The organism is Marinobacter sp. HL-58 (assembly GCF_001314605.1).
Taxonomy (GTDB): domain Bacteria; phylum Pseudomonadota; class Gammaproteobacteria; order Pseudomonadales; family Oleiphilaceae; genus Marinobacter.
On the sequence record NZ_LIHP01000004.1, the window covers coordinates 399,492 to 514,834 of the forward strand.

A 115,343-nucleotide genomic window follows, 5' to 3' on the forward strand; every position below is an offset into this window, starting at 1 on the left:
TCTCTCAAGTTTACTTCTGGAGGTCGTGCGGGCGGTGACTTCCTAGAAATGAAAGTCAAATGCGACAGATGTGGGCTAGAAAAGGATTTGTCCGATATCCAGCGTCAGGTCGCTAAGCCGAATGTCGTTGAAGGTTATGGCCAGTCTTGTTACGGCAGGCAGCCTTGGCAAAAATTCGAAGATCGGGAGGCTTGCAAAGCACAAATGAAGATCGAACCGCGCGGGAGCTCCTCTATCCACCGCTCTTTGGTTCTCTCCGCTTTAGATATTGAAGAAGGAGTTCACTCGCAATTCAAAAGTGATATCAGTTCTCAGGCAAGAACTGCGATAGAAAGAAAGTGTCAAAAACTTATAGAACGATCTCAGGGGACTCGGCAGATCCTTCAAACTAAAGTGATGCAGAAATCGGAAGATATTCGGGATCAATTGGCTAACATTGCAGAGATATTTACAGACGACGAGGATGAACTAGTCGAGTACGGTTTTCAGTTCCTATTAAATGAGCTTACAACGGCAGCTCCCGAACTCGAGGAAGCAGAAGATGCTCAGTTAGAGCTTCTGGACGCAGAGTATGCTCTTCTCGCACAAGGAAAGGACATTGAACAACCAAATTTCAAAGTTTTCTTTAACGATTGCTCTGAGGACGCCGACCCAATTCTTAGCCGGGTATTCTCGAGAATTGGTCAGGTAAAGCGTCTCCGAGAAGTAAGGGCATTCAAAGGTTTTGTTCGAGGAGAAGGAAAAACCGAACTTTCGCCTGACCTTGGCGGGAATCAGAATTGGGTACCCGCAATTGAGGCTTTTGGGGAAGGTATATATTTTGAATTTAATCAAGACACCCTAACTACCTGGTTGGAGAAATCTGGCCAGCAAGTCAGTCACGCCCTCACAAAGCAACTCAATGCACTAGAGAAACTTCAGGAAAGAGTTAAGATCGGTGTTGTAGAGGACCCAATATTCATACTTGCTCATACTGTCGCCCACATTTTAATCCGAGACCTAACTTTCCGCTCGGGGTACTCATCTTCAGCCCTAAGGGAACGAATTTTCTGTGTCCCCGACGAAAAACGAGCAGGAATACTCATTTACACGACAGACACAGACACTGAGGGCACACTAGGCGGCCTCGTTGATCAGGCTCGTCCCGAAATTCAATCTCATCTTCTGAGAAATCTAAGCAACCTGACTAGCTGGTGTTCCGCAGACCCCGTGTGTCGCGAAACTAAGGAATCCGGGTTCCAAGGCGTCAATCAGGCAGCATGTCATTGTTGTGCCCTTGTCTCCGAGACCAGTTGCGGACACCAGAATGCAGGGCTCAATCGTTTACTTCTGTCAGGGATGGGCGAAAAGTTTGGTGAGCCTTTGGGCTTTCTAAGTTTTGTAGAGGAGACAGCACGTGAGGATGCCAACGTTTGCTGAATTAGATTCAGATCAGCGCGGAATTTACACTGAATCACCTGCCAATAGGGCAGTATTAGTTACTGGACCTCCTGGGACAGGAAAAACCGTGGTGGCTTTCCATCGGGCTCTTAGGCTATCAAAAGGGGGAAAGCCGGTTACCTTGTTAATGTTCAACAACGTGCTTTCCAAGTATGCAGATAGCGTCGACATTGAGCATGACATAACCATTTGTAACTTGCACAAATGGGTGGACCATTGGTTCCGACATGCCTTCAAGAAGCGTGCACCGCATAAGACTCGGTTCGACATAAACTGGCAAGCGATTGGCAAGACTATTCGAGAAACAACTGATATTTCGATTTTGCATAGACTTTGCTGGGGACACCTTATAATCGATGAGGGGCAGGATTTCCCGGTATCTATGTATGAAGCTTTTATGGACCTGATAGACCATCCATTGTTGGAAGAAGCTTCTCGCCCTACGCTTACTGTTTTTGCCGACGAAAACCAAACAATTACCGAGAATAATTCTACCTTGCAAGAAATTCGGCAAACATTAGATGTTGGCGTTCGAAACAAAAGATATTGGCGGCTTTTTAAAAACTACCGGAACACTCGAGAGATATCTGAATTTTCAACTTTTTACCAATTAACTGGTAGGTCAGCGGCTAAAGCCCCAGATCGTGGCGGAATGAAGCCTCAAGTAATAATGCTTCCGGACCACGCTGCAGTTGCCGAGCATATAACAAATTTTGTCATAAACAATGGTCAGGTTGAGGTTGGCGTTCTGTCATTTGGGAAAAAAGGTGATGTGAAAAACATATATTCCGAGCTTAATAAGGCCAAAGAAGAAAAAAAATCAAAGCATACAGTGCAAATGTACGTGAACGGACCTGCTAAAGAAAGCATTCACCATGACGCCAAATACCTAAAATTCGGAACGCCACCCTCTATTACTGTACTTCACAACAAGAGTTCAAAAGGGCTAGAGTTTGATGCTGTCTTTATAGTGAATATGCATAGGGATAGCCGAGCATTCGATGCAAGTGCACAAGAATTAATAAAAGATATGTACGTTGTTTCATCGCGAGCCAGAAATACATTATTTTTTGATATTGTGTGCTTTGGCGACTCACTACCACAAATAACTCGATTACTTCCCTCACCCGAATCCAGGCTCTGTGGATATACTGCCAACACTGAATGGAAGTCGGAGTTGCGTGAGAAGCTCAAGCATGTTCCGTGGTCAGAAACAGAGGAAATGGCTGATCAAATTAGAGCAGACACATTGGCAGATGAAATTCTATCTCTCGGGGATGATGCTCCACTCCTCTTATCCAGCTTAATTGAAAGCTCGAAAAAACATATGATTTTGAAGCATGGAATCAAAGAATACACAAGTGGTCTCGATAAGCAAAACATCGTTCGTTTGATAAAAGAGATCGGGTGCCATAGAGTTGAAAAAGACTTAATGACTACAGCCTAAGTGGAAAATATTATGAACAATTTCTACATCCCCATTACAGAAATTGGGCTAGTGGAATTTTTGAGCTCAGGATTCATCGGCGTCTCCACAAGCAAAGTCCAATATAATGATATCCACACCAGGCTTTGGCCGAACACTGTTGTGGTTAAGAATATAGAGGACTCTCCACTTCCTATTTGCTGTGAGGTGGAGCTTAAAGGTCGGGCCTATTCTCTCCCATGCAAATTGGGCAGAAAAAAAGTTCAACTATATAGAGTCAAATCCGCGCTATCCATAAATGAAATTAAAAGAATTCACTTTTCATCCGAAGAGGCACTAAACGAATTCATATCAAAATACCATTACATGAGCGATTTGGACATAGAAAACCTTCCCGTATCTGTTAGCGAATCGCTTATGGAATGTAAAGAATTTGCCTCGAATGATATTGGAGGTGATGTAGAACTGATTGAGAATAAAAAGATAGATATAGATGACACTTGCTCGAAAGAAAGGCTAATTAACGATGGGAAATCAATCATAGCTTTCACCTACGCACTCCATAATCATTTAAAAGGAAATTCACGAAAGGAAATCCCTATTCTATCGACACGAAATGACGTAGATGTGGCTATATCTGAGCTAGTATCGCACCTTGGCGTTACGCTACCGCCAAAAGGGCTCAATCTCCTGTTACGTGAGTATTGGGAGCTTTGCAGGTCCGATAGCATTGATGCTCGCTCCGACCAAATGGAGATCGTTGACCTGCTTCAAGAAAAATTGCATTCCATTCCAGAGGATAGTAGCGAAGTAAAGAAGTCAATTTCTTTTCTTGAGAAAATTTCAAGCGTTTTCATGGGAATGGAACCTCATCCACAACTAGATGAAAAAAGCCCAGAAAAGGCATTTCAGTTCGGGTTCTACGTTTCATTAATGGCCAAGACAGCAAGCGAATTTTCTGAACTAAGAAATAGGTTCCGGTTTTCAGATCAGGTAGAAGCAATTGCCAAGTATTTTTTCTCATTACGCAGCCGCTTTAGCCAACTCACTAGCGACTTCTTTAGCTCCTTCGGCACCCAAAAAAGCTCCTGGGCGTCAGCAATTCTGGATTGCTGCTTTGCATCAAAAGCCGTAATCGAACTTAGCACCAGAAAAGGAAATGAAGACCTTCGCGTAACATATGACTTAGCAGTCAACGGAAAAGAAATTGGAGCAACAACCAGAGATATTAGCCCTGAGGAACAGCTAGTAGTATCGACGCTACGAACATTCTCAATTGAGCCGTTCAGAGACGAGCACTCTGGCGACATAGCTGTGAGAAAGTATGTTCAGTCCAAGCCGATTGTAGTCACGCTAAAAATATTCAACTCTATGAGTAATCACCAGCTAAACGAGGTGCACGTCCAATACGAAACGTCACTGAAACACGGTGTCTTGAGCAAGGCAAACACTCGCCTTCAGGTACTAAAATTAGTGACGGAACAAGGGGTCGCTCTCGGCGTTAATGAAGAAGGCAAGCTTCTCCTTACACGGTTGCAAATGGTCGACACTATGGATCGCGACGAACTATGGCACCATGTAGAGCAGGTAGCCGACGGAGGTGCGTTAATCGAGGAGTTAGTCTCTACGATCTAAGCCTCTTCCGTAAGGGCGCTGGCGGCGCGGGGGGTAACGCCATGGGAACAAAGAAGTGCAGTCCACGGCGCAAACAAGCCGAAAATCGAGCCCTTGCTATACCTAGTAATACTATCTCCTGGTTCGTTTTTCAGATCATGGAGTGGTTCTCCGAAAATGGCCGAAAGTTCAGTTGGCGCAAAAATGACTACCCGCTGTATCGGGTAGTCGTAACCGAACTTCTCTTGCAGAGAACGCGAGCTGAGACCGTGGATCGATTTATCGGGAACTTTTTTGAGCTCTACCCGGATTGGCTGACCATTGCCCGCAGTGAATCAGCCAACCTTCAAAAAGCCCTTGAGCCTTTCGGACTATGGCAGCGGCGAGCTGCAACACTGCGAAAACTTGCGACAGAAATTAAAAACAGAGGTGGCACATTGCCCGAGAGCCCCGAGGAACTTGTAATGCTCCCCGGGTTCGGACCTTACATCGTTAATGCGGTTCTCCTTTATCGAGAGAAAAGCCCAGTACCACTGCTTGACGGCAGCATGGCTCGGCTATTAGAGCGTTACTTCGGCTCTCGTGGACTTGTTGATATTCGTGACGACCCTTTCCTTAATATAATCGCCAGGCGAGTATTGCGAGAATCGGAGGTCTCACCTCTTTCACTCAACTGGGGGATGCTAGACCTCGCGGCACAAATCTGTGCTCCTGCGAGCCCAAAATGTGAGCACTGCCCCCTTACCAAGAGATGTCCCTCATCTACTTGAAATAGATAGTGTGCCTATGCCGCAGTTGAGGCAGCTTTCGTATCTCGAACAAACGAATCTACGATATTCTTTAACTCATCACGCAAGAAACAACCCAAACCTTCCGCCATTAGCGGTGGGACGGCGTTTCCCACCTGCGTGTACTTTGGACACGTAGATTTCCTGAGGCTTCCGCCAGTCGTGTAAGGTCCTTCGAATCTGAACCAATCTGGAAATGACTGCAAGCGAGCCAATTCTCGAACCGTTAGGATTCGTGGTTCGTCATAGTGAAGGATGTCATCGGGTAGCGTCGTAACAGTGACTGACGGCTTATCAGGATGCAGTACCGTCAATGTGTGTTTCTTGCTGTTCAGCCTCTCCTCTCGATACTTGATTGGGAGCGTCTTCCTCCTAGAGAGGAGATACTGATTCTGGAAAGCTGGATTATCTACGTCGTCTAAAATTCGACTGAACCTGTCAGCCACAGGTTCGCTATGCTTCGGAAGGCGAAGCCCACCGTTTGGTAAATCCTTGTTCCAGTCAGCGGACATCAATCTTTGGTAGTTTCTATCGATGCCAGTCATAGGGGCGGATTTCGCAATCTGCTGAAAGCCGCTCACAGAGGAGTCCGTCGCGGATTTCTTGTCTCTTGCGCCGGATGCATCCATTGTTTTCAGATCGCCAATTGCCTCTTTTACACTGACCAAAGAGCCTTGCTTTAAGCCGAGCGATGCACGAAATCTGGTAGCGAAACACTCCAAGCCATGTTCAAGTCGGGGCCTAAGTGCTTTGCCTGCCGCAATCAGCTCATCAACTGCTTGGTCACTCCCTTCTCCCGAAAAAAGCGTGCCAAACAAGTCTTTCCTAATGCCAATCAGAACAAACCTTTGACGGGTCTGCGGCACCCCCCACTGACTGCTGTCTTCGATGAAATGAGCAGTCAAATACCCCGTATTAGCAAGCTCCTTCTCAATTTTTTCCGATACAGCTTCACCGCCGCCACTTTTACCGAACGCGTGTGCGATACCTCGAACGTTCTCCATCACAATGTATCTGGGCTTAACCAAGCTCACGAAGTCCAAATAGGCAAATACCAAACTATTTCTGGGGTCATCCGGCTCACGTTTGCCCGCCGTGGAAAATCCCTGGCATGGCGGTCCGCCAGCAACTAAATCAACCTGCCCAGAATCACCTAACTCTCTCAGGTATTCAGTAAGTCTAGGATCGCTCAACAGCTTGGTGATGTCGTGAGCACTTTTACTCAGGCTCGGATGCTCCAACCATTCGTAATGCCCATCAAACTTGTCACTTTGACCAAGCAAATTGAACTTTAGCGTCTCGAACGCTTGCTCATTTTTTTCGACGGCTAGTAATCCCTGATGACCCGCCTTAAGCAAGCCTAAGGATAGCCCTCCGCACCCAGTAAACAAATCGATAAACTTCATATGATTCAATTGTTCGCGCCCGACGTCCTTGATGGTTGCATCATAGCACCCTTAGAGAAACCCTGCTCATCAAGTCGGCTTGCGAACTCGATTTTGGTGATCGGTTTCGGTTACCGGGGTACCATTCGGAGCATGGTCAAGTAGCGGCCGGCGATGTTGAACATTGGCTCCTACTCATAGGTCTTGAGGGACGGAGTGCCCTGTTCCTCCGATGCTTGAATATCCACAGGCGGCACTCCTAGATCCTGTCACTTTTTCGAATGGCAGGTAAACAGCAGTATCTGATGCCGGCTGGCCGCATTAAACACGATGCGCTTCATATCTTCGAGGCGCTCAATGTCCCTATGTACCAGTGTTTCGTCCAGTATCACCAGGGTCGACCTTTCGGCTTCCCGCAGCAGATCGGTATGAGCCAGGCGGTTGATCAGCCCCATCTGTTCCCGCGCCCCAAAACTCAGCTCGGAAATCCGCCCCAGCTGAATGTGGCATGCCGTAGCTGTTCATCGACCATTTACCAGTCTGCGGTATACAAAAACTTTGGCATTTTATGGCCCTGAGAAATCTGGGAAATTTCGCGTCATTCTAGACCGCCCGCCAATATTTTACGGACGCGATTCGACAATCAACGTCGTTCTGGAGGAGACCGTTTTGTTGCGGACGCTAAGTCGGACTCAACCGACAAGCCGCATACTTAAACTCCGGAATCTTCCCATACGGATCCAGCGCCGGATTGGTCAGTAGGTTCGCGGCTGCCTCCGCAAAGGCAAAGGGTATGAACACCATGCCCTCGGGCATGGACTGATCCACCCGTGCCGTCAGGGTGATGCTGCCACGCCGGGTGGCCACGTCGATGGCCTCGCCGGATGCCACGCCTAGGCGAGCCAGCTCTGCGGGTGCCAGATAGACCGCTGCTTCGGGCTCCCGCTCATCCAGTACCCGGCTGCGGCGGGTCATGGCGCCGGTGTGCCAGTGCTCGAGCAGTCGCCCGGTGGTCAACACCATGGGATAGGCCTCATCCACGGGTTCGTCTGGCGGCAGCGGCCGGGTTGGCGAGAGTTTGGCCCGGCCTCCGGCGCGGGGGAATACGTCGGAGAAGACCACGTCCTGGCCGGGTTCGTCGTCGGCCGGACATGGGTAGGTCACCGAACCTTCCCGTTCCAGTCGGGACCAGGAGATATGGTCGAGGGAGTGCATGCCCTGTTTCATCTCTGCGAACACCTGCTCGGGGCCGGCGTAATCCCACCCCAGCCCTAAACGCCGGGCCATTTCCTGAATAATCCACCAGTCGGGCTTGGCCTGCCCCGGAGGCGCCAGCGCGGCGCGGCCCATTTGCACCTGCCGGTTGGTGTTGGTTACGGTGCCGTTCTTTTCAGACCAAGCCGTGGCCGGCAGGATCACATCCGCAAACTGGGCGGTCTCAGTGACGAACAGGTCCTGCACCACCAGGTGCTCAAGGGTGCCAAGTGCAGCGCGGGCGTGGGTCAGGTCCGGGTCGGACATGGCGGGGTTTTCGCCGAGGATGTACATGCCCTTGATGGTCCCGGCCGTGATGGCGTCCATAATCTCCACAACCGTAAGCCCTGGCTCGGGGTCCAGTTTGGTATCCCAGAGTTCTTCGAAGGCGGCGCGCAGCTGGGCGTCCTCTACCGGCTGGTAGTCGGGCAATACCATGGGGATCAGGCCGGCGTCCGAGGCGCCCTGGACGTTATTCTGACCACGCAGGGGATGCAGGCCAGTGCCGGGCCGGCCGGTATGGCCGCAGGTCAGGGCCATGGAGATCAGGCAGCGGGCATTATCGGTTCCATGTACGTGCTGTGAAATGCCCATGCCCCAGAAGATCATCGCTTTATCGGCACCGGCGTAGGCCCGGGCCACCTCGCGAATGGTGTCTGGTTCAACACCGCAGGCGGGGCTCATGGCCTCCGGGGTCATATCCGCGACACTCGTTGCCAGCGCCTCGAAGCCTTCGGTATGGGCATCAATGTAGGCCTGGTCGTAGAGCCCTTCGCTGATGATCACATTGAGCATGGCGTTGAAGAGCGACACGTCGCCCCCTGGCGAAAAACGCAGGCTGCGCCAGGCATAAGAATCCAGCGCCTGGCCCCGGGGGTCGATGATGATCAGCTTGGTGCCGTTCCGTGCCGCCTGTTTGAAATATGTGGCGGCCACCGGATGGTTCACGGCGGGGTTGCAGCCGGTAAGGATCACCACATCCGCCTGAAGCGCCTGCATGAACGAGGCGGTCACTGCGCCCGAGCCCAGGCATTCCATCAGCGCCGCCACGGAACTGGCGTGGCAGAGCCGCGTACAGTGGTCAACGTGATTGGAACCGAAACCGGTACGCACCAGTTTCTGGAATAGCCAGGCTTCTTCGTTGGAGCACTTGGCACTGCCGAAGCCGGCCAGTGCACTGGGGCCGTGTTGGCCCTTAAGTTCTGTTAATCCTGTGGCCGCCAGATCCAGTGCCTCTTCCCAGCTTGCCTCTCGAAAGTGAGTTAACGGATTGGCCGGATCAAAGTCGGGGTCGAGGCCCTTGGGCACGCCCTCCCAGCGGATCAATGGCCGGGTCAGCCGTGCCGGGTGCGCGGGGTAATCGAAACCGAAGCGGCCCTTCACGCAGAGCCGGCCCTGGTTGGAGGGCCCGTTCCTGCCTTCCACAAAGAGGATTCGCCCCTGTTGTCCGTGTTCCTCGGAAGGCTCGTCTTTCACGTGATAGGTCAACTGGCAGCCCACCCCGCAATAGGGGCAGACGGAATCCACGGTGCGATCGGCCACGGCGGAGTCTCCACGGCCTTCGGCATCGATCAGGGTGGCGGGCATCAGCGCCCCGGTCGGGCAGGCCTGCACGCATTCTCCACAGGCAACGCAGGTGCTGTCTCCCATGGGGTCATCAAAGTCGAACACCACCTTGGACGCCGCGCCACGGTGTGCCAGCCCGATCACGTCGTTGCCCTGCACTTCGCGGCAGGCGCGCTCACACAGGCCGCAGGTGATGCAGGCATCCAGGTTAACGTTCATGGCGGAATGGGTGGCGTCATGGCCCCGGGCATGGGGAAGCGCATCGGATCTTGGTTCCACATGGTGAACGGTTGGCCCTTCCCGATCCGATCGGGCCGGGATTTTCTGTCGCACGGCGCTGGCATCAATGGCCAACTGATCCGCCGTATCCCACAGGTGGCTGGACCGGTCCGGGTTGTTCTCACGTTCCGGCTGGTCGGCCAGCAACAATTCCAGCACCGCTTTACGGGCCGCCTGGGCACGGCCGGAACCGGCACTGCGAACAACCATGCCCGGCGCCGCCTCGCGAATGCAGCTTGCGGCAAGCACCCGCTCACCTTCCACTTCCACCATGCAGGCGCGGCAATTGCCATCCGCCCGGTAACCCGGTGTGTCTTTAAAACAGAGGTGCGGAATGGTCTCACCGGCGCGCTTGGCCACCTGCCACAGGGTTTCGCCGGGGTGGGCCTGAACTTCAATGCCGTCCAGTGTCAGGGTGAAGCTAGTGTTGGTGTTGCTCATGGCTATTTTTGAATGGCTCATGGCTGACTCCCTACCCTTTGGCTATCAGATTCTGGCTGGCGAGTTCGCTGCGAAAATCCCGCAGCAGGCTCAGCACCGGATTGGGCGCGGCCTGGCCAAGGCCGCAGATGGAAGCATCCGCCATCACCGTGGCCAGTTGCTGCAGCGTTTCCTCATCCCAGGTTTTGCGCTCCAGCAGGGTGAGCATTTTCTCGGTGCCCACGCGGCAGGGAGTGCATTGCCCGCAGGATTCATCCGCGAAGAAGCCTAGAAGGTTGGCGGCGGCGGCCTGCAGATTGTCCTGATCCGATAGCACGATCACTGCGGCAGAGCCGATAAAGCAGCCGTGTTCCTGCAGGGTGTCGAAGTCCAGGGGGATGTCGGCCTTGCTGGCCGGCAATATGCCACCGGAGGCACCTCCTGGCAGATAGGCCAGCAGCCGGTGCCCTTCGGCCATGCCGCCGCAGTATTCCTCTATCAATTCATTGAGAGTGATCCCCGCAGGCGCCACATGCACCCCGGGCCGGGCGACGCGGCCGGACACCGAAAAGCTTCGAAGCCCTTTGCGACCATGCCGCCCCTGGCTGGCGAACCATTCGGCGCCCTCGGCATGGATGCGCGGGATCCAGTAAACCGTCTCGACATTATTGACCAGTGTGGGCCGATCAAACAGGCCTTTCTGGGCAACGAGAGGCGGGCGATGGCGTGGCTTGCCGGGCTTGCCCTCCAGGGACTCGATCAGGGCGGATTCCTCGCCGCAGATATAAGCGCCTGCGCCACGGCGCAGAATGATAAAGCCTGGCTCGACGATTTCGGCTGCTTCCAGCTCGGTAATGGCGCCGGTCAGCACTCGATGCAGGCCCTGATATTCATCCCGCAGATAAATGTAGAGGGCCTGCGCCTCAACTGCCCAGGCACTGACCAGCGCGCCCTCCAGGAAAACATGGGGTTCGCACTCCAGGTAATAACGGTCCTTGAAGGTGCCCGGCTCGCCCTCGTCGGCGTTGATCACTGCATAACGTGGCCCGGGTTCGGCCCGCACTGCCTGCCATTTGCGGAAAGTTGGGAATCCCGCGCCGCCCAGTCCGCGCAGGCCGGCATGCTCAAGTTCCTTTGCCAGCGAATCGACGCTCACCCGGCCTTCACGGCAGTCTGCCAGCAGTCCATAACCGCCGCTGGAACGGTAGTCAGCAAGACGTTGCCAGTGGATCTTCTCCGGGTGAATCTGCCCCTGTTCGACAGCAGCACCCACATTTTCGGCATTGGCATGGCAAACATGATGATGGCCAACCTCCACCACCGGCGCCGTCTCGCAGCGCCCCATGCAGGGCGCGCGCTTTACCCTCACCTGTGATGGATCAGCCCCGGCAACCAGCGCCTCATACAGCGCCTCTGCCCCGGCCAGTTGGCAGGAGAGCGAATCACAAACCCGCAGGGTCAGCGCAGGCGGTGGCGCCTGTTCATCATGGATAACGTCGAAATGGGCGTAGAAGGTGGCGGTTTCATAAACAGCCGCCATGGGCAGATTCATGAACGATGCCAGGGCCCGTAGCCGGGGCATGGAGAGGTAACCGTAGGTGTCCTGCAGTGCATGCAGGTGTTCAATCAGACGATCTCTTCTGCGCAATGACGAATCGCTACGTTCGTCACCGATCAGGTCCCGAAGCTCCGACAACAGGGCCGGTTCGAGTTGCCGGCCCCGAAGCGCGGTGCGCCGGCGTTTGACCTTCTTATCGTCTGTGCTCATTGTTTTTGTCCAGGCCTGAAGGTACCGAAGGCAGCCTGGCTGGCTGGCCTGACTACTTGGCATTCATTGAAGCATATCCGGACGGATTGTCGCCAGCAGCCTGTCGGACTTGCGCCGGAGAACGTCGTTTTTGGATTGATGTAACCCATGGTTCAAGAGAAGATAACGCTCTCGGACTTCGTGGGCGAAACCGGCGCCCCCTCTGAAAACCAACAACCACAAGTAGGGACATGCCATGAAACTCAAAGATTCCGTCGCCATTATCACCGGCTCCTCCTCCGGTATCGGTGCCGCCATCGCCCGCCTGTTTGCCGAACACGGCTGCCACGTGGTGATCAACTACAGTAACAATGAGGACGGTGCCCGGGCGGTAGCCGCCGACTGCGAGAAGCTCGGTGTAAAAACCCTGGTCATGCGCGCCGATGTGGCGGAAGACGCCGACTGCCGCGCCCTGGTGGACGCCACTCTGGACCAGCTGGGCCGGGTTGATATCCTGGTTAACAACGCCGGCACCACGAAATTCTGTGATCAGTCCAACCTCGACGGCCTCGACAAGCAGGACTTCCTCGACCTTTACGCCGTCAATACCGTGGGCGCATTTCAGATGACCCGTGCCGCGGAGAAAGCCCTGCGAGCCAATGGTTCCGGGCACATCATCAACATGGCTTCCATTGCCGGCCTCGCCGGTATCGGCAGTTCCATTGCCTATGCCGCCTCAAAGGGCGCCCTGGTTACCATGACCCGTTCCCTGGCCCGGGTCATGGGGCCGGAAGTTCGTGTCAACGCCGTCTGTCCCGGTTTCGTTCAGGGTGAGTGGCTGAAAAAGGGTCTGGGCGAAGAGAAGTACGAAGCATTACTGGAGAAAACCAAGGCAGGCTCGCCCTTGCATGATACAGCGTCACCGGAAACCGTAGCCGACGTCTGCCTGGGCCTGATCATCGGCGGCGATTTGACCACCGGGGAAACCATCCTCATCGACGGCGGTGCTCACCTGGGTATGGCGCCGGTTCGTCGTTAACCGCCCTGAGCAGAGGGAAACCGTAAATATACTTCGGCGCTGAATTGCCAGCCGGCACCACGCCGGAGTACACTAAATGTGTACACACGTGGAGTATTAGCCATGCAGACGATCAATGTCCGGGAAACTCGAGAAAAGCTTTCAAATCTATTGGACGCTGTAGCAGCGGGAGAAGAGATTGTTATTCTTCGCCACGGTAAACCCGCTGCACGCCTGACAGCAGCCTACCCGGAAAAAATTCAGTTTCTGGATCGATCGGAACTAAGGGCATCACTGCCGCCCTCTAACGAAAGTTCCGCGCAGGCTGTCCGTGAACTGCGGGACGATGAGCGCTACTGATGCTGTATTTCGATACCAGCGCCGTTCTACCCTACTACCGTCAAGAACACGCTAGCGAGTGGGTTCAGGCTTTGCTTGAATCGCAGGCAAGGCCGGTTCTGATAAGCCATTTGACAGAAGTTGAGGTGGCAAGCGCCTTGGCCCGTTGGGTTCGTATGGGAGAGCTCAGCGAACCCCAGGCAAACCGAATCGAAAGTGCCTTCCATGATGATGTCAGCCATGGACGCTTCAGTCTTTGCCCTATCGAAACGACCCACTATCAACGGGCCAGCCACTGGATTGGCACAAGGAAAACAAGCTTGAGGACATTGGATGCACTTCACCTGGCCTGCGCAGAGCATCACCAGGCTCGTTTGATCAGTGAGGATGAGGCACTTGTTTCCGCAGCCATTTTCTTTGGTATTGATGCCAGCCTTGCCTCAAAGAGCGACTGAGCGCCATGGCAAACCCAAAACACCTCACTCGAACACTTTTTGAGCACTGGGAAACCGCCGAGGCATTGGTCCGGGCCACCCGGGAAATGCCGGCTTTCTCCGAGGAGCAGGTTCTTGCTGCCATTCGCCAGGCTCAACCGGCCCTTGACGACTTTCAAGTTGGAGATGCCCTACGCAAGCTTGTTACAAGTGGCGTACTGGAGGCTCAGAGTCGTTCTGAAAGCTTCGTGGTCAATGCCCATGTACTTGAGTTTGTGCGTGGCCTGACGCATGAACACGAACTGGGACTGTCTTCAGTCATTCAGGCGCGCATCGAAGCGATTCGTGGCGCGACAGAGACTCTCACCGCCGGCATCGAAGCCGGAGATACCGGCCAGCAGACTCAGGCAATTAACCGACTATCTACTTTGTTCAGAGATATTGCCCGCCAGCTCGAGCAGGACCGCCATGCGATTGCCGAGCTAGCCGAGCAGGCAAAATCAGCAGACACCCGGGCCCCAATAGCAAAACGCTACAAGTCCGTCCTCGACGCCTACGATCAGTATGTTGAACCAATGAACGAGATGATGGACTCCGGGCCTTCAGGCATTTTCTACCACCACCTCGCTTCAGCGGAAGACGCCCTCGACCTAGGCTACAACCGCCTGGTCACCAAAGGCGCACTCTACAGCCATCTCAACCGCCTCCGGCACGTTGGTTATCAGGCCAAGGAACTGCGACGGCTGGGGCGAATCACGGCTCAGCAATGCGCTGATATTCTGTTGCCCCTCCGAGAAGAAGCACGCCAGCACAACAATCTTTCCTCAGCCATCAGCCGATTGCTGGGACAGATTCGCAAAAAAGGGCTCAACCGCACCTTTCGCAAACGCCAGGATCAGTCCTGGCTGCCGGTGTGGCGCGTGAATCAGAGCCGCAGTGTGTCTGTAGGCGACGAGGTCAAAACAATCATGGCGGAAGCGAGGAACTTTGAGCCTTCTGAACGAGAGTTCCCGGGCGAAGTCGATGCCACGCCGGTTGCGATTACAGAGTGGATTGACGAAGACCAGCTCCGGCGACAGTTGTTAAAGGACCTCCCGGTCAGCAACCTGCTGGAGTGGCTGCAGCACCACTATCCCTCCCTGCCTGACCAGGTTCTTCTGCGGCTGTACCATGACCTGGCACGTGAAGATCAGTGGGAGATGGAGCTGGAAGCGCAGCCCACAACATCTACCCTTTCCCGGGTTTCAGTGCATTACTGGCCCTACCGTCTGACACAACCGGTGAGCAAAATCCGTGAGTAATACCAGCCAATTCCAGCAAATCGCCAACAACCTGCCGAATCTGGCCCTACTTTTTCGTTGGTTCAACCGGGGCCGGCATCTCAACCGGATCGCGGAGCCGGTTTTATGGGAAGAGCTTGAGCGCAACCTTGACGACTATACCGCCATTTTTACCGCATTGGGTTCTGAACTTCGCCTTGATGGCCGGGGCTTCGCGTGGTTCCATCAGGACGACGGAAGCAGCAATACCAACAAAGCCACACGACAACTGGCCCTGTTGTTCATGGTCATCTTTGATACTCAAGCGGATGCCGGCATTCCGCTGATGAAATTCGAGCATTGGCGAATCGATCAAACCTTGCTGACAACGGTTTTCGAGCAACACCAGGACTTGCTGGAGGCCGAAGAGCTGGATCTGTCCGGCCTGGTGAGCCTGATGAGAACCGCAGAAAACTTCGGCTTTGCCCGTTACGATGGCGGAGCCTGGCAGCTGTTGCCTGCTGTGTGTCGTTACCTGGATCATTACGAAGAACTGGCCAGCCAAGTGGATCAGGATGAAGATGTGTCCTGGGCTGGCGATCAGGACGACGAGGATAATTCCCTATGAGTTCCGATTACGGATTCCAGCAGCTGGTACTTCTCAACAGCGCCGGCTATGAGCGCGCAGAGCTCCCTCTGGATGAGTCAGTTTCTCTCATTGCCCCCAACAATACTGGCAAGACCAGCCTGATTAATGCCCTGCAATACCTGCTGATTATCGACAAGCGGCACCTGGATTTTGGTGCCCACGACAAAGACAAAGCGAGACGCTTCTACTTCCCATCCAATAGCAGCTATATCCTGCTGGAAGTCACTTTGCCAGAATCCGGCTCAGTGGTGCTCGGGTGTGTGGGCAAGGGGTTTAGCTACGATTATAATTATTTTGCCTATCAGGGTCCTCTGCAAATCGAGGAGTACAGGCTCGACAATGGCAAGCTGGTGACGCAACCACAGCTGTTGGAGCAGCTGGCTCACCACGGGCGAACGGCCAATTTCTACTCATCGACTGAGTTTGCCGAGATGGTCTACGGCGGTGCCCGCAAGCGGGGCCAGACCAGCTCCGAGTTTACCGTGTTCCGGCTGGAGAACCGCAAGGATGCAAATGCCTACCGTCAGGTTCTTACCCGGACCCTACGTCTCGACAAACTCAGTTCCGGAGAAGTAAAACGTCACCTGCTGCAGATCTTCAGCCGCCAGCTACCGGACTCTGTCGTAGATTTCAAACAGGAATGGGACAAGGCCTTCGCCGAGGTAAACCAGGATCGGGAACAATACCGAGCCGCCAAAAATCAGCAAACACTGATCGACGAACTGGATCGCCATCAGGAAGAGCGCCTCGCCATCCGAGGCAGGATCATTGCGCGACGCCCTCTCATCGACGATGGGCTGGAGCGTTGGCAGAACCACTACCAGACAGAAAGCAAAAACCTCCAACATCAACATGAGAAATTGCGGAAGCAGGAAGCAGACCTGCTTGAGAGGGACAGGGAACAAACCCGTCGCCAGAGTGAGCTCAACCAGCAACTGGAGGCACTGAACAAGGACGAGCAGCGCCATGATGAACTTGGGAACCGGTTCGCGCTGATCCATGACCGCAGCGAGCTTGAACAGCAACTTTCCAGCGCCACAGAAGAACGCAACCGTCAGATCGCCCTACTATCCAATGCCCACGGTCAGTCAGCTGCCGCCATCGATGATCTGATCCGGCGCGAGGAGGAAGAGCTGTCCGCATTGGGCAAAGAACAGGAGACGCTTTCCGATAACCTTTATCTCACACTTAAACAACACATCTCCAAAGACCGGCTAAGTGTTCTCAATCGCGGGCTTGCCCGACAACTCCTTACCCTGCCCCCCGGCGACTATCAGCTCGATCCCAACCAGCTCCATCGCTGGCTGGAGGGCATGGCGGCAGACCGATTTGAACTACCGGGTCTGAACCTGTCTGTTGCAGACCAACCACTGCAATATCAACAACGGTCAAACGAAGAGATAATACGCCTGATTGATGACTGCCAGAGCCGGCTCCGGCAACTGCAGGAACAGAAGACAGCCACCCAGGAATTGGACACCCAGAAGAAACGCAGGGCAAAACTTGAGCAGGAAGTAAAAAGCCTGGAAAAAGATCTGGAACAGTTTGACGAGCTGACTCAACTGCAGAACTCTCGCCCGGATCGCTTAAAAGAAATTGCGACAGCCAGGCAGGAGCTGGCAAAGATTGAACACGCCCAGGAACAGGCTGGTGCTCAGCAACAAGCCCTCAGGGAGCAGATCCAGGAAGTCGCCAATCAACGGCAAGCCCTGGACGCCGCCCACCAGGAAATCGATCGTATCCGCCAGAACCGGGGCGACACCGACGAGCAGTTCAATTGGCTGGCTGACCTGCCCCATACCCCCTGGGTTGGCGACCCGGAGCTACCGCTCGGCCAGCTGGCACAAACGCTGCGTGACTATCAGCGGGACTGCTATCGGTTAAAGGAACTGGACCGGGACCTGGACCACCGGCGCATCAACCTGCACAGCGGTGGCCTGACCAAGTTCCAGTATGCTCCCAACCCGGAAGAGGAAATCCGGTTGATGGTGGAATTTCGCCATCACCTGGCCCGTGAAGCAGAAGCACTGGAAAAGAAAGCCCGCAGTGCCGTGGTCACTGTGACGGCCAGCCTCCGGGATCTTCGCGGCAACCTGCAGTCATTCGAAAATGCCATGCATGAATTCAACCGACTGATCAGCCGCAGGAAACTGTCTGACCTCAAGGTATTTCGAATTCAGCCGGTTCACGAGAGTCACCTTGTCGAAGCCATCGACCTGCTGATCCAGACGGCAGAAAAAGTGGAGTCTGGCGAATCCTTCGAGCTGTTCAACCAGTCCAGCGTCCTGGACGACCGACAGCTGGACCAAGCCCGCCAGCTACTGATCGACGAAGGTAGCGCTCGCCATGGTCTAAAGGTTGCCGATCTGTTTCGCCTCACTTTCGAGCTAGGCAAGGAAAATCAGGATGTAGAAAGCTTTGATGACATCGACAGTGCCGCTTCCAACGGCACCGTGCTCATGGCTAAGCTGGTCACCGGCCTGGCCATGCTCCACCTGATGCAGGACAAAACTCGCAATGTCCAGGCGCTGTGTTACCTGGACGAAGCCCTGGCCCTGGATGCGGCCAACCAGAGGAGTCTGATCAAAACAGCTTCCGAATTCGGTTTCGCGTTAATGTTCGCTTCGCCTTCACCGTTGATTACAGCCCACTACTGCGTACCTATCCAACAGATGAGCAACGGCAAGAACCATATCAGCCGCAAGCACTGGCAGATTCTGCAGCCGCTTGAAGCTGTCGAGGCATGAGCTCTCATCAATGAACAAGTCGCTCAGAGAAGCATTGATAAAACTTAAGGATTCCGGCGGAGAGTGCCTTGGATCACAGTTCACTCCCTCACAGAAGCGGGTGCTTGATGAGTTCCTCCGCAGAACCGCATGTGTCATCAAGCTGCGTCAGGGCAATGGCTTCGTTTATCGCATCAGCAACTCACCGGTGTTTGAGCAGCACCTTCGGGAATTACGGCCCAGTTCAGATTCAGCCAACCAAGCGCATCCAGTTCGGGCACAAAACCTTGAGCTTACCCGGTCCACCAAAGGTCGAAAGGGTTCACACGCCGCTTCTTACCGCCTGCTGAAGGCAACAATACAGGGCGTAACCTGGAACTGTGAAGGAGCGTTGCTCGACCTATGGCAGCTGACATCCATCGCCGGCGCCCTTGCCATCGATATCAGCCAGAATGAAACGTCTCTGGCCACCGACAGCCCGTTGTGGCTGGTGGAAAATCAGGGCTTGCTGGATGACACCAGCTGGGTGCCTGAAGGCTTGCACGGGTCTGTACTCTATTACCAGGGCCAGCTCAGTGAACGGCTGATACAGTGGCTATGCGGGAAAAAACGAAGTCCACGAATTCTTATTTTTCCAGACTATGATGGCGTCGGACTCGAGAACTATGCCCGCCTGCGCAAAGCGATGGGTGACAGCGTTGAACTATGGCTAATGCCGGACTGGAAACGCAAATTGGATCGCTATGGCAATTCTGAGGTATGGCAAAATAATCGTAAATATGTTGCCAATGCCGAGGAAAGTTTAAATTTGGATCAGGAACCGGATGAGGTGTTGGAGCTTATTGAGGCCCTTAAGCTGAGCGGTAAGGCGTTAGAGCAAGAGGCTGTTTTTCTGGTCACAACAGACAGCTAACCAAGCTTGTTCAAGATGCTGTGCGCATTCGATGATTCGCTCTTCTGCCATGCATTGAAGCGGATAATATTTTGGGTTTAATTTGGGTATTCTTTGGGTGATAAACTCAACTAAACTGAGCCGATTTAGCTAATTGATTTTAAAGGATAAAAATGGAGGCGCGGGTCGGAATCGAACCGGCGTACACGGAGTTGCAGTCTGGCACCTGTGAAAGCCACTAACCCTTACCTTTCAAGATTTTGGGATCGTTTTCTAAGAAAACACATTAGACCAAAACGGCATTTTTACCGTCAGTAATATCAATAAGTTGCGTTACGTTTGTCGCCACGTAATTGCATAAATTTATACAAGCCAGCTCGACAAAGAACCATCCATGCCCAAAAGGGAATCGAACAATCAGCGCCCTTTGGAACATAATGGTTTGCACTCATCGTTGTCAGGCGGAGCAATAGTCGAGAAGTGACTGAGCCCCACCCACCTAATAGTTTTTCTTAGTCCTCTCCCATCATCTCTTCCAACCAGTCTTTTATGAACGGGTTTTGTTTAAGTACTTCTACGAGCATGCAACCTGTAGATGCAGCCAGAAAAGTGAGATTTATCTTACTTTTCAGTAGAGGCATTACAACGGCAAATACCGTATCAAAGCTATCCCAAGCACTCGCTACTTCTGGACTATAAATTGACGGTATTATCACGAACAGAAAGGCGATTACTGATGCGGCGGCAGTTGCTTTCAGTGACTGCACGACGATTTCCGAGTCGATTATATTTTTAATCATGTTAGCTTGCATAGTTTGAGCTCCTTTTGTTGTCGGAAACTCAATAATTGCATAGATTAGGAATCCTCCAAATTTGGACTAAATGCCGAATTTTGGAGATTTCTCAAAACGGGTAACCTGCGTTATGGGGTAATTTATTGAGGAAGCATTAATGAATCTCATGGCAGGATTTTTGGGTTATTCGATGTTCACGATTACTTGTGTGACCATTGCCGTGATCGGTTATTGGCACGCTGATAGGCTCGAGGAATGGGCTAAGACGCGCGTCGCTAAAAAAAGGAATAGGGACTTGGGCGGCACTGGAAAATAGCCTGACTAAATAATTGGTTGAAGCTTTGCATAAGACCGTTCTCTTTAACCCGCGCCTAAGAGCGTCGGAGGCGGAATCATTGAACCACTACAGCTTCCTAAGTAACTGAAACTTTCTGCATCAGGGCAGTTCACCACCTACTATGCCCCTTTTGAACATATCAACGAGAACGCGAAGGTGGTTCTATGCGGAATCACTCCCGGCATTCAGCAAGCTGTCATTGCTATCAGGGCAGCTCAGGCGGCAATAGAGAAAGGCCTCTCCCAAGATGAGGTGTTGGCCATTGCCAAACAAACCGCCAGCTTTGCTGGCAGCATGCGTAAAAATCTTGTTGCCATGCTGGACCATGTCGGTCTACATCGCTACCTCGGCATACAGTCTACCTCTGCGCTCTTCGGGGAACGTGCGGATCTAGTACATTACACCTCAGCTCTGCGGAATCCGGTCTTGTCCAACGGGAAGAATTATTCGGGTGGCGCAAATATGGCGCGTATCGACTATCTCTGGCAGAGTGCCTCATCAGGATTGAAGACAGAAATTGACGTACTGCCTAACGATGCCGTTTTCGTCCCTCTTGGTCCTAGTGTTGATTCAGTGTTCGAACGGATGGTGGCAGAGCGTGTTCTGGAACGCAGCAGGGTCCTCATTGGGCTGCCCCACCCATCGGGCGCTAATGCAGAACGAATCGCCTATTTCTGCGAGAGGAAAGATCGCGCCGCACTATCGAACAAAACTAATCCCGATAGCCTGGACCAGCGACGGGCACTTATCATCAAGTGTATAAGACAACTTGACAGGTCATCGGCCCGAGCCTGATTTTTCCTTCGGATGCTGGAATGTACGTCAAATTCGCTCCTGCGATTCAGGTGGTATACCGATAGAGTGTTCCAATTCCGGTGTCCTGAGGTCTACCTGACGCGGGGAATATCTCATTCACACTCGAATACCACCACATGCACTCGTGGCGCAGGTTTGAACCTGATCGTTGGGAAGCACTTTATCCGAGGCTCTTCTAAACAGGCTAAACAAATTCCGGCTTTCAACAGTTTGTCGACGACAAGTTCGTTCAGGCTCTCTAATCTAGCGACGGCGCCAGAGAACTGATGCCTTGCCATGGTTTCCAGTTGATGGCGTATCATCGGAGAAAACGACTTCGATCTGTCGACGGGGGTGGCGTGGAGATCATTTTTTCAGGTACCCTCTCCCAAAACATGTTTGGTTCTTTCCATTGAGGGAAAACTAAACAACTCAACACGTTAGGCAGCTTGCTTCTTCACCGCCTATGCGAAACCCGTTTTAAGGTTTTAACACAATGGCTGAAATCGGGATTTCTGTAGTGGGCTTTGCCGGGAGCATTAACGAAGCGAGTCAGCTAGCAGCTAAAGAAGTCGGCGATATTATTGCAAGGCGGGGTTTAAACCTAGTTTGTGGTGGCATGGGCGGTGTGATGGCCGCTTCTTGTGAGGGGTTCAAACAGGTTGAGGGAGCGCCCGGGAAAACTATCGGGTATTTACCGTTTTATGACTTCGCCGACGCTAACCCTTGGGTAGATATAGTTCTACCAACCGGCTTGGATATTGGGCGTAACCAGCTGGTTGTTGCTGCAGGCAGAGCTTTAGTCGCTATAGGTGGTGGCGCAGGCACTCTTAGCGAAATAGCGTTAGCTGGGCAGCTAGGTAAACCGATTGGTCTTGTGACCTGGTGTGGTGGGTGGTCTGCTCAGTTGGAGGAGGGTTTTATCGATCATCGCAAAAAAAGCTATCTAAAGCTTTTAAACAGTACTAAAGAAGTTGAAGTCTTTATTAATGATTGCCTGAGTTATCAGCCGAAGGTTGAAAGCATTAATGCCTGGCATGACCGCTGAACTCTTCCTGCCCGATGCTCCGGTACTAATGTTACATCGCGTTCTCCAGAAGTACGAGCCGGACAATTACTATTTTCGGCGGGGCACTGCCATCAGCTGGACACGTTTCGAATCGTTGGTTGTTTGGGCTGAAGCACAGAGAGCGAAGGGATTTCCGACCCCAGTCTTCACTTTTGATGATGGTTATTCCGATAATCAAGCAGCTTTTCAGGTTTTGTTAAATAAGCAGCTTCCTGTCATTCTTTTCCCCGTGCGCGACTATATACAGACAGGTTTTTCAGTCATCGACGATATGGCTGCAAGGCTGAATGGCCCCGATTGTTCCCTAAGTCCCAGGATTACCCGTTCACTTCTTTCCGGCAAATTGAAGCGCTGTCTATCAGCACTTTCTCCTGCCGAATATCGTTATTATCGCGCGCGTTGGTTTGGCATTATGGATGATGCTGACGCGGCGCCTTTTCTGGCCGAGGCTTGCAACTTGGCGTGCATGGATTGAGTCATCGTGTTTGGACCGATCTGTCATCCCGAGAGTTACAGCAGGAAGTTTCAGGCAGTATCCACTGGCTTTCTTGTCTCGGTCATTTCAAACCTAGCGCCATTTGTATGCCTCATGGAAAAATTAATAGCCGCGTTTATCAGGCGTTGGAGACTTATGGTTTGCCATTAGTAGGGGTAGACCATAAATACAAACAGCCCGTGATTCGACGCAGTTGGGTCAAAGAAAAGCAGGAATAGGAAATGGCGAAAACGATTGCGTTGAATTCACCTTACACGGCGGCTTCTCACGATCAAGTAGGAAGCATTCCCCACATCATGGGCCCTTGGCAACTTGATCTCTTGCAAAAATTAGGGCTGAAAAAAAATTCACGTGTGGCTGATATTGGCTGTGGGACCCTAAGGGGCGGGCTTCATATTATTGGTTATTTGGATCCTGGTCACTACTTTGGGGTCGATCCTTTAGTTTCATTGGTTAAAGTGGGTCGCGGACTAGTTGAAGAAGCTGGTTTGAGCTACAAAAATCCTTTGTTAGGTAGCATGGATGATCTTCAAGGAGTTGAACGTCGTTCGGTTGATTTTGTGCTCACCCAAAGCGTGTTGAATCATCTTGATGCCAAACAGATCGAGACTGTCGTCGCTCAGGTCAATTCAGTGCTTGCAACAGGTGGCCAGTGGATACTGACAGCGCGAATCAGTGATTTGGTCGATCAGGTAGATGAAGGTGTACCGCACCCAACACGGCCAAATGAACGACTGGATAGCGTAATGGGCAGAGCTTGGTTTCAGCGCGTTCTATATGATTATGGGATGGTCATGGAGCCTGTTGTGGGACATATTCATCCTCGGGGGCTGGATGTGGCCTGTGTACGACGTCTTGACTCTCAGATAGCTCCAAGCATTGAACAAACGCTGGATAGATTGGTGCAATGGGACACCTCCCCCCACGGCGAGGATCACCAGCAGACAGTTGCGTGGCTAGAAGCATTTGTCACTGCACTAGACTTTGAAGTACTTCGCTATGGCGATTCCCCTACTCCCCTCTTGATTGCGCGAAGAGCGCCCAAAGGCGGCTCCAAACGGCGACTCGTTATGTACAACCATTATGATGTCGAAGAAGTCCAGAACGGCTGGAAATCGCCGCCCTTTGAGCTAACAACAAGCAGAGGTCGCTGGTTTGGGCTCGGCGTCGCTGACAATAAAGGGGCTTTAGCTGTGCGACTAGAAGCGATGCGTAATTTGGATTCTTCTCCCGAACTCTGGTGGTTCATACAAGGAGAAGAGGAGTCGGGCTCTAAAATTTTTCGTGAGTATGTTCAGGAAAATGGCTTGCCGGAGGCTGACTGGTTTCTTGATGAGAATGGCAAGACCGGCTTGGATGGAAATGAGCGCCTGTTGAGTTTTTGTCAGTTGCCCGAAGGAAAGCGCCAGGCTCTGACGCCGGAACGTCAGGCGGTAGTCGAGCGCTCTACACAACTAGCGGGAGAGCAGAGAATGGTTGATGTGAGGCCTCTGGATAAACGGTTTGTTCGTGGCGGTTGTGTTTTTCAACAAGGACTGCCTCCTGGTGCTTGTTACCTAGGCCTGGGAACCAATGATGGTGAGACACATATTCACGCACCGAATGAGTCGATACCGATCGAGGGCGCAGTCAAGCACTGGATCCAAGTCCGTTCCTTGTTGAAAGCCGCTGGTACCTGCTAACCATGAGTTTCGCAGTAGGAACAAAACAGGACATTGTCATCGGCGTCATTGTGACTGATCGGGTGGCTGGGCTAAGTAGACTCCTGGCATCCCTTGAGCCAGTTGCTCATGATCCCAACGTGCACGTTATTGTTCTCGATAATGGCAGTAAACCTTCAGAAATATCCCGTTTGGTTATTGCGGCGAATTCAGGTGCCAGAGGCCAACGCTCGTGCGTGCCCGGTCGCCGCGAGGGCGCCCCTCTTCATGAAAATCGGGTTCAGCTTTCAGTTTGCATTGCAGATTGGGCCAAAGATCGGGGGCTTGCCAAACCAATCGTTTGGATGATCGATGACGACCTTACGTTTGAACGCTTAAAAATGTTCAGCGGGTATCTAGTTTGCCAGAATGTGGCGGGCAGCCGAATGGCTCAGGTGCGAGAGCTAGCTAAAAACGACAGGTGTGACCTTCTTGTTTCGGGCTTTACAGGGGATGCTCCTGTGCGTCCAAATGCTGTCATTTCGTGCCAACTGGGTGACCTGCGCGCAGAACTCGAACGACTGGTTGCTGCTGACCCCGCGTCTTATTACATCGGCAAGGATGTGGATCCGGCCCTTTACATTGGTGACTACTACTACTCACACACCGAGGAGCGATCCCTGAAGTCGGCACAGCCCTACCCCTGGCTGGTGCGCCCTGAAGCGGGTTCTAGCGTCACAGATCAGTTGGTGACAATGCTTGGGGCGGCTCAGGGTATTGAACTGGGTCGCGGAGTATTTCGTCCACTGCTGGAAGAACGCGATTCAGATACCCTTTGCATTAATGACTCTCTGGCTCCCAATCGAGGTGGAAACGCCGTTTTCTTCGGGCTGGAGCCATTGCTTGCCCATCACTATCCTGCCTTTTCTGTCGGTGAAGGTTACTCCAGACGAAGCGATATGGTCGGATCGACGCTTCTGGCAAAAAAGAGCGGCTATCGTGTCGCTGAGGGCAATCTTTCTTTGCTCCATGACCGTCGTGACCAGGAGGCGATAACTGCCCATCCGGGAGAATGGCTTAGGGAATTTGCCGGAGTGATGCTGAGCCGGCTTGTCATGCAGGGGGTACCATCCGATCGTTCGTCAGTTGACTACTTGAAGTCTGTCGCCGAGGATCGGGCTCATAGAATCCAGATAGATGCACGAAGAATCGTAACTGAGGTTGAACAAACATTGAGCACGCTTGACCAGACAGCAGCTATTTGGTGGAAATGCCACAGGTGCCGCCCGCTGGTACGCCCGTTAAGGTCGTCCCTGACCCGAATTCAACATACCTTTGGGGATGCATGCCGCCAACAAATATTCGAAAAGCTGTCTGCCGATGACGTCCTTCAAAGCGTAAGCCAGGCCTATGCCCATCTTGATAAACGGCGGTTTGTCTGGTGAAGCAGTGGCTCATTACAATGGGGGATTTCCAGTCCCCGGATGGCATGCTTGCGGGTATTGGATGGACGGGCAAGCGACTCAAGATTCTTTGGGCCCATCGTTACGTATTGCCCCTGGAGCGCCAGTTGTATGGCAAGGGCTTTACCGGCGCTGAGTTACTCCCTGATGGGGATATACTCACCTGCGGTTTCAACGCGCTTTACCTCATCAATCCCATTAGAAAGACGTGTAGGCCCTGGTTGGTTCGAGATGATTTGAACGACTTGCATGATGTGGCTGTTCAGGGAAAAGGCGGAGAGCGTCGCCTGATTATCGCAAATACCGGCTTAGATCGAATTGATGTTTTTCGTGGTGACGGGGCAAAACTTCTAAACCGCATTCCTCTTACACCGCTTAATTCCGAATCACCACAGATTGACAATGACCCCTATTTTGATGAGTTGGCGAATGCAGATAGACCGATCTATTTACGTAAACTGCGAGATCAGGTTCACCCCAATACCGTTCTGTCATTGAAGGATCGAATTTGGGTATCACGACTCAATGATCGGGCACTGACTCTGGTAAATGGAGAAAAAGTTACTTATTTGCCAGGGCTTCCTCATGATCTGGTTCCTTGGAAAGGGCGAATCTGGATGACTACAACCGATGGACGAATCTGGTCTTCCAATCCAGACCTTCGCCAGGGCAACCCCAGATGTGAATTCGATTCATATATCTGTACCGGCCGCTCCGGTTGGATTCGAGGACTATCAATAAGCGAGAGACTTCTCATTGTGGGGTGCACCCGAATCTCACGTATGCCACGTGAACGCTGGACAGATCGAAGTTTTGCTCATACAGAGACCGGGTTACTGTTAATGAATCGGTCAGATGGCTCTTCACTCGACTGGCTTTCTCTCGAAGAGCTTGGGGAGCACCCCAAGGTCTTTGGCATCTATTCGTGGAGTCGTCAGTGAAACCGCCAGTTTTACGTTTGCTTTGTGATAGCAATCCGATGTGTTTTGGGTCGACTTCAGCGATGCTTTCGGTACTTGATTTTGTCCCTGCTGAATCTACGGCGTTGGTCAATGGTGTCACCGCTGAGTTACTCGCCCGTGATTCGGTTGTCGATCGGACGATTTCTGTCAATAACAAGTCGCCCGAGAGTATGCAACGAGCGGTGGATTTCGAAGACTTTGACGCCGTATTAGTCGTCAGCAACCAAAGCAATATTGCGCTGTATGCGGATGTTGGATTACCAATTTTTTTTGTCGATGTGCTTTACTGGTATGGACCGCATAAGCAGCAGCCAGTCTGGAGCTTGGCCGAACGAACCTTTATTCAGAATTTTCCGGGAGTTTTTGATCGCCTCGAGTCTCAGGTCTATCAAGAACCTCCAGTGATAGTCGGACCTTTAATTCGCCAGGCTGCGGTAAGTAGCCCGGGGCGTAAAGGTACGCTGATACAAATAGGTGGCGCGAGAAGTCGTTGGATTCGCCCGGGAGACAATTCTTTATTTTCAGAGCAGGTCCTCAGCTGGATTTGTCACCAAGAACTTAATTTGCCCCAACCACTAACTCTCGCTTGTGGAAAAGACGCCGGCAAAGCCGCACAACACAGTCATTTGGCCGACTCAATTCATATTGACTCCTTTGCTTATGACGACTTTATCAGCAAGCTCCAACAAACTGCTGTTTATATAACCACACCCGGACAGGGTGCGGTTTTCGAAGGGCTTGCGGCAGGTGTAGATCTGTTGTTTTTACCACCACAGAATGCGACCCAAGTTTTACAGCTGGCGATCTATGAACGGGCCGGGCTGGTCGCCGAGGGCCTGAATCTGACTGCCCTAGATCCGCTGTTCGATCATTCGGCACTTGAGGCTTCGGAAGAGCAACTCACGATGGAAGTTTTGCGCTCGCTCAATAGAATAAACACCCCGGAGGTGGCCGAGCAGGTCGCCCGGCATTTAAGATTTCAGTACGAAACGCTCAATCAAGTGCATGCAGTGCGTCGCGCCTTTATTGAGTTTATAGGCTCACCGGGTGGCTCATTGGTTGCTGAAGCAATACATCGCTGGTGGTGTGAGCAATGGATGTAACGGCGATTATACCGACTCGTGGTGACCGCTTATCGATGTTGCATGAGGCCCTCAAATCCGTTTCACGACAGAGTATTAGAGCACAACACACGCTTGTGGTGGTTGATGGTACAGAAGCAATACAGCGGAGCGTAAGTGAGCATATCAGTCACTTTCCCAATGTGAGCGTGGTCACCACCGCTGAATGTCAAGGAGTCTCAGTTGCACGTAACCTTGGTGCCGCTCTTGCGAAAACTCGATATATAGCATTTCTGGATGATGATGATCTGTGGCTGCCAGATCATCTGGCACCTTTTGCCAACGATGACTTCGATCTGGGGCTATCTGCTTTCTGGAAGCAGGGACAAGACAAGTGTGTGCATGAAAAAACACCACCCGCTGTATTGCATCCGAGGCGTTTTTTTGTGACCAACGGTGGATGCAGGGGCAGTAACCTGGTGGTTAGAACAGACCTATTCTTGGCACAAGGCGGGTTTGACCCTCATTTAAAAGCTTTCAATGACGTAGACTTTGCCATTCGTATGTCGCGGAATACTGCTATTCGTTATCGACGAAACAGAAAAAGGACTGTCGTGTTTAGAAACCATTCAGGAGCGCGATTGTCTCGCGCGAGTATGGGGCTTTATGAAGAGGCTGCGAACCGATTTTTCGAGCGTTATTCAATCTCAATGAGTTCTATAGAACGCGACCGTTTTAGAGAATGGGTTGCCAGAGTAAAGCAAATTTCTTGATTTTTATAAGAAGGTAACGTGGGACGGATTACATTTGTAGGCGGAATGGTCGGTGATACCCTGGATGGCGTGACCCATCGTGGAATGAGTGCTCTACAACAGGCAGAAAGCATCATTTTTCCTGGTAACTGGGTGGGGGAGCACTTGCTATCCTTCTTTGGCAACAGGCTCATCCACGGCCGTGATCTGACTCCAGATCAAGTTTTGGAGGCCTTTTCTAGGGTTGAGTCTGGCGTTGTCCTTTATGCAGGGGATCCGCGTGTCTTTACGGGGCGTCCAAACCATTTTCCCAGTGCAGCAGAACTGGCAAAGCTTCTTGAAGCCAATCAACACCATGTTGACTGGTTGCCTGGTTTGTCATTTGTTCAGTTGGCAATGAATGCTGCGGGCATTTCTTTGGAAGTTAATGGAGAAGACGCTCTTATCGTGCCACCTGCCCTACTTGATTGTGAGCGCAGTCGTAATGAATTTCAGCAGCATGCTATCGCAAACGCGATACTGGTGATGCTATGGGCAGAGGATGCCGGAGCAGAAGCCTGGGCAATCCTCAAGGACGCGCGCTCTTCGGAAACCCCAGTATTTATTGTATCGCGGCTTGGAATGTCCGGTGAGCAAGTGCTGGAAGGAAAGCTAAGGGATCTGGAATCGAGTTTTGCAAAAATTGCTATGCCCGCAACAATCATTGTTCAACCATGTGTGAAAAGGCACAGATGAACAGGCCTCAGATCTGAGTTACTATAACCGAAACCTATAATTTCTATGTGTTTACAAATAGCGCCTAAAAAACACTCAACTCCCCTGAAGTTTGATCGACTTCAGCGCTGATTCTCGACTCATCCTTGAAAGTTTCACTATTGAACTACTGACAAGCTCCCTATGCCGGAAGTATAGCCTTTATATAGTTGCAAGAAAGGTACAATACGTCGTGGTCGTCCATGCCCAATATCACTAGCGTGGGTAACTTGATCCTTATACATTTCAGCTATGGTATGACCTAATATCAGTCATCTTGAACCTTTTCTTGTGCATCCCAAAAGGTCGATGGGTCCCAAAGAAAATCTGCGCCAAATGAGAATAATCCAGCTAACAACAATGTATATCGCATTTTATATTTAAGAATATCATGCATAATAAAAAACGATCCTTGGAATCGGGAAAAATTCTCGAAATACTGATCTCCACCCCAGTCAGATAGCCACAGGCAAATTAGCAAAACGGCACCTACCATACATAGAAATTTGGTTACGTTTTTCATCAATGGTCTAATTTTTTTATATGGCTTCAACTTAACCATTTTTATTCTCCGATCAAGAAACAATACTTATGATACCGTAACCAGATAAACGTCCAAATCTGCCATAAATCAAACATTACTCGGCCATATGAAACCTTTATTTATAGATGAAAAAGGACTCCTTTTTAGAGTCTGTCATATTAGAACAAAGTTTTTAGAACGATTTTTATTACCCAAAAGCCCCCTATCTTAGAGCGGTTGTCCCGTTGCCGGGGTCGCCTGAATTTCACTTATCCGATTTCATGGGAAATACTGTATCTGCCACTCTGGATAGCTAGACCAAACATCGCTAGCCTATGCTTTAAAGAGCTCGCAGTAAGATTGTTGTGACAGGTATGATTGAGTCTGAATGTAAGGCCAACAGGGAGCCGGATCTATGAACATGCTTGCAGCTCTCGCCGGTTACGGCGGATTCGTTATCGCACTTTTGACAATCGGATTAATTGGCTACTGGAGGGCGGATCAACTGGAGGCTTGGTGCAAGAGGAAGCTAGTAAACCGGAGGCTTGGTGGCGAGTAGCCGTCAGTGCCAACAGGACTAGGGTTTATGGTGGGTATGCCAAGCTATTTGACAGAAGTTTTTCAATGACTATATATCCATATTAACCTTGGCAGTGTTACTCAACTAAAACGGACCAGTCTCCAATAAGGTAAAACGATGATTCTTGAAGCAGAAACTCCTGACGGAGAGCCTTTGGTTTCTGATAATCCAGCTTTCACGGCAGAGGATGCCCAGGACATCAATCGCACTACCAACAGTGAATCAAAAATCAGATCGACCATAGATAATCTGAACATATCTGCTGATGCGAAATCCGCGCTCTACTCTATAACCAATGCCACGGTAAGGGCAGGAAGGTTTATCATCAAAATCGGTCGAAAAATTCTGGACATTGTCATTGAGACTCTCAACAGTTTCCCTAATGCCTCATTCGGGTTGGTTCTGGGTGGAATTTTGGGCGTTCTTGTGGCTTCCGTACCGTTCATTGGCGCAATACTGGCGCCGTTTTTAACACCTTTGGCAATGATTTATGGCTTCGTAGTTGGGATGAAACAGGATGTAAATGATAAGAATCTTTCCAACGCGATTGCAGCGGCAAACGCCCAGTTCGAGCATTTCAAGGAATAGAGCGCATGGCACAGTCTGAGTCCGCCGGTGGGATGCAAGATGTCCAGACCGTCGTTCGGGACCCTTTACGTTTCAAGTTGAAGCTGGACATTGGTGACCAAGCCTACTCCTCCTTGCGCCTGAAGACCTATCTCTTGGATAGCGTTGATGCAGCAAACGGCGCTGCCACTGGATTCGTTTTCGCGAAGTCCTCCTTGTGCGTATTCCGGCGAACGTGACCGGTCATTCCGGGGATCGTGACCGATTTGCACACGGCCATCACGCTGGAGAGAGTTTTGTACTCTGAGCGATCACGATGGGTCAACCGATTCCGTTTTTTGTGCTTTCGCTTTTCGCAGTGATTCCCCCTTCAGATTGAGCCGGTGAGCGCCGTGCAGGAGCCGGTCCAGGATGGCGTCGGCGAGCGTGGCGGAGCCGATGTAGTCATGCCAGTGTTCGGTTGGTAACTGGCTGGCGATGAGCGTTGAGCCTCGCTCGTGCCGGTCTTCGATCACTTCCATCAGGTCTTGGCGTTGTTGCGCGGTGACCTTCTGCATGCCCCAGTCGTCCAGGATCAGAAGGTCGGTTTTTAGCAACTGGTTCATCAGCCGGGCATAGCTGCCATCGCCATGGGCGATGCGCAGTTGTTCGAACAGGCGAGGCACTCGCAGGTAGCGAACCGAGAGCCCTTGCCGGCAGGCCTGGTTGCCCAGAGCGCACGCCAGCCAGGTCTTACCGCAACCGGTCGGGCCGGTAATGCAGAGGTTCAGGGATTGGCGGATCCAGTCACAGCCGGCCAACCCGGCCATGCGGGAGCGCTCCAGCCCTCTCGGGTGATGGTAGTCGATGTCTTCAATGCAGGCCGGCACCCGCAACCGGGCAGCCTTGAGCAGACGGTCCAACCGGCGGTTTTCCCGATGCAGCACCTCCCGGTCGATCAGTAAGGCCAAGCGTTCCTCGAACGCCAGGTCGTGGGTGTCGGGCTGTGCCCGTTGTTGTTCCAGGGCATCGCACATGCCCGTCAGTTTGAGCTGTCGCAGGGTATCGAGGGTGTTGTGAGTCAACATCAGTGTCTCCAGGATCAGTGGTAGTAGCGGGGGCCGCGAACGTTGGTGTGTAATGGCAGATCGGCCAGCTCCGGTTCTTCCTCGGTCAGGGGAAGAGGCAGTTGATCCAGCCCCTGCTTCAGGATTGAGCTGATGCTCTGGTAGCTGGCCGAGTTGATGGCTAGTGCTCGGCTACAAGCCTGCTCCAGGCGGTCACGGCTGTAGCGGCGACTGAGGTTCAGCAGACCCAGGCAGGCTCGGTAACCATGCTCCGGATGAGGGCGATCCTTAAGCTGTCGCTGTACCACGTCGAGCGTGCCGGGACCGATGTCCGTGGCCCAGTTCAGGAACCGCCCGGGAGACCAGTTCTGATGGGCCTGGTGGGACTTGGGCATGTGCTCGGTCAGGGTGACGAAGCGGCTCCTGCCGTGGCGGGGATGTAGCGCCACGCGCTGACCTTTATGCATGACCTCAACGGACGTATCGGTAACCCGAACATCCAGCTTCACCCCCACCAGGGCGTGAGGCACGCTGTACAGCCGTTTGTCGATCTCGATGTGGTAGTCGATGCCTGGCCGTGCCTTGCGCCACTCGGCATAGACGTAGGGCGTTGCCGGCAGTGGCTTCAACGCGGGTCGATCCAGTGCTTCGAACAGGCTCTGGCGGCTCTCGGAGCGTCCCTGGAACGAGCGCTGGTTCAGTGCCGGTAGCAGGTCTGCAATCGCCGAGTTCAGTTCGGCCAGTGAGAAGAACGTTCGGTGCCGCAACCGCGCCAGGATCCAGCGTTCAACCAGCAGCACAGCTGCTTCAGCCTTTGCCTTGTCCTTGGGCTTGTAGGGCCGTGCCGGCAACACCGCCGTCTGGTAATGGGCCGCCAGTTCCGCGTAGGTCTCGTTGATCTGGGGCGTGTATCGGTCCGCCTTGGTGACCGCTGCCTTGAGATTGTCCGGAACCAGCAGTTCCGGCACACCACCGTAGAACGCCAGCATCCGCTGGTGGGAGGCGATCCAGTCCGGCAGGCTCTGGCTCCAGGTGGCCTCGGCGAAGGTATAACTGGACGCGCCCAGCACAGCCACAAAAACCTGGGCCTTGCGCATCTCGCCGGTGCTGCGGTCCACCACCGGCACGGTGGGACCGCAGTAGTCGATAAAGATCTTCTCGCCGGCCCGGTGGACCTGACGCATGCTGCGCCGCTGCCGGCCGCGCCAGAGCCGGTAGTGATGGCAGAACTGGCTGTACCGGCGAGCCTTGTCGCCGTGGCGCTCTACGTACTCAGCCCAGAGCAGTTGCAGGGTCACGCCCTTGGTCTTCAGTTCCTGATGGATCTGGAAGTAGTCGGGCTCGGCAAAGCGTTCGGGCGGCGTCTTGGCCGGGAACAGCTGGGCCTCTAACCGTGCTTCATCCGTGCCTTCCGGCAACGGCCAGGTGATGCCCTGCGCGGTGGCCAGGCTGACATACTTGCCGACCACGCCCTTGGAGAGTCCGCAGGCACGGGCAATACGCTCATGGCTCAGGCCCGCTTCGTACTTGAGGCGCAAGACCTCGATGATTTGTCGCATGGAAATCCTCGCTGCCGGCATCCGCCCTTCCTCGTGATGAAAAAGGAAGGGGTATGCCGGATAAAGTTGAAGAATTCCAGCGTGTTGGCCGGGATTCCGGAGGAACGTGACCGACGATTCCGGAAAAACACCCGAAATCGGTCACGATAAAACGGAATGAACGGTCACGATCACCCGGAACAGGCGGTCACGTTCAAACGGAATGGGCGGTCACGATGGGCCGGAATATGCATCTATACAGCGTGAAGGATTTCAAATCCCTTCGGGACGTTTTGCTCAACCAATTTATCCCTCTTCTGCAGGAATACTTCTATAACGACTGGCACCGCATTCAACTAGTGTTTGCGGATGTTGAACAGGACAACCGGCCAGTGGAGCCACAGATCATTGAACATGAAATTCTAAAAACCTCAGATGTTCTGGGCTTTGAACACGATGATTTTGAAGATTTGGCAGATTACCGGGTAGCAGCACCAGAAAACATAACTCCGGATGCGATTCGTAAAATCTATGAATCACAGGAATAAGCCGTGAGTGAGATTCTGACTTGCCTGGAACATCAGTCCGTTCCGATAAGGCCTACCCGAAATTCGGGTGATTTTGCGGTCACCACGGCACAGGCTGCACAGCTCAGTAAATCGAAGAGCATTCCTCAAGACGCGTTTCGATGGGGCCACCAGTCACTGCAATGGCGCCAGTTCTGTGGTGTGGTTCAGCTGGAAGGGCTTACCCTAGAAATTCTTCCCAAAATTTACGGAAAAGAATCACAGCCAGGCTCCTGCAGACTAACCCTCATCAGAATGCTGCGCAAAGCCGGCATGATGAAGGTCCACCGCGGTGCAGGAGCATCCATACACGCGCAGAATCATTCCCTACTAGATATTTTCATTCAGGAATTTTGCCTACTACTGCGCGAACAAACCCTAATTGGCAAGCCCCGCGACTATCAACAGCAGGAAGCTAATCTCGGGGTGGTCAAAGGCAAGCTTTTGGTGAACCAGCAACTCAGGCAGAACTTGGCACACAGTGAAAGGTTGTACTGTCAATTTGATGAATTGACTGACAACATCACCATTAACCAGATCATTAAGTTTACCCTGCGAGTTCTGTTCCCACAATGCAGATCCAACCAGTCACGCAAGGCTGTGACCGAGCTGCTGATGCAACACGATGGTATTTCAGAGGAACGTTTTTCTTCGTCTAATATCGACCGGATTCAACTCAATCGGACCAACAGCCGCTATGGCCCCATATTAGATTGGTGCCGTCTTTTCCTAGATACTCGAAATCCAGATGTGACGGCCGGCAAGCATAACTTGCTGTCAATTCTGTTCGATATGAACGTCTTATTTGAACGGTGGTTGGCCGCGGAGCTGAGGCCTATTGCTCACCACGCTGGCTTAACTCTCAAAGAACAATCTCCTCGCAGGCATTTAGCTTACAGGCCCGATATTGACCAAAACGTTTTCCAGACACGCCCTGACATTAGCCTAATTAATGCAGATAAAAAGGTAGTCCTGATTCTAGATGCCAAGTGGAAGATTCTCGACAGCAATGAGGCCAAGCTCGGTATCTCTCAGCAAGATCTCTATCAGCTCACAGCCTATGGAAATCTCTACAATCTTCAATCACTAGCGCTGATTTATCCCCGGCAGCAAAACCTTGAAGCACACTACCCTATTCAGCTTTACGGAAGGCAAAGGATGGGTCTAGATGTTTTCTGTACCCATCCTTTGCCTTCCGTAAAGCTGAATAGGTGAATTGGTCCGGGCTGCATTGTTGAAATCGCAACTCACAATGAGTTGAGGCAAAATTCTCGGCAGCCCGTCAGGCAGAAACTTGAGATTTCAAAACCTTAAAAGTTCTCCTAAAGCCGAACATCGTTACGCAGTGGCTAAGGTTTATTAATCTCACTGAAGCCAACTGTAGTGGTTCAATGATTACGGACAGGAACGAGGCGTTGGCCAGGCAGATCTTACATCGATACCGTTTCCTTAGGCTTTTATCGCTGGGCTTCACGAGCCGCCAGAGAGATAACACTCAACTCTCCGGTTGCTATTCCCTGGTTGGGCACAGGCCCTTCGTACTTGCCAATCACCTCGCCATTCCGGGCCAATAGATAGGCTGCGTTCTTTTTATAATAAAACCAATACTGCTTGATATGCCCCCAGATTCCAAGTTCTCCACCGGTTTCACAGATATGTTCTCGTACACGACACTGCACGCCGCCCAGTTGCCGGTCGATAGAGAGCCGCCAGAAGCCTTTCGGAAAGTCCATGTAGCGCTGATATTCACAGATAGCCAGGGCAAAGATTGGCTGACTACTACGCTCGAAGCCGGTGTCCACCCAGATATAAGGCTTAAAGGCCTCTCGCTCTTCCTCCAGGTGTTTCTTTGTTCGGCAGATGCGTTGGTCTGCAAGGGCCATATCCATTCCGGTGACTTCACAAAGCGCACGGAGAAAGCCTTCACTGGTGTATTTGAAATCAAAACCACTATTGTTCAGGCCGAAATCCGGATCATCCAGAACAGACTGCAGGCGTTCCAGGTTGGCGGAGGTTGGTCTCTGGTAGCCCATTGCCTTCAGAATTTCCTCCCGAGGCATGGCCGCTACTCGCAACACCAGATCTGTTTTGAAGTTGTCGATCATTGCTCCTCCTCCTCACCTGATAACTCGGAAGGTTTCTCCGGCCCTTTGTCCGGATAACATGCCAACCCTCCTGTCCATTTGTCATCATTGTCATCGACTGATGCGACAAGTTACGTCGCCTTTCTGCCGTATGCTTTTTTCAAGCTCAATAAATAGGGAACAACGGTTATGAACAAAGCAAAAAAGGAAGCAGCCAGGAAATTGCGGGAAGCCTATGAGAACCTGTCACCGGAAGAGCTTCGGGAATTTGAACGGAAGCGGCACATCAAGTCCCTGGCAGAGCAGATTCACCATGAGTTGTTTCCCGAAGAGTATGATTTCATGATGGACTCGATCTCGGACGCCAAGGATCGGCGCCTCGGGATTAATCCGATGAGCGATGATTACACCGCGAAGGTGAACGCCCGCCGGGAGCAACTCTGCGTGTCACCGTTGGGTGATAATGGAATGCCGACTGACAATAGTAGTTGGGATGTTGCCCGTACCGAGGCGCTCCGCCGTTTGGAGTAACATCTCTCAAATCGCCACCCGCATCCGAGATCACAGTCTCAGAAGGATTGTTAATGCCTTACCCCATTGAAGACAAGCTGGTAATTGCCGTTGCTTCAAGCGCCCTGTTTGATCTGTCCGAGTCCGACAAGGTGTTCCAGGAACAAGGCGCGATTGCTTATCGTGACTACCAGGAAGAGCATCTGGATGTCCCCCTGGCTAAAGGCGTGGCGTTTCCATTCGTGCGCCGGTTTCTCAATATTAACAAGCGCTTTCCTGATACTTCACCAGTGGAAGTCGTGCTGCTGTCACGCAATTCCTCCATCACGGGCAAGCGGGTATTTCGCTCCATTGAATATCATGGCCTGGATATCTCCAGAGCGGCTTTTCTAGAGGGCAAGTCGCCCTACCCCTACATTCCTGCGTTCAACGCCTCACTTTTTCTGTCTTCCAACGAGCAGGACGTTCTGAAAGCCATCGACTACGAATATCCCGCCGGTACCGTGCTGCCATCGCAGGTGGTGGATGATGATGACGATTGGGAGCTGAGAATCGCATTCGATTTCGACGGTGTGATTGCGGATGATGCATCAGAACGGGTGTATAAAGGCGGAGAGTTGGAGGCTTTTCACGAACATGAAACGTCTAGAGCCGGTATTCCTCATAGCCCAGGTCCGCTAGCCGATCTGTTCCGAAAGCTATCGTTACTGCAGAAATTGGAAGATGAGGCACAGAAAGCGGATGCTTCCTACCGGCGCATTCTGCGCACAGCCATCGTGACCGCCCGTAGTGCGCCGGCTCATGAGCGCGTCGTTACCACGCTGGAGCACTGGGGTGTGGATGCAAACGAGGTGTTTTTCCTGGGCGGTATGAAGAAAGATCGGATTCTGACTATCCTCAAACCGCACATGTTTTTCGACGACCAGCGCAGCCACCTGCAATCCGATGCGGGGAACGTACCGATGGTGCATATTCCATTTGGGGTGGCGAATGTGGCATAAGCGTTCATGTGCTAGTCGAAGTCTTCCAGTCATCATGTTTTAAGAACATGACCAACTCCAATGCACGAAGTCCTGAAACTTCATACCCAAGCTTGCTGTTAACGAACGCATGTAGCCTCGGAAATCCTGGCTGTTGCTCTAGCTCCAGCATCTTTGCTCGGTATTGCAGATAGGTAGCCGGGTTGTTCACCAGATACTGCTGCCGCTCGCGGCGGTGGGTGAACTCAAAGATCTTCGAGTCCCAGATCGGATACTGGTCCGGTCTGATGAAGTGAAGCAGTTTCGAGGCTCCGACGACTGAGTTGTTGATGTAGTGCTTGATGGTGATGAGGTGGTCCTCAGAAAGGTCCGTGTTTCCATTTTTAATGGATTGCAGGATGTGAAGCGTTTCATCCGGATCGCTGTCTTTCTTGTTCAGATGGACGATGGTTGGCATCCATCCGTAAACCATGTGAGCGCCTACGACTAAATCTTTGCTTGTTAAATGATTGATACCCTCGAAATGCTCAAGCAAGTCGCGATAGCTCAGTAGGTACGAGTCCTGCTTCCCTTCATCAATCTCATGCTCGAAGCTCAAATCAAATACCCGCTCCAGGCTTTCCATCAATTATCCCCCAGGCCATAAGTCAGTGAGCTCCGCTCATAAAGTGCCTCTATCAGCGGTAAGGACTCCTCCATGTGCTCAAACCGGTGACTGCCTCCCGGAAACGAAACAACCGAGTAATACTTCTGACACGTGTCGTGAGTTACTCGCCAATCGATGACATCGTCTCCCTGGTCCAGAAGAATGAGCCCACATCCATTGATCACAAATGCACGGTAACTGTCGACAACGGACTGAGTGAGCTGATATCTATTACCCTGATAATCCAAACCGGCACCGATGTACTTTTCCAGGGTCTGGGCCGGATCAATGGCGGGGTTAATCGCAACGAACGGAATGCCCGCCCGCGCACCGACTATGTTGACAAGCCAGCCGCCCATGGACGTGCCCACCATGAGGTCGATATCTGCTTTGATTACCTCATCCTGGCAAATCTGCACAACCTCGTCAGCAGGCTTGGTATAGTCAATATCATGTCCATGAATCGAGCCCAGCTTGCTTAAGATTTCCAGTTTGGAACTGCCCAGGTCAAATTGGCTACCAAATCCATGACAATAGTAGATGTTCATTCGTTTATGTTCCCCACGTTCGAGTCGTTATTCAGGATACTAATCCGACACCTGGACTATCGGCCAAACTTCGACAACCGGTCCTCCTGCCACAAATTGGGCATCCAACTCATAGGCCATTCGTTCAAGGGGCATGTCATCGTAGCCATAGCGCTTCAGCTCGTTAATGTAACGAGCAAGAAAACCCTCAACACCAAGGTGCTGCCACTGGGCCACATGGACCAGCTCGTGAAAATGAATTCGCAGATTGTCCGCAGCGGATGGCAGCAGATAATAGGTGTCGCCGAGAGTTAATCCTGCGAGCTGTTGCTCGAACAAACCACCCAGGTTAATTTCCTTTAAAAGCTCCTTTGGTGGCAACGGAATCTGATCCACCACTACATAGAAGCTTCTGGCGAGAAACTCCTCAGGAAAGTAGCCGGCGAAAAGCTCTTTGAACTCAGAGCATGACAGATGGTGTGCTTCAAATTGTTGGTTAGTCGAATGTACCCAGGCGGTTATTTCATGTTGCATAATAGGCTCCGCTGACGCATATTTCATTTCACTCACCGTACCGAAACCTTGCGACAATGAGCGTCGCTCTGAACCCATCTCGCCCTGAAAGATTCCCTGCCGACTTCCTGAGCTCGGTTGGCGCTAGTGGCACGAGATCCCGAACCGTGCGGATCATCTCAGCCTCTCGCGGTGCGCCAGTAGCCAATAGTTTTCTCACTGACCTGACCCAAACTTTTACCCAATGCTATAACAGCAGACTGAACCTCCATGGCTACTTCCGGCTGGTAGCAATACTGTAGGCTTCGAATAATGCGCGTAATTCGCAAGTGGTTGTGACCTGCCGGCTTGAGCCAGATATAGCTTTTCATATTCAGGCCTGGCATTGGCACAACTCCCTGCTCGGTCCGTTCGAGTCCATAGAAGGCCAGCATTCGATCGAGGGCTTTTTGGTGTTGCAGTCGGAGTGTTTTTTCCGTTCGAAAACAGGCCCTATCCTCGCTGGTTAGCACTGGTACCTGGTGGTTGAAATTACTCGTTTCCGGGATAGGGAAAAGCCATTGGATATAATCATGGGTGTGCTCCAACCAGAAATCATCAAACGCAAGAATGTCTTCAAAGGTTCGCCCGACATGATCTCTTCCATCACCGCGGAAAAACTTGATAAGAGCACTATCTTCGGGCTCTGGCTTGCCCACCATTTCCAAAATCTGATCGCACGACCATACTTCTGCTCTGGAGCAATCGAAAACCACAATACAGAAGTCAGAGAGATCGGTTTTTGGTGAGATGCGAGCAGTTACAGGTTCGGAAATTCTCAAGTCGTTCGATTCATCAAAAAAATGCAGATTGCCCAACATTACCCGCTGTATCCATCGGCCCTCTGGCTCCATATTTGGCAAGGCCTCTAGTTGTTCTCTCAACCTTTCCCCCCGATCTTGCCCATAGATAACAGCAGCCGGACACTCCGGCAACGCAGTCACCAAAACCTCGCCGGACATCAGTGTCATTAATTCCGGTGAAAGTTCACCTATGGACTGGCGTTTCAGTACAAGCTGCCCCTCATCGTCTATATAAGCGTCGGGAATCGGGTAAACACAGCCGATTTGCCAGGACATAATTCGCTTCGCCATACACTGATTCCCCTCAGTTATTGAATAAACCCAATCGGTCGCTCAGCCACAGCCTTGGTTTGCTGTTGCTGCTCGGTTGCAAGTACTAACAACAGTTTGTCGGTTCGCGGCCTAAAGCCTCTCAGCTGCAGATTCTGGACCGCAGATCTCATAACGCCGGGGGTCAGGTGGTTGAGATGAGTGAGCTGGTTCAGTGTCAGGGCCTGGGCGCGCTCTTTGTCGACAACACAGGCCTCAAGAATGGCCTTGACCTGCTCAACGGTAAGATACCCGAACTCTACCTTCATCTGTAGGCGACGCAGTATGGCCTTATCAAAGCCCTCGAATCGGTTGGTGGTGGCCAGGAATACGCCGTCGAACCGTTCGAGCCGCACCATGAACTCATTGACTGCACTGATCTCCCAACTGTGTTGAGCCATGCCACGACGGTAGAGAAAGGTATCGGCCTCATCCAGTAACAGCACAGCGCCACTTCTCTCTGCTTTGTCGAACATCTCAGCGATGTTTCTCTCGGTCTGCCCGACATACTTACCCAAGAGGTCACTGCCAGAATTCAGAATGAAGGGCCTATTCAGTCGCTTGGCCAGCTCCTCGGCATAGGCTGTTTTGCCGGCGCCGGGCGGACCATAGAGGCAGATTCGTACGGTGCCTTCCTTTTTCGCGATACGCTCCACATTGCGGAGTGAAGGTTGTGTGTTGATCCAGTCGATTTGAAAGTCTGGAAAATCGGATGTTTTATGCTTTGTGAGTACACGGTTTGGCCGTCGTTCTCCCATGACTTCCAGACGGTGGCGCACCATAGCTTCCAGGCGTTGCTGGTTACGAATAACCTGACGGGCTGGAAGGTACTCGCCTAATTCAGCCAGGTTCTTGGCAAGCGCTGGCGTCATCCAGGACTGGCGTGCGGCCTCTGAAACCCAAGCGGGAGCTACAGGGAGCTGGGAAAGCATATGTTTGAGCTTCTGCGTTTGCTGATCGCTACCTGTACCTTCGATCTCTACGATAAAATCAAACCGTCGCAGGAAAGCAGGATCCACAGCGCTAATATTGTTGCTGATCCAGATAACCGGTGCTCTGTTTTCTTCCAGCAACTGATTGAACCAGCCTTTGGCGAGCTGATCGGCTTTCCGAAATGCATCTTCCATTTCGTCAAACAAAAGAATCGCACCGAGGCGATCCTCCAGAAACATTTGGGCCATCTTGGCTGCATCCAGACGGATACGCCCGGTCATCGCCCCGGAATGACCATCTTTGGTCGGCACCTCATATAGCGGCGCGCAAAGCTTCGCCGCTATGGCTCGGGCCAATTGAGTTTTGCCAGTGCCGGGCTTGCCGTAGAGCAGAATGTTCTTGCCTCGGGTTTTGTTGTTGAGCGAATCTCGCAAGTAATCCAGCATTAGCTGAAGATCCGATACACCGCTGAAGTCGGCAATGCTGTGCAAAGCAGGTGGTCCGGGCGGGCAAATGTGATTAAACAGCAATTGCTCTATGTCACCGGCATCACCATCACGACACTGATCCGACATGGCCACTACCAGTTGCCCTAGTAGCGGGCCCGCCTCCACAAGATCCCAGATGTCACTGCTCTGATTTGGCGCTTCCAGCAGTCGGATCTGGCAAAGCATCGAGCCTTCCTCCAGCACGCTGGCGATCGTTCTGGTGGATTCGCGCATCGCCCTCGCCAAAGCACTTACTGAATTACTGTATTCACTGATTTCCAACTCCCGCATTACCTCCTTAGCCTTCGGGTGCTTGAGGAGGAGGATGGCATAGATCAGCAATTTGACCTCCACCACGCTGGGTCGGAGCAGTTTGACAAGGTTAGCCACCAAAGGCTCGAAGGATAGCGATGGCTTGCCTTTGAGGCTTCGCGTTAATGCTTTTTCTTGCTCTCGAATGGCTTTCAGGAACGCAGGAGTTCCCGGACCGGCTTGGTCCTCAGGCACTGGCTTGATACCGAGAAACGACAGAGGCTCATCCGCATTAAAAATGCAGGGTTTGTTCTGGTATGCGGGTGTCAGAAATATTCGGCAGAGATAAATCTGGAGGAGTCTCAGATCGTCTTTGGATGACGTGTCGGTAAGTTCGGATTCTTGGGCTTCATTAATGAGTTCGTTCCACAACAGCATGAGCGGGCCTCCAGAATGGGTAAGTCCATTCTAAGATCCACCTGCGACACATCACGTCGCATTCTGGCATTTCCAAACTATAGAGTGAAGTTGCCGAGCCAAGCGCCCTCACTAATTTCTTTGACTTAAGTTCACTTCGAGCCCAACGATTCGACATTTTCCCATTTTAATACGATGACATCAGCGACATGTACTCTCCCCATTGGCGCCATCACCGGTAGTGTGTATGCTCATTTTGAATTTTGTTTGAGCAAGATCTGTTGCAAGTTCCTGCCGCTCACCTTCCTGCACAACAAAGAGATTCAATAGTGACCAACGCCATTTTGCTGAAATCCTCCCCAGGTAACCGCCTCGCGGCCATTGAAAACGCATTGCTGGCAGCACACCAGGATGCTATCAACTATAGCCACTCCTCCCTCAACCGTATGCCGGAATGCTTCATGGCCATGCGCGTCGCTGACTATTTTGCAAACAACTTCACCAATTTTAGTTATCGCCTTGAAGCTCAAGTTAAACGCACATTTCAGGAGTCCGATCTTCACGGTGCCGACGTTACGCAATTGCTATCGCAACCTGATCTTCGCCCGGATGGTCGTTTTGATCTAGTACTGCGGTCAGGCAAAAAGGGGCGCGCAGCTCATATCTTCGAATTCAAACGAGGAGATTCCACGCGTGCATTATTAAAAGATATACGTCGACTGGCAAAAGTAAGCCAGCATGCAGGCCACCATAGTCTGAAAACCAACTATTTGGTTCTGACCCGTCGCTGTCCTAAGGATGCGGACACAAGCGAGCGGCTTATCGAACGGCTCAATAGTGTTCTTGATACCGCCGGGCTAGAGAATACTGATATTTATGCAACCGTATCAGAGCCTCTGTATCCATTTCTTAATCGCGACCATGAGCCTGTCAGCCATCGCGCTTTTCAAATCGTGATTCTCGAAATCTGCGGCTAAAGATCAAAGAAACGTTGAGGTGAGAATGCGAGGGGAAATCGACTGGCATTATGCCGTCATTGCTACGTTCATTGGCGAACCCGGCCCAATCCCTGTGCAAGGATGCCTTCAATTTCTTTTCGCAACCAATCCGGCGCAAGAATATCGCAGTGAACCGCCTGCGCCGTAAGCCACCATCGCAAATCCTGGGTATCGCCTACGGTCACGGCAATTTCAAAGGTATTGTCATCGATTTCTGTGGTGGTTTGATCAAATCCTAGTGGCGATTCAACCAAATGGTTCAGGGCGGGCCTATCGCACCGAAGCCTCAAATAGACAGGTTTATTGGACTTGAGGATGCCCATAGCTCCGGAGTGGATGTAGAGATCCAGTTCAAAATCCTCCGGTCGCTCAACAGGCTGTTCAACCAGTTCTCCCGCCGTTGCCCGGTGGAGTACCAGCTGACGAATACCTTCCCTGCCCTCGATAGTCCCGATCAGGTACACGTTCGGGTCTCTGAAAATCAGGCCAAGAGGATGGACGATGATCACCTCCGGTTCCGGCCAGTTGCGGGCCTGGTAGGTCAACTTACATCTGAAATCTCTTAGCAAAGCTTCCGTCACCGTCTCCAGAACATCCGCATCTATTGCCGGGCGCCGTCCGCCAAGGCCACGATTGATAACCCGCACCCGGTCCGGCCATTTGCCAAGCGGATTTTTCTCTCGTAACAAGGTGCGGTGGGCTTCATCAAAGTGTGGCTTCAGGTGAGACAGCGCCCGTGGGGGAAGCATCGGGCTGAGGTAGGCTCGTGCTAGCTCAAACGTCAGCGCTGCGGGCAAATCCAGGGCCGGGATGATATCCATCGTCGCATCCCGGTCGAATGACCACTGAAATGGACGAGTGCTTTCATCCACCAGCAAGGGAAAATCCGCACTCAGTTTTTCAAGGTCCCGCTGAATGGATCGCATGGTCACTTCAAACCCGTGTCCGTCCAGCCGTTCTGCAAGCTCAGTAGTCGTGATGGTCTTGGGGAAGCGCGGAACCATACGGAGCATGGTGAGGTAACGAACAGCAGTGTTGGACATGAAATATCCTTTCCTTGTGAATGGCCCAGAGATTGGCGACATAATTTGTCGCATTCAGAATGCTAGTTTGTCATTGCGGTGAAGTAAAGCCGAGAACACAGAAACGATGGAAGGTCATAAACACTGAACAATCATCGCATTGCTAAGCGGTTAACGGAGCATGAGTTCAGTGGACTTCCGTTAACGGCATCCATGACGCCATCAATCGTTCCGACTCTGCACGGTCTGGTGGTGGCCCCAAGGCAACTTCGAGGAGATACTCCTGAACAACCTTTTCTTCCACCTAATCACTCAGCGTTACATCTGCTTTGGCATAATCAAATCCTTCTTTAATTTATTAAACCAGATCCGCCACCGGTGCTCTTAACCCGCCAGCCCGCAACGCCCTGCTCCACGCTTCCACTGAGTGGGCTTTTCCCCTACCAAGCAAGTGACCCGTGAGACACCGTCTCGGGGGTGCCAGGTCACGTAAGGTAAAACAAGGAAAGCAAAGGAAAAGACAGGCTCCATGGGTTCCGGTCATCTCTGAGGTTTCGGGTATGGGATCGGTCGGAAACCTAAAACGGGTCTGGTGTAGTAATCATCATTCACTCAGGACCAGAGCTTGCGGATATTCACTGGTGATCCTGAAGCCCCAGCCATAACTGGCTACCGCCTTGCTCATTTTGGGGTGCCGGTATAATGGAGGCTCACCCAACCGAGCGTCCGAATTGTGCTTAGCGAGGTATCATCATGCCGAGACAACTCAACGATGAAGTGCTACCTCAGGAACTGTTATTAAAACTTTCCACCGCCTTCCAGCGGATGTCCGATCAAGGGTTCGCTGTTGTCTCTGCCATCAAGTCCGACCATCTGGCCGGTTACCCGATTTATGTACCGACCCACGGGGACAGTGAAGCTGAGCGCACGTCCCGTGAGGCTCTACAGGCGGCGATTCGATCAATGACGCATCTGACAATCCGGCCAAATACCCGCCTGCAATTGAACGCCGGCATTATTTGCAGCTCACCAGGCACTGTTCTTGCCGTCAGCGACTACAACGACGCTAAAGGTGCATTCAAACAGGCCGTCCTGGACATCCGGCAGTTCCAGAAAAAAAGGGAGTTAACGGCCAGCCGGATTACCCGCCTGATCCAAAACGAAATCCTCGACAAGGGCTTTCGTAGCGAAACTCTTCGCCAGGCGATGGACACCTTGCGTATCGCTGATCTCGATCTAAAGCGCTGTTACACCCGCATACGCATCATGCCGCCGAATCTGCAGGTTTTTAGCTGGTCCTGGACGACCAAGCACTCCCGGATCATTAAGCTGACCCACGAAGAGGCCATGAGAATCGCATTAGAATGGCCTGACCAGAACACCTCTGCCATTGCTGTCGATTTGATCAACCGGCGATGCGATCCCAGCGCGCCTTTGGCTATAAAAGTCCCTTTGCCAAATCAACTTCGCGCCAACTACGCCTTCTTGGAAAATGGCGAGACCGTGCGAGCCTCTACGCCAATCTCCGGTGTGGTCATTGCTCAGCAGAAAGTGCTGCCCAGAAAGCTCTGGCGTCCAGATCCGGGATCAGCCGACGATCAATCGCCGCGACTGCCCAGGCAATCCAGCCTGGAAGCCACGCCCATTGTCGATGCCCTCAGTCTGTACCGCTATGTACGATAATTCCCTTCCAGATCCAGCTGCTCAGGAAAAGGCTCGGTGCTTTGGCGCCGGGGCCGCTCTGACTGTGGAGGCCACGCCTCTGATGCACCGGGGAGAACCTGTGGGTTGGACTGTGAACCTTGATATAGCGCCGAGAAATAGGGATTCGATCGAGTGGCAGCGCAAGCTGACCTTACAGCTCAGTGAGAACGAGCTCCCGATTATGGCAGCCGTATGTCTAGGGCTTCTCCCTAGCGCAACTTTTAAACGACCTCAAAAAGGGATTCGCATCGAACGCCAACCCGGCAGGCTGTTTATTTCTGCGACTCAGGGACGAGGTAACGCGTATTCCCTACCCATACCCATTGGCCAAGTCTTTCATATCGGCGCGCTGGTTTTGAAGCAACTCAGCGAACACACGAAGCTCACCGACGGATCTCTGCTACTTGCATCGCTGCGTGGCGCAGCAGCTCTGTACTCTGAGAACACTTGAGGACGTGAAAGTGCACGATTTAGTCAATTTAACGACACAAACGGCCTTAACTTTCTCGTACGCTGAAAGCTCAAAACCAGTAAATGAGGCATGCAGATGAACGATCTTTTGAAAAAAATTAAGTTAGAGGATCATGGTGGATTTGTGAGCGGAACATCTCAGCTTATGAGGGAGAGAATCTTCCTAATCCACAGTGGCAACCGTTTGACCCTCCGATATGATTTTTGGGATAACCCAGGGGAAGAGGCGGACGGCCTTACATGCATTGATGAGTGCAATATGAGTGCGATGTCATGGCCGGAGTACTACTGTGAGGTGCTGAAGGTCAAGCTGGGCGAGGCCGTCACCGAGTCTGAAATAGAGGCAGCTCACACTCTAATACGACCCTATATTGATGACTATAAAAAGATCTTCGATGACTACCACTCGGGCGAGAGCGATATGGAATTCGATGAACTTCGCGAAAAATATTGGGAATTGAAGAGTTCAGCCGAGGAATGCGTAAGCGAGATGGCTCTCGACTTCCAGAGCATGCGAGGACCCGAGGAGTTTGCTGAAAGCGCATATTGTGAGGTTGGTATGCTTGAAGAGATCGTCACGCCAGACATGACTAACGATGAGATTCAGGAAACCGCCTTGGAAATTGTTTTCGTTGCCGGACACCCATTCCACCCTGAAGAAGTGGCTGAAGCGCTTATCGACTATCGCCAAAGACTTCTCGACGAATTGGAGGCCTAGTGGATCGGGGTAAGTCCAAAAACCTCAACTATTCGTCCGCCAAAGAATGGGAATATTCTCTGGCGTCTGCCACTTCTAGCATGCGGGACGCGCTTGTTCATGCCTAGTCCGCTATTCGGGAACAAAGCACGCTGAGGTCGCAAAGCGGACATTCAGATCGACCACACAGCGGACCTTTTTCGACCTAGAGGGACGGTGAACGCACAACTTCAATCTAGTGGAACATGCAAAAGATTCGCATAGCCATGCTGTCGAGTTTCTTGGGCCAGTTAATAGAAACACTCTTGGCGATAGGAAGCGGATTATCGCCGATTTGGTTCACTGTAGTCGCCAAAGAAAATCAATTTGCAGAGATTTAGGTTCGCTGTCACACTCAGTGAGTGGAAGAGGGCTGCGAAGTGGTTCCGACCACTAGTCAGTTCGCAATCGGCTACGGTAACCCCGTATGCAACTTAATTATCGGGTTGCTCCGATAGAAGTGGCAGAGCATTGAAGCGAATCCTGGCTGCCCTCTTTCACTTCTGCTTAAAATAAGCTGATTTCAATACCAACCGACGAGAAACTACCTGAGACCGCATAACCTTCGATGACCAATCAATCGGATATCGTATTTCCTCGATTATTCTTATATATGCAGTGTGGTCTCTCTTCGGTATTCGATCTTTTTGTATCACCGAGAGTTCATCGAACTTCAAAAGGTGTTCGCAAACCCTATATTCATATCCTCCTTTGCAAAAGTACCTACTTGCAGTGATTACTCTTGTGGTTGGATATCGAGAAAGAAGCTTTCCAAGATACTTAATTATGTCGAGGCTAACACTTTTATTTTGTTTCCGACGGCCACTCCTGAACATATGGCGCCACGCCAAGCGCGTTAACTCTACCTCACCCAAAACCGGTGATTGTATCTTCTGATACCCTTGATAGATGCTTTTCGCTTCCGATCGGCGGTCTGACAGCGATTTTTCACTCTCGTTGATGATTATGCCCTTTGCACCCTCAGGGCCCATCAATCGTGTCGACATAATACGAGCTAAATCATATAACATGGCCGGAGTAACTTTGTGGTGCTCCCCATACACTTGGGTGCCAGTTGAAGCAGTCGGCTTAACATAAGCCCAATAAAGATGACCACAGTTCCGATCTACCCAAACAACGCAGACACCATGGCTTGTTCGAAGTGCAGCTTTCTTAGCGCTACCTTTTAGTTTGAACCCCTTCTCGGTCAATTCGCCAAAAGAAGAACCGGATTTAATTTGGGAAAGCACTATTAGCCGTTCACCCAAGTGCCAGGGATGCTCACAAGAAAGAATTAGATCAATTTTGGCGCCATCTTCTTCCCTAGAGCTCCAGTGCCCTTCACCTCTACACGCCAAAACGAGTTTTGCCATTGCGTATGACTCTGCGTCAGAGCCATTAACACGGTTGTGATAACGGTCTTGATTCGGCACCAATAATTTTACAGAACCTAAAAGACTCGTTGTCTTAAAATTGTATCCTTTAATAAAGGCACCGCCGTATTTGTCGTGAGCGTGGCGCGGGCTCTAGGTTCAATTTTGGCCCTAGTATGCTGGAGCTCAAAGATGCTCCAAAACCCACGCGGGAAAAGCGAATTCTATTTTTTTGCTGGCTGTCTCGAGCGAAGTGGGACCGTATCTATAGCGTCAAATAGGTGATTTAGAAGCCACCGGTCGTCACTGCTAGATTCTCGAATAAAGTTAGCTCTTTCCAATGGCAGTCGATTTCTGATATCCCTAATCATCGAAAGGACTTGATCTCGTAAAGTGGCAAATGCCCGTAAGTCACACTGATACATATCTTCAGAAGGACTAGCCGTTGCATCACAACTTCCCGCAGCACTGACATATACCAGGCCCAAGTTTTCGAACTTGTGATAATTATCGGCAACCCATTCTTGATGTTGGTGTCCTTGTCCTACATCTTTTTTCGAAATAACAGATTCCATGGTCTTATCAGTTTTCAGCTCGAAAGGTATAAGAACTTCCGAATGATCATCTGCCCAAATAACATCTGGACCGAGTCCCTGATCATTGTCTGGCCGAGTCGAGTCAAAACCCAACAAGTCTCCGAGCTCCCTCAAAGCAGCCTCTACTTCGGCAGATGAGCCCCCGTCTAAAGCTCTCATGCCCTTAATACGAGTATTGAGCTCCTTTTCAAATTTATCCTCAGAGTCATACCCAATGATAGAATCTAAAACCTCTCCAAAGTCATTGAACGGCTCATCTTGACCTTTTGCATCGCAAACCCGCGTATAAAGTGGGAGATAGACGTTCCCACTGCCTAGCCTATTCTTCGCTCTCTGATAAGCGATAGCAGCGTTTTCGCGACTCCCCATCCCTTCATAGCAACTGCCTAGCCAAATGCTGTGCCAGCCGGCAAGGGGTGTGTCAGCGCGATTCGTGTCCTCAATTATCCGATCTAACGCTCTACCAGCTCCTTCCAAGTCTCCGTCCCACAGCAGACATGCATGCTCTGATTCGGCAACGGCAGCTGCAGTTAGTCGCTCCTCTACCCTATTAGCACGATCTTCTTTTTCATCTTCGAGCGAACCTTTTTGAATATTGTCGCCATAATATTTTAACCAGGCCGCATCTCTGCCAAGAACAGCATTGACAATTTGTGTAAGTTTTTCTGCACTCGTTACTGCCATTCCGTCTTGAACTAGGTCGCCAAGCTTTATTTGTTGCTGAAGCAATTCGGGCAGGAGAGCGAGATTTCGGTCATTTTTTAACCAGGTGTTTAGTTCATTACCAGTGATAATAAAGACACCATAGTCGTTCCGACCCCGATTTATTCGGCCAAACAATTGGGCAAGTCTGTTCGCCATCTTAGAGGCAAACAGATTTCGCATGTTCAAAAACTCCCACTGATATCGCTCGAGTAACGAGCCACCCCGTGGAAGGTTTTCTATCACCATTACCCGACAGGTATTGTGAGGAAGATCAATCCCGTCCACGCGCTGGACAAGAATGAAAACACCTTCCTTAGCCTCACGAAAATCTTGCAGTTCAGACGAAAAGTTTGCTGGCTTTGGAGGTTTACCTAACGCGTCCCAATGATGAGCCGAAAAATAGCTTGGAGTTGCAAGCACAACCTTGTGCTGTCCTGAAATTGCCTCAACTTCTTTTACACCAACTCCGCCCTCTATTTTTGACCCAAAGAGCACTAAGCGTTCGCCGTTACCAGCATCATTTTTTGGACCTATAGTCGCATCGGGCATCCTTCCATAAGCACGCACAAAATCCGCTTTGGATTTTAACGTCGCTGAGAGATATACCCGTCTCAACGGTCTCTCCAGGCAGTCAATGCGGAGGGAAGGAAGGAAAGGCGGCGTAATCTCGCAACCCTTATTGCCGAAAAAGATCGCACATCTATTAAGCCGGTCTTGAAGATAACTAAAAGGGTATTTAAGGTCCTTATCACCGCCAATGTTATGTCGATTCAGTATTTCCAAAAGTTGCTCACTGTACTTCTGCATCCCGCCAGGCGCGGCCATGACGATTTTCGAATGCTCACCTTTTAGGGCATTACTGAACTCACCATGCCTTCCGAGTTCACGAAAATGCGGGTCAAAGAGTGATGCAACCTCTTCAAACATATCCTCATGAGTATGTTCAGAAAAGCTGAGTGTCATAGCACTACGAATCATATTCTCAGAGACATGAGCATCATCGAAAATTACCGCCTCAGGAAAATGATTTTTGCGAATGCTGCTCAATCCATTAAAAAGCGCATGGTAGGTCGTTATGCAGAATGCTTTTCCACTCTCAAATAAATCGTTGTTGTAACCGCCCGCAACTCGGGTTGTGTGTTGGATTCCAATGCGACTTGCTTCCGCAGAAGTTTGCTCAACCAGGTCAATGGTTGCACAGACATACACGACGTTTTGTAGGCCTTCATTAACCAGGCTCTGCGCAATTAACAATCCTACAAGCGTTTTGCCTGCGCCTGTGTTTAATTCTATTAAAACGTCATTTTGCGATCGATTGTCATTCCACTGACTTAAAGCTTCTGTCTGGCCACGCCAAATATCGTTTGGTGTTCCAGGTAGGTTAGGTAGGCTTTCAAAAATTCGAATCGGGTCAGTAGGAAGCTTCTGGTCTGCCAGCGACCCAAGCTTAGAGAAATCCATATCCATAATGGGCACCTTGCAGGATCTAAGATTTTATAATGCTATGAAGCTAAATTTTATCAGCAGCGTTTCAGAAACCTATCAGGAAACAGAACCTTAAACAATTGGGCACGATACTCTCTAAACGAGAAATCAAGGTAAAAACAAGGGTTACGACACGGGAGTTTAGTTGGCCAATGATCCAAATTGTGAGGTTTCAGGGACTTTACTGAAGAAACGTTATCTCGCAGTTTGGATTTACGGTCTGATTCAGAGGGGTTCTACCTCGTTACTGCTGACACGTCTAAAAGGAGACCCCATGGGCCTTCACCGGACGCCCTAATTGGAGCCTGCTTATGCAGGCGTTGGAGCACCTATCACAGGCCAACCTAAAGAGCCTGTTTCGGCACTGCAAAAAGGTCCGCTTTCCAATGAACGCGGGCTTTTACAGATGCCTTGCCAATGTTCGCTTTAGTGTTTTAAAGCGAACCTACCCCGGTTCAGGCTCAATCCACCCATCGAAATTGTGCGATTTGTCGCCCTTGTAGTGGTGTGAGGTGCAACTGCTTTTCCGTTTCTCGTTCTAGGTGTCCCCGTGCCTAGCTCTGAGAGAGCGATCCACAGCCAAAACCTCACAGGGGAAAATACTGCCGCCGATCATCGACTGCCCCCCCTTCTTCCACACAGAATGTGGCGACCGTGTTAGCTACACAGTTCGTTCAGGTTGAGCATGTCTTGGCGTTGCAATTTAGGTTCAACCCTAAAACGCCCGCACTTGGTAGATCGTCAGATTCGGTTAAGCTGGACCTTCACAATGAATGAGGCAATCAGCATGACCGCGATTATTCTGATGATTATTGGGGCAACGCTCGGCGAGCAACTTGGCACATGGGGAGGCATAGTGGGTGCTTATATCGGTCTGGCGTTAGCAACTCCAACTAAACACACAAGCTCATTCAACAACATTGATTGCGAGTCCGAGAACAACCCAACTTCATCGTGGCTACCGGACTTTCTTCCAGACTCACCACACCTGTCATTACTCAATCCCGAGTTACCCACTTTGCTTCATGACGATATCAGCGATTCTTCAACTCTACTCGACGATCAAATGGGGTTTTCAGGTTCATCCTACATGAATCCTGCCAGCGGACTACCAATGATTGATGACGGTATTGCCGGTTTTGATGTCGGAGGCAATACCTTTGGGACGAGCTCTGATGATTTTCTTTAATTTTCTAGAAAACTCGATCCGATGTCGTCGAAAAACCCCATTTAACGTCACAAAACAGAGAGCCGGCCACATAAGATCTGAACATGAGCCTTTTGAACGGATACTCAGAATCCAATAGGGCTCTCGATACCCAAAAGATCTGGCTGGAGTTCAATATGAGACCCGTTTCAATTAAAACATTCATCGAGATTATTTACTGCGACGACGACAACCCGCCGTCCGAATCGACCATCCGTCGACGAATTCACGAAATCCCTGGGGCATTTCGAGACGGGAGGCGGTGGCGCATCGACCTGGATTATTATCTCGAGGTCATGGACAAGCGCATTCGAGGTCTGCCCGAAAGCATCCATGAAGCGAACTTCCTTCAATCTCTGGCTAATCAGCTTCGGTAACAATGGCACCGCAACGCAGGAAGCCTGGCCAACGATGGTTAGCCCAATACCCGGGCCTCTACATCCGTGACCGTGATGGAATCTTCTACGTTCGCCATCCGGTCACGCGTAAACAGGGAAGCCTACAAACCAGTGACCGCAACGTGGCAATACGCCGCTGGGCTATGCTCCAGCAAATGTGGGAGCAGGAACGGAAAGACTTTGATGCCAGAGAAATGGCAGACAATCTCTCCATGGTCGAATCTGTCGATGCAGCCACTCGGATAACACTCAGAGAATACCTGCATTATTGGCGCACCAAGCTGATTGGTCACGAAGTCGTGAAGGGAAAAATACGCTGGGGCGAATGCAAGGTGTTCAGCCAGCGTGGCCGTAACCGGGGTCGTCCGATTGCAATGGGCACCCGAGCCGACTACGCCGCGGATGCTCAGCAAATGGAATCTAATGAGCATTCCAATTTTTTGCTCTCGGACCCACAACTTCTTCGACGGATCAGGCGCCTCCTCTCCCCCTGGCAGACGAAGCCCACGCACTACAACGGGCTCAGAAACACCTTGTCTCGGGTTTTCACCCAGGCAGTCCAGGACGGCCTCATCGATAGAAATCCAATGCGGGATATCCAAAAGATCAGCGAACCCAAGCGAGAGGTCCTGATTCCGGATGAAGCCTACAAGGAAATCACCGCCCGACTCTGCGTCCATAAAATCAACAGGCGCAAGATGAACGGAACCTGGCGGGCAAAAATCTGCGACATGATTTACATGATGAGCCAACAACCAATCGATGTTTTCGGACTAAAGGAAGATCAGATCAAGGATAACGAGGGTGAGTTTGGCGAAATCCTCTTCGCACGACACAAAACCGGCGTGCCCATCGTTATTGAGATGAACGAAGACCTGAGAGCACTGATCGAATGGTTCAGGGATTGGAAGCGTGAGCAGGAAATCATTTCGCCATATCTGATGGTCTACCCTCGATATTTCAATTTCAGGAGTCGCACAAAACCGGTGCGGCACCGTTTCATGCAAATATCTTGGGCAAAGGCCTGTGAAGAGGCCGGATACAAGGGTAAGTATCAATTGCGAGACTTGAGGAAGAAGGGCTTAACTGATGAGTTTTTGTCCCAGGGAGAAAACAACAAAGGTGGTCACGAGACCGAGGCAATGCGCAAACACTACCGATTGGTTCGCCCGCCAGAGCGATCAAAATCGACTCTGAAATCGCTCCGCGATCCGGAAAATCCATGAATCGTTGTCGCCATTTTGTCGCCATGATGTCGCCATCAAAACACCGGCTCTGGCTCGAAACTGGTAACTAACTGTAAATAAAGGTAAAGAAATGGAGGCGCGGGTCGGAATCGAACCGGCGTACACGGAGTTGCAGTCCGCTGCATAACCACTCTGCCACCGCGCCGGTAAAAGTTCGAAGGGGATTCGATACTTTTATGCTCTCAGGTGGGCATTGAGAGACTGTGTTGATTGGAGCGGGAAACGAGATTCGAACTCGCGACCCCAACCTTGGCAAGGTTGTGCTCTACCAACTGAGCTATTCCCGCTTGATCAACGAGGGCGTATTCTACGGATTCGCTCGTTTGCGTCAACCTCTTTTTTCAACTTTCTGTTTTACTTCAGGTTCTTGATTATTTTTCACACAAGGAACCGGCGCCCCGGTGTAGAATTTCGGCTAGTATCAGGGTACGTTCCCCATTTCCCGAACACAGGCACAGGAAGTTTCGATGCCGTCACCCGGCCAGCTCGACTATCAATCCGATCGCCTCGTCATCTCGGGCGACTGGACGCTGCCGAACTATGCCAGACTGAAACGGGCGGTGGAAACCGCGCTCGCCTCCGGGAAAACGGTGGACGAGTCTCCGGACCTGACCTCCATCGGGGCTCTCGACACCGCCGGCGCTTCCCTGCTGGCGGACCTTCTGGGTTCCGGAAAACTGATAGAGCTGACCCATGAGACATCCACCCTTGCGCCGGAACGCCGGGATCTGCTGCGGCTGGTGGCCGATGCCATGGCTGCGCCCGATGAGGAAACGCCCCACCGGGGTTCGGCGCTCATCGCCTTCCTGGGCCGTGTTGGCCAGCAGGTTGAGCACTACTGGGCCCAGCAGCGCCTGCTGATGGGGTTTACCGGGCAGATCCTCGGAACAATGGTCACCATCGCCCCAACCCCCTGGCGCTGGCGCATGACGTCCCTGGTCGCCCATATCCACCAGACCGGCCTGAATGCGCTACCTATTGTTGCCCTGCTGACGTTTCTGGTGGGTGCGGTGGTGGCCTTCCTGGGAGCCACCATTCTTGATGATTTTGGCGCCACCATTTACACCGTCAATCTGGTGGCATTTTCTTTCCTGCGGGAGTTTGGCGTGCTGTTGGCAGCCATTCTGCTGGCAGGCAGAACGGCCAGCGCCTTTACGGCACAGCTTGGGTCGATGAAAGCCAATGAGGAAATTGATGCACTAAGAACCTTCGGGCTCAGCCCCATTGAGCTGCTGGTGATTCCCCGGGTTCTGGCGATGGTTATCTCACTACCGATACTGACCTTTGTCGGTATGATCAGCGGCATTCTTGGCGGGTCACTGGTATGCGTGATGGTGCTGGATATCTCCGCGCCTCAGATCATCAATATCCTGGAAACCAAGGTCCGAGTGGTTCACTTCCTGGTGGGGCTCGGGAAAGCCCCCGTATTCGCCTTTGTGATCGCCGTTATCGGTTGCCTTGAGGGTTTCAAGGCCAGTGGCAGTGCGGAATCAGTCGGCGAGCACACCACGTCTGCCGTGGTACAGTCGATCTTTATGGTCATTCTGCTGGATTCCATTGCTGCGATTTTCTTCATGGAGATGGGCTGGTGAGTCAACACCCCTCGCAACAGGAAGTGGTGATCAGTGTCCGGAAGCTTTGCAACCGCTTCGGCACCAACGAGGTTCACAAAGATCTGGATCTGGATCTCTATCGCCGCGAAATACTGGGTGTGGTTGGCGGCTCCGGGACCGGCAAATCGGTATTGTTGCGCAGCATTGTCGGGCTGCATCAGCCGGACTCAGGCGCCATCGAGGTCTTCGGCGAGGAGTTGCAGGCACTCTCCCCTGACCAGCGTTCCCGCGTTGAGCGACGTTTTGGGGTGCTGTTCCAGAGTGGTGCCCTGTTTACCTCGCTGACCCTGCAGGAAAACGTTGCCCTGCCCCTGATCGAGCACGCCAGGCTGTCCCGGGACGACGCAGAACACCTGGCACGGGTAAAACTGGCACTGGTTGGCCTGCCGGGCAGCGCCTGCAACCGGGTACCCGCTGAACTCTCCGGAGGCATGGTCAAGCGCGCTTCACTGGCGCGGGCGCTGGCGCTGGACCCGGAGGTGCTGTTTCTGGACGAACCCACTGCCGGGCTTGATCCCATCGGTGCCGCCGCCTTTGACCGGTTGATTGTTACCCTGAGGGACGCGCTGGGTTTCAGTGTGTTTCTGGTGACCCATGATCTGGATACGCTATACAGTACCTGTGACCGGGTGGCGGTGTTGTCGGATAAACGGGTACTGGTTGAAGGCCCCCTGGAGACCGTGGAAACCACCGACGACCCGTGGATCCGGGACTACTTCCACGGCCCCAGGGGCCGGGCTGCCCAGGGGGCGCGGCCGGAAACTGACGGAGCGTACAAATGAACCGGGAGACCTGCTGAGATGGAACCCAGAGCACATCATGTCCTGATCGGGCTGTTTACGCTTGTCTTTCTGGCCAGCGCGATGGTTTTCGCGTTGTGGTTGGGCAAGACCAGTAGCGACCGGGAGTATGCCTGGTACGAGGTTGTTTTTGATCGTGGTGTGAGCGGGCTGTCCGAAGGCAGCCCGGTCAAATACAGCGGTATAGAAGTGGGCGACGTATCGGAACTCAGCCTGGACCCGGAGGATCCCCGCAACGTGAGAGCCCTCATCCGGGTAGACAGCGAAGTACCGATCAAGGAAGACACCCGGGCAGGCCTGGCCCTGACCAATATTACCGGCAGCATGAGCATCGAGCTGGAGGGTGGGAATCCGGACAGTCGCACCCTGGAAGGAAATCGCAACGCTCCGCCCTCCATCTATGCCGAGCCGTCAGCCTTCAGCACACTCATGTCCAGCAGCGAAAAACTCTTTGCCAAGCTTGATGATTTGATGACGAACGCCAATGCCATGGTCACTCCCGATAACGCTCGCCATCTCAAGCGCAGCCTGGAAAATCTCGACACGATTTCTACAGGCCTGCTGGAGCAGCGGGACGAACTCAGCAGGCTGGTGGCCAGTTTTGACCAGCTTAGCGGGCAGACCGAAAATACCCTGGAGACGTTTCGCCGCTTTGGTGTAACAGCCAATTCCATGCTGGACAATGAGGGGCGGCAGCTGTTCACCACCGCACAGAGCGCCATGAACTCCCTTGAGACCACAACTACGCGGCTCGAGGAGATCACTGCCAGAAATGAGGGATCACTGGACCAGGGCATGCAGGGTATCGGTGAACTGACCCCTGCCATGCGGGAGCTGCGCCATACCCTGCGCAGCCTCAACAGCGTGATTTATCGTTTCGAAGACGACCCGGCCGGGCTGCTGCTGGGCCGCGATCCTATCCAGGAGTTTGAGCCGTGACAGCCACACCGATGCGTTTATTGATAACCACCATGGCAATGCTGTCCCTGGCCGCCTGCACAATATTCCCGGACAGGCCAGCCCACCAGATTTTCCAGTTACCGGCGCCGGAACTGCAGGCCAGCCCCGCCGCTGGCATCGACAGCGTGTTGCGGGTATCGACACCGCTGGCCGTGGCCCCTGTCGACAGCACCCGCATTCTGGTCAAACCGGAAGCTCATGAAATCCAGGCCTACCAGGGAGCCCGCTGGAGCAACCGGGCGCCGGTGATGATCGGAAACCACCTGGTGGAAGCGTTCCGGCAGGACGGGCGCCTGAAAACCGTGGTCAGGGATACCAGTGCGGTACGAAGTGATATGGCCCTGATGGGGGATCTCACGCGGTTCCAGGCAGAGTATGAGGATGGCAATCCTGTTATTCATCTGCAGCTGGACCTTCAACTGGTTGACGAACGCAGCCGGGAAACCATAGCCAGCAAACGCTTTACAATCAGCCATCCCGCTGGAGAAGCCTCTGTGGAGAGTGTGGCGGAAGCCTTTGGCAGGGCCAGCAATGAACTGGCCCGGCAAGTTGTCAGCTGGGCTGCGGACGAGCTTTGAGCCGTATCAGCCTGTTTTCTTCTCCGGAAACAGATCGGGCCAGGCTGCCTTGAGATACAGAATCATTGACCAGAAAGTCAGCACCGCCGCCACGTAAAGAAGCACCGTGCCTACATGGGTCCAGACCACGCCGGGCGGAAACGCCAGGAGTATGATAATGGCTACCATCTGGGCCGTGGTCTTGATTTTGCCGATGTAGGACACCGCCACACTCGCCCGGCTTCCGATCTCTGCCATCCATTCCCTCAAGGCGGAAATCACGATTTCCCGGCCGATAATCACCGTGGCCGGAATGGTAAGAATGAAACTGGCATGGGATTCGATCAGTACCGTCAGGGCAACGGCCACCATCAGCTTGTCGGCGACCGGGTCCAGGAAGGCACCAAACGGTGTGCTCTGGTCCAGTTTCCTGGCCAGGTAACCATCCAGCCAGTCAGTGGCCGCCGCCAGCCCGAAAATGCCCGCGCTGACCAGATAGCTCCACTGGGCCGGCAGGTAATAGATGATCACGAACACCGGAATCATCAGAATGCGGGAGAGGGTGAGTATATTCGGTAGATTCATGCGTTCCCTATTCGTCATGCAGTACTGCGTAGATGGTTTCTGCCAGGTTCCTGCTGATTCCCTGAACCTTGGACATTTCGTCGACACTGGCTTTGCGTAGCTCCTGAATGCCCCCGAAGTAACGGATCAGGTCACGGCGCCGCTTCGGCCCCACCCCTTCGATACCTTCAAGGGTAGACTGCCGGCGTTTTTTGTCACGCCTGGCCCGGTGCCCGGTAATGGCAAAGCGGTGTGACTCGTCACGGATATGCTGGATCAGATGCAAGGCCGGGGAGTCCGCCGGTACCCGGTAAAGGTCACCGGTCATGGCATCGATCAACTGTTCCATGCCCGCACGCCGGGTGACCCCCTTGGCCACGCCGATCAGCGGAATATCGGTAATTCCAAGTTCATCAAACACTTCCCGGGCAATGTTCAACTGGCCCTTACCACCGTCGATGAACACCAGATCCGGGCGCTTGCCCTCGCCTGCCACCATGCGCTTGTAGCGCCGCGTCAGCACCTGGCGCATGGCGCCATAGTCATCGCCGCCGGTCACGCCTTCAATGTTGTAAAGGCGGTAATCGCTTTTCAGTGGCCCATTCTCGTCGAAAACCACGCAGGATGCGACCGTGTTTTCACCATGGCTGTGGCTGATATCGAAGCATTCCATGCGGGATGGCGTTTCGGGCAGGTCCAGCAGATCCCGCAGGGCCAGTAGCCTGCGGTACACGGTTTCCTTGCTGGCCAGGTGCGTCAGCAGTGTCTGGCGGGCATTGGTCATGGCCAGTTCCAGCCAGCGACGCCGTTCGCCGCGCACATTCTTGCGCACCCGTGTATCACGGCCCGCGGATTCTGTCAGCGCCTGCGACAACAGTTCCTGCCCGTCCACATCCACCGGCACCAGAATGTCTGGCGGGATCTCCCGGCGGGTGCTGCCGCCGAAGTAATACTGCCCCAGGAACGCACTCAGCAGCTCGCCCTCGGACTGTTCGATACTGTATCGCGGGAAATAATCCTTGGTGCCCAGAACCCGGCCACCACGCACGATGATCACCACGATACACACCACGCCTGCATCCTGGGCAATGGCCACAACGTCGGCATCGCCCCCTTCACCGTCCACACTCTGCTGTTCCTGCACATGGCGAAGGTGGTTGATCTGGTCCCGATAGGCCGCGGCTTTCTCGAACTCCAGGTTCTTCGACGCCGTTTCCATCGCTGTCAGCAGGTCCTGCAGGATCGCGGGGTTCTTACCCTCCAGAAACATGGTGGCGTGACGCATGTCTTCCCGGTAATCCTCGGGAGAGATAAAGCCCACGCAAGGGGCGGTACAGCGGTTGATCTGGTACTGCAGACAGGGCCTTGTCCGGTTCCTGAAATAGCTTTCACTACAGGACCTTATGCGGAATATCTTCTGTAGAATATTAAGACTTTCCTTGACCGCACCCGAGCTTGGGAACGGCCCGTACCAGGTGCCACCACCCTTTTTCGTCCGCCCACGGCGGAACGTCAGCGAAGGGTAATCATCGTGGGAGGAAAGGTAGATATAGGGATAGGATTTATCGTCCCGCAGCAGAATGTTGTAAGGCGGCCGCAGGGACTTGATCAGATTCTGTTCAAGCAGCAGGGCTTCGGTTTCACTGCCGGTGATGGTGACTTCGATGGAGTTGATGCGGGAAACCAGCGCCTCGGTTTTCGGGGCCAGGCCGGATTTGCGGAAATAGCTGGTAACACGCTTTTTGAGGTTACGGGCCTTGCCCACGTAGAGCACGTTGCCGCCGGCGTCGTACATACGGTAAACGCCGGGCCGCTCAGTCAGTTGCTTCAGGAAGCTTTTGGTGTCGAACTCCCTGTTGTTCTCTGCCCCGGCAGCATCAGCGGGGGAGTCAGGCCTTGTCGGCATCGAGCAACCCGAGCCTGACCGCCATCAGCGCCAACTCAACGTCACTGGAAATTTCCAGCTTCTCGAAAATCCGATAGCGGTAACTGTTTACGGTTTTTGGGCTGAGGCAAAGCTTGTCGGAAATGTCCTGAACTTTCTGGCAGTCCACCACCATCATGGCAATCTGCATCTCACGTTCAGACAAACGGTCGAACAGCGACAGCTCACCATCTTCGTCCCGTGCGTCGCCCCCACCAAGCTGCTTGAGCGCCATCTTCTGGGCAATTTCAGGGCTGATATAGCGTTGGCCGGAGTGAGCCATGCGGATGGCCCGGACCATTTCCTTGATATCGGCACCCTTGGTGATGTAGGCCGATGCACCGGCCTGCATGACCCGTGTGGGATAGGGATCATCCGCGCAGGCGGTCACAACAATCACACGAACCGCATCATCTATGCGAAGTATCCGGCGTGTCGCCTCCAGCCCGCCAATGCCCGGCATGCGGATATCCATCAACACAATATCCGGGCTGTCCTTGCGCACGAAATCGATGGCGTCCTCACCAGAGGAGGCCTCGCCGATGACTTCAATGTCGGGGTTATCCGCCAGCATCCGGGTAATACCGGACCTGACCAGTTCATGGTCATCTACAACCAATACCCTGATCAAAACTCACCTCGCACGCGGCTTTATAGGAATTCGCGAATTGTACCGGTTAAGGCTGCCCGGCGGTAGATGCTTCCATCATTACCGGGATCCTGTCACAGCTTTCAGCCCGGTACGCCCAGGCTTGCGGAATTTTCAACCGGGTCGAACCACACCACCAGTTCCCCGCGCCGGACCGCTGATTTCACGCGCTCCCGCTCTGACATCGGGTTTTCGGTGTCGTTGAGCCCGTGATAACGGGTGCAATACTCATCCACCAGGCCATCAATCTGGTCGTCCGAGAGCAGTCCTGTCTCTACGACGAACTTTTCTTCCCGCGGATCCGCCTGGGACTGGCGGGCTGTTTCATCGGTCATTTTCTGTGCCGCCCAAAACTCCTTATGGTAATGGGTTTGCCGCGATTGTAGAAGGCCACACCCTGCCCATCCAGCACACCGATGGTTCTCAACAGGCCCGGGTTTCTCTATCATCCCCTGCTTTCACGTTTCGGGACGAACATGAATCAGCCGGTTTTCCGCCTCACACTGCCCATCCTGTTTGGCTACCTGCCCCTGGGTATGGCCTTTGGCGTGCTGTTTACCACCCAGCTCGAGTACGCCTGGTGGGTCGCGCCTGTTATGGGCATTCTTGTCTATGCCGGCGCCGGCCAGATTCTTGCCGTCAGCCTGCTGGCTGCCAATGCCGGTCTGCTGGAAGTGTTTTTAGCCATGTTCGTGCTCAATGCCCGCCATCTTTTCTACGGGTTGTCACTGCTGGGACAATTCCGCGGGGCCGGGTGGCGCAAGGCGTACCTGATTTTCGGGCTCACCGACGAGACCTACTCCCTGCTGACCAGCCGGCCGCGAACCGGGAACAGGCAATATGAACAGGCCATGGATTTCCGCATTACGCTTTTCAACCAGTGCTATTGGGTCATAGGTTGTGCCCTGGGTGCGCTGCTGGGGGCCAATGTGGTTTTTGACAGCACCGGTATCGAGTTTGCCCTGGTGGCACTGTTCATCGTGCTGACCATCGAGCAGTACAAGGCCCTGGGAGACCTCTTCCCCATTGTGACGGGGGCGGCAGCCGCTGCAATCGCCATATTCTTGCTGCCTGCGGCTCACCAGCTGGTGGGGGCTATCGTGTTGGTCAGTGGTGTTCTGCTGCTGCAGTACCACAGGCATCGCAACACAGAGCCAACGGAGGGAACGGACCATGGCTGAAAGCTGGTACCTGGCAGGATTCATTGCCGTAGCCACGGTGGCCACCTTTGCCACCAGAGTGATCCCGTTCCTGTTCTTTCACAGGCACACGGAGCACCCCCTGGTCCGCCACCTTGGCCGCTATCTGCCAGCAGCAGTGATGGCACTGCTGGCAACGGTATTCCTGCAACGCTCCGCCACCTGGAACAACGCTTTGCCGGGGCTGGATGCCCTGCTACCGGCCATTCTGGTGGTGACTATCCACCTCTGGCGTCGCAACGCGCTTTTATCAATTGCATCCGGCACGATAGCCTATATGGTTATTGTGCAAATGAATCTGATACAGGCGTAAACCATGGCCCCCGACAAGCCTTTTTCCCAGGCCTGCGAAAACAACAAGCAACCCATACTCGAGCGCATCCGGGACATCTTCTCCGAACCGGGCACCATACTGGAGATCGGCACCGGCACGGGCCAGCATGCGGTTCATTTTGCATCCGCACTGCCACACCTGGTCTGGCAGCCCAGCGACCGCCCCGGCGCCACCGGCCACTGTCTTGGCTGGATTGAAGAAGCCGCCCTGGACAATATTCGTCTGCCCATTGAACTGGATGTGGCCTCGGAGCGCTGGCCAATCGACCATTTTGATGGGGCCTACTCGGCAAACACCGCCCATATCATGGCCTGGCAAGAGGTGGAGGCCATGTTCGCGGGCCTGGCCAGAAGACTGGATCGCGGAAGGCCATTTTGCCTTTACGGCCCGTTCAGCTACGGTGGAACCCATACCAGCGACAGCAATCGCCAGTTTGACCGACATCTTCGCATTCAGGCGCCGCACATGGGCATCCGTGATATGGATGCTCTGCTTGAGCTGGCAGAGCGGACAGGATTCCGGATGGAGAACGACCAGGAAATGCCCGCCAACAATCGACTGCTGGTATGGCGTAAACTGTAACCAGTCAACGGAGAAAGGGGGAGCCAGTCAATGAGCCATCAGAGACTGTCCATGCTGATCAGCGGCAAGGTTCAGGGTGTTTATTACCGGGCTTCGGCAGCCGAGAAGGCAAAGGAACTCGGCATCACCGGCTATGCCCGGAACCTGCCAGATGGCCGGGTCAAGGTGGTTGCAGAGGGCTCACAGGCTGCGTTGATCAGCCTCCGGCAATGGTGCAACAGTGGCCCGCCTGCTGCCGAGGTTGATACGGTCAACGCCACCGAAGGCCCGGCAACCGGCGAGTTCGCCGGTTTCGAGATCCGGTAACCAGCACCGGGATGACACTACTCGGAACCTTCCTGCACACCCTTGAGACCACCCTGCCGGTTTTCGCCATGGTGTTCATCGGCCTTGGTCTCAGGCGCCTGGGCTGGATCGATTCCGCTTTCATCAATACCGCGTCGGCACTGGTTTTCCGGGCCACCCTGCCGACGCTGGTATTCCTCAGTATCGTACGCGCGGACCTGGACACCACCCTCAACCCGGCCCTGCTGGTTTTTTTCGTTGCCGCCACACTGGCCAGCTTTCTGCTCTGCTGGCTCTGGGCGCTGAGAGCCGCACCCGTGGCAGACCGCGGGGTTTACGTTCAGGGCGCGTTCCGCGGTAACTGTGGCATTGTCGGCCTCGCCCTCGCGGCCAGCCTCTATGGCGATTACGGCCTTTCCGCCGGTGGCCTGCTACTGGGTGTGGTGATCATTTCCTACAACGCACTTTCAGTGATAGTGCTGACCACCTATCAACCGGGGCAATCCGCCAGCTGGGCGCGCATTCTCGGGGATATTGTCCGCAACCCTCTGATCCTGGCGGTGGTGATTGCGGTACCATTTGCATGGTCCGGCCAGAGCCTGCCCACCTGGCTGATGACCAGCGGTGATTACTTCGCCTCCCTCACCCTGCCCCTGGCGCTGCTGTGCATCGGTGGTACCCTGTCGCTGAGCGCCATGCGCAATGATCGCAAGCTGGCTGTCAGCGCCAGTGTCATGAAGATGGTGACACTGCCGGTTCTATGCACACTGGCAGCCTGGCTGGCCGGATTCGAAGGCCGCGAGCTTGGCCTGATGTTCCTGTTCTTTGCCAGCCCGACCGCAGCGGCCAGTTTCGTGATGGTCAAGGCGCTGGGTGGCAATGATCGCCTGGCGGCCAATATCGTGGCGCTGTCCACACTCATGGCCAGCATTACGGTGACTGTTGGCGTGTTTGTTCTGCGCAGCGCAGGTATTGCCTGAACACGCTTAATGCATAAACAGGATACAGGATTTACATTGTGAACCGGGATTCAGAAATTCATTCAGGCCCGGGCCAGCGTAACTGCGCTTTTCTTCGAGTGGTAATCGGTGATCCACATGAACAACATTCTGGACAAACTCGCTGTCACTGTCACTGAAGAGCAGGATCTCGGATCACTGGTCCGGTCGCTGCTTGAACTCCTGGAAGCCGTTACGGGGCTTGAGTCCACCTACCTCACATCCGTCGATCAGGATGAGGGCGTTCAGCGGATTATCTTCTCCCGCAACAGCAAACAACTCGATATCCCCGAAGGCCTGACGGTTCCGTGGGGAGACACGCTTTGCAAACGCGCACTCGATGAAGGACAGATGTACTCGGACAATGTCAGCGCCGACTGGGGAGACTCCGAAGCGGCCAGAGCCCTTGGGCTGAGAACCTACATCAGCGAACCGGTCTGCATTGGTGAGAACGAGTTGTATGGCACCCTTTGCGGTGCGAGCCGGGATAAAATCAGGGTGTCGGATCACGCACGCCGCCTGTTGTCCCTCTTCGGCAAGCTCATTGCCCGGCAACTGGAAAGGGATCAGTTGCTGGCAACCCTCAGGCGGGAACATATTACCCTGACCCAGTATGCCCTGACCGATCCACTGACCGGCATTCCCAACAGGCGCGCAATGGAGGCCGAGCTTAAAAGGTCATTGGCCAATGCAAGGCGAACCGACAATGCCGTACATCTGGCGTTTATTGATCTGGATGGCTTCAAGGCTATCAATGACGAGCATGGGCACGACGCCGGTGACCGTTTTCTTATCGAGATGGCAAGGTCCCTTAAAAGCGGAATCCAGGAAGGCGATCTGGTTGCACGAATCGGTGGTGATGAGTTTGTTGTATTCGGTGGCGCCTGCGCCGGCGACCATAAAGCCGGCCGAACCGCCATCCGGAAACGGCTTGAGGAGCTCACCAGGGGGACGTTCAATCTGGGAACCACTACAATCAACTACGCCGGGGCGAGCGTGGGGGTTGTGACTTCAGAACCAGGGGTGGAAAACCCGGACGACATGCTGAGACAAGCCGACGAGGAAATGTATGCCATCAAGCAAGAAAGGCGATTGCGAACGGCGCAAGAGGCCTGAGAAGCAATAGGCCAGTAAAAAACCTCAGCATTTCTGCTGGGGTTTGTTATTGGCGGAGAGGGAGGGATTATTCGGGCCTTCGGCCCTCACCCCTTCGGGGCCGTCGTCGCTTTGCTCCGACGTTCCTCAGCCTGCTTTGCAGGCTTCGGTCGAACCCGCGAGGGTTCTTCTTACCCTGCCAATCAGCCAATAAAAAACCCCAGCAATTCTGCTGGGGTTTGTTATTGGCGGAGAGGGAGGGATTCGAACCCTCGATACGCTATTAACGTATACACACTTTCCAGGCGTGCGCCTTCAGCCACTCGGCCACCTCTCCAAAAACTTTTCAATAAACTGTTCCAAATCAGCAACGTCGTCGCTCATTTGAGGGCGCAAACTCTAATGGTTTTATCCGGGTTTGGCAACTCCAATTTTTAAATCCCTTTCCTGAAAGACTTTGAAGCCTAACGATTGAACAGGTTCAGAACGATCGTCAGCAGGATGCTGACCAGAATCATGGACGTGATGGGTATGAACACCTGGCTCTTGTCAGAGCGGATGTTGATGTCCCCGGGCAGTTTGCCGAACCACTGGAACAGCCAGGGTGCGAAGTGGACCAGCAGACCCAGGACTACCAGTGCAATGCCTGCGATGATCAGCCAGCGTGACATAGGAGCTCCGGTGAAACTGAATGGGTTGAGCCATTAATGCCATTGATATTCGGTGATTAGTAAAGATCACTTCAACCCCCGGCTCCGGCGGTCTAGGCTATTGTGTCCACCAAGGATATCAATACGAAGAACAACATTCCCGAAGAGGATACCCCGATCCATGCCTTTCCAACGCCTGCTGATCGCCAATCGTGGCGAGATTGCTATCCGTGTTGCCCGTGCCGCCTCGGAGCTTGATATACCGACCGTTGCGGTCTTTGCCCGGGATGACAGCCAATCGCTTCATGTTCGCAAGGCAGACGCTGCAGCGGCGCTGGACAAATCCGGGGCAGCCGCTTACCTGGATGGGGAACAGCTGGTCCGCATCGCAAAGGAATACGGTTGCGACGCCATTCACCCGGGATACGGTTTCCTGAGTGAGAGTGCGGAATTTGCGCGCCTTTGTGAAACGGCGGGTATCTACTTTATCGGCCCCTCTGCGGCAGCGCTGGATGTTTTCGGAGACAAGGCCAGTGCCCGCCAGATGGCCAGGAAGCACGGCGTGCCCCTGATTCACGGTACCAACGAGCCTACCAGCCTGGCCTCTGCGCGGGTGTTCATGGAGTCTCTGGGGGAGCACGGTCAGGTTATGCTCAAGGCCATTGCCGGTGGCGGAGGCCGGGGCATGAGGCCGGTCAAGTCAGTGGACGAGCTTGAATCGGCCTTTCACCGCTGTCGGTCGGAAGCCTCCGCAGCATTCGGTAACGGTGATCTCTATATCGAGCAACTGATTTCCGATGCCCGGCATATCGAGGTTCAGATTATCGGCGATGGCAGCACTGCAACCCACCTGTGGGAGCGTGAGTGCACACTGCAGCGACGGAACCAGAAGGTGGTGGAAGTGGCTCCCGCGCCAGACCTGGACCCGGAACTGAGAAGCCGGCTTCTGGCGGATGCCGGGATGCTCGCCTGCGCTGTCGGTTATCGCGGGCTTTGTACCATTGAGTTCCTGGTGGATACGAAGACGGGCCAGTATGTGTTCATGGAGGCCAATCCCCGACTACAGGTCGAACATACGATAACCGAAGCCATCACCGGGCTGGACCTGGTGCAGCTGCAGATTCGTGTGGCCGCGGGCATGTCCCTGGTGGATCTGGGGCTTGCCAGCGCGCCGGAACCCAGGGGCCGGGCCATGCAACTTCGCATCAATCTGGAAACCATGGCAAAGGACGGCAGCACCAGGCCCGCCGGTGGCAGGATAGACACCTACGAACCACCCTCCGGCCCGGGCGTCCGGGTGGACGGTTACGGTTACAGTGGCTACACCACCAGCCCCGCCTTCGATTCCCTGCTGGCCAAACTGGTGGTGCACGCCGAGGGCGATTTCCCCGCCCTGCTCCGCCGGGCCTACCGGGCACTGTGTGAATTCCGGCTGGAAGGTGTTCCCAGCAACATCGCTTTCCTCCAGAACCTGCTCAGGCATCCCCGGGTGCAGGCGAACGACGTGTCAACCCGGTTCATCGATACCCACATCAAGGAACTCGTGCCGGACGACCCTGCCCTGCATCCGAACCTGTATTTCAGCGAGACGGCAACCACAGAAAGCTCCGAAGATACGACGCCGGAGGGCCCGGATGGGGCTGAGCCGATTACCTCTCCGGCACGGGGTGTTGTGGTCAGTATCGATGTGGAGCCCGGCCAGGCGGTGGTCGAGGGCCAACCGGTGGCCGTTCTTGAAGCCATGAAGATGGAGTTTGTCATCAAGGCCGGAGCCAGCGGGCACGTGATTTCCATCACCGCCAGCCCCGGCGACACCATCGGCGAACAGCATCCGCTGATGTTTATCGAGCCCACCGCCGTTTCAGCCGGTGAAGTCGATACCGAAGAGTCTGTTGATATCGAGCACATCCGTGCGGACCTCCAGCAGGTGCTGGATCTTCACAAGCAGCTTGGTGACGACAGCCGGCCCGATGCGGTGGCAAAACGGCGCAAGACCGGGCAGCGCACGGCCCGGGAGAATCTGGCGGACCTGCTGGATGACGGCAGCTTCCGGGAATACGGGGCCCTGGCCCTGGCAGCCCAGCGCACTCGCCGCAGCCCGGAAGAGTTGCGGGACCTGAGCCCCGCGGATGGACTGGTTGCGGGAATCGGCACCGTGAACGGCGAGTACTTCAGCCCGGAAGCCGCCCGCTGCATGGCCATGAGCTACGACTACACGGTATTTGCCGGCACCCAGGGCGTCATGAATCACAAGAAAACCGACCGCATGCTGGAGCTGGCCGAGAAGCAGCGACTGCCGCTGGTGTTTTTCACCGAAGGCGGAGGGGGCCGCCCTGGTGATGTGGACTGGGTTGGTGTTGCGGGGCTTGATTGCACCACCTTTCTGCGTATGGCCCGCCTTAGTGGCAAGGTGCCCCTGGTGGGCATTGCCTCCGGGCGCTGTTTTGCCGGCAACGCGGCCCTGCTGGGATGTTGTGATGTGATCATTGCCACCGCGAACGCCACCATCGGCATGGCCGGGCCGGCGATGATTGAAGGCGGCGGGCTTGGCAGATTCATGCCGGAAGAAGTCGGGCCGGTGTCTGTTCAGAGCCACAATGGCGTGGTGGATATTGTCGCCCGGGACGAAGCAGAAGCCACTGGTATCGCGCGGAAGTACCTCGCCTGCTTCCAGGGGGATCTGCCTGCCGGTGAAACCGGGGACCAGCGCCTGCTGCGGCATCTGATACCGGAAAACCGCCTGCGCGTCTACGATATCCGCGAAGTGATTGATGCCCTGGCCGACCGGGGATCGGTCATCGAACTTCGCAAACAGTTCGCCCCCGGCATGATTACCGCCCTGGTACGTATCCGGGGCAAAGCCTTCGGGTTGATCGCCAATAATCCCATGCACCTGGGCGGCGCCATTGATGCAGCCGCGGCAGACAAGGCCGCGCGCTTCATGCAGCTGTGTGATGCCCACGGTCTACCGCTGCTCTCACTCTGTGACACACCGGGCTTCATGGTGGGCCCGGAGGCCGAGAAGCAGGCCACCGTGCGCCATGTCTCCCGCATGTTCGTAACCGGTGCAAGCATTTCCGTACCCTTCTTCACGGTGGTTCTGCGCAAGGGCTACGGCCTTGGGGCCCAGGCCATGGCGGCAGGCAGCTTCCACGCCCCCATGTTTACCATTGGCTGGCCATCCAGTGAATTCGGGGCCATGGGGCTGGAAGGTGCGGTTCGTCTGGGCTTCGCAAAGGAACTCGCGGCGGTGGAAAATCAGGATGAACGCAAGGCCCTGTTCGATAAACTGGTGGGCCAGCTTTACGAGCGTGGCAAAGGCGTGAGCATGACCAGCTTCCTGGAGATTGATGCGGTCATTGATCCTGCCGAAACCCGTGACTGGCTGATCCGGGGTCTGGCGTCGGTTGATCCCGAATCCCTGCGCAGCGGCGGTCGCCCGATGGTCGACACCTGGTAGCCACCAACGGCAGCCAGGGCTGACGGGTTTATGCAATACTGGGGCAAAGGCCCTGCCCCGGCAGCCATGAGGAGGAAACCGTTATGCTGATGAATGCCGAACAATCAACACTGGTATTGGTGGACCTGCAGAAAAAGCTGATGCCGGCCATCAATCATGGCGATTCGGTACTGGCTGAAAGCGTCCGGCTTGCCCGGATTGCCAAACTGCTGAATGTGCCCGTGATTGCGACCGAACAGATCCCCGAGAAACTGGGCCACAATGACGACGAGGTAGCAACGCTGGCAGACCAGACAGTGACCAAGATTCATTTTGACGCCTGTGGCGGTGGCCTGGTGGAGGCCATTCCGAATGATCGCAATCAGGTCATTATCGGTGGCTGCGAAGCCCACGTCTGCATGTTGCAGACCGCGCTGTCGCTTCTGGCCGCCGGCTTCGGCGTCTGGGTGGTGGAGAACGCAACCGGTTCCCGCCACGATAATGACCGGGACGCCGCCCTGGAGCGCCTGCAGCAGGCCGGAGCCACGATTGTGACGGTGGAGATGGTTGCCTTCGAGTGGATGCAGCATTGTGAACATTCTGCGTTCCGGGAGGTCCAGAGACTGATCAGGTAACGGTTCGCACCACCGGACCCATCCAACACCGTACGGTCAACGTACACAGTTGCCGCATTACCTGACCGGAGATTTTCATGCTCAACATGGACTTCAGCAAAAAGGTGGTCATCCATACCCCTGAACAGGAATGGGTTCCCAGCCCGTCAGGCGGCGTTCTGCGCAAGCCCCTGGCGCGGGAGGAAGCCGAACGTGGCCACGCCACCAGCATTGTCCGCTACGAACCCGGAGCCAGTTTCAGCCGCCATGAACATCCCCTCGGGGAGGAGATTCTGGTTCTCGAAGGCGTCTTCTCCGATGAGACCGGTGATTACGGCAAAGGCACCTACCTGCGCAACCCGCCAGGCAGCGGCCATGCCCCATTCAGCAAGGAAGGCTGTGTGCTGTTTGTAAAGCTTCACCAGTTTGATCAACGCGACACCGCCACTGTGCGCATTGACACCAACACCGCTGGCTGGTTGCCGGGCATCGGTGGCCTGGAAGTCATGCCACTGCATGAGTTCGAGCATGAGCATGTGGCACTGGTGAAATGGCCTGAGAAAGAGAAGTTCCAGCCCCACCGGCACTTCGGCGGGGAGGAGATACTGGTACTTTCCGGCGAGTTCTGCGATGAAAACGGGCGCTATCCCGCCGGCACCTGGATGCGCAGCCCCCATATGAGCCAGCACCATCCCTTCGTGGATGAGGAAACCATCATCTGGGTAAAAACAGGCCACCTGCCCTTCTGAGGAAGGCGTGGCCTCGCGCTTTACCGGTTGCGGCTCTGATCAACAACAATCAGCTCATCAAGGTCGAAGCCCTTCTCTTCGGCCAATTCCTTGAACTCAGCAAGGGCATCGTCGTCCACCGTGGGTGATCTGGAAAGGAACCACAGGTAATCCCGGTCGTAACCGGTGATGTAAACGTACCGGTAGTCCTCATCAAGTTCGAAAACCACATAAGATGCGTAGAAAGGCCCGAAAAAGGATACCTTCAGGTGGCCTTCAGGCTCGTCGTTGACAAAAACCGCACGCCCCTCGGCTTCTTCCCATTGCCCGTCTTCTTCCGAATAACCCCGGTTTATCACCCGGATGCTGCCGTCATCCTGCACCGTGTACTCGGCAGTGACGTTGGAGAGGCCCTCTTCGAAGGAATGATCCAGGCGGGCGATTTCGTACCAGGTGCCCTGGTAACGCTCTGCGTTCAGGTCGCTCACAGGATCAATACCTTCGGGCACACCGGTGCAACCTGCCATCAGGATGACAATGGAAATGATCAGAGTTTTTGCAATAGCCATAGATGGAGTCCTGACGAATAAATTTACGTTTACGTAAAGTAGAGCTATCTGTTTGTATGCATTCAGTTTTTCAGATTCGGTAAAAAAATGAGTGATTCCGGACCATTGACGATGGTGTAAAAGCTATCTAGTCTTTTTTCCGTCGGGCCCCAAAAGGGCCTCACAAAATGGAATCAAGCCAGCCGGCCAACCCGCCGGGGCACAACAACAAAACGACCACGAAAGCCGTGATCCGGCCTGGTGGAAGAGGATTTCAGTATGTCACTGCCATATCAGTCCCTGATAATGGGCCTCTGTGCCCGTACTCTGCAACGCCTGTCAACGCTCTCCCTGAAACAGTCCGTTCCTGTGTTGCGGTCACCCCGGCCAGATGTTTTACGACGTTCCGTCCCGGAGCGATCGCCGCTGCCCGGTATCTGATCAATTCGTCGCCCGTTTAACCTTCGATTCCGGCTTTGCCCCTCACATAGCCCAGGCTACCGGAATAAGGGCGGATCCCTATACAAGCGCGTTAACAGGAACCCGAACCATGACTGTATTTACACATCCTGAATTCGACCATCATGAACACCTGACATTCTGCTGCGACCCGGAAACCGGGCTGCGGGCCATTATTGCCGTTCACAACACCTCCCGTGGCCCGGCTCTTGGTGGCTGCCGGATGTTTCCCTACGCCAGCGACGAAGAAGCGCTCCGGGACGTGCTTCGGCTGTCCCGGGGCATGACCTACAAGTCCGCCCTGGCCAACCTTGACCTGGGTGGCGGCAAGTCAGTGATCATCGGCGACTCCCGGGAGCATAAAACCGAGGCACTGCTGGAATCCATGGGGCGCTTTCTGGAACAACTGGGCGGGCTCTACATTGCCGCGGAGGACTCCGGCACCAGTGTCGCTGACCTGAAGATCATGGGCCGCCAGACCACCCATGTGGCCGGCATCCGGGATCGACCCGGTTTTGATGGCAAACCCAGCAATGGTGATCCCTCCCCGGCCACTGCCTGGGGAACCTTCGTGGGCATTCAGGCAGCGGTGAAACACAAGCTTGGCCGCAGCGACCTGGAAGGGCTGAAAGTCGCCGTTCAGGGCATTGGGAATGTTGGCTACCGGCTGGCCCGGCATCTCAGGGAAGCCGGCGCGGAACTCTGGGTGTATGACATCCACCAGGACCAGATGGACCGGGCCGTGGCTGAGTTTGGTGCGACACCCGCCAGCGCCGAAGACATCCTGTTCCTGCCGGTGGACGTGGTTGCGCCCTGCGCCATGGGTGCCGTCCTGAATGATGCGTCCATTGCGAGGCTCCAGGCCCCCATCGTCGCCGGTGCCGCCAACAATCAGCTTGCCAGTCCGGCTCACGACGAAGTGTTGTGGAAACATGGCGTTCTCTACGCGCCGGATTTCGTCATTAATGCCGGCGGGATTATTGATGTCTTTTATGAACGTACCGGGCCTGATCCTGAAGCCGTGCGGCAGCATGTGAACACCATCGGCCAGACCCTGGAGGAAATTTTCCAGCGTTCAGCCCGTGACGGACTGCCCACCGGGCAGATCGCCGATCAACTGGCAGAGGAGCGGTTCCGGCACATACCCCGTTGATGGCAGCCCTCGTGCTGCCATCACTCCCCGAAAACAAAAACAGTAAACAGGAGAATACAATGAGCAATGCTTCTTCAACCGCCGCTGGCGGAGCCATGGACAGGGTTGCCAACGCCCGGGGCCTGTGGTCCTCTCGGCTGGCGTTTATCCTTGCCGCCACGGGTTCTGCAGTAGGCCTTGGCAATATCTGGAAATTCCCCTACATCACCGGTGAGAACGGCGGCGGCGCCTTCGTGCTGGTGTACCTGCTGTGCATCGCGGCTGTCGGGCTTCCGATCATGATGGCGGAGGTCCTGATCGGCCGTCGTGGCGGCCTCAGCCCCGTCAACAGCATGCGGGCGATTACCCGACAGGAGGGCCTGAAACCGGCATGGCGCTGGGTAGCCGCAATCAGCGTATTGGCGGGCTTCCTGATCCTGTCGTTCTATTCGGTGATCGGTGGCTGGGCCATTTCCTACGTGGGCACGGCCGCCACCGGGCAGCTGGCAGGCCAGAGTGCCGAGTCTATCGGCGCGATCTTCTCCGGGCTGCTGGGTGACCCGATGAAACTGCTGCTCTGGCACACCCTGTTCATGGCCCTGGTGATGGTTGTGGTTGCGCGGGGCGTTCGTTCGGGACTTGAGCGCGCCGTGAGTATCCTGATGCCGGCCTTGTTTGTCCTGCTGTTGATCGTGGTGGGCTATGCCATGACCAGCGGCCATTTCGGGCAGGCCGTCAGCTTCCTGTTCCAGCCTGATTTCTCGAAACTCACCACCTCCGGTGTACTCGTGGCCCTGGGGCATGCGTTTTTTACACTCAGCCTGGGCATGGGCATCATGATGGCCTACGGCTCTTACCTGCCGAAAAACATCTCCATCGCCAAAACCTCCGTCGCCGTTTCCCTGATGGACACCGTGGTGGCCTTGCTCGCCGGCCTGGCAATATTCCCGATTGTGTTTGCCAATGGCCTTGAACCGGGTGCGGGCCCTGGCCTGATATTCCAGACCCTGCCGCTGGCCTTCGGCCAGATGCCCATGGGCAGCCTGTTCGGCACGCTGTTCTTCGTGTTGCTGATCTTTGCCGCCTGGACCTCCGGGATTTCACTGCTGGAGCCGCTGGTGGAATGGCTGGAGGAACAGAAAGGCATGAACCGCACCCTGAGCACCCTGGGGGCGGGCATTGCCTGCTGGTTGCTGGGTATCGCTTCGATCCTGTCCCTGAACTTGTGGGCGGATGTGGCGCCACTGGGCATGTTCACCATCTTCGAAGGTAAAACCATCTTCGATCTGCTGGATTACCTGACCGCCAATATTCTTCTGCCACTTGGCGGGCTGCTGGTATCTGTCTTCGTGGGCTGGTTCCTGTCCCGCAAGGCGCTGGAAGAAGAGCTGTCAATGTCGCCGGCGGCCTTCACCGCCTGGTATCGTGTGCTGCGCTATTTCACACCGATCGCCGTGGCAATTGTATTCGTCTATAACCTGGCCTGATTCCTGAGAGCCGCAGGCATTCCCGAAGAGTGCCTGCGGCCCCCCGCCGGTTAATCCGCCAACGCGGACTGCGATTTGCGGCTCATGAGCCAGACCGCCATCAGTACGCCATGCAGGATCAGGAATGGCACGGCAACAAGCAACAACCCCGTCCAGTTGAGAGCCGCCAGCACCGCGCCGGCACTCAGAGCAGCCGTTGCCTGGGAGCCGAACACCATCAGATCATTCAGGCCCTGTACCCGGAAACGCTCTTCATCCCGGTAACCCTGTGGCAGCAACGTGGTGCCGCCGACAAACAGGAAATTCCAGCCAATACCCAGCAGTATCAGCGCAAACAGGTAGTGGTGGAACGTGATGCCACTGAATGCCAGTGCCACGCAACCAAGATAGGCGAGCAAACCCAGACCCATCATGCGCGGAATACCCACAACCCGAATCAGCCAGCCGCTGACCAGCGATGGCAGGTACATGGCCATGATGTGGATCTGGATAACCCGCTTGGCGTCTTCCAGTGGATGACTGGCCACTTCCGTCATGCTCAGGGGCGTTGCCGTCATGATAAAACTCATGATTGCATAACCAATGGCCGCGGCACTGATGGCGACCCAGATCACTGGCTGGCGCAGGATGCTGCGCAAGGAGCGCCCACCACCGGCAACGGCTTCCCGCACCCGCTCGCCACTGGCGCGATACCCAACCGCAAGAACCACCATGGCAAGGAGCTGGACCACACCCAGGGCGAGCCATCCGCCCAAAAAGGGATAGGCTGCCTCCGAGCCACCACCGGCCAGTGCTATTTCAGGCCCGAGCCACGCCGCCACCAGCCCACCCAGGAGTACTCTGGCAGCGGCGGATCCGGCCATGTCGGGAGACACCGACTCCATGGCCGCAAAACGGTACTGATGCACCACTGCCAGCCCGGTTCCACCGATAACGGCAGCGGCGCACAATAACGGAAAACTGGCGGTCCAGGCTGCCAGCGCCCCGAGCATGCCCGCCGACGATCCGGCAAGGGTCCCCAGCAGCATGACCGGCTTGCGCCCCATGCGCTCCATCAGCCAGGTAGCCGGTTTGATGGCCAGAACCGTGCCCACCACCACAAGCCCTACCGGCAATGTGGCCAGTTCCGGCAAAGGCGCCAGCAGGCGCCCGTGAATACTGCCAATGAAAACGATAAAAGGCGCCGTACACATGGCAAGCGCCTGGGCGGCAACCAGTATCCAGACATTGAGTGGCATGGGGAGGACCTATTTCTTCCTGTAGATGATCCCGGGGTGGCACTGCACCATCTCATAGAGGTGTGGCAGCCCGTTGAGCGATTCCGACGCGCCCAGTATCAGGTAGCCGCCGGGATTGAGGGTGGCATGGATGCGGGTCAGAATGTCCTTTTTGAGCTCTGCCGAGAAGTAGATCAGCACGTTACGGCACAGCACGATATCAAACTTGCCGAGCATGTAGCGTTCAAGCAGGTTCAGTTCCCGGAACTCCACCATGCTCTTGATCTGCGGCCGGATCTGCCAGCTGCCGTTCATGGCGGGGGTAAAGAACTGCTTTTGCCGTTCCGGAGACAGGCCCCGGCCGATGGCAATCATCTCGTATTCGCCCCGGCGGGCAACTTCCAGCACACTCTTGGAAATATCGGTGGCTGTGATCTTCACGTCCCTGAGTTTGCCTGGGCGTTGCCGACGGAACTCCTCGATGATCATCGCCACTGAATAGGGTTCCTGGCCCGTGGAGCAGGCCGCGGACCAGATACGCAACGACTGGGTGTTCTTCCTGTCGCCGAATTCAGGCAGCAGTTTTTCCTGGAGAATCCGGAACGGGTGGTTGTCCCGGAACCACAACGTCTCATTGGTGGTCATCGCGTCGATCACCACCTCTTTCAGGCTGCTGCGGCCGGAATGCTTCACCCGCTTCAGCAGGTCATCCAGCGTACTCAGCTTGTTTTCTTCCATGATCCGGCGCAGGCGGCTTTTGACCAGGTACTGCTTGTTGTCCCCAAGCAAAATGCCACACGCATCCTGCAGGAATGTTTTGAAGGCCTCGTATTCCTGTGGCGTTATTTCAGCTTTCATCAGATCTCAGTATCGGGTGAGTCGGAAGCAACAGCAATGTCACTGCTCGCGGTCGATTATCTCCATGACCCGTTCCGCCAGCTCATCAGGACTGAATTTGGCCATGAAATCGTCTGCGCCTACTTTCTGCACCATGGCCTTGTTGAACACGCCACTGAGCGAAGTATGCAGCATGATGTACACGTCCCGGATGGCAGGATCATTTTTGCATCGGGTGACAAGAGTGTACCCATCCATCTCGGGCATTTCGACATCGGATATGATCAGCGACAGATGATCAGCGGCACGGGAGCCATCCGCGGTGATTTCCCTGAGGTAATCGTAGGCCTGTTTGCCATCGTTCCGGGTTACCACCTCCATGCCTATGGCGATCAGGCACCGTTCAATCTGCCGACGCGCAACCGCAGAATCATCCACCACCAGTACCGGCAGATGGCCCGGTGCCCGCTCTGCACTCCGGGAGCGCACCTCCTCCCCCACGTCCTGTTCCAGTGGTGACACTTCGGAGAGGATTTTCTCCACATCAATGATCTCGACAATCCGGTCATCAATGCGGGTTACCGCAGTCAGGTAAATGTCCTTCCCTGTACCCTTGGGCGGCGGCAGTATGTCTTCCCAGTTCATGTTCACGATGCGGTCAACACCGCCGACCAGGAATCCCTGGGTCTTACGGTTGTATTCAGTGATGATCACAAAGCAGTTTGCCATCTCTTCCCGGGGAATACCCGGGAGCCGTATCGACATGGCGAGATCAATGATCGGTATGGTTTCTCCGCGAATGTGCGCCACGCCGCACACCATGGAACGGCTCTTCGGTATGGAAGACAGCTTGGGGCACTGAAGCACTTCCTTGACCTTGAACACGTTGATGCCATAAACCTGCTGCCCACGAAGCCGGAACAGCAGGAGCTCCAGACGGTTCTGCCCCACCAGCTGGGTGCGCTGATTTACACTGTCCAATACCCCTGCCATCGTCTCTTCTCCTGCTCGGAACAACCTGCTGCCGGCACGCATCTTGCTGCGTTCGTGTCAGGCGCAATCCGGCACGGTAAATATGCCGGTTTATTGACTCTCTGGTTGAGCTTAACGGCCGGATTGGGAAATCCTTAGGAATTTCCCGAATAACGGGGCCTTGCCCGACTTATTGACAGCATAGGACAAACTGCGGCGTATGCGCATTACCAATTTCGTTATTGCACTGCTAATGTCTACCCTCGCAGGCACTGCCGTGGCCGCCAAAACCACGGCGGAACAGATATACAGCGCCGCCGGAGAGTTTCTGGATACCTTCGCCGAGGAACAGGCCCTGGAGGGGTTTTCCGTGATGCATGATATCGGCAAACTGGACGCCCGCCTGTCCCTGGCCACCTGTGATAACCCGCTGGACGTGTCGTTCAGTGGAGACCCCTGGAAAACCACGCAACCGTCACTCCTGGTTTCCTGCAAGGGAGGCCGGCCCTGGCGAATGTTCCTGCCGGTGTCTGTCACCATTACCGGAGACGCCATGGTAGCCGCCCGCACCCTCGGCAGGGGCGAAAGGCTGACGGAAAGTGCGGTGAAAACCGACTCGGTGGTGGTCAACTCCACCCGGCGCGGGGCAATCACCAGTGAAGACCAGTTGATCGGCATGGAAATGCGGCGGGGTGTTAACGCCGGCACCGTATTCACTCCTGATCTGCTACTGACACCCGCCGCAATAGAACGGGGAGATCATGTTATTATCAGCGCCCGCAGCGGCAATTTTTCCGTTAACTCCCGGGGCAAGGCCCTGGCCAGCGGAGGCATCGGGGAACAGGTTCTGGTGGAGAACCTGTCATCGTCCCGAACCGTTCGCGCCCGGGTGACAGCACCTGGCCATGTCGAGATTCCCATGTAATGCCCGCAACCGGGCATTCTCTGGCCGCCTGCCGGCAAGGCTTTGCCGCCACCGGGACAAATGACTGACTTGTAATCTCCGCCATGTAAAAATTTGCTAAAGAAATGTAAAGCCATGCCGATAGACAGGTATGAAACTCGTGGAGCCGCCCAATGCGGACGATCAGCTAAGCAGGTAACGTTATGTCAGTTGACTTTAATGGAATAGGCCCAGGCCAGGTCAACACCCAGAAAACCACGGCCGACAAGTCTTCCGGTACACAGAATACCCAGCCTTCCGCAGGGGAGCAGGCGAAAACCCAGGCGCAAAGTGCCCGGGGTGAGAATGTTAACCTGAGCAGCCAGGCCAAAGACCTGAAGCAGCTTGAACAGAAGCTGGGCAACTACCCGGAGATGGACGACGAGCGCATTGAGCAGATCCGGACGGCCCTGGAAAATGGTTCCTACAAGATCGACGCCGAGAAGCTGGCCCAGAAAATGCTTGAAATGGATGAAAGCATTTTCGGGTGAGTAAATCATGGCCGCAATTGATGAACTGAAAGATCTTCTTGCCGGGGATATCCGCCAGCTGGACACACTGGCGGACCTTCTGAACCAGGAAAAAACCTGCCTTTCCAGCTCTGACATCCGCAAGCTCGAAACGTTGACCGGCGAAAAAAACCGGTTGCTGGAACAGATTCGCGAGAGTGCAAAACGGAAAATCCGGTTACTGGTTGCCATGGGCTTTCGCCCTGACAGCGGCGACCCTTCCCGCTTTATACGCAGTGCCGGTCTGCCTGAGCTGCTGGCACTCTGGGAGCAAGCCGACCAGCGCCTGCGGCACTGCCAGGAAATGAACCAGACCAATGGCAGAGTGATCAGCCATCTCCAGAAACGCCTCTCCCGCCTGACCGATATCTTCCGTGGTGTTGCCGGACACCAGAAACTCTATGGTGCCCAGGGAGAACAGAAAGCCGTGTCCCACAGCACCATTCTTGCCAGCGCGTAAGACCGTAACCTGAGCTACACCCGCAATATCAGCGGGTGTAGATGGTCATCTGTGAGTCAGGATGGAAACGGATGTTATCGATGGTAACGTTGCCCATGGACGGCCCCTGGCTGCCACTCACCCTGATATTGTCCATCCGGATCTGTTCGATCCGCTCGGGAAACGCCATCCTGACGCCTCCATCTGCCAGCACTTCATAACGAGGCTCATTGTCTGCATAGTGCACTCCTGCAATGGTCAGATCCGAATCCAGGAAATTCAGCACAGGCACAAAAATATTGGTGGTCAGCTTGAGACCCTCGATAACGTCAGGCTCGGCATCCCCGTTCATGGCGGATACATGGGCAATCCGGTCCACCAGGGTCTGATCCCCCTGCCCCGAAACGCCGGCCAGTTCTTCGTCATTCATCGGTGCGAAACCGGAACGCTCGTAGAGCTGGCCCGCCTCCGAAAGGTCCCTTGAGTCGCTGGCACTGTTCCCCGCCGCGAAGCTTACCAACGGCTGAAACGGCAGAACTGCCATGGTTACCAGGGCCGCGGCATTGCGATAACGGGATTGATGCCGGAGAACCCGGTGAAGCTCCCGCTCGGTAATCCACCCGCACTGGACAAACACTTCACCCAGGCGCTGCCCTGTTTCCTGCTGCAGGCGCAGGCCCTCATCAAGCTGGCTCTCGGAAAGGTAACCCCGGTTGATCAGCAACCGGCCAAGGCGGGATTTTTCTTCGAAACCCTGACGGATTTTCACGATTTGCCTCCACTGTAATCTCTGTGATTGCCGTACAACCTGGCCCGGTCTGAACACATCAGCTCCCCTGATGTGGTAAAAAGGGTAGTTGATCCCCATTAACTGCACATGGAATCCGGCCGACCTCGCCGCCAATATCTGCTAATATCCGGCCTCAGGCCGAGGTCATCAGAGTATGGCAGCAAGCCACTCCGGAGTTATCAACGTGAGCCAGTATAGAATGACAAATCCCGTTAAACCGTTTCGATATGTGATGCAGATCGTTCTCTGTGTAACCCTGATGCTCGGCGTCGCCTCTTCCCTGGCTGCCCGGGAGCGCTCCAATGAGTTGCCACAGGTGATCATCGAAACCAGCGAAGGGGTGATCGAGGTTACTCTGCGCCCCGACATTGCACCGGAAACCGTGGAAAACTTCCTCACCTACGTGGAAAACGGGTTCTACGAAGGCACCATCTTTCACCGCGTTATCCCCGGATTCATGATCCAGGGCGGCGGATTCGATGACGCCCTGAACCAGAAACAGACCCGGGATCCGGTCCGTAACGAAGCAAAGCCCACCGCCAAGAACCTGCGGGGCACCATTGCCATGGCCCGCACCAGTGCGCCTGACTCCGCCACGTCCCAGTTCTTCATTAACCTGGCGGACAACGGCTTTCTGGATGCCGGTGTTCGCGGGCCCGGCTATGCCGTATTCGGCAAGGTCAGCGGCGGTATGGGTGTCGTGGACGCCATCGCCGGCAAAAAAACCGGTCAGTCCGGTGGTATGGCCGATGTGCCACAAGAGCCCATCGTCATTCGCAGTGTTTCCCTCAGGAAGGCCGACACCGACACACAGTAGCAACAGAGTGGCAGCACACAGTGACAACGGACATCACCAGATCACCCTCCATTGAAACGGCCGTCATTGAGTGGCGTGACGGTGTTCCCTGTTCCACCCGCTTTGACGATGTCTATTTCAGCCGTGATGATGGTCTGGAAGAATCCCGGCATGTGTTTGTCAACCACAACAACCTGGCTGAACGATTTTCCAGGGTCCCCGCCGGTGGCAGCTTTGTCATCGCCGAAACGGGGTTCGGGAGCGGGCTGAATTTCCTTGCTGCATGGCAAACCTGGGAAGCGTCAAACCCCGGCGACCAAGCGTGCCTGCATTTTGTTTCCGCCGAGCGTTATCCCCTTACCCGGGAAGATCTCCGCCAGGCCCTTTCCCTTTGGCCGGAACTTGGCCAGTATGCTTCCCGGTTGCTTGAATGCTATCCACCACCGGTGCAGGGAGCCCACCGCCTGATTTTCGCCGGAGGGCGCGTACGGTTGACACTGTACTTTGGCGATGTCCTTGAAGCCTGGCGGGAACTGGACTTCCGGGCCGATGCCTGGTTCCTGGATGGTTTTGCGCCTGCCAGGAATCCCGGCATGTGGGAAGAGGCCGCAATCACGGCCCTCAGGCACCACAGCGGCCCCGGAACCACCATGGCAACGTTCACCGCTGTCGGGGAAGTTCGGAGACTGCTGACGAAAGCCGGTTTTACCATGCGCAAGACCCCCGGTTTCGGGCGCAAACTGGAGATGCTGGCCGGCGAGCTCCCCACAACACCAGAGCAGGTCGGCGGCAACACTCCGGAAGCCCCCCGGTCCATTGCCATCATTGGTGCCGGTATTGCCGGTAGCCTGTTAGCCCGTAATCTGGCCGAGCGCGGGCTGGAGGTGACACTGATCGACAAGGAGCCGGAGGCCGGAACCGCAGCCTCGGGGAATCTACAAGGCGCCCTGTACGTGAAACTGGGCGTTGAGTTCAACGACCAGGCGAAACTTGGCCTGAGCTCATTACTGTTCAGCCAACGCTATTACGCCCGGGCCGGCGGACGCTACTGGCACCCTACCGGTCTCATCCAGCTGGCCTGCAGTGACGCAGAGGCAGACCGGCAGGCCCGCTTTATCGCTCGTAACGACTACCCTGAAGCCATACTCCGTGCCGTGGATGCCGCTGAAGCCTCCCGGCTGGCCGGCATTCCGCTGCAAAGCGGTGGCCTCTGGTTTCCGGGCAGTGGCTGGCTGGAGCCCGGCATGCTCTGCCGAAGCCATGTCGATCACCCGCGCATACACCGCCGCTTCGGTTTTGATGTACACCGGCTCACACCCTGTAATGGCAAATGGCATATCGCAGGCAATGGTGAGTCGAATGTGATCGCTGACCGTGTGGTCATCTGCGCCGGCCATCTGACCCCGGGCCTGATTCCCCTACGCAGCGAATTCCGCCTCCGGACCATTCGCGGCCAGGTTTCCCACTTGCCAGAGTACTCGCTCAACAACCCGTCCGTGGTTCTCTGCGGGCCCGGATATATCAACCCCGCCCACCAAGGTATAGCGCTGACCGGTGCCACATTTGATCTGCATGATCACTCTCCGGCACTGTCTGCCCAGAGCCATCAGGAAAACCTCTCGATGCTGTCTTCCATGGCCCCCTCGGCGCTCAGCAGCCCGACGGGCGGGATTGACCCGGCCCGGCTGGAAGGAAAAGTCGGTTTTCGCTGCACCACCCACGACTACCAACCGGTTGCCGGCCCCCTGACGGACCAGGCCGGCTGCGCCCTGGAAGGTATCGATCTGTTTACCGGGCTGGGCAGCAAAGGGCTGAGTTACGCCCCCCTGCTGGCGGAATACCTGGCGGATCGCATCACGAACCAGCCACAGTGTCTGCCGGCTTCTCTGGCCAGGCGGGTGGCGACCCGTCGCTGCCATAGACAGGAAGCCCCTCGGTCGGAAACTATTGGCGCCTGAAGTTATCCAATATCCGGCCGATAACCTGAAAAGGTCCTGTTATTACCGGAGCAAAGCATTATGTCCATTCATGTCAGTGAACCCGGCCGACCGGTCGGTACGCGCCTGCCGGAAGTATTCCGCGGCCGCCGCGTGGGCGACGTATCAGAACTGACGGAATCCCATCGAATTGATGTCAGCCACAGCGAGGCCACTGACGCGGAGTTCCAGCAGGCGGCCCGGTCAGGGCGGCATCGTGCGCTTGAAGAATATGGTGCAGCGGCAGCAGGGGAACCCAAGGAGCGGCGGGCCTATCTTCCGGTATCGCAGATATGCACACCGGCGCTGTTCTCCCTGCCCGCCAATGCCACGGTTGCTGATGCGCTGGATACCATGGAAGACAATGGCGTTAATCACATAGTCATTTCTGCGGAAGGCAATGTTGCCGGGCTGGTGGACCTGCGATGGTTACTGGCCTGGCTCCATGAAACCAGCGCCAATACACCGGAGGCCAGTTTCGTGAATATCGAGTTGCCGGCGTTTCTTACCGCGTCTCCGGAGACCGATGCGCATCAACTCGCCAGGCTTATGCTGGCCCATCAGCTCAATGCTGCGCTGGTTATCGACGAAACCGGCCACCCTGTCGGAATCGTGACCAGCACGGACTACGTGCGCCTCTATGCCAGCGCAGGACGGCATGAAGGCAGCGTATAGGATTGCCGCCCCGCTCAGTGCAGGGGCCGTCCCTCACCGGTAAACAATCGCACCTCCCAACGGTCTGACGTGGTACCGGATACTTTCACCAGGGCAACAATCTCGTCGTTCCGGTAGTTTTCAAGGCGGATGATCTCGGCGTTGTCGCTACCGAGCGACAACTGCTTTCGCCATTCCCGGCTCTCGTCTGTCTCGTCCTCATCATCATCTTCCCCGGTACTTTCGCGGAGGTGTATGCGGGCAAGAATTGGCTGAACCTGCGAGTTACCATCACTGGCAGCAAAGTTACCGTCTGTCCTTCCCGCCACCAACACGTCCCCGTCGTAGTCGGTGACCGCCTTGAGCACTTCTGTTGAGTTGTCGTCTCTGTCATTGAGGGTAAATCCGCGGGTTACGTCGCCGACAGCCGTGTAGGAAAGCAGGAATCCCGCCTGGCTATCCAGCTGGCTGCGTTCCAGTGCGCGCTCGCCGTCGTCTGAGCTCACCCGATATTCGCCGTCACTGTTGCCGAGCAGCCACACGTTGTTATTACCGTAGATGCCGTCGGACAATGTCTCATTGCCTTCAGTACCACGCTGATTGACATTGATATCGCTATCGGAACTGCTGGCAACGAAGAAGAACGCATCCGTACCACCGTTATTGGGCTCCCCCCTGACCTGCCCGGCGGAGCTTCCAATCAGCAACGGGCTGCTGGTTTCAGTGCTGCCCCCGACCACAGACTCACTGTCGCCTGCCGATCCAACCTGGCGGGTCCAGGCCACTTTCGGAGTCATCGAGTCACCGTCCACCACGGTATCGATTCGCTGGAGAAAACTGTCGACATACCCCGCTGCAGATTCATCAGGCCACTGGCCGCTGGTCTCGCCTGCGTTGACGACAAAGCCGCTGTCGGAATCGATGCCGGTCCACCTGGGGACATCATCACCGGAAGTGCCCACAACCGTTTCCCATACCTGAACATAACTGTCCGGGTCCTCCGCGGTGTCAAAGAAGTACAGCAAGGTGTGCACATCAATCCCGTTGCCGCCGGGGTCACCCGATGCGGTCTGATCGCTGCCGAACGACACCACGAATTCATAACGGGTGACATCATCACCACCCTCTTCCACCTCACGCTCCGCAAAACCGATGACCGGCGTCGCATCCAGGCTCACGGAAGCATCCGAGAGCTGTTGCTCCACCAGCTCGCCTTTCTGGTTGTAGATACGGACCCAGGGGCGGTCTCCATCATCAGCACGGTAACCCGCCACGAATAGCCGGCCGTTGTGCCCGATGGCCGTATCCGTGGGAACAAATCCGCTGTCCACGCCTACCTCAAGAGCTGATGTCAGCTCGTTGATATTGACGCGAAGCTTGTCCGCATCTGCCGACGCTGCGAAATTCTCGCGCCCGGACTGGTAGCGTTCATCGAGGCCCAGCAGGATAAACCTGTCTTCCTCAAGACTGTTGCTATAGCTGTCCGGTATACGAATACGGAAACGGACCTCATCGGTGCCATCGTCGAATTCCAGAACGTCGTTATCTTCCCAGTCACCGTCACTGTTACGGACTTCAACAAAGAAATCCTCCCCCAGAATGGCCTGGGAATCATCATCCTCGCCCAGTTTAACCTTATAGGTGTCGTCCCGTTCCCCGCTGATCAGAGCCGCGTATTCCCGGGTGCCCCCCACATTCAGGGCGTCGCGGGTGCCGCCGGCCAGAGTTTCAAGACGTACGGAAGGCTCATTATCCTGAATCCGCAACATTTCCCTGACCCCGGAATTGGAGCTTCCCAGCCCCGCGAGCCCCGAGCGTACCTCGGTAAGCCTCATGGCCAGGGTCTCCAGTGGCTCGGCCTCGGTATCTTCAATCACTTCCAGCCTTATGTAACATTCGGTGATGCCCGGCTCCAGGGTGATGACACCCCGCGAGAGGATTCCGTCGTCGTCCGGCTGGTATTCGAGATAGGAAGGCACGGGCAGATCATCTTCGCTACCTGAGCCCAGGCCCACAATATCCTGGCCGATGATGGCTTCGTTATCGTTGGCGGCACTGTTGTCGCAACGCTGGTGCGGATCATCAAAACCCTCGTCACAACGTTCGGGGTCAAAACTCGAATCAAGCTCGAATGCCACCGCCACCCGGGTCACCGAAGGCTGGTCCAGAAGAACCCGAACCAGAACCGGATAGGTATCCCTGGTGCGCTCTTCGGTTTTACTGACAGTGCCATCATCCGCGTAGACATTTGCCTCATAGGTATGACGGCCGGTTTCTTCCAGCTCCGGCACTTCGCAACGATTATCCCTTTCCTCGGGCGCGTCCGCCGCCTCGCCTTCGGTAAAATCCTCCACGGCCAGGCTGAGAACATTCTCCTGAACTTCTATTTCGAACGGCTGGGCTCCGGAAGCGCGGCCGTCATTGGCAACCAGGTTGATGTTCTCTGTGGTGCCAAGATCATCCCGCCCGCGGCGGCCGCCTGTCAGGCCCGGGACACCACGCATGATGACGCCCTGCCGGGCCTTGTTGCTGATATCTTCAAGGGCCAGCCAGGACGGTGCGTTGGTCAGGGAATAATCGAGAATGTCATCACTGTCGAAGGCGCCGAAGTTATAAGAGTACTCAACCCCCAGATAGGCATCCGTCGGTGGTACACCAAGAATGGTCGGGTCATCCGCATCCCGTTCGGTTTTACAACCGCCGGCAGCAACAATCACCAGGGACAACAGGGCCAGGCATCCGGCCCGGAGGAGAAAGCGGGGTAACGAATCGGCGCGCATGAAAAAGTCCGTTTCAGAGCATTGTTTTTATGGGTGCTTTACACACCGTTACAGAACAATCTCATGGTAATCAATTTCACGGATGCGGGATCTGCGCGAGTTCTCAGATTCTGACCACGGCCCGATGATAACGGTTGCCGTGGCTTCAGCTTTGGGTGTTATGGGCTGCCAGGAACCCGGTGAACGCTTTCTCATCCATCACCGGTACACCGAGTTTCTCCGCCTTGGCGAGTTTGGAGCCAGCCGCCTCACCGGCGACCACACAGGACGTCTTGCCGGAAACACTGCCGGCGACTTTGGCACCAAGGGCTTCGAGCCTGGCCTTGGCCTCATCCCGGGTCATGCCGGACAAGCTGCCTGTCAGCACCCAGGTCTCCCCTTTCAGGGGCTTCTCTTCTGCGGTGATTTCCTCGCTCTGCCACTGTACCCCGGCATCCCGGAGGGCCTGTATGGTCTCCTGGTTGTGGGGCTGGTCGAAGAAACTGCGAATGTGGCCGGCAACGATGGGCCCAACGTCCGGAACCGACTGCAGGGCCTCTTCGTCGGCCTCACTGATGGCCTCCAGGGTTCCGAAGTGGCTGGCCAGTGCCTTGGCAGTGGCTTCACCGACCTCCCGAATTCCCAGCGCATAGACAAACTTCCACAGTACCGGGTGACGGGAGCGGTCGATGGCTTTGATCAGGTTTTCGGCTGATTTTTCCCCCATCCGTTCCAGGCCCGTCAGGTCGGACTTTTTCAGCAGGTAAAGGTCGGCAACCGTCCTGACCAGTTCCCGCTCCACCAGAATATCGATCCATTTGTCGCCCAGGCCCTCAATATCCAGGGCCTTGCGGGAAGCGTAATGGCGGATGGCCTCTTTGCGCTGGGCCGGGCAGAAGAGCCCGCCGGAACAGCGCGCCACGGCTTCCCCTTCAATCTGGACGATATCCGACTGGCATACGGGGCAGGTTTCAGGGAGTTCCACTACCCGGGCATTGTCCGGCCGCCGCTCGGTGACCACCTTCACCACTTGGGGAATCACATCACCGGCCCTGCGGACGAATACGGTATCGCCGATACGTGCATCCAGGCGCCGAATCTCATCCATGTTATGGAGCGTGGCATTGCTGACGGTAACACCACCCACAAACACCGGCTTGAGGCGCGCAACCGGTGTGATCGCACCGGTGCGCCCCACCTGGAATTCAACGTCTTCGATCACCGTGAGCTCTTCCTGGGCCGGAAACTTGTGGGCTATGGCCCACCGGGGAGCGCGGGATACAAAGCCCAGTTGCTGTTGCAGCGCCAGGCTGTTGACCTTGAACACAATCCCGTCGATTTCATAGGGCAGGCTTGCCCGTTTTTCCATCAGCTCGTCATAGGCCTTCAGGCAGGCCTCAACCCCGGTGGCAAGGCGCATCTCCGGGTTGATCCGGAAGCCCCAGTTACGGACCTGCTGCAGGCCGTCCCAGTGCGTTGCCGGCAACTGGCTCTCATCTTCCAGGGCAACACTGTAGGCACACATTTCCAGTGGGCGCCGCGCTGTTACCGAGGGTTTCTTCTGGCGCAGGCTGCCTGCCGCTGCGTTGCGGGGATTCACAAAGGTTTTCTCGCCCCGGTCAGCCAGCCTCTTGTTCAGTGATTCAAATCCCTTGAGAGGCATGTAAACCTCTCCCCGCACCTCAACAAGATCCGGCACTGAATCCCCCCGCAGCTTCAGGGGTACCGACGGTATGGTACGGATATTGGCGGTAATGTCTTCGCCGGTATAACCGTCGCCCCGGGTGGCTGCCCGGGTGAGAATGCCGGCTTCGTAATGCAGGCTGACCGCCAGGCCGTCCAGCTTGGGCTCGCAGACGTACTCGATGTCGTCCGTGGTTTTCAGGCGGTCCTTGACCCGGCGGTCGAAATCCCGCAATTCCTCTTCGCTGAAGGCGTTATCAAGGGACAGCATCGGAATGCGGTGCGCCACCTCTTCAAAGGTGGTTTCGCCCTGGGCGCCAACCCGGCGTGTGGGGGAATCCGGCGTTACAATCTCCGGGTACTTTGCTTCCAGATCCTGGAGTTCGCGGAACAGGCGGTCGTATTCCGCGTCCGGTATCCGGGGATCATCCAGAACATAGTACTGATAGTTATGCTCGGTAAGGATATCCCGGAGTTCTCCGGCCCGGCTGATGACGTCGGGGGTGGCTTTGGTCATTTTCTGGGGGATCGTTGCTTGCGTTCAAATTCGCGAATGCGCTGGCGGCAGTGTTCGATGGTCTGTGGCGTCATCACGCTACGCCGCTCGTCCTTCAGCTCGCCACCGAGATTCTTTACCACGCACTGGGCGGTCTCCAGCATGAATTCGAACGCCTGCATGGAATTGGTTGGCCCCGGCAGGCTCATGAAGAAGCTGATGCCCGGGGTGGAAAGCTCTGGCATGTCTTCAGGCTTGAAGGTGCCCGGCTCCACCGCGCTGGCAACACTGAACTGGACAGGGCTGGTGGTATCCGCCTGCTCGTGGCGGTGGTAGATGTCCATGTCACCGTGTTCGAGGCCACAGGCCTCAAACAGGGCTTTCAGCCGGGGCCCGGTGAAATTCTCATCGGCTTTTGCCAGCACGTTGATGACCACCACCTCCCGTGCTTCCGGGCGGTTGGCACCGGCCAGAGGCTGACCGGATTTCCGGGCAGGCTGATCCCGCCGGGCAGTGTCTTCTTCTACTTCCGAGGTTACCATCGGAGGTACCACATCCTCGGGCACTTCATCCTCAACGGGGGATTCATCCGGCTCCTTTCTGCTGACAACCCGGGGCTCTCCCGCAATGCCGTCGTCTTCGTCTACCGCACCCCATCCGGTATCGGCATCCAAGGAACTGTCGTCCGTTTTGCTGGCTGCGAAATCCTCCGGTATATCATCATCTGGAGCAACATCTGGAGCAACCGGTGACTCCGGCTTCTCCTCTCTGGAACTGGTGACCACCGGGCGGGTTGGTTTGGGGTTCGGCCTTGCGAAGCGGCTTTTCTCCGGTTTTACATAACCACGCTCTTCCAGAGTATCGCGGGAGATGGTCCGGGCCCCGCCGTTGGGGAGTTCGGGATTGTATTCCTTGTCCAGTGGGGAATCGTCAAGGTCATCCGCCCCCATGCCTGAGGAAATTGCGATCGATTCCTTGCGGGCGCGCCTCATGCGGCGCAGGCCATCAATGACAATACCGAGAATAACCAGGGTACCGATGGCAATTAACCATTCCCTAAGAGACATAATGGTGCTGTCCTGTTTGCAGATCAGATATCGTTGCTACTCTAAGAAAAGCCTGTAATGAATACAACGCAAACACAGGCCAGATGGCGTTTTTGTCATTTTTGCACGAACAATGACCGACGCAAACCGCATCAGGCTTCCGCCAGTGCTGCGGCCTCGTCCACATCAACCGACACCAGTCGTGAACAACCGGGCTCGTGCATGGTAACACCCATCAGCTGGTCCGCCATTTCCATGGCAATCTTGTTATGGGTGATGTAAATGAACTGAACCTGTTTCGACATTTCCTTGACCATATTGGCATAACGGCCCACGTTCGCGTCGTCCAGGGGGGCGTCTACCTCGTCCAGCATACAGAAAGGCGCCGGATTGAGCTGGAAGATCGAAAACACCAATGCGATGGCGGTCAACGCCTTTTCGCCGCCGGAAAGCAGATGGATGGTGCTGTTCTTCTTGCCCGGAGGCCTAGCCATGATCGCCACGCCGGTTTCCAGGAGGTCTTCTCCGGTCAGTTCCAGGTAGGCATTGCCGCCCCCAAACACCTTCGGGAACAGTGCCTGCAGGCCACCGTTCACCTGGTCGAAGGTTTCCTTGAAGCGCTGACGGGTTTCCCGGTCGATCTTGCGGATGGCCGTATCCAGGGTTTCCAGGGCCTCCATCAGGTCTTCGTGCTGACTGTCCAGGTAGGTCTTGCGCTCGCTCTGCACCTGGTATTCCTCGATGGCGGCCAGGTTGATCGCGCCCAGGCGCTGAATACGTGATCCCAGCTTCTCCAGTTCCTCGGACCATGCCTTCTCGCTGGCCTCCTCCGGCAGGGTGGACAGCACCTCCTGCAGTCGGATATCCAGCTCTTCGAGCTGTTCCAGATGGTTGCCGGCACGTATTTCCAGGGCCTGGGATTCCATCTTCAGCGTCTCAAGGCTGGCCCTCACCTCCTGAATGGTATGCTCGATGCGACTGCGGCTCTGCTCTTTCTGGCGAACTTCCTGGTCGATTTCTTCGAGGGCGTCCCTGGCGGCACCCAGCTTCTCTTCCTCCGCAAGCCGGCGGTCCAGCAGGCCTTCAAGCTGCATCTGCAGATCTTCGATGGGTTCTTCCGCGTTTTCCCTGCTTTCCCTGAGGATATCCAGGCGCTCGTCGATGCGCTCCTTCTGCATTTGCATACGCTCAATGGTCTGCCGCAGCCCGTCCCGCTGACTGTTCAGGGACTGCAACTGCAACTGCAGCTGGTGGGCGTGGTCGCGATCATGCCTTGCTTCCTGTCGAAGCCGGTCCAGGTTTTCGCGCAGTACATCCCGGCGCTCAAGCAGACGTTCTTTTTCTTCCTCGCTGTCTTCCGTGGAAGCCAGGGCCTGCTGCCATTCCTCGCGGGTTTCCTGCAGTTGTTCCTGCTGTTGCTCAAGGCTCATGGACACATCGGACAGATCGTCACGAATGCGCTGCAGCCGGGCGTCAATCTGTTCCGCCCGGGCTTTCAGGCCACTGATCTTTGACGTCAGGGTGGACAGTTCCCGGTCGGCATCCGCCAGCCGGGCCTGGGCTTCGTCCCTTGCCGCTTCCGCCCGCTCAGACTGTTCAAGCAGACGGTCCAGGCTATCGGTAGCGGTTTCCAGGGCAGCCTCTGCCTGTTCCAGTTCTTCCGCCAGGGCCGTCACTTTTTTCTGGCGCTCAATCACACCCACCTGGGCGGCGTCTGAATCCGGCATCAGTATCCAGTCTGCGGACAGCCAGGCGCCCTCACGGGTAATAATGCTTTTACCCGGTGCCAGCCCCGCTTGCCTGCCGAGGGCCTCCTCCATGGTTTCAGCCGTATCCACCCGGGCCAGCAAGGAAGTCATTCCTCCGGCACCGGTTACTTTGCCCGCCAGCCCTTCGGCCACGGCGGTGTTACCGGAGTCCCCGTTCACCAGCGCCAGGCCACGGGGAGCGGCGGACATGGCCGAGTGCACGGAGCCCAGCCCCGGTACACTGAGGCCCTGGGTAAAGCGACCGATCACCTGTTCAACCGCGAATTCCCAGCCGTCTTCAATGCGGAGCTGCCTGGCCAGCCGGGGGCTGTTACTCAGGCCCTGGTCATTGAGCCACGCCTGGAGGGTATCGTCCTGGCCACCCATCTGTTCATCCAGCAGGGCCTGCTGGGATTCCAGTGATGCCCGCAGGCTCTGGACCTTCTGACGGGCATCCGCGGCTGCCTGTTCGGCATCCCTCTGCCGTTGACGGGCGTCCTGAAGTTCGTCCTGAACCACGTTGATGCGTTCCGAGGCATCCTCGCGCTGCAACTCCAGGGCTTCCTGCTGTTCCAGGAAGTCATCCAGTTCAGCACGATCCAGTTGCCCCTCAAGCAATTCCTGCTCATCCTGAAGTCTTTGCTGGCGGCTGCGGAGCTGTTCAATCGCCTCTTCGAGTGACCGAATCCGGGACTGCGCAAGTTCGGCCTGGCGTCGGGCATCCGCCGAACGGGAACTGAAATCCTCCCAGTTATGCTGCCATTCGGTCATGGCGTCTTCGGCACTCTGGAGTTTTTCCCCGGATTCCTCGGATTTCAGGGCCAGGGCTTCCTGTTCAGGCTCCAGCATATCCAGTTCTTCCTGGATACCGGCCAGCTTGTCCTGATCCTGCTCCAGTTCCCTGGCCAGTTCGCGCTGGTTGGCCATGGCCTGATCCAGTTCGGCAGCGGTCTGGCGGCTGCGTTCCCGCTGATGCTCAAGGCTCTGTTCGATACGGGCGATATCTGCGCCGGCTTCGTAGTAGCGGGCCTGGGCCTTGTTGAAGTGCTCGTTACGGTCCTGGTGGTTTTCACGCAGTGATTCCAGGGAGGTTTCCAGGCTGACACGCTCGGAAAGCTGCTTTTCCAGTTCCAGCTCCGTATCCCGGATGCGGGAACGCCAGGTTTGCAGGTCCGTGTCCAGGGATTGCCAGCGCAGTACCGTCAACTCTGCTTTTTTCTGGCGCTCTTCCTGCTTGTAGGCTTTGTATTTCTCGGCGGCCTGGGCCTGGCGTTCCAGGTGCTGCAGCTGGCGCCCGAGTTCCTCGCGCAGGTCGGTCAGGCGCTCCAGGTTCTCCTGGGTGCGTCGTATGCGGCTTTCGGTTTCCTTGCGCCGCTCCTTGTACTTGGAGATGCCGGCGGCCTCTTCAATGTATACCCTGAGCTCTTCCGGCTTTGCTTCTATCAGCCTGGAAATCATGCCCTGCTCAATGATGGCGTAGCTGCGGGGGCCCAGACCGGTTCCCAGGAACAGGTCGGTGATATCCCGTCGTCGGCATTTCGATCCGTTGAGGAAGTATTCGGACTGCCCTTCCCGTGAAACCCGGCGCCTTACCGAAATCTCGTTGAAGCGCACAAACTCCCCGGGGGCGGAACCGTCACTGTTGTCGAACACCAGTTCAATCGAGGCCTGGCCAACGGGTTTGCGGGCGCTGGAGCCGTTGAATATCACATCAGACATGGACTCGCCACGGAGATACTTGGCGGAGCTTTCACCCATGACCCAGCGCACGGCGTCGATGATATTGGACTTGCCACATCCATTGGGCCCTACCACCGCGGTCATGTTGGAAGGAAACGGCACCGTCGTGGGGTCTACAAAAGACTTGAAACCGGACAGTTTGATTGATTTCAGGCGCATATCAGGCGCTTACCTCTTCCCTGAGAATACTGAGTACCTGTTGGCGCTGATGTTCACCAAATTCGCAGATGGCCTGCTCGAGCCCGGGCGAGTCACCCCGGATGGCGGCATCGGCCAGTAGCCGGAAAAAACGGCCGGTTTCTTCCAGCTCGTCACGGAAGTTTTCCAGGGCAACAAAATAGGTACGACTGATGGCAGGCCGGAAGTTCTCAAGTGTCTCTTCCAGGAACGGATTCTCTACCAGCCCGTAGGCATAACGCATAACGCCGAAACCGGCGTCGATTACCTGCTCTGCTGCATCGCCGCCGGACGAATTGAGCGCATCGATTACCGCCTGTAGCTCACGGACCTGCCCCATGACCCCAGAAAGCTGCTCTCCGGACCAGCGCTCAAGTACCTTGCGCCCCAGCATGCACAGCAGGTCGATATAGATATCATAGAGGCTGTTGACCAGCTCTGGTGTCAGCCGCGAGACCACCGCACCCCGCCGCGGAAAGATCTCCACCAGGTGTCGACGCTGGAGGATCAGCAGCGCTTCCCGCACGGAACCCCGGCTGACATTGAGTTCTCCGGCCACCTTGAGTTCCTGGATTCGCTCGCCCGGCTCAAGATCGCCGGTAACAATGCGTTGCCCGATGTGCTGGGCTATCTGCTCGGAAAGACTTTCGGGGGCCTGAAACCTCATAGGGCACGTCGCTCACTCGCTACTGGCAGCAATGGATAAGCGCAGAAGTTTACCACAGGCACCGACAACCCCAATCCCCTTGTCCTACATTTTAACGATCCGTTCGCCCCGGCAATGCACTGCCGGTTTGTTGACACCCGGTTCAGTTCCTGCGGCAATCTCCCTGTCACTTACTTTAAGTAACGCCTTTATCTACATGTTTTTATTATTTATTCAACAAATGGCCGAATGTTTGCTTGGTAATGACCAAAATACCTTTAGCAGGCCATGCAGAGTGAAACATATCCCAACGATCAACAAGTCCGGTCCCCAACCCCAGAAGCTGGCAGCTCTGCGGCAGGCTCACCGGGAATGGAGTGACTCGCCGGACGTCCTCACCCGCATTACCCGCCGCCTCTCCACCTCCCTGAGCCTGGAAACCCAGTTGGCCATACTGGCGGAAGAAATAAACACGGTGGTGCCCTTTGATTGCATGAACTATCGCCATCAGATTGCCACCCGGGACTTCGTTTACGCCACTGGCATGGGCGGGCCTCATCGTTGCGATTACCGCCTCAACCTCGAAGGCAGTTTCTACGGGACGCTGTCGTTCAGCCGACGCCAGAAGTTCGCGGAACAGGAGCTTGAGGGAATTGAACTGATGCTGGCGGCCGCCATCTGCCCAATCCGCAATGCCTGCCAGTTCATCGCTATCGAGCAGGCCGCCCTGACGGACTCACTGACCGGCGTGCCAAACAAACGGGCACTGGACGGAGCGCTGGCCCGGGCCTGCAGCCTGGGGGACCGACACGGTGAAGGCTGTTCCCTGATCCTGTGTGATCTGGACCAGTTCAAGGCGGTTAATGATGAGCATGGCCACGTGGTGGGGGATCATATCCTGAAACTGGCCGCGGCCGAGCTGGAGAAGGCAGTGCGGAATTCGGACAGCGTTTACCGCTTCGGGGGTGAGGAGTTTGCCATACTGCTACCCCATACTGACGAAAATGACGCACGGTCGGTTGCCGACCGCATCCGCGAGTACATTCGCTCCATCGTCGTGAACTGTGGCGACACGGACGTATCGATCACCACCAGTTGTGGCGTGGCCCAGCGACTGCCCGACGAAACACCGGACCAATGGCTCGCCCGGGCGGACGAAGCCCTGTACCGGGCAAAAGACAGTGGCCGGAATTGCACCCGGGTTTTCGCCGCTATCCGAAACTGATCAGCGCTTTGGCGGTTTGCGCGCGGGCTTTCGGGCCGGTTTCTGGTCCGGGCGGCTACTATCAACCTGCCAACGGGGGTTACCGGATTTCCGGGGTGCTGATCCTGGCTGCTTGCGGCGCTGGCGGTCATGAACCTTCTGCTCGGACGGCGTTTTGGCCGGAATGTCCACCGGTTTAAGATCCACCGCCTTGCTGAGCAGGTCCACCGCTTTCTGATCCAGCTCTTCCCATTTGCCGACGGTCAGGCGGCTGGGCAGGAAAATCGGCCCGTATCGCACCCTCTTCAGGCGGCTGACCCGAACACCCTGGGACTCCCACAGCCGCCGGACCTCACGGTTGCGACCTTCCAGCAGCGTGACATGGAACCACTGGTTAATGCCCTTGCCACCGGCTTCGGTAATGTCGGAGAACTTCGCCATGCCGTCGTCCAGAAGCACACCCTCTGACAGCCGCTTGATCATCGCCTCGTCCACCTCGCCAAAGACCCTCACGGCGTATTCGCGATCAATCTGCCGCGACGGGTGCATCAGCCGGTTGGCCAGCTCGCCATCGGTGGTGAACAGTACAAGCCCGGTGGTATTGATATCCAGCCGGCCGATCGCGATCCAGCGATGGTCCTTGAGTCGCGGCAGGCTGTCGAAGACGGTCGGGCGCCCTTCCGGATCCTTGCGGGTGGTCACTTCCCCTTCCGGCTTGTTATAGATCAGCACACGGCGGAGCACTTCGGCGCCGGCCGTAATATCCAGTTTCTTGCCGTCAAGCTCGATACGATCGTTGACCGAGGCTTTCTGCCCCGGCTCCGCCGGTTGGCCGTTGATGACCAGGCGCCCGGCTTCTATCCAGCCTTCAACCTCCCGGCGGGACCCCACACCGGCCCTGGCCAGCAGCTTCTGGATGCGCTCCGGGCCAGCGGGTGTGTTTTCTTCCGGCTTTTTCGTTACAGGCTTGCGGGGGCGATCTGCCGCCATGAATCTGTCCTTAACAAGTGGCTGATACCAACGGCATCAGTGAAGTGTCTGCCCTGGTGAAGACTCCGGAGTTGTTTCCCCGTCGATTTCATCAGTATCTCTGGCCGGAGACTCGAATTCGATCTCGGCCTGCATGTTCTTTTCAATTTCCCGCCCGATCTCTTCCAGATCGCGGATTTCGGAAAGCGGGGGCAGCTGATCCAGCCCCTCCAGGTTGAAATAATCCAGGAACTGCCTGGTGGTTGCATACATGGCGGGACGACCGGGCACATCCCGATGCCCCACGACACGAACCCACTCCCGCTCGAGCAGGGTACGGACTATGTTACTGCTGACGGTTACGCCCCGGATATCCTCGATTTCACCCCGGGTAATGGGCTGGCGATAGGCAACCAGGGCCAGGGTTTCCAGCAGGGCGCGGGAATACCGCTGGGGTTTCTCTTCAAATAACCGCCCGACCCAGGGAGCGTACTCATCCCTGACCTGCAACCGGTAGCCACTGGCCACTTTCTTCAGTTCAAAGCCCCGCCCCTGGCAGGACTGCTCCAGCAACACCAGCACATGCTCCATGATCTGGCGCGCCGGGCGCTCATCCTCTTCAAACAGTTCCCGCAATTGCTCTACCGACAATGGCTTACCGGCTGCAAGCAGTGCCGCTTCGGTAATTGCCTGAATTTTTCTGAGGTTTTCTTCGTTCATGGTTCCACTACCAGGTATCGGTTTGCGAGAGGCCTGCGAATCAGCGGGATGCCCTGGCCCTGACATGAATCGGGCCCAGAACCTCCGCCTGCACCACTTCGATCAACTGTTCCTTGACCAGCTCCAGGGTCGCCAGAAAACTGACTACAACCCCCAAACGCCCTTCCTCGGGCGTGAACAGGCTTTCAAATGTCACGAACTGGTCGTCCCGCAGCACCGACAGTATGGCCGACATCCGCTCGCGGGTAGACAACCGCTCGCGCTCAACGTGGTGACTGGTAAACAGATCCGCCCGTTTCAGCACCCCCTGCAGCGCCAGCAGAATCTCCCGCAGGTCCACATCCGGATGGGGCTGACTGGATGGCATTGCCGGCAATGCCGCCGAGGCCGTGAAGTTGTCCCGCTCAAGCCGCGGCATCTGGTCAATGTCTTCAGCCGCCTGCTTGAAGCGCTCGTATTGCTGCAGCCGGCGGATCAATTCGGCCCGGGGATCGATTTCCTCTTCATCCTCGGTTTCCTGGCGGGGCAGCAGCATCCGGGACTTGATCTCCGCCAGAGTGGCGGCCATCACCAGGTATTCCGCCGCCAGTTCAAACCGCATGGCCTCCACGGCGCCTATGTAGTCCATGTACTGCTTCGTGATCTCGCTGACATCAATATCCAGAATGTCCATATTCTGGCGCCGGATCAGATACAGCAACAGATCCAGCGGCCCCTCGAAGGCCTCGAGGAACACTGCCAGGGCATCGGGTGGTATATAAAGGTCTCTGGGAAGGTCAACCACCGGCTTACCGGAGACCCTTGCCAGCGGCGCCTGCTCAGCAGCGGCGACAGGTGCCTCCGCACCCTCCCCGGCCGCTGTTTTGCCTGCGGTATCGTCTGTCATGGACTCTCCAGATTCATCGTCGCCGGTAATCAGCGGTAGCTCAGTCCCATGGCCGCCCGGACTTCCTCCAGGGTATCCCGTGCCGCGTCCCGGGCATGCTCACAGCCTTCTTCAATAATGGCGTGAACCAGGTCCGGATTGCTCTCATACTCCCTGGCACGCTCATGCAGCGGGCGCTGTTCCTCGATAATCGAGTCAATCAGTGGTTTCTTGCATTCCAGGCAGCCAATGCCCGCGCTGCGGCAGCCGGTCTGTACCCATTCCCGGGTGTCAGCGTCGGAGTACACCTTGTGCAGCCCCCACACCGGGCACTTTTCCGGTTCACCAGGATCGGTCCGGCGCACCCGTTGCGGGTCGGTCTGCATGGTACGGATCTTCTGGGCCACGCTGTCCGGCTCCTCACGCAGACCGATATAGTTGTTATAGGACTTGGACATCTTCTGACCATCCAGCCCCGGCAATTTTGATTCCGGGGTGAGCAACGGCTGGGGCTCCGGCAGGATCACCTTGCCGCCGCCCTCGATATAACCGTAAAGCCGCTCCCGATCTCCCAGGGAGATGTTCTGCTGCTCCTTGAGAAGTGCCCTTGCGGTTTCCAGGGCTTCCATGTCGCCCTCTTCCTGGTAGCGCTTTTTCAGGGTTCGGTAGAGCTTCGCGTTCTTCTTGCCCATCTTGACGATGGCGCCCTCCGCCTGCTCTTCAAACCCCGGTTCGCGGCCATACAGGTGGTTGAAACGCCGGGCGATTTCCCGGGTGATCTCCACGTGGGATACCTGGTCGGCCCCCACGGGCACCCGCCCGGCCCGATACATGAGGATATCGGCACTCTGGAGTAACGGATAACCCAGGAAACCATAGGTGGCCAGGTCCTTCTCCCGCAGTTTCTCCTGCTGGTCCTTGTAGGTGGGAATGCGCTCCAGCCAACCCAGCGGGGTAATCATCGAGAGCAGCAGGTGCAGTTCCGCATGCTCGGGTACCTTGGACTGGATAAACAGGGTGGAGGAACCGGGATTGACCCCGGCGGCCAGCCAGTCAATAACCATGTCCCAGACGCTGTCCTGGATACCGGCAGGATCATCATAATTCGTGGTCAACGCGTGCCAGTCGGCGACAAAGAAGAAGCACTCGAATTCATGCTGGAGTTTTACCCAGTTCTTCAGAACACCGTGATAGTGGCCAAGGTGCAACTTGCCGGTGGGACGCATGCCGGACAAAATCCGTTGCTGGGAATCGACAGAACTCAAAGCATGAACTCCTTTTATCTATGGGGAACAGCCATCTTAGTCGAGGCTGACCGGGCATTATAGACTTATGTGCACCCGGCGTTAAGGAACCTTTGAAAAACCTGCCAAAGGCGCCTGAAAACAAAAAGCCCCCGGAAGTCCGCAAGGCAGACCCGGGGGCTTTCTTCTACCGGTGGTTGCTTACCAGCCAGTCACTTCCTTCAGCGCCTTGCCGATCTCGGCCAGGCTGCGCACGGTTTTGACACCGGCGTCATTCAGGGCTGCGAACTTCTCGTCGGCCGTACCCTTACCACCGGAAATGATCGCACCGGCGTGGCCCATGCGCTTGCCCGGAGGCGCAGTTACGCCGGCGATGTAGGAAACAACCGGCTTGGTGACGTTCTCTTTGATGAACGCTGCCGCTTCTTCCTCGGCGGTACCGCCGATCTCGCCGATCATTACGATGGCTTCGGTCTGCGGGTCGTCCTGCAGCATTTGCAGGATATCGATGAAGTTGGAGCCCGGGATGGGGTCACCACCAATGCCCACGCAAGTGGACTGGCCGTAGCCGAAGTCCGTGGTCTGCTTGACCGCTTCGTAGGTCAGGGTACCTGAGCGGGACACGATGCCCACCTTGCCCGGCTTGTGGATATGGCCCGGCATGATACCGATCTTGCTTTCGCCCGGCGTGATCACACCCGGACAGTTGGGCCCGATCATACGAACGCCCTTGCGATCCACGTACTCTTTCGCATAGAGCATGTCGATGGTCGGAATGCCTTCAGTGATACATACGATCAGCTGGATACCAGCGTCTGCAGCTTCAATGATGGCATCTTTACAGAACGGAGCCGGTACATAGATAACGGTGGCTTCCGCACCGGTTTGTTCCACGGCTTCGCGCACGGTGTTGAATACCGGCAGGCCAAGATGCTCGGTGCCGCCCTTGCCGGGGCTTACACCGCCAACCATTTTGGTGCCGTACTCAATGGCCTGCTCAGAGTGAAAAGTACCCTGTGCGCCGGTAAAGCCCTGGCAGATAACCTTGGTGTCTTTGTTGATCAGGATGCTCATTATTTACCCCCCGCGGCTTTAACGACTTGCTCTGCCGCATTCGACAGACTGGTGGCAGCGATGATGTTCAGGCCACTGTCGGCGAGTACTTTTGTGCCCTTCTCGGCGTTGTTGCCTTCCAGGCGCACAACCACAGGAACCTTGACGCCAACATCTTTTACAGCACCGATAATACCCTCGGCGATCATGTCACAACGGACAATGCCACCGAAGATGTTAACCAGCACGGCCTTCACGTTGTCGTCAGACAGGATGATCTTGAACGCTTCGGAAACACGCTCCTTGGTCGCGCCGCCGCCAACGTCCAGGAAGTTGGCAGGCTGACCACCGGACAACTTGATGATGTCCATGGTACCCATGGCCAGACCGGCGCCGTTAACCATGCAGCCGATGTTGCCTTCCAGGGCCACATAGTTGAGTTCCCACTTGGCCGCTTCCGCTTCCCGGGAATCTTCCTGGGAGGGATCGTGCATTTCGTGGATTTTCTTCTGGCGGTACAGCGCATTGCCGTCAACGCCAATCTTGGCGTCCAGGCAGTGCAGGTCACCGGCCGGAGTGATAACCAGCGGGTTGATTTCAACCAGAGCCAGGTCGCACTCTTCGAAAAGTTTCGCCAGGCCAAGGAAAATCTTGGTGAACTGACCGATCTGCTTGCCTTCCAGGCCCAGCTTGAACGCCAGCTCCCGGCCCTGGTACGGCTGTGCGCCTACCAGCGGATCGATCTCGGCCTTGAGGATCTTTTCCGGGGTTTCTTCAGCCACCTTCTCGATCTCGACACCACCTTCGGTGGACGCCATGAATACGATACGACGGGTACCACGGTCGACAACCGCACCCAGGTACAGTTCCTGGTCGATATCGGTAAGGGACTCAACAAGAATCTTGCTGACCGGCTGGCCGTTCTCGTCGGTCTGGTAGGTTACCAGGTTCTTGCCGAGCCAGTTTTCAGCGAAGGCACGGATTTCGTCCTTGCTCTTGACCAGCTTTACACCACCGGCCTTACCGCGGCCACCAGCGTGTACCTGGGCCTTAACAACCCACGCGTCGCCGCCGATTTCGTCAGCAGCGGCCACTGCTTCCTTGGGGGTATCGCAGGCAATGCCTTTGGATACTGGCAGGCCATATTCAGCGAACAGCTGCTTGCCCTGATATTCATGCAAATTCATAGTTAATGTCCCGCTTTCTGATGGAGGATAACCACATACGGAAATTGAACCCGCGCGGAGCGAATTCGGTTCGATGCGCCGGGGATCACCTCAGCGCACCACAAACGCAACCGGAAACCAGCCGTTTTTATAGCAGCGGGGCGCCATCGTTGGCGCCCCTGTTTCCTGATCTGCGTTACTTCTTTTTGCGACGGTTGGCAATGTGAATTGCACCACCGTCTACAGCCAGTGCTGCTTCGTGCACGGACTCCGACAGAGTCGGATGCGCGAAACAGGTCAGGGCCAGATCTTCTGCACTGGAGCCAAACTCCATCGCAATCACGCCCTGGGCAACAATCTCGGAAGCCTGCGGCCCCACTACGTGGAAGCCAAGGATACGATCGGTCTTTTCGTCAGCAATGATCTTGACCATGCCGGTTGCCGAATTGGCGGCCATGGCGCGACCATTCGCCGCGAACGGGAACGTACCCACCTTGTAGGCTTCGCCTTCAGCCTTGAGCTGCTCTTCGGTTTTACCGACCCAGGCGATCTCCGGGAAGGTATAAACCACGTTCGGAATGCAGTCGTAGTTGACCTGGGGCTTGTGTCCGGCGATGCGCTCGGCAACCATCACGCCTTCTTCGGAAGCCTTGTGTGCCAGCATCGGGCCACGAACCACGTCACCGATGGCCCAGACACCCGGGGCCTCGGTCTTGCAGTTGTCATCGACAAAGATGAAACCACGCTCGTCCATTTGCACGCCGGAATCTTCAGACAACAGATTGTCGGTATACGGACGACGACCAACAGCCACGATCAGCTTGTCGACCTTGAGTTCCTGTTTGCCCTTGGAGTCCTCGTAGCTGACGTTCACCAGCTTGCGCTTGACCTCGGCGCCGGTAACACGGCCGCCAAGAACAATGTTCAGGCCCTGCTTCTGGAACTGTTTCAGGGCATCTTTTGCCACTTGCTGGTCAACAGCCGGCAGGAACGAGTCCTGGGCTTCCAGAATGGTTACTTCGGCACCCAGACGGGCCCAGACACTACCCAGCTCGAGGCCGATGATGCCAGCGCCGATCACACCCAGGCGCTTGGGAACCTCGGTAAACTCAAGGGCCCCCTCGGAATCCGTTATATAGCCTTCCGTCATTGGCGCAGGCGGGATCTCGATCGGCCTGGAACCGGTGGCGAGGATCACATTCTCCGCCTCGTAGGTCTTTTTCTTGCCGTCCTTGTCCGTCACTTCAACGTTACGGTTGGCCAGCAACTTGCCGTGACCATAAATGGGGGTTACGCCGTTGGACTTGAACAGACCTGCGATGCCGCCGGTAAGCTGGTTCACAATGCCTTCCTTGCGCTCCATCATCTTGCCAATGTCCATCTTGACATCGTTGGCGATGATGCCCTGGTCAGCAAAACCGTGGCTGGCCTCCTCGTATTTGTGGGAGATCTCCAGCAACGCCTTCGATGGGATACAACCCACGTTCAGGCAGGTGCCGCCAAGCCGGTTCTTGCCTTCCTTATCTGTCCAGGACTCGATACAGGCTGTTTTAAGGCCCAGTTGCGCTGCCTTGATGGCGGCCACATAGCCGCCCGGGCCGGCGCCGATGACGATTACGTCGTACTTGTCAGACATGTTTTATCCCGTTATCCAATTCGTTAAGTGTCAGTTCAGACATCCAGCAGAATACGCGCCGGGTCCTCAAGCATTTCCTTGATAGCCACCAGGAACTGCACCGCTTCCTTTCCGTCAATCATGCGGTGATCGTAAGACAGCGCCAGATACATCATGGGCTGGATCTCGACCTTGCCATTGACCGCCATCGGGCGCTCCTGGATTTTGTGCATGCCCAGGATGGCTGTCTGCGGCGGATTCAGAATCGGTGTGGAAATCAGCGACCCGAAGATGCCGCCATTGGTAATGGTAAAGGTGCCGCCGGTCATCTCCTCGATACCCAGCTTGCCCTCTTTCGCCTTGGTTCCATACTCGACGATCTTCTTTTCGATGTCGGCAAGGCCGAGTGCATCGGTGTCACGCACGACAGGAACAACCAGGCCACGGTCACTTGAAACGGCAATACCGATATCCTGGTAACCATGGTAGACCATGTCATTGCCGTCGATGGACGCGTTCACCGCGGGGAACCGCTTCAAAGCTTCGGTCGCAGCCTTGGTGAAGAACGACATGAAGCCCAGTTTGACCCCATGACGCTTCTCGAAGCTTTCCTTGTACTGCTTGCGCAGCTCCATAACCGGGCCCATGTTCACTTCGTTGAACGTGGTGAGCATGGCAGCGGTTTGCTGGGCATTGACCAGACGTTTGGCAATGCTGGCACGCAGGCGGGTCATGGGCACCCGCTTCTCCGGACGCTCGCCGGAGCTCACATCCACCTGGGGCATATCGCCGGCAGGCTTGGCAGCAGCAGTTGAAGCAGAGCCTGAAGACTTGCCCGCATCTATATGATTCTGGACATCTTCCTTGGTAACACGCCCATCCTTCCCGGTACCTTTGACGGCATCCGGATTGATGTTGTTCTCTTCAGCCAGTTTGCGGGCGGCCGGGCTGAGAATGGCTTCGCCGGAAGATGGTGCCGAGGCCTCCGCGGGCTTCTCAGCCGCTTCTTCCTTCTTGCTTTCCTCTCCAGCCTTGGCAGCCGGCTTTGATTCGCCAGCGGCACCTTCCTTGAATTTGCCGACTACCTCACCGCTCTCAACGGTGTCGCCTTCGCCCTTGAGTATTTCCTCAATCACGCCATCAGCCGGAGCTACCACTTCGAGCACGACCTTGTCGGTTTCAATGTCGACAATCAGCTCGTCACGTGAACAGGCTTCACCGGGCTGCTTGTGCCAGGTCGCGACTGTTCCCTCTGCGACCGACTCTGGGAATACGGGGGCTTTTATATCAGTTGACATCTCGGGTCCTTAGTTCGGTAGCTCGTCAGATTTCAAACGCGTCGTTAACCAGTTTTTTCTGCTCTTCAATGTGGACGGACATATGCCCACAGGCCGGAGCAGCGGAAGCGTCACGACCGGCATACTGAAGATACAGTTTGGGGTTGTGGCGATGCAGTGCATTTCTCATGTGATGCTGACTGCAGTACCAGGCACCCTGGTTCATGGGCTCTTCCTGACACCAGAACACGTGCTTGAGCTTGCTGTACTGGCTCAGAAGCTCATCCAGGTCATCACCCGGGAACGGATACAGTTGCTCGATACGAACGATGGCAACATCGTCCCGCTCATCTGCCTTCTTGCGCTCAAGCAGGTCGAAGTAAACCTTGCCACTGCACAGAATCAGGCGATTGACTTTCTTCGGATCGGACGGCTCTTTCTCGGGCAGCACTGTCTTGAAGGTGCCGGAGGTGAGATCGTCCAGATCGGAGGTTGCCTCTTTATGCCGCAACAGGCTCTTGGGCGTGATGGCCACCAGCGGCTTGCGCAGCGGGCGCTTGACCTGACGGCGCAGCATATGGAACACCTGCGACGGGGTGGTGGGCACACACACCTGGATGTTGTGCTCGGCCGACAGCTGCAGGAAGCGCTCGAGGCGCGCTGAACTGTGCTCAGGCCCCTGGCCTTCATAGCCGTGTGGCAGCAGCAGGGTCAGGCCACACAGGCGGCCCCACTTGTGCTCACCACTGGTCAGGAACTGGTCAATCACCACCTGGGCGCCGTTGGCAAAATCACCAAATTGCGCTTCCCAGACAACCAATCCGTTGGGAGCTGTGGTCGCGTAGCCGTACTCGAAGGCCATGACAGCCTCTTCCGACAGCAGCGAATCATAGATTTCAAACTTTGGCTGGTCCTCGGACAGATGCTCGAGAGCAATATGGGTCGAGCCATCCTTCTGATTGTGCAGAACCGCATGACGGTGAGAGAAAGTGCCCCGCCCGACGTCCTGGCCGGTAATGCGGATCGGGTGCCCTTCATGAAGAAGCGTGGCGTACGCCATGATCTCACCGTAGCCCCAGTTGATGGGCAGGGCACCGGCCGTCATCTTCTCACGGTCACTGATAATCTTGGACACCTGGCGCTGCACACTGAAACCTTCCGGTATATGGGTCAGCTTCTTGCCAAGCTTCTGGATCGTTTTCAATGCAACACTGGATTTACACTTGGCCGTCCACTCGTGGCCCAGGTAGGGAGTCCAGTCAACGTAGAGCTCCTTGTTGGGCTCCTTGACCAGGGATTTGACCACATGGTCACCCTTGTCCAGCTCGTCGCGGTAGTCCAGCTCGATCTGCTTCGCTTCTTCCTCGCTGATAACCCCGTCGGCCACCAGTTTCTCGGCGTAGAGGTTGCGGGTGGTTGTCAGCTTGCGGATCTTGTCATACATCACCGGCTGGGTAGCGGCCGGCTCATCGGCTTCGTTGTGGCCACGGCGGCGGTAGCACACCAGGTCAATTACCACGTCGTTCTTGAATTCGTGGCGATAATCCATGGCCATCTGGGTCACAAACATGACCGCTTCAGGATCGTCCGCGTTCACGTGCAGGATGGGGGCCTGGATCATCTTGGCCACGTCCGTGCAGTACTCCGTTGAACGGGCGTCTTCCTGCTTGCTGGTGGTAAAGCCGACCTGGTTGTTGATAACGATATGGATGGTACCGCCAACACCGTAGCCCCGGGTCTGGGACATCTGGAAGGTTTCCATGACCACGCCCTGCCCCGCAAACGCGGCATCACCGTGCATGATAATGGGAACGCACTGGGTGCCATTGGGGTCTTCCCGGCGGGTCTGGCGGGCACGAACCGAGCCTTCAACCACCGGGGATACAATCTCAAGGTGCGACGGGTTGAACGCCAGTGCCAAGTGAATCTCACCACCTTCTGTCATCACGTTGGATGAGAAGCCCTGGTGGTATTTCACGTCACCGGAGCCGGAATCCGCGAGCTTCTTGCCCTCGAATTCATCAAACAGTTCTTTCGGATTCTTGCCGAGCGTATTGACCAGAACGTTCAGGCGTCCGCGGTGAGCCATGCCCAGCACGATTTCCTTGGCGCCATAGCTTCCGGCCCGCTGAATCAGTTCGTCCAGACACGGAATCAGGCTTTCACCACCTTCAAGGCCGAAACGCTTTACGCCGGGATACCGTGAACCCAGGTACTTTTCCAGTCCTTCTGCTGCCGTCAGGCGCTCGAGAAGATGCTTGCGGGTAGCGGCTTCATAATTGGGGCGCGAGCGAACCGGCTCCATGCGCTGCTGGAACCACCGCTTGATGCGGGTATCAACAACATGCATGTATTCGGCGCCGATGCTTTCGCAATAGGTCTGGCGCAGCCCATCCACGATGTCCCGCAACTTCATGGTCTCGGAACCGAAGTTCAGGGAGCCGGTCTGGAACTCAAGGTCGTAATCTGCTTCCGAAAGCTCATGGAATGAAGGATCGAGATCTTCCACCTGCGGGCGATTCCAGACCCCGAGAGGGTCAAGTTTCGCTTCCTGGTGACCCCGGAAACGAAAGGCATTGATCAGCTGGAGCACCCGAATCTGCTTCTTGTCCGCATCCGCGGTTGCGCTGGCAGGCACGCCACTGGAGGCAAGAAAACGCTGATTCCGGGAAATATGCTCGAACTGCTGGCGTATAGATGAATGATCTATATCGCGGCCTTTGTAGCCATCCACACTGGGAAGTTTGTCGAAATAGCTGCGCCATTCTTCCGGCACTGCATTGGGGTCTGTCAGGTAGGTTTCGAAAAGCTGTTCAACATAGGCAAGATTCCCCCCCTGTAGGTGGGAAGTCTGCCATAACTGCTCCATTATGCTTTCGTGCATTTTGAATAGCTCACCTTGGGCTGGTGCGGGGAGCTGGCTATGGTCGGCCAGGGGTATATCTGAGTCAATACGGGTTTTTACGGGATCGACTGTGGCCACCACACCCAACAAGGATGTTTTCCGTTCCCCGGTGGTTATTATACTCAGCAAAGCCGTGAAGGAACCTTATAAGTTCCTGTCACGGCCCGCGTAGTTTGCACCCTGTTAAGACTTTTGACTATAAGCCTTTGGTTGAAGAGCCCGCGTCGTTGCGGGCTCTTCCGGGTACGAGCTCTGCCAGCACAGTATAGACCCTGTGCCGGATTCTGCTTAAGTTGCCCGCTGAAGCAGAAGATTGCGGATATGGCCGATCGCCCTTGTGGGGTTGAGGCCTTTGGGACAGACACTGACACAGTTCATGATACCGCGACAGCGGAATACGCTGAACGGGTCGTCAAGGTTGGCAAGACGCTCTTCCTGGGCGGTATCGCGGCTATCCGCCAGGAAGCGGTACGCCTGCAACAGCCCAGCCGGGCCAATAAACTTGTCCGGGTTCCACCAGAAAGACGGACAGGCCGTGGAACAGCAGGCACAGAGAATACACTCGTACAGGCCGTCCAGTTTCTCCCGGTCTTCCGGAGACTGGTAGCGCTCAATCGCGGGTGCCGGCGTATCGTTCACCAGGTAGGGCATGACCTTTTCGTACTGCTTGTAGAAAAGACTCATATCCACGACCAGATCCCGGATAACCGGCAGGCCCGGCAGCGGGCGCAGAACCAGCTTGTTGTTCTTGAGAACCTCAGACAGCGGAGTAATACAGGCAAGACCGTTCTTGCCGTTCATGTTCATGCCATCTGAACCACACACACCTTCCCGGCAGGAACGGCGGTAGGCCATTGAAGGATCCTGCTCCTTGATCAGGTTCAGCACATCCAGAACCATCAGGTCCTTGCCGGCCGGAATTTCCAGCTCCACGTCCTGCATGTAGGGCGCATTATCTGTTTCCGGGTTATAGCGGTACAGGCTTACTAACATTGCTCAATCCCCCCCTAGTAAGTCCGGATCTTCGGCTGGAATGTTTCAACCGTTTTCGGAGCGAAGTTCACGTCACGCTTGCCAACACGCTTGTCCAGCGGGAAGTAAAGCGAATGCTTCAGCCAGTTTTCGTCATCACGCTCGGTGAAGTCATTACGGGCGTGGGCACCACGGCTCTCTTTACGTTCGAAGGCTGAAACAGCTGTTGCCAGGGCAACTTCGTATAGATTGTCCAGCTCGAGAGCTTCGATACGCGCGGTGTTGAAGGCGCCACTGGTATCGGCCAACTTGGTGTTGCGAACACGCTCACCAATTGCTTCCAGCTTCTTGAGGCCTTCTTCCATGCTGTTGCCGTCACGGAATACACCAAAATACAGCTGCATGCAGTTCTGCAGGTCCTTACGAACCTCGGCGACACTCTCGCCTTCAGAAGCACTGTTCAGGCGGTCAAGACGAGCCATTGCGTTCTTGATGTCCTGCTCGCTGGCACCATCAACCTCGAAGCCGCCACGGAGCTGCTCTTCAATATGCAGGCCAGCCGCGCGACCGAACACCACCAGATCCAGCAGCGAGTTGCCACCAAGACGATTGGCGCCGTGTACAGATACACAGGCAGCCTCGCCACAGGCGAACAGCCCGGGAATCGGCTTGTCGTTGCCATTCTCGTCCTGGGTCAGGGCCTGGCCGCCGACGTTCGTGGGAATACCGCCCATCATGTAATGGCAGGTCGGTACAACCGGCACCGGTTCTTTTACCGGGTCCACGTGTGCGAAGGTACGTGACAGCTCACAGATACCCGGCAGACGCAGGTTCAGGGTCTCTTCACCCAGGTGGTCCAGCTTCAGCAATACGTGATCCTTGTCCGGGCCACAACCACGGCCTTCCAGGATCTCGATGACCATGGAGCGGGCTACAACATCCCGGCCTGCCAGGTCTTTCGCGTTCGGAGCGTAACGCTCCATGAAGCGCTCACCCTCGGAGTTGATCAGGTAACCGCCCTCACCCCGGCAACCTTCGGTCACCAGTGTGCCCGCACCGTGAATACCGGTGGGGTGGAACTGCCACATTTCCATGTCCTGCATCGGGAAGCCAGCGCGCAGCGCCATGCCGATACCATCGCCGGTGTTGATCAGGGCATTGGTGGTGGAAGCATAAATACGGCCGGCACCGCCGGTGGCCAGAACCGTTGCCTTGGACTTTATATAGACCACTTCACCGGTCTCGATCTCGATGGCAACCACACCAACCACTTCGTTCTTGCTGTTCTTGACCAGATCTACCGCGTACCACTCGTTAAGGAACGTGGTACCGCCCTTGAGATTTGCCTGGTAGAGCGTGTGCAACAACGCATGACCGGTGCGGTCGGCAGCGGCACAGGTACGAGCCGCCTGGGCGGGATTATCCGGCCCCTTGGACTGGCCACCGAACGGGCGCTGATAGATACGGCCCTGCTCGGTCCGTGAGAACGGCAGTCCCATGTGCTCAAGCTCGAAGACAGCCTGGGGACCTACGGAACACATATACTCGATAGCGTCCTGGTCACCGATATAGTCGGAGCCCTTGACGGTATCGTACATGTGCCAGCGCCAGTCATCGTTGGGATCGGCACTGGCGATCGCGCAGGTGATGCCGCCCTGGGCAGACACTGTGTGGGAACGCGTCGGAAAAACCTTGGTGATACACGCGGTATTGACGCCGGACTCGGTCAACTGAAGGGCGGCACGCATACCGGCACCGCCACCACCGATAACAATCGCGTCGTAAGACATGGTCTTGATATTAGCCATTAATTAAAGCCCCCAAAGAATCTGAATGCCCCAGACTACATACACGAACATTGTCAAACCACACAGTGCCTGGACCAGGAACCGGGGCAGCGTCGCCTTGATGTAATCCGTTGTAACTGTCCAGAGCCCCACCCAGGCGTGCGCGCCGATAGAGAGCAAGGCAAGCAGGGTGAAGATACGGAACCAGGTCTGATCAAACAGGGAAGACCAGGTTTCGTAATTGACGTCGGATGTCAGGATGAAACCAAACAGAAAAATTGTATACAGAGCAAGTACGTAGGCGGTGACGCGCTGGATCAGCCAGTCGAATACGCCGCTGCGTCCGAGATTCGTTACGCTGTTTACCATACCCAGACTCCTGCAAGAAGGATGAGAATAACGGAAACCACAATTGTGGCTTTCGCCGCGAGCCGGCCACTTTCCAGCTCTTCACCGATGCCCATATCCATCAGCAGGTGCTTGATACCCGCAACCAGGTGGTACAACAAGGCAGACAGAATGCCCCAGGTAATCAGCTTCGCAAGGAAGCCGTCCAGCAACCCACTAACACGGCTGTAGCCCTCTTCCCCTGAAAGGGAAAGCTGAAGTCCGTAAAGCATGAAAGCAACACCGACAAAAATGATGATGCCACTGACGCGATGCAGTATGGACGTGATGGCTGGCAGCGGAAAATGGAACTTGCCGAGATCGAGATTTACTGGTCGTTTGCTATTCACAGCGCTCTCACACTCTCTCTTGGTTCCGCGGGCCGGAAAAAACCGGATGCGGATGGTTGGTATGTAAGGATCATCGTGCTGAACGAATCCGGCACACGATTGGCTAAGGAGGGAGAAAAACCGGCATGCGCTCTTGTGATATCTGACGCTGCGGCCTGGTATATCCCCGATTCCGGGATACGGATTATAAGGAGTACCCCTGTCAATTACAAACGGGCAACCTTGCGAAAGCCTGTAAAATCAGGGCCCGTCACTCGCTATTTAGATAATTGACAAATTCAATTCTGGCTGCCGGATGGGCGTATTCCGGATTTCCCTGATTGACAGCGAATGTCAAATATCCGGTTTTATTGCCTCCTCCATTGACAAAAAAAGCCAACGCCCTATATTTTGCCGCCAGTTTTGCGATAATACGCGCCTTCTAGCGCATCCAAATGCTGATAAATAGGAGAGCACCATGACCGACAGGAAAGCCACACTTTCGGTGGGTGACAAGTCCATCGAGCTACCGGTTTACTCAGGCACCGTCGGCCCTGACGTCATTGACGTGAGAAGCCTGGTCCAGGAAGGCGTCTTCACTTACGACCCCGGATTTGTATCAACTGCGGCCTGTGAATCACAGATCACCTACATTGACGGCGCCAACGGTGTTCTCCTGCACCGGGGCTACCCGATTGAAGAACTGGCGGAAAACTCGGACTACCTTGAAGTCTGCTACCTGCTGCTCAACGGCGAGCTGCCCACCGCAGAAGAGAACCGGAATTTCCATGAAACCATCAAAAGCCACACCATGCTGCACGACCAGATGCGCAACTTCTACCAGGGTTTCCGCCGGGACGCGCATCCGATGGCCATCATGTGTGGCGTGGTAGGCGCCCTGTCTGCCTTCTACCATGACCAGATGGACGTTACCAACCTGCACCAGCGGGAAATCACGGCCCACCGCCTGATCGCAAAGATGCCCACTATTGCCGCCTGGTCCTACAAGTACAGCATTGGCCAGCCGTTCATGTACCCCCGTAACGACCTGTCCTACTCCGAAAACTTCCTGCAGATGATGTTTGGCGTTCCCTGCGAGGAATACAAGCCAAATCCGATCCTGGCCAAGGCCATGGACAAGATCTTCATCCTGCACGCGGACCATGAACAGAACGCCTCGACTTCCACAGTACGCCTGGCAGGCTCTACCGGTGCCAACCCCTATGCATGCATTGCCTCGGGCATTGCAGCACTCTGGGGACCGGCTCACGGCGGTGCCAACGAAGCCGTTCTGGACATGCTTGCTGAAATCGGCGATGAGAGCAATATCGAGAAGTTCATTGCCAAGGCCAAGGACAAAGACGATCCGTTCCGCCTCATGGGCTTCGGCCATCGGGTTTACAAGAACTTCGATCCCCGGGCCAAAGTAATGGCGGAAACTGCCCACGAAGTATTGACGGAACTGGGTCTGGAAAACGACCCGCTGCTGAAAATCGCCCAGCGCCTGGAAAAGATTGCCCTGGAAGACGACTACTTCGTCCAGCGCAAGCTGTACCCCAATGTGGACTTCTACTCCGGCCTGATCCTCAAGGCAATTGGCATTCCCACGTCCATGTTTACAGTGATCTTCGCCCTGTCACGGACCATCGGCTGGTTCTCTCACTGGAACGAAATGGTCAGCGGCGACTACCGCATTGGCCGCCCGCGCCAACTGTATACCGGCGAAAAAGCCCGGAAATACCCGAAGTAATCCCTCGGGCAGGGATTACCGAAATCAAGGCCGCTGCATAGCGGCCTTTTTTGTGTCCGCGCATTCTGTAATGATTGACGCTGTTTTCCCCAACAATAATCGGATTCCGGAGACAGACTTTATGAGTGTAACCGCAGCATTCATCGGACTCGGCATCATGGGTTACCCCATGGCCGGTCACCTGGCAACAGCAGGAATCGACACACGGGTGTGGAACCGTAGCGCCGAGAAATCCGCCTCCTGGGCCGGGAAATACCCGGGCAAGGCCTGCGACTCCATTGCCAGCACGGTGATGGAGGCCGACTTCGTGTTCACCTGTGTTGGTGCTGATCGCGATCTGGCAGAGGTATACGAGGGACCCGATGGCATCATTGCCAACGCCAAGCCCGGAGCGGTGCTTGTGGACCATACGACCGCCTCCGCCGGTATCGCCGAACAACTGGCGCAGCTGGCCAGGGCCCGCAACCTCGGGTTTCTTGACGCGCCGGTGTCCGGCGGCCAGCAGGGTGCTGAAAACGGTCAGCTTACCATTATGTGTGGTGGTGAAGACGAGCCATTCTCCCAGGCAAAACCGCTCATGGAACACTACGCCAAGGCCCTGAATCTCATGGGTCCGGTAGGCAGTGGCCAGAGAACCAAAATGGTCAACCAGATCGCCATTGCCGGCCTGGTCCAGGGCTTGTCCGAGGCTCTCCACTTCGCCGAGCAGGCAGACCTGGACGTGCGAAAAGTCGTGGACGTCATCTCCAAGGGCGCTGCCCAGTCATGGCAGATGGAGAACCGCTCGGGCACCATGATTGATGGAGAATTCGAGCACGGATTCGCCGTCGACTGGATGCGAAAGGACCTGGCCATCTGTCTTGAGGAAGCCCGCAAGAACGGTTCAAAAATCCCCGTTGCGGCCCTGGTGGACCAGTTCTATGGCGATGTGCAGGATATGGGCGGGCGCCGCTGGGATACGTCGTCGCTGATCCAGCGCCTGCGGAAGAAGTGATATTTTGCCAGTGAAGAACACGTAAAAAGATAAAGACGATATCTGCCACGAAATCCACTAAAGAACACGAACAAAGATTTACGACGAAGTTACAACGCGGCTTTCTCGTATTTTTAGTGTTCTTTAGTGGATTTCGTGGCTAAAAATCACTTTCTCTTTTTTCGTTTTTCGGCGTCCTTCCGTGGCAAAAACTATTTCTTTTTATCCTGGGGAACCCAGCGGCCATTTTCATACCAGGCCGACCAGCCTGTCGCCTTGCCGTCCTTCTCCGACATGACGTACTGCTCTTTGCTCTTGCGGCTGTAACGGATGACCGTGGGATTACCCTCGGGATCCTTCTCGGGCGCATCCATCAGGTAATCGTATTTCGGGTCGATTTCCTTGCGATGGGGTTTGATTTCCATCACCAGTGGCGGCCTGGTTTCCCGGTTCTTGGGGAATTTGCTCGCAGCCAGGAACAGGCCCGAAGCGCCATCGCGCAGTACGTAGGTATCATCCACCTTCTGGCACTGAAGTTCCGGCATGGGCACCGGGTCCATCTTGGGCGGTGCCGGCTCGCCGCTTTTCAGCAGCTTTCGGGTATTCTTGCATTCCGTGTTGGTGCAACCGAAGTACTTGCCAAAACGGCCGGTCTTGAGCTGCATTTCGAAGCCACACTTATCGCACTCAAGGGTCGGACCTTCATATCCCTTGATCCGGAAGCTGCCTTTCTCCACCTCATAGCCGGAACAGTCGGGATTGTTACCGCATACATGGAGCTTACGGGTTTCGTCCACCAGGTAGCTGTCCATGGCAGTGCCACACTTCGGACAGCGACGCTTTTTGCGCAGCAGACGGGTCTCGCCCTCGCCTTCCACATCCTCGTCCGCACTGACGACTTCATCCCCGGAAACCAGGTTGATGGTCGTCTTGCAGCGTTCCTTGGGTGGCAATGAGTAGCCGGAACAGCCCAGAAATACGCCGGTGCTGGCTACACGTATCTGCATCGGCCGGCCGCAGCTCGGACAGGGAATGTCCGTCTCGGTGGGCATATTTGCCCTCATTCCGCCTTCTTCACCACTCTCTGCGGTTTCCAGTTGCTGACGGAAGCGGCCATAGAAATCATTCAGTACCTTTTTCCAGTCAACCTCACCATCGGCAATCTCATCCAGCTCGTCTTCCATCCGGGCGGTGAAATCAAAGTCCATCAGGTTCGGGAAGGATTCGGACAGGCGCTCGGTGACGATCTCGCCCATCTTCTCCGCGTAGAAACGGCGGTTCTGAAGACGAACATAGCCCCGGTCCTGGATAGTGGAGATGATCGAGGCATAGGTTGACGGCCGGCCAATCCCCTGTTTCTCCAGCTCCTTGACCAGGCTGGCTTCCGTGTACCGCGGCGACGGTTTGGTGAAGTGCTGGGTGGGGTCCAGCTTCTTGAGCTCCAGGGTTTCATCAACCTGG

Annotated in this window: 102 protein-coding genes and 3 tRNA genes (2 of these 105 cut by a window edge); 56 read left to right on the top strand and 49 right to left on the bottom strand. The window is 55.2% G+C overall.

Features of this window, described 5'->3' with window-relative positions; translation table 11 throughout:
- The 4 genes from drmB to HLUCCO03_RS19385 all read left to right on the top strand — a co-directional run.
- Window positions 1-1,419 carry the 3' portion of a DrmB family protein gene (gene drmB, locus HLUCCO03_RS05560; RefSeq protein WP_027831948.1) on the top strand. Its footprint begins 462 nt before the window's first position, so 1,419 of the gene's 1,881 nt are visible here — the last part of the coding sequence; the start codon falls outside the window, past its left edge; it ends in the stop codon at window positions 1,417-1,419.
- The gene (locus tag HLUCCO03_RS05565; RefSeq protein WP_155939938.1) at window positions 1,403-2,887 is read left to right on the top strand and encodes a DNA/RNA helicase domain-containing protein; all 1,485 of its coding nucleotides are present in this window, start codon (window positions 1,403-1,405) and stop codon (window positions 2,885-2,887) included. Before drmB ends, HLUCCO03_RS05565 begins: the two co-directional genes overlap by 17 nt.
- A gap of 12 nt (window positions 2,888-2,899) precedes the next feature.
- Entirely contained in the window at window positions 2,900-4,501 is a 1,602-nt protein-coding gene (locus HLUCCO03_RS05570) for a hypothetical protein (RefSeq protein ID WP_027831946.1), read from the top strand.
- Between the two features lie 137 nt (window positions 4,502-4,638).
- Window positions 4,639-5,250 carry a hypothetical protein gene (locus HLUCCO03_RS19385; RefSeq protein WP_367142341.1) on the top strand — a complete coding sequence of 204 codons (612 nt, stop codon included), beginning with the start codon at window positions 4,639-4,641 and terminating at the stop codon, window positions 5,248-5,250.
- 14 nt (window positions 5,251-5,264) lie between these two features.
- On the opposite strand, the gene HLUCCO03_RS05575 is transcribed toward HLUCCO03_RS19385, so the two are convergent.
- From HLUCCO03_RS05575 to HLUCCO03_RS05590, 4 genes are all read right to left on the bottom strand, one after another.
- Window positions 5,265-6,674, bottom strand: a complete 1,410-nt coding sequence (locus HLUCCO03_RS05575) for a DNA cytosine methyltransferase (RefSeq protein WP_036197458.1) — start codon at window positions 6,672-6,674, stop codon at window positions 5,265-5,267.
- Window positions 6,675-6,922: 248 nt separating this feature from the next.
- Window positions 6,923-7,108, bottom strand: a complete 186-nt coding sequence (locus tag HLUCCO03_RS05580) for a hypothetical protein (RefSeq protein ID WP_081813540.1) — start codon at window positions 7,106-7,108, stop codon at window positions 6,923-6,925.
- A gap of 226 nt (window positions 7,109-7,334) precedes the next feature.
- Window positions 7,335-10,214 (bottom strand): formate dehydrogenase subunit alpha, encoded by a 2,880-nt coding sequence (gene fdhF / locus HLUCCO03_RS05585; protein ID WP_027831945.1) that lies wholly within the window; start codon window positions 10,212-10,214, stop codon window positions 7,335-7,337.
- Between the two features lie 10 nt (window positions 10,215-10,224).
- Window positions 10,225-11,940 carry an NADH-ubiquinone oxidoreductase-F iron-sulfur binding region domain-containing protein gene (locus tag HLUCCO03_RS05590; protein WP_027831944.1) on the bottom strand — a complete coding sequence of 572 codons (1,716 nt, stop codon included), beginning with the start codon at window positions 11,938-11,940 and terminating at the stop codon, window positions 10,225-10,227.
- Window positions 11,941-12,175: 235 nt separating this feature from the next.
- On the opposite strand from HLUCCO03_RS05590, the gene HLUCCO03_RS05595 reads away from it, so the two are divergent.
- The 7 genes from HLUCCO03_RS05595 to HLUCCO03_RS05625 all read left to right on the top strand — a co-directional run bounded on the left by HLUCCO03_RS05595 (window position 12,176) and on the right by HLUCCO03_RS05625 (window position 19,257).
- Window positions 12,176-12,958 carry an SDR family NAD(P)-dependent oxidoreductase gene (locus HLUCCO03_RS05595; RefSeq protein WP_027831943.1) on the top strand — a complete coding sequence of 261 codons (783 nt, stop codon included), beginning with the start codon at window positions 12,176-12,178 and terminating at the stop codon, window positions 12,956-12,958.
- Between the two features lie 102 nt (window positions 12,959-13,060).
- Complete coding sequence (locus HLUCCO03_RS05600) at window positions 13,061-13,297, top strand: type II toxin-antitoxin system Phd/YefM family antitoxin (protein ID WP_027831942.1); 237 nt, start codon at window positions 13,061-13,063, stop codon at window positions 13,295-13,297.
- Window positions 13,297-13,731 carry a type II toxin-antitoxin system VapC family toxin gene (locus tag HLUCCO03_RS05605; RefSeq protein WP_027831941.1) on the top strand — a complete coding sequence of 145 codons (435 nt, stop codon included), beginning with the start codon at window positions 13,297-13,299 and terminating at the stop codon, window positions 13,729-13,731. Before HLUCCO03_RS05600 ends, HLUCCO03_RS05605 begins: the two co-directional genes overlap by 1 nt.
- A gap of 5 nt (window positions 13,732-13,736) precedes the next feature.
- Window positions 13,737-15,011 carry a hypothetical protein gene (locus HLUCCO03_RS05610; protein ID WP_027831940.1) on the top strand — a complete coding sequence of 425 codons (1,275 nt, stop codon included), beginning with the start codon at window positions 13,737-13,739 and terminating at the stop codon, window positions 15,009-15,011.
- Entirely contained in the window at window positions 15,004-15,597 is a 594-nt protein-coding gene (locus tag HLUCCO03_RS05615; RefSeq protein ID WP_051603848.1) for a hypothetical protein, read from the top strand. The genes HLUCCO03_RS05610 and HLUCCO03_RS05615 overlap by 8 nt, the downstream gene beginning before the upstream one ends.
- Window positions 15,594-18,365 (top strand): hypothetical protein, encoded by a 2,772-nt coding sequence (locus tag HLUCCO03_RS05620; protein WP_027831938.1) that lies wholly within the window; start codon window positions 15,594-15,596, stop codon window positions 18,363-18,365. Before HLUCCO03_RS05615 ends, HLUCCO03_RS05620 begins: the two co-directional genes overlap by 4 nt.
- Before the next feature lie 10 nt (window positions 18,366-18,375).
- Entirely contained in the window at window positions 18,376-19,257 is an 882-nt protein-coding gene (locus HLUCCO03_RS05625) for a hypothetical protein (protein WP_027831937.1), read from the top strand.
- A gap of 491 nt (window positions 19,258-19,748) precedes the next feature.
- On the opposite strand, the gene HLUCCO03_RS05630 is transcribed toward HLUCCO03_RS05625, so the two are convergent.
- Window positions 19,749-20,048, bottom strand: coding sequence for a hypothetical protein (locus tag HLUCCO03_RS05630; protein WP_027831936.1), 300 nt, complete (start codon window positions 20,046-20,048; stop codon window positions 19,749-19,751).
- A gap of 475 nt (window positions 20,049-20,523) precedes the next feature.
- Between HLUCCO03_RS05630 and HLUCCO03_RS05635 the strand changes: the two genes are divergently transcribed.
- The 10 genes from HLUCCO03_RS05635 (at window position 20,524) to HLUCCO03_RS05675 (ending at window position 29,340) form a co-directional block, all read left to right on the top strand.
- Window positions 20,524-21,162, top strand: a complete 639-nt coding sequence (locus HLUCCO03_RS05635) for a hypothetical protein (RefSeq protein WP_051603847.1) — start codon at window positions 20,524-20,526, stop codon at window positions 21,160-21,162.
- A 496-nt stretch (window positions 21,163-21,658) separates the two neighbouring features.
- Window positions 21,659-22,210, top strand: a complete 552-nt coding sequence (locus tag HLUCCO03_RS05640; protein WP_051603846.1) for an LOG family protein — start codon at window positions 21,659-21,661, stop codon at window positions 22,208-22,210.
- Entirely contained in the window at window positions 22,200-22,706 is a 507-nt protein-coding gene (locus HLUCCO03_RS05645; RefSeq protein WP_155939934.1) for a hypothetical protein, read from the top strand. The genes HLUCCO03_RS05640 and HLUCCO03_RS05645 overlap by 11 nt, the downstream gene beginning before the upstream one ends.
- The gene (locus HLUCCO03_RS19390) at window positions 22,694-22,945 is read left to right on the top strand and encodes a polysaccharide deacetylase family protein (protein ID WP_367142342.1); all 252 of its coding nucleotides are present in this window, start codon (window positions 22,694-22,696) and stop codon (window positions 22,943-22,945) included. Before HLUCCO03_RS05645 ends, HLUCCO03_RS19390 begins: the two co-directional genes overlap by 13 nt.
- A 3-nt stretch (window positions 22,946-22,948) precedes the next feature.
- Window positions 22,949-24,409, top strand: a complete 1,461-nt coding sequence (locus HLUCCO03_RS05650) for a M20/M25/M40 family metallo-hydrolase (protein ID WP_027831934.1) — start codon at window positions 22,949-22,951, stop codon at window positions 24,407-24,409.
- 2 nt (window positions 24,410-24,411) lie between these two features.
- Window positions 24,412-25,812 (top strand): hypothetical protein, encoded by a 1,401-nt coding sequence (locus tag HLUCCO03_RS05655; protein ID WP_036197456.1) that lies wholly within the window; start codon window positions 24,412-24,414, stop codon window positions 25,810-25,812.
- The gene (locus HLUCCO03_RS05660) at window positions 25,809-26,771 is read left to right on the top strand and encodes a hypothetical protein (RefSeq protein ID WP_155939932.1); all 963 of its coding nucleotides are present in this window, start codon (window positions 25,809-25,811) and stop codon (window positions 26,769-26,771) included. Before HLUCCO03_RS05655 ends, HLUCCO03_RS05660 begins: the two co-directional genes overlap by 4 nt.
- Window positions 26,768-27,895: a hypothetical protein gene (locus HLUCCO03_RS05665; RefSeq protein WP_155939930.1), complete on the top strand. Its 1,128-nt coding sequence runs from the start codon at window positions 26,768-26,770 to the stop codon at window positions 27,893-27,895. Before HLUCCO03_RS05660 ends, HLUCCO03_RS05665 begins: the two co-directional genes overlap by 4 nt.
- Window positions 27,886-28,626: a glycosyltransferase family 2 protein gene (locus HLUCCO03_RS05670; protein WP_081813538.1), complete on the top strand. Its 741-nt coding sequence runs from the start codon at window positions 27,886-27,888 to the stop codon at window positions 28,624-28,626. The genes HLUCCO03_RS05665 and HLUCCO03_RS05670 overlap by 10 nt, the downstream gene beginning before the upstream one ends.
- An 18-nt stretch (window positions 28,627-28,644) precedes the next feature.
- A complete protein-coding gene (locus HLUCCO03_RS05675) occupies window positions 28,645-29,340 on the top strand; it encodes an SAM-dependent methyltransferase (RefSeq protein WP_155939929.1) in 696 nt (231 codons plus the stop codon).
- Between the two features lie 286 nt (window positions 29,341-29,626).
- On the opposite strand, the gene HLUCCO03_RS05680 is transcribed toward HLUCCO03_RS05675, so the two are convergent.
- Window positions 29,627-29,920: a hypothetical protein gene (locus HLUCCO03_RS05680; protein ID WP_027831929.1), complete on the bottom strand. Its 294-nt coding sequence runs from the start codon at window positions 29,918-29,920 to the stop codon at window positions 29,627-29,629.
- Window positions 29,921-30,578: 658 nt separating this feature from the next.
- Here HLUCCO03_RS05680 and HLUCCO03_RS05685 point away from each other — a divergent pair.
- The gene (locus tag HLUCCO03_RS05685) at window positions 30,579-31,049 is read left to right on the top strand and encodes a hypothetical protein (protein ID WP_027831928.1); all 471 of its coding nucleotides are present in this window, start codon (window positions 30,579-30,581) and stop codon (window positions 31,047-31,049) included.
- 290 nt (window positions 31,050-31,339) lie between these two features.
- Here HLUCCO03_RS05685 and istB read toward each other — a convergent pair whose 3' ends face one another.
- Both istB and istA read right to left on the bottom strand, forming a co-directional pair.
- Window positions 31,340-32,095, bottom strand: coding sequence for an IS21-like element helper ATPase IstB (gene istB, locus HLUCCO03_RS05690; protein ID WP_027831548.1), 756 nt, complete (start codon window positions 32,093-32,095; stop codon window positions 31,340-31,342).
- A gap of 14 nt (window positions 32,096-32,109) precedes the next feature.
- Complete coding sequence (gene istA / locus HLUCCO03_RS05695; RefSeq protein ID WP_027831549.1) at window positions 32,110-33,654, bottom strand: IS21 family transposase; 1,545 nt, start codon at window positions 33,652-33,654, stop codon at window positions 32,110-32,112.
- Between the two features lie 194 nt (window positions 33,655-33,848).
- On the opposite strand from istA, the gene HLUCCO03_RS05700 reads away from it, so the two are divergent.
- Together HLUCCO03_RS05700 and HLUCCO03_RS05705 are read left to right on the top strand one after the other, a co-directional pair.
- Window positions 33,849-34,160, top strand: coding sequence for a hypothetical protein (locus HLUCCO03_RS05700; protein WP_027831926.1), 312 nt, complete (start codon window positions 33,849-33,851; stop codon window positions 34,158-34,160).
- A gap of 3 nt (window positions 34,161-34,163) precedes the next feature.
- Window positions 34,164-35,393, top strand: a complete 1,230-nt coding sequence (locus tag HLUCCO03_RS05705; protein WP_027831925.1) for an McrC family protein — start codon at window positions 34,164-34,166, stop codon at window positions 35,391-35,393.
- Between the two features lie 242 nt (window positions 35,394-35,635).
- On the opposite strand, the gene HLUCCO03_RS05710 is transcribed toward HLUCCO03_RS05705, so the two are convergent.
- Window positions 35,636-36,283 (bottom strand): hypothetical protein, encoded by a 648-nt coding sequence (locus tag HLUCCO03_RS05710; RefSeq protein ID WP_027831924.1) that lies wholly within the window; start codon window positions 36,281-36,283, stop codon window positions 35,636-35,638.
- Between the two features lie 168 nt (window positions 36,284-36,451).
- On the opposite strand from HLUCCO03_RS05710, the gene HLUCCO03_RS05715 reads away from it, so the two are divergent.
- Window positions 36,452-36,793 (top strand): hypothetical protein, encoded by a 342-nt coding sequence (locus HLUCCO03_RS05715; RefSeq protein WP_036197451.1) that lies wholly within the window; start codon window positions 36,452-36,454, stop codon window positions 36,791-36,793.
- A 53-nt stretch (window positions 36,794-36,846) separates the two neighbouring features.
- Window positions 36,847-37,773, top strand: a complete 927-nt coding sequence (locus tag HLUCCO03_RS05720; protein WP_027831923.1) for a 5'-nucleotidase — start codon at window positions 36,847-36,849, stop codon at window positions 37,771-37,773.
- A gap of 4 nt (window positions 37,774-37,777) precedes the next feature.
- Here HLUCCO03_RS05720 and HLUCCO03_RS05725 read toward each other — a convergent pair whose 3' ends face one another.
- From HLUCCO03_RS05725 to HLUCCO03_RS05745, 5 genes are all read right to left on the bottom strand, one after another.
- A complete protein-coding gene (locus HLUCCO03_RS05725; protein WP_051603844.1) occupies window positions 37,778-38,377 on the bottom strand; it encodes a hypothetical protein in 600 nt (199 codons plus the stop codon).
- Window positions 38,377-38,946: a YqiA/YcfP family alpha/beta fold hydrolase gene (locus HLUCCO03_RS05730; RefSeq protein WP_027831922.1), complete on the bottom strand. Its 570-nt coding sequence runs from the start codon at window positions 38,944-38,946 to the stop codon at window positions 38,377-38,379. Before HLUCCO03_RS05730 ends, HLUCCO03_RS05725 begins: the two co-directional genes overlap by 1 nt.
- Before the next feature lie 39 nt (window positions 38,947-38,985).
- Window positions 38,986-39,459 carry a hypothetical protein gene (locus tag HLUCCO03_RS05735; RefSeq protein ID WP_027831921.1) on the bottom strand — a complete coding sequence of 158 codons (474 nt, stop codon included), beginning with the start codon at window positions 39,457-39,459 and terminating at the stop codon, window positions 38,986-38,988.
- Window positions 39,460-39,617: 158 nt separating this feature from the next.
- Window positions 39,618-40,571, bottom strand: a complete 954-nt coding sequence (locus tag HLUCCO03_RS05740) for an opioid growth factor receptor-related protein (protein ID WP_197025671.1) — start codon at window positions 40,569-40,571, stop codon at window positions 39,618-39,620.
- Between the two features lie 17 nt (window positions 40,572-40,588).
- The gene (locus HLUCCO03_RS05745) at window positions 40,589-42,700 is read right to left on the bottom strand and encodes an AAA family ATPase (RefSeq protein ID WP_027831919.1); all 2,112 of its coding nucleotides are present in this window, start codon (window positions 42,698-42,700) and stop codon (window positions 40,589-40,591) included.
- A gap of 308 nt (window positions 42,701-43,008) precedes the next feature.
- On the opposite strand from HLUCCO03_RS05745, the gene HLUCCO03_RS05750 reads away from it, so the two are divergent.
- Window positions 43,009-43,656, top strand: a complete 648-nt coding sequence (locus HLUCCO03_RS05750) for a hypothetical protein (RefSeq protein ID WP_155939927.1) — start codon at window positions 43,009-43,011, stop codon at window positions 43,654-43,656.
- 68 nt (window positions 43,657-43,724) lie between these two features.
- On the opposite strand, the gene HLUCCO03_RS05755 is transcribed toward HLUCCO03_RS05750, so the two are convergent.
- Window positions 43,725-44,774, bottom strand: coding sequence for a WYL domain-containing protein (locus HLUCCO03_RS05755; RefSeq protein ID WP_292016629.1), 1,050 nt, complete (start codon window positions 44,772-44,774; stop codon window positions 43,725-43,727).
- 678 nt (window positions 44,775-45,452) lie between these two features.
- Between HLUCCO03_RS05755 and HLUCCO03_RS05760 the strand changes: the two genes are divergently transcribed.
- Window positions 45,453-46,382, top strand: coding sequence for a hypothetical protein (locus HLUCCO03_RS05760; RefSeq protein WP_027831916.1), 930 nt, complete (start codon window positions 45,453-45,455; stop codon window positions 46,380-46,382).
- 568 nt (window positions 46,383-46,950) lie between these two features.
- Window positions 46,951-47,592 carry a hypothetical protein gene (locus HLUCCO03_RS05765; RefSeq protein WP_027831914.1) on the top strand — a complete coding sequence of 214 codons (642 nt, stop codon included), beginning with the start codon at window positions 46,951-46,953 and terminating at the stop codon, window positions 47,590-47,592.
- Between the two features lie 515 nt (window positions 47,593-48,107).
- Here HLUCCO03_RS05765 and HLUCCO03_RS05770 read toward each other — a convergent pair.
- Both HLUCCO03_RS05770 and HLUCCO03_RS05775 read right to left on the bottom strand, forming a co-directional pair.
- A complete protein-coding gene (locus HLUCCO03_RS05770) occupies window positions 48,108-48,983 on the bottom strand; it encodes a hypothetical protein (protein WP_197025670.1) in 876 nt (291 codons plus the stop codon).
- Window positions 48,984-49,207: 224 nt separating this feature from the next.
- Window positions 49,208-51,751: a DEAD/DEAH box helicase family protein gene (locus HLUCCO03_RS05775; protein WP_197025669.1), complete on the bottom strand. Its 2,544-nt coding sequence runs from the start codon at window positions 51,749-51,751 to the stop codon at window positions 49,208-49,210.
- A gap of 805 nt (window positions 51,752-52,556) precedes the next feature.
- On the opposite strand from HLUCCO03_RS05775, the gene HLUCCO03_RS05780 reads away from it, so the two are divergent.
- The 3 genes from HLUCCO03_RS05780 to HLUCCO03_RS05790 all read left to right on the top strand — a co-directional run bounded on the left by HLUCCO03_RS05780 (window position 52,557) and on the right by HLUCCO03_RS05790 (window position 54,600).
- Entirely contained in the window at window positions 52,557-52,958 is a 402-nt protein-coding gene (locus HLUCCO03_RS05780; RefSeq protein WP_155939925.1) for a hypothetical protein, read from the top strand.
- An 83-nt stretch (window positions 52,959-53,041) separates the two neighbouring features.
- The gene (locus HLUCCO03_RS05785) at window positions 53,042-53,353 is read left to right on the top strand and encodes a hypothetical protein (protein WP_027831911.1); all 312 of its coding nucleotides are present in this window, start codon (window positions 53,042-53,044) and stop codon (window positions 53,351-53,353) included.
- 2 nt (window positions 53,354-53,355) lie between these two features.
- The gene (locus HLUCCO03_RS05790; protein ID WP_292016630.1) at window positions 53,356-54,600 is read left to right on the top strand and encodes a hypothetical protein; all 1,245 of its coding nucleotides are present in this window, start codon (window positions 53,356-53,358) and stop codon (window positions 54,598-54,600) included.
- A gap of 92 nt (window positions 54,601-54,692) precedes the next feature.
- Here HLUCCO03_RS05790 and HLUCCO03_RS05795 read toward each other — a convergent pair.
- Window positions 54,693-54,766 (bottom strand) — tRNA-Cys (locus HLUCCO03_RS05795).
- A 66-nt stretch (window positions 54,767-54,832) separates the two neighbouring features.
- Window positions 54,833-54,908, bottom strand: a tRNA-Gly gene (locus tag HLUCCO03_RS05800).
- Between the two features lie 180 nt (window positions 54,909-55,088).
- On the opposite strand from HLUCCO03_RS05800, the gene HLUCCO03_RS05805 reads away from it, so the two are divergent.
- Genes HLUCCO03_RS05805 through HLUCCO03_RS05820 form a run of 4 tightly spaced genes read left to right on the top strand, consistent with a single transcriptional unit; the run spans window position 55,089 to window position 58,572 of the window.
- On the top strand, window positions 55,089-56,213 hold the full coding sequence (locus tag HLUCCO03_RS05805) for an MlaE family lipid ABC transporter permease subunit (protein WP_027831909.1): 1,125 nt from the start codon (window positions 55,089-55,091) through the stop codon (window positions 56,211-56,213).
- The gene (locus tag HLUCCO03_RS05810; RefSeq protein WP_027831908.1) at window positions 56,210-57,016 is read left to right on the top strand and encodes an ABC transporter ATP-binding protein; all 807 of its coding nucleotides are present in this window, start codon (window positions 56,210-56,212) and stop codon (window positions 57,014-57,016) included. The genes HLUCCO03_RS05805 and HLUCCO03_RS05810 overlap by 4 nt, the downstream gene beginning before the upstream one ends.
- 18 nt (window positions 57,017-57,034) lie before the next feature.
- Complete coding sequence (locus tag HLUCCO03_RS05815; RefSeq protein ID WP_027831907.1) at window positions 57,035-57,973, top strand: MlaD family protein; 939 nt, start codon at window positions 57,035-57,037, stop codon at window positions 57,971-57,973.
- Window positions 57,970-58,572, top strand: coding sequence for an ABC-type transport auxiliary lipoprotein family protein (locus tag HLUCCO03_RS05820; RefSeq protein WP_155939923.1), 603 nt, complete (start codon window positions 57,970-57,972; stop codon window positions 58,570-58,572). The genes HLUCCO03_RS05815 and HLUCCO03_RS05820 overlap by 4 nt, the downstream gene beginning before the upstream one ends.
- A 6-nt stretch (window positions 58,573-58,578) precedes the next feature.
- Here the strand turns inward: HLUCCO03_RS05820 and pgsA are convergent, their stop codons facing one another.
- The 4 genes from pgsA to HLUCCO03_RS05840 form a co-directional block, all read right to left on the bottom strand.
- Entirely contained in the window at window positions 58,579-59,136 is a 558-nt protein-coding gene (gene pgsA, locus HLUCCO03_RS05825; protein ID WP_027831905.1) for a CDP-diacylglycerol--glycerol-3-phosphate 3-phosphatidyltransferase, read from the bottom strand.
- Between the two features lie 7 nt (window positions 59,137-59,143).
- Complete coding sequence (gene uvrC / locus HLUCCO03_RS05830; RefSeq protein ID WP_027831904.1) at window positions 59,144-61,021, bottom strand: excinuclease ABC subunit UvrC; 1,878 nt, start codon at window positions 61,019-61,021, stop codon at window positions 59,144-59,146.
- The gene (gene uvrY / locus HLUCCO03_RS05835) at window positions 61,005-61,670 is read right to left on the bottom strand and encodes a UvrY/SirA/GacA family response regulator transcription factor (protein ID WP_027831903.1); all 666 of its coding nucleotides are present in this window, start codon (window positions 61,668-61,670) and stop codon (window positions 61,005-61,007) included. The genes uvrC and uvrY overlap by 17 nt, the downstream gene beginning before the upstream one ends.
- A gap of 101 nt (window positions 61,671-61,771) precedes the next feature.
- Window positions 61,772-62,023, bottom strand: a complete 252-nt coding sequence (locus tag HLUCCO03_RS05840; RefSeq protein ID WP_027831902.1) for a hypothetical protein — start codon at window positions 62,021-62,023, stop codon at window positions 61,772-61,774.
- 141 nt (window positions 62,024-62,164) lie between these two features.
- Between HLUCCO03_RS05840 and HLUCCO03_RS05845 the strand changes: the two genes are divergently transcribed.
- From HLUCCO03_RS05845 to HLUCCO03_RS05870, 6 genes are all read left to right on the top strand, one after another.
- Complete coding sequence (locus tag HLUCCO03_RS05845) at window positions 62,165-62,869, top strand: AzlC family ABC transporter permease (protein ID WP_027831901.1); 705 nt, start codon at window positions 62,165-62,167, stop codon at window positions 62,867-62,869.
- On the top strand, window positions 62,862-63,200 hold the full coding sequence (locus HLUCCO03_RS05850) for a branched-chain amino acid transporter permease (RefSeq protein WP_027831900.1): 339 nt from the start codon (window positions 62,862-62,864) through the stop codon (window positions 63,198-63,200). Before HLUCCO03_RS05845 ends, HLUCCO03_RS05850 begins: the two co-directional genes overlap by 8 nt.
- 3 nt (window positions 63,201-63,203) lie before the next feature.
- Window positions 63,204-63,803 carry a DUF938 domain-containing protein gene (locus tag HLUCCO03_RS05855; RefSeq protein ID WP_027831899.1) on the top strand — a complete coding sequence of 200 codons (600 nt, stop codon included), beginning with the start codon at window positions 63,204-63,206 and terminating at the stop codon, window positions 63,801-63,803.
- Window positions 63,804-63,833: 30 nt separating this feature from the next.
- The gene (locus tag HLUCCO03_RS05860; RefSeq protein WP_027831898.1) at window positions 63,834-64,109 is read left to right on the top strand and encodes an acylphosphatase; all 276 of its coding nucleotides are present in this window, start codon (window positions 63,834-63,836) and stop codon (window positions 64,107-64,109) included.
- An 11-nt stretch (window positions 64,110-64,120) separates the two neighbouring features.
- Entirely contained in the window at window positions 64,121-65,068 is a 948-nt protein-coding gene (locus HLUCCO03_RS05865) for an AEC family transporter (protein ID WP_027831897.1), read from the top strand.
- Window positions 65,069-65,185: 117 nt separating this feature from the next.
- Complete coding sequence (locus tag HLUCCO03_RS05870) at window positions 65,186-66,202, top strand: sensor domain-containing diguanylate cyclase (protein WP_027831896.1); 1,017 nt, start codon at window positions 65,186-65,188, stop codon at window positions 66,200-66,202.
- 225 nt (window positions 66,203-66,427) lie between these two features.
- Here HLUCCO03_RS05870 and HLUCCO03_RS05875 read toward each other — a convergent pair.
- A tRNA-Ser gene (locus HLUCCO03_RS05875) sits at window positions 66,428-66,518 on the bottom strand.
- Window positions 66,519-66,645: 127 nt separating this feature from the next.
- A complete protein-coding gene (locus HLUCCO03_RS05880) occupies window positions 66,646-66,852 on the bottom strand; it encodes a DUF2905 domain-containing protein (RefSeq protein WP_027831895.1) in 207 nt (68 codons plus the stop codon).
- A gap of 160 nt (window positions 66,853-67,012) precedes the next feature.
- Between HLUCCO03_RS05880 and HLUCCO03_RS05885 the strand changes: the two genes are divergently transcribed.
- The 3 genes from HLUCCO03_RS05885 to HLUCCO03_RS05895 all read left to right on the top strand — a co-directional run bounded on the left by HLUCCO03_RS05885 (window position 67,013) and on the right by HLUCCO03_RS05895 (window position 71,633).
- A complete protein-coding gene (locus HLUCCO03_RS05885) occupies window positions 67,013-70,291 on the top strand; it encodes a carboxyl transferase domain-containing protein (protein WP_027831894.1) in 3,279 nt (1,092 codons plus the stop codon).
- Between the two features lie 83 nt (window positions 70,292-70,374).
- On the top strand, window positions 70,375-70,905 hold the full coding sequence (locus HLUCCO03_RS05890) for an isochorismatase family protein (protein WP_027831893.1): 531 nt from the start codon (window positions 70,375-70,377) through the stop codon (window positions 70,903-70,905).
- A gap of 77 nt (window positions 70,906-70,982) precedes the next feature.
- On the top strand, window positions 70,983-71,633 hold the full coding sequence (locus tag HLUCCO03_RS05895) for a cupin domain-containing protein (RefSeq protein ID WP_027831892.1): 651 nt from the start codon (window positions 70,983-70,985) through the stop codon (window positions 71,631-71,633).
- Window positions 71,634-71,653: 20 nt separating this feature from the next.
- Here the strand turns inward: HLUCCO03_RS05895 and HLUCCO03_RS05900 are convergent, their stop codons facing one another.
- Window positions 71,654-72,181: a lipocalin family protein gene (locus HLUCCO03_RS05900; RefSeq protein ID WP_027831891.1), complete on the bottom strand. Its 528-nt coding sequence runs from the start codon at window positions 72,179-72,181 to the stop codon at window positions 71,654-71,656.
- A gap of 529 nt (window positions 72,182-72,710) precedes the next feature.
- On the opposite strand from HLUCCO03_RS05900, the gene HLUCCO03_RS05905 reads away from it, so the two are divergent.
- Window positions 72,711-73,772 (top strand): Glu/Leu/Phe/Val dehydrogenase, encoded by a 1,062-nt coding sequence (locus HLUCCO03_RS05905; protein WP_027831890.1) that lies wholly within the window; start codon window positions 72,711-72,713, stop codon window positions 73,770-73,772.
- A gap of 59 nt (window positions 73,773-73,831) precedes the next feature.
- Window positions 73,832-75,238: a sodium-dependent transporter gene (locus tag HLUCCO03_RS05910; protein ID WP_027831889.1), complete on the top strand. Its 1,407-nt coding sequence runs from the start codon at window positions 73,832-73,834 to the stop codon at window positions 75,236-75,238.
- A 50-nt stretch (window positions 75,239-75,288) separates the two neighbouring features.
- Here the strand turns inward: HLUCCO03_RS05910 and HLUCCO03_RS05915 are convergent, their stop codons facing one another.
- Genes HLUCCO03_RS05915 through HLUCCO03_RS05925 form a run of 3 tightly spaced genes read right to left on the bottom strand, consistent with a single transcriptional unit; the run spans window position 75,289 to window position 78,285 of the window.
- A complete protein-coding gene (locus HLUCCO03_RS05915) occupies window positions 75,289-76,476 on the bottom strand; it encodes an MFS transporter (protein ID WP_027831888.1) in 1,188 nt (395 codons plus the stop codon).
- Between the two features lie 9 nt (window positions 76,477-76,485).
- Window positions 76,486-77,313 carry a protein-glutamate O-methyltransferase CheR gene (locus HLUCCO03_RS05920; protein WP_027831887.1) on the bottom strand — a complete coding sequence of 276 codons (828 nt, stop codon included), beginning with the start codon at window positions 77,311-77,313 and terminating at the stop codon, window positions 76,486-76,488.
- Between the two features lie 39 nt (window positions 77,314-77,352).
- Window positions 77,353-78,285, bottom strand: a complete 933-nt coding sequence (locus HLUCCO03_RS05925) for a chemotaxis protein CheV (protein WP_027831886.1) — start codon at window positions 78,283-78,285, stop codon at window positions 77,353-77,355.
- A 199-nt stretch (window positions 78,286-78,484) separates the two neighbouring features.
- Here HLUCCO03_RS05925 and flgA point away from each other — a divergent pair, with 199 nt between their 5' ends.
- The 3 genes from flgA (at window position 78,485) to HLUCCO03_RS05940 (ending at window position 80,176) form a co-directional block, all read left to right on the top strand.
- On the top strand, window positions 78,485-79,189 hold the full coding sequence (gene flgA, locus HLUCCO03_RS05930) for a flagellar basal body P-ring formation chaperone FlgA (protein ID WP_027831885.1): 705 nt from the start codon (window positions 78,485-78,487) through the stop codon (window positions 79,187-79,189).
- Window positions 79,190-79,371: 182 nt separating this feature from the next.
- Complete coding sequence (gene flgM / locus HLUCCO03_RS05935; RefSeq protein WP_027831884.1) at window positions 79,372-79,698, top strand: flagellar biosynthesis anti-sigma factor FlgM; 327 nt, start codon at window positions 79,372-79,374, stop codon at window positions 79,696-79,698.
- Window positions 79,699-79,705: 7 nt separating this feature from the next.
- Window positions 79,706-80,176 carry a flagella synthesis protein FlgN gene (locus HLUCCO03_RS05940; protein ID WP_027831883.1) on the top strand — a complete coding sequence of 157 codons (471 nt, stop codon included), beginning with the start codon at window positions 79,706-79,708 and terminating at the stop codon, window positions 80,174-80,176.
- A 28-nt stretch (window positions 80,177-80,204) separates the two neighbouring features.
- Here the strand turns inward: HLUCCO03_RS05940 and HLUCCO03_RS05945 are convergent, their stop codons facing one another.
- Window positions 80,205-80,924, bottom strand: a complete 720-nt coding sequence (locus HLUCCO03_RS05945) for a pilus assembly protein PilB (RefSeq protein WP_027831882.1) — start codon at window positions 80,922-80,924, stop codon at window positions 80,205-80,207.
- 280 nt (window positions 80,925-81,204) lie between these two features.
- Here HLUCCO03_RS05945 and HLUCCO03_RS05950 point away from each other — a divergent pair, with 280 nt between their 5' ends.
- From HLUCCO03_RS05950 to HLUCCO03_RS05960, 3 genes are read left to right on the top strand one after another with little or no spacing between them, the layout of a single operon-like run.
- On the top strand, window positions 81,205-81,762 hold the full coding sequence (locus HLUCCO03_RS05950; protein ID WP_292016633.1) for a peptidylprolyl isomerase: 558 nt from the start codon (window positions 81,205-81,207) through the stop codon (window positions 81,760-81,762).
- 20 nt (window positions 81,763-81,782) lie between these two features.
- A complete protein-coding gene (gene mnmC, locus HLUCCO03_RS05955; protein ID WP_155939921.1) occupies window positions 81,783-83,699 on the top strand; it encodes a bifunctional tRNA (5-methylaminomethyl-2-thiouridine)(34)-methyltransferase MnmD/FAD-dependent 5-carboxymethylaminomethyl-2-thiouridine(34) oxidoreductase MnmC in 1,917 nt (638 codons plus the stop codon).
- A gap of 60 nt (window positions 83,700-83,759) precedes the next feature.
- Window positions 83,760-84,392 carry a CBS domain-containing protein gene (locus tag HLUCCO03_RS05960; protein WP_027831879.1) on the top strand — a complete coding sequence of 211 codons (633 nt, stop codon included), beginning with the start codon at window positions 83,760-83,762 and terminating at the stop codon, window positions 84,390-84,392.
- 14 nt (window positions 84,393-84,406) lie between these two features.
- On the opposite strand, the gene HLUCCO03_RS05965 is transcribed toward HLUCCO03_RS05960, so the two are convergent.
- The 5 genes from HLUCCO03_RS05965 to HLUCCO03_RS05985 all read right to left on the bottom strand — a co-directional run bounded on the left by HLUCCO03_RS05965 (window position 84,407) and on the right by HLUCCO03_RS05985 (window position 94,687).
- Window positions 84,407-87,151 (bottom strand): hypothetical protein, encoded by a 2,745-nt coding sequence (locus tag HLUCCO03_RS05965; RefSeq protein ID WP_027831878.1) that lies wholly within the window; start codon window positions 87,149-87,151, stop codon window positions 84,407-84,409.
- A 145-nt stretch (window positions 87,152-87,296) separates the two neighbouring features.
- Complete coding sequence (ligA, locus tag HLUCCO03_RS05970; RefSeq protein ID WP_027831877.1) at window positions 87,297-89,330, bottom strand: NAD-dependent DNA ligase LigA; 2,034 nt, start codon at window positions 89,328-89,330, stop codon at window positions 87,297-87,299.
- Window positions 89,327-90,376, bottom strand: a complete 1,050-nt coding sequence (gene zipA, locus HLUCCO03_RS05975) for a cell division protein ZipA (protein ID WP_027831876.1) — start codon at window positions 90,374-90,376, stop codon at window positions 89,327-89,329. Before zipA ends, ligA begins: the two co-directional genes overlap by 4 nt.
- A gap of 131 nt (window positions 90,377-90,507) precedes the next feature.
- A complete protein-coding gene (gene smc / locus HLUCCO03_RS05980) occupies window positions 90,508-94,002 on the bottom strand; it encodes a chromosome segregation protein SMC (RefSeq protein WP_027831875.1) in 3,495 nt (1,164 codons plus the stop codon).
- Between the two features lies 1 nt (window position 94,003).
- Window positions 94,004-94,687 (bottom strand): GntR family transcriptional regulator, encoded by a 684-nt coding sequence (locus HLUCCO03_RS05985; protein WP_027831874.1) that lies wholly within the window; start codon window positions 94,685-94,687, stop codon window positions 94,004-94,006.
- A 274-nt stretch (window positions 94,688-94,961) separates the two neighbouring features.
- Between HLUCCO03_RS05985 and HLUCCO03_RS05990 the strand changes: the two genes are divergently transcribed.
- Complete coding sequence (locus tag HLUCCO03_RS05990; RefSeq protein WP_027831873.1) at window positions 94,962-95,891, top strand: GGDEF domain-containing protein; 930 nt, start codon at window positions 94,962-94,964, stop codon at window positions 95,889-95,891.
- On the opposite strand, the gene rluB is transcribed toward HLUCCO03_RS05990, so the two are convergent.
- The 13 genes from rluB to sdhC form a co-directional block, all read right to left on the bottom strand.
- Complete coding sequence (rluB, locus tag HLUCCO03_RS05995; protein ID WP_027831872.1) at window positions 95,892-96,860, bottom strand: 23S rRNA pseudouridine(2605) synthase RluB; 969 nt, start codon at window positions 96,858-96,860, stop codon at window positions 95,892-95,894.
- Between the two features lie 36 nt (window positions 96,861-96,896).
- Window positions 96,897-97,559 (bottom strand): SMC-Scp complex subunit ScpB, encoded by a 663-nt coding sequence (gene scpB / locus HLUCCO03_RS06000; RefSeq protein WP_027831871.1) that lies wholly within the window; start codon window positions 97,557-97,559, stop codon window positions 96,897-96,899.
- 40 nt (window positions 97,560-97,599) lie between these two features.
- Complete coding sequence (locus tag HLUCCO03_RS06005; protein ID WP_027831870.1) at window positions 97,600-98,445, bottom strand: ScpA family protein; 846 nt, start codon at window positions 98,443-98,445, stop codon at window positions 97,600-97,602.
- 29 nt (window positions 98,446-98,474) lie between these two features.
- Window positions 98,475-99,689 (bottom strand): tryptophan--tRNA ligase, encoded by a 1,215-nt coding sequence (locus HLUCCO03_RS06010; protein ID WP_197025668.1) that lies wholly within the window; start codon window positions 99,687-99,689, stop codon window positions 98,475-98,477.
- Between the two features lie 180 nt (window positions 99,690-99,869).
- Window positions 99,870-100,742, bottom strand: coding sequence for a succinate--CoA ligase subunit alpha (gene sucD, locus HLUCCO03_RS06015; RefSeq protein ID WP_027831868.1), 873 nt, complete (start codon window positions 100,740-100,742; stop codon window positions 99,870-99,872).
- Window positions 100,742-101,908 carry an ADP-forming succinate--CoA ligase subunit beta gene (sucC, locus tag HLUCCO03_RS06020; protein WP_027831867.1) on the bottom strand — a complete coding sequence of 389 codons (1,167 nt, stop codon included), beginning with the start codon at window positions 101,906-101,908 and terminating at the stop codon, window positions 100,742-100,744. Before sucC ends, sucD begins: the two co-directional genes overlap by 1 nt.
- 175 nt (window positions 101,909-102,083) lie before the next feature.
- Window positions 102,084-103,523, bottom strand: coding sequence for a dihydrolipoyl dehydrogenase (gene lpdA, locus HLUCCO03_RS06025; protein ID WP_027831866.1), 1,440 nt, complete (start codon window positions 103,521-103,523; stop codon window positions 102,084-102,086).
- Window positions 103,524-103,558: 35 nt separating this feature from the next.
- Window positions 103,559-104,800, bottom strand: a complete 1,242-nt coding sequence (gene odhB, locus HLUCCO03_RS06030) for a 2-oxoglutarate dehydrogenase complex dihydrolipoyllysine-residue succinyltransferase (RefSeq protein WP_027831865.1) — start codon at window positions 104,798-104,800, stop codon at window positions 103,559-103,561.
- 25 nt (window positions 104,801-104,825) lie between these two features.
- Window positions 104,826-107,663 (bottom strand): 2-oxoglutarate dehydrogenase E1 component, encoded by a 2,838-nt coding sequence (locus HLUCCO03_RS06035; RefSeq protein WP_027831864.1) that lies wholly within the window; start codon window positions 107,661-107,663, stop codon window positions 104,826-104,828.
- A gap of 309 nt (window positions 107,664-107,972) precedes the next feature.
- Entirely contained in the window at window positions 107,973-108,677 is a 705-nt protein-coding gene (locus HLUCCO03_RS06040) for a succinate dehydrogenase iron-sulfur subunit (RefSeq protein WP_027831863.1), read from the bottom strand.
- Window positions 108,678-108,691: 14 nt separating this feature from the next.
- The gene (gene sdhA / locus HLUCCO03_RS06045; protein ID WP_027831862.1) at window positions 108,692-110,464 is read right to left on the bottom strand and encodes a succinate dehydrogenase flavoprotein subunit; all 1,773 of its coding nucleotides are present in this window, start codon (window positions 110,462-110,464) and stop codon (window positions 108,692-108,694) included.
- Between the two features lie 3 nt (window positions 110,465-110,467).
- Window positions 110,468-110,812: a succinate dehydrogenase, hydrophobic membrane anchor protein gene (gene sdhD, locus HLUCCO03_RS06050; RefSeq protein ID WP_027831861.1), complete on the bottom strand. Its 345-nt coding sequence runs from the start codon at window positions 110,810-110,812 to the stop codon at window positions 110,468-110,470.
- The gene (sdhC, locus tag HLUCCO03_RS06055) at window positions 110,806-111,180 is read right to left on the bottom strand and encodes a succinate dehydrogenase, cytochrome b556 subunit (RefSeq protein WP_027831860.1); all 375 of its coding nucleotides are present in this window, start codon (window positions 111,178-111,180) and stop codon (window positions 110,806-110,808) included. Before sdhC ends, sdhD begins: the two co-directional genes overlap by 7 nt.
- 457 nt (window positions 111,181-111,637) lie before the next feature.
- On the opposite strand from sdhC, the gene gltA reads away from it, so the two are divergent.
- Window positions 111,638-112,909: a citrate synthase gene (gltA, locus tag HLUCCO03_RS06060; RefSeq protein ID WP_027831859.1), complete on the top strand. Its 1,272-nt coding sequence runs from the start codon at window positions 111,638-111,640 to the stop codon at window positions 112,907-112,909.
- 121 nt (window positions 112,910-113,030) lie between these two features.
- Window positions 113,031-113,903 carry an NAD(P)-dependent oxidoreductase gene (locus HLUCCO03_RS06065; RefSeq protein WP_027831858.1) on the top strand — a complete coding sequence of 291 codons (873 nt, stop codon included), beginning with the start codon at window positions 113,031-113,033 and terminating at the stop codon, window positions 113,901-113,903.
- A 191-nt stretch (window positions 113,904-114,094) separates the two neighbouring features.
- Here the strand turns inward: HLUCCO03_RS06065 and topA are convergent, their stop codons facing one another.
- Window positions 114,095-115,343, bottom strand: partial view of a type I DNA topoisomerase gene (gene topA / locus HLUCCO03_RS06070; RefSeq protein WP_027831857.1) — the 3' end only. It continues 1,394 nt past the right edge of the window; only the last 1,249 of its 2,643 coding nucleotides appear in the window; its start codon lies beyond the right edge, outside the window; its stop codon occupies window positions 114,095-114,097.

Bases quoted from the DNA above. Each gene is read 5' to 3' on its own strand.
- HLUCCO03_RS05770 (WP_197025670.1), bottom strand. From the start codon at position 48,983: ATGGCAAAACTCGTTTTGGCGTGTAGAGGTGAAGGGCACTGGAGCTCT.
- HLUCCO03_RS05730 (WP_027831922.1), bottom strand. From the start codon at position 38,946: ATGAACATCTACTATTGTCATGGATTTGGTAGCCAATTTGACCTGGGC.
- HLUCCO03_RS05570 (WP_027831946.1), top strand. From the start codon at position 2,900: ATGAACAATTTCTACATCCCCATTACAGAAATTGGGCTAGTGGAATTT.
- HLUCCO03_RS05855 (WP_027831899.1), top strand. From the start codon at position 63,204: ATGGCCCCCGACAAGCCTTTTTCCCAGGCCTGCGAAAACAACAAGCAA.
- lpdA (WP_027831866.1), bottom strand. From the start codon at position 103,523: ATGTCTGACAAGTACGACGTAATCGTCATCGGCGCCGGCCCGGGCGGC.
- HLUCCO03_RS06040 (WP_027831863.1), bottom strand. From the start codon at position 108,677: ATGTTAGTAAGCCTGTACCGCTATAACCCGGAAACAGATAATGCGCCC.
- HLUCCO03_RS05920 (WP_027831887.1), bottom strand. From the start codon at position 77,313: ATGAAAGCTGAAATAACGCCACAGGAATACGAGGCCTTCAAAACATTC.
- gltA (WP_027831859.1), top strand. From the start codon at position 111,638: ATGACCGACAGGAAAGCCACACTTTCGGTGGGTGACAAGTCCATCGAG.
- flgM (WP_027831884.1), top strand. From the start codon at position 79,372: ATGTCAGTTGACTTTAATGGAATAGGCCCAGGCCAGGTCAACACCCAG.
- HLUCCO03_RS05760 (WP_027831916.1), top strand. From the start codon at position 45,453: ATGCCGAGACAACTCAACGATGAAGTGCTACCTCAGGAACTGTTATTA.
- HLUCCO03_RS05805 (WP_027831909.1), top strand. From the start codon at position 55,089: ATGCCGTCACCCGGCCAGCTCGACTATCAATCCGATCGCCTCGTCATC.
- HLUCCO03_RS05925 (WP_027831886.1), bottom strand. From the start codon at position 78,285: ATGGCAGGGGTATTGGACAGTGTAAATCAGCGCACCCAGCTGGTGGGG.
- HLUCCO03_RS05670 (WP_081813538.1), top strand. From the start codon at position 27,886: ATGGATGTAACGGCGATTATACCGACTCGTGGTGACCGCTTATCGATG.
- HLUCCO03_RS05785 (WP_027831911.1), top strand. From the start codon at position 53,042: ATGAGCCTTTTGAACGGATACTCAGAATCCAATAGGGCTCTCGATACC.
- HLUCCO03_RS05915 (WP_027831888.1), bottom strand. From the start codon at position 76,476: ATGCCACTCAATGTCTGGATACTGGTTGCCGCCCAGGCGCTTGCCATG.
- scpB (WP_027831871.1), bottom strand. From the start codon at position 97,559: ATGAACGAAGAAAACCTCAGAAAAATTCAGGCAATTACCGAAGCGGCA.
- HLUCCO03_RS05900 (WP_027831891.1), bottom strand. From the start codon at position 72,181: ATGGCTATTGCAAAAACTCTGATCATTTCCATTGTCATCCTGATGGCA.
- HLUCCO03_RS05910 (WP_027831889.1), top strand. From the start codon at position 73,832: ATGAGCAATGCTTCTTCAACCGCCGCTGGCGGAGCCATGGACAGGGTT.
- HLUCCO03_RS05735 (WP_027831921.1), bottom strand. From the start codon at position 39,459: ATGCAACATGAAATAACCGCCTGGGTACATTCGACTAACCAACAATTT.
- odhB (WP_027831865.1), bottom strand. From the start codon at position 104,800: ATGTCAACTGATATAAAAGCCCCCGTATTCCCAGAGTCGGTCGCAGAG.
- istA (WP_027831549.1), bottom strand. From the start codon at position 33,654: ATGCCGGCAGCGAGGATTTCCATGCGACAAATCATCGAGGTCTTGCGC.
- HLUCCO03_RS05645 (WP_155939934.1), top strand. From the start codon at position 22,200: ATGACCGCTGAACTCTTCCTGCCCGATGCTCCGGTACTAATGTTACAT.
- HLUCCO03_RS05815 (WP_027831907.1), top strand. From the start codon at position 57,035: ATGGAACCCAGAGCACATCATGTCCTGATCGGGCTGTTTACGCTTGTC.
- HLUCCO03_RS05745 (WP_027831919.1), bottom strand. From the start codon at position 42,700: ATGCTGTTGTGGAACGAACTCATTAATGAAGCCCAAGAATCCGAACTT.
- sucC (WP_027831867.1), bottom strand. From the start codon at position 101,908: ATGAATTTGCATGAATATCAGGGCAAGCAGCTGTTCGCTGAATATGGC.
- HLUCCO03_RS05890 (WP_027831893.1), top strand. From the start codon at position 70,375: ATGCTGATGAATGCCGAACAATCAACACTGGTATTGGTGGACCTGCAG.
- sdhD (WP_027831861.1), bottom strand. From the start codon at position 110,812: ATGGTAAACAGCGTAACGAATCTCGGACGCAGCGGCGTATTCGACTGG.
- HLUCCO03_RS05565 (WP_155939938.1), top strand. From the start codon at position 1,403: ATGCCAACGTTTGCTGAATTAGATTCAGATCAGCGCGGAATTTACACT.
- HLUCCO03_RS05640 (WP_051603846.1), top strand. From the start codon at position 21,659: ATGGCTGAAATCGGGATTTCTGTAGTGGGCTTTGCCGGGAGCATTAAC.
- HLUCCO03_RS05765 (WP_027831914.1), top strand. From the start codon at position 46,951: ATGAACGATCTTTTGAAAAAAATTAAGTTAGAGGATCATGGTGGATTT.
- HLUCCO03_RS05885 (WP_027831894.1), top strand. From the start codon at position 67,013: ATGCCTTTCCAACGCCTGCTGATCGCCAATCGTGGCGAGATTGCTATC.
- rluB (WP_027831872.1), bottom strand. From the start codon at position 96,860: ATGGCGGCAGATCGCCCCCGCAAGCCTGTAACGAAAAAGCCGGAAGAA.
- HLUCCO03_RS05590 (WP_027831944.1), bottom strand. From the start codon at position 11,940: ATGAGCACAGACGATAAGAAGGTCAAACGCCGGCGCACCGCGCTTCGG.
- HLUCCO03_RS05605 (WP_027831941.1), top strand. From the start codon at position 13,297: ATGCTGTATTTCGATACCAGCGCCGTTCTACCCTACTACCGTCAAGAA.
- istB (WP_027831548.1), bottom strand. From the start codon at position 32,095: ATGTTGACTCACAACACCCTCGATACCCTGCGACAGCTCAAACTGACG.
- sdhA (WP_027831862.1), bottom strand. From the start codon at position 110,464: ATGGCTAATATCAAGACCATGTCTTACGACGCGATTGTTATCGGTGGT.
- HLUCCO03_RS05850 (WP_027831900.1), top strand. From the start codon at position 62,862: ATGGCTGAAAGCTGGTACCTGGCAGGATTCATTGCCGTAGCCACGGTG.
- HLUCCO03_RS05685 (WP_027831928.1), top strand. From the start codon at position 30,579: ATGATTCTTGAAGCAGAAACTCCTGACGGAGAGCCTTTGGTTTCTGAT.
- HLUCCO03_RS05985 (WP_027831874.1), bottom strand. From the start codon at position 94,687: ATGAGGTTTCAGGCCCCCGAAAGTCTTTCCGAGCAGATAGCCCAGCAC.
- HLUCCO03_RS06065 (WP_027831858.1), top strand. From the start codon at position 113,031: ATGAGTGTAACCGCAGCATTCATCGGACTCGGCATCATGGGTTACCCC.
- flgA (WP_027831885.1), top strand. From the start codon at position 78,485: ATGCGCATTACCAATTTCGTTATTGCACTGCTAATGTCTACCCTCGCA.
- uvrC (WP_027831904.1), bottom strand. From the start codon at position 61,021: ATGCCGACAAGGCCTGACTCCCCCGCTGATGCTGCCGGGGCAGAGAAC.
- sucD (WP_027831868.1), bottom strand. From the start codon at position 100,742: ATGAGCATCCTGATCAACAAAGACACCAAGGTTATCTGCCAGGGCTTT.
- HLUCCO03_RS05860 (WP_027831898.1), top strand. From the start codon at position 63,834: ATGAGCCATCAGAGACTGTCCATGCTGATCAGCGGCAAGGTTCAGGGT.
- HLUCCO03_RS05905 (WP_027831890.1), top strand. From the start codon at position 72,711: ATGACTGTATTTACACATCCTGAATTCGACCATCATGAACACCTGACA.
- HLUCCO03_RS05595 (WP_027831943.1), top strand. From the start codon at position 12,176: ATGAAACTCAAAGATTCCGTCGCCATTATCACCGGCTCCTCCTCCGGT.
- HLUCCO03_RS05940 (WP_027831883.1), top strand. From the start codon at position 79,706: ATGGCCGCAATTGATGAACTGAAAGATCTTCTTGCCGGGGATATCCGC.
- HLUCCO03_RS05845 (WP_027831901.1), top strand. From the start codon at position 62,165: ATGAATCAGCCGGTTTTCCGCCTCACACTGCCCATCCTGTTTGGCTAC.
- HLUCCO03_RS05865 (WP_027831897.1), top strand. From the start codon at position 64,121: ATGACACTACTCGGAACCTTCCTGCACACCCTTGAGACCACCCTGCCG.
- HLUCCO03_RS06035 (WP_027831864.1), bottom strand. From the start codon at position 107,663: ATGCACGAAAGCATAATGGAGCAGTTATGGCAGACTTCCCACCTACAG.
- HLUCCO03_RS05580 (WP_081813540.1), bottom strand. From the start codon at position 7,108: ATGGGGCTGATCAACCGCCTGGCTCATACCGATCTGCTGCGGGAAGCC.
- HLUCCO03_RS05895 (WP_027831892.1), top strand. From the start codon at position 70,983: ATGCTCAACATGGACTTCAGCAAAAAGGTGGTCATCCATACCCCTGAA.
- HLUCCO03_RS05840 (WP_027831902.1), bottom strand. From the start codon at position 62,023: ATGACCGATGAAACAGCCCGCCAGTCCCAGGCGGATCCGCGGGAAGAA.
- HLUCCO03_RS05740 (WP_197025671.1), bottom strand. From the start codon at position 40,571: ATGGCGAAGCGAATTATGTCCTGGCAAATCGGCTGTGTTTACCCGATT.
- HLUCCO03_RS05650 (WP_027831934.1), top strand. From the start codon at position 22,949: ATGGCGAAAACGATTGCGTTGAATTCACCTTACACGGCGGCTTCTCAC.
- HLUCCO03_RS05755 (WP_292016629.1), bottom strand. From the start codon at position 44,774: ATGCGACAAATTATGTCGCCAATCTCTGGGCCATTCACAAGGAAAGGA.
- pgsA (WP_027831905.1), bottom strand. From the start codon at position 59,136: ATGAATCTACCGAATATACTCACCCTCTCCCGCATTCTGATGATTCCG.
- HLUCCO03_RS05610 (WP_027831940.1), top strand. From the start codon at position 13,737: ATGGCAAACCCAAAACACCTCACTCGAACACTTTTTGAGCACTGGGAA.
- HLUCCO03_RS05880 (WP_027831895.1), bottom strand. From the start codon at position 66,852: ATGTCACGCTGGCTGATCATCGCAGGCATTGCACTGGTAGTCCTGGGT.
- HLUCCO03_RS05775 (WP_197025669.1), bottom strand. From the start codon at position 51,751: ATGGATATGGATTTCTCTAAGCTTGGGTCGCTGGCAGACCAGAAGCTT.
- HLUCCO03_RS05715 (WP_036197451.1), top strand. From the start codon at position 36,452: ATGAACAAAGCAAAAAAGGAAGCAGCCAGGAAATTGCGGGAAGCCTAT.
- HLUCCO03_RS05625 (WP_027831937.1), top strand. From the start codon at position 18,376: ATGAACAAGTCGCTCAGAGAAGCATTGATAAAACTTAAGGATTCCGGC.
- HLUCCO03_RS05950 (WP_292016633.1), top strand. From the start codon at position 81,205: ATGCTCGGCGTCGCCTCTTCCCTGGCTGCCCGGGAGCGCTCCAATGAG.
- ligA (WP_027831877.1), bottom strand. From the start codon at position 89,330: ATGACCAAAGCCACCCCCGACGTCATCAGCCGGGCCGGAGAACTCCGG.
- HLUCCO03_RS05725 (WP_051603844.1), bottom strand. From the start codon at position 38,377: ATGGAAAGCCTGGAGCGGGTATTTGATTTGAGCTTCGAGCATGAGATT.
- HLUCCO03_RS05680 (WP_027831929.1), bottom strand. From the start codon at position 29,920: ATGGTTAAGTTGAAGCCATATAAAAAAATTAGACCATTGATGAAAAAC.
- HLUCCO03_RS05960 (WP_027831879.1), top strand. From the start codon at position 83,760: ATGTCCATTCATGTCAGTGAACCCGGCCGACCGGTCGGTACGCGCCTG.
- HLUCCO03_RS05790 (WP_292016630.1), top strand. From the start codon at position 53,356: ATGGCACCGCAACGCAGGAAGCCTGGCCAACGATGGTTAGCCCAATAC.
- smc (WP_027831875.1), bottom strand. From the start codon at position 94,002: ATGCGCCTGAAATCAATCAAACTGTCCGGTTTCAAGTCTTTTGTAGAC.
- HLUCCO03_RS05710 (WP_027831924.1), bottom strand. From the start codon at position 36,283: ATGATCGACAACTTCAAAACAGATCTGGTGTTGCGAGTAGCGGCCATG.
- HLUCCO03_RS05620 (WP_027831938.1), top strand. From the start codon at position 15,594: ATGAGTTCCGATTACGGATTCCAGCAGCTGGTACTTCTCAACAGCGCC.
- HLUCCO03_RS05600 (WP_027831942.1), top strand. From the start codon at position 13,061: ATGCAGACGATCAATGTCCGGGAAACTCGAGAAAAGCTTTCAAATCTA.
- HLUCCO03_RS05700 (WP_027831926.1), top strand. From the start codon at position 33,849: ATGGGCCGGAATATGCATCTATACAGCGTGAAGGATTTCAAATCCCTT.
- HLUCCO03_RS05965 (WP_027831878.1), bottom strand. From the start codon at position 87,151: ATGCGCGCCGATTCGTTACCCCGCTTTCTCCTCCGGGCCGGATGCCTG.
- HLUCCO03_RS05870 (WP_027831896.1), top strand. From the start codon at position 65,186: ATGAACAACATTCTGGACAAACTCGCTGTCACTGTCACTGAAGAGCAG.
- HLUCCO03_RS05720 (WP_027831923.1), top strand. From the start codon at position 36,847: ATGCCTTACCCCATTGAAGACAAGCTGGTAATTGCCGTTGCTTCAAGC.
- HLUCCO03_RS06005 (WP_027831870.1), bottom strand. From the start codon at position 98,445: ATGACAGACGATACCGCAGGCAAAACAGCGGCCGGGGAGGGTGCGGAG.
- HLUCCO03_RS19385 (WP_367142341.1), top strand. From the start codon at position 4,639: ATGGAGTGGTTCTCCGAAAATGGCCGAAAGTTCAGTTGGCGCAAAAAT.
- HLUCCO03_RS05630 (WP_027831936.1), bottom strand. From the start codon at position 20,048: ATGCAAGCTAACATGATTAAAAATATAATCGACTCGGAAATCGTCGTG.
- HLUCCO03_RS05780 (WP_155939925.1), top strand. From the start codon at position 52,557: ATGACCGCGATTATTCTGATGATTATTGGGGCAACGCTCGGCGAGCAA.
- zipA (WP_027831876.1), bottom strand. From the start codon at position 90,376: ATGTCTCTTAGGGAATGGTTAATTGCCATCGGTACCCTGGTTATTCTC.
- fdhF (WP_027831945.1), bottom strand. From the start codon at position 10,214: ATGAGCCATTCAAAAATAGCCATGAGCAACACCAACACTAGCTTCACC.
- HLUCCO03_RS05575 (WP_036197458.1), bottom strand. From the start codon at position 6,674: ATGAAGTTTATCGATTTGTTTACTGGGTGCGGAGGGCTATCCTTAGGC.
- HLUCCO03_RS05655 (WP_036197456.1), top strand. From the start codon at position 24,412: ATGAGTTTCGCAGTAGGAACAAAACAGGACATTGTCATCGGCGTCATT.